The following is a 115,343-nucleotide window of genomic DNA, read 5'->3' on the forward strand; positions in this document are numbered from 1 at the left end:
CGGTAAGCCATGAATTCCAGAAGAATAACGATGTCATTATCAATGATACCGAACGTTTCAGTAATGATATGTCCGGAACCGTCGGTAAATATGGCGTTGGTTTAACCGCTCAACTGGATAATCAGTGGTCAACCTATGGAGAAATTAATTACTCCAACGGTAGCCATATTGAAACGCCATACAGTGGACATTTGGGGATTCGTTATAGTTTCTGATAAGTATTCAGTGAGGAGCTGGCCTCTTTATAGAGGGGAATACCGATAGTTTAAGAGCACTTAAGCGATTCAATCAGTAAGAAATAATCTGGAGCCAATTTTTATTGCCTCCAGATTTTTTATATCTGAACATGATATGGATAGATGCTTTTTCTGCTGACTGGAACGTCTTTTCTCATTCTCCTAACGCCCTATGGGGCCAATAAGCCCTTATTATCTTAATGGAACAAAGAAAGCACCAACGATATAGTTGTTCTGTGTCTTATACAGCACTTAGATATCCATTCTGACATCGGTCATATTTTGATATTAATCGAAAATGGGGGTTTTTTATGGTTGATAAGTAGGTTGGTTATTTAAGAACATTATTTAAAACAAACGAATATAATAATCCTCGGGCTAAATCGGTTTTAATAAATTTATTTTGTCTGATAACTTTTGGTTTGTTTCATTGTTTATTGTCACTTATATAAACAATAATCATTGTTTATTTCCCAGCAAAAAGGTAACAGATTAAATGATTTTTATTGTAAATTTTAATTTATTGATTTTTATGGTTTTTGTTTTTTATTCGATCATAACAACCAATTTACTATTGGTTTTTTATTTTTTATACTGTTTTAGTGTTGTCAATATGTGTTAATATTTTTGAATTATTTTTTATAAAAATAATTCTATTTGCTTTTTTGTTTTTTTTAATCGCAACTGATTTGGGTGCTTTGTTTTATATAAAAGAAACATGTTGGATGTTACTGGTAACAGAAAGGATTTAGAAATGAAGTTGAACAAGCTAGTTTTAGCCTTACCTGCATTATTTGCTGTTTCTCTCCCTGTTTATTCCGCTGAAGTTCCTCCAGAGTCTTTTCCGTCCGACGTTGTTACGCCAGACGTGGCTGCAATTTTGGGGAATAGTGATAACAGTGATGGTTGGCCAGCGATTCTGGGTCAATGGGAGAATGGAGCCAATTCGGTTACTACCGATAATCAATATATTAATGAGCAACAGTTAAAAAGGACGTGGTTTCCAATCAATCAAAAGATTGATGTGAACAATAATTCCTATAGTTTGAACAATACCATTAACTCATTGCATATGGAGTTAAACAGCGGAAGTATAGCGATTGGTAATGTGGTCAAAGGTGATGTTGTTGATCCTAATGAGAGTACTAAGGTTTATAAAGGTTATCTGGTTTTAAACCCTGACACTACCGCTTATGATACTGTCGTGGAAAATAACGGTACTTTTATTATCAAAGAGCATGCCCATGCCTATAACACTTTAGTTAAAGTTGGTGGAAGGCAGATTATTCGGGGTGATGCTATTGCTAATAACTCAGGTGGTTATGCGCAAGGCAATATAATTGATGGGGGCTCTCAAGAGTTACTAGGGATTGTCCAAGTTAAAGATACTGTGGTTATCAACGGTGGTCAGCAGATTATTGAGGGTGGTACGGCAATCAACTCCCATATTGGCAGCGGTAGTTTTCAATTTACAGGATATCCCTATCCTTTAAATGTTCATAGTGGTTTAGCGATTGATACCAAACTTTATGATGGTGCATTCCAACATGTTTTTGCTGCTTCATCTGATCTGGCTATTTCATATGCTCCGGTTGCTGATAGAAATACTACCGTCTATTCGGGGGCTCGCCAGTTAATTCAACGGGGGATTTCTGAAGAGGCTCAAGTTTATGGTTTTCAGTTGGTGAGCGGCGTAGGCGGAGAATGGGTTAACGGCGACTGGGAATCAGATGCTAGCTTTAATGCGTCGTCTACTCAACAGACTTCTTTGAATGCCACGATTCATGCCGGTGGTCAGCAGCTGATTCAAACAGGGATCGCTGAAGGTACTCAGGTTTATGGCTTGCAGGTGGTGAGTGGTAAGCAGGGGGGCTGGATTGGTGGTCAGTGGGTTACGGTTGATAAGTGGATCGGACGTAATCAGGTTGAAGCTCAAAATGCCACTATCTATATCGGTGGTAAACAACAGGTTGAATTTTATGGTAGTGCCATAGGTACGATTGTTGATGGTGGCCGCCAACTGGCAACCGAACTAGGCCATATTGAAAATACAACCGTCCAGAACGGCGGCTCTTCTTATATTGCTCATGGTGCATATTCTACCGGTACTCTAGATATTGTTGAGGGTTCATTGACTCTGCAAGGGGGGGATATTCATTCGTGGAGTAATACTAAAGTAGGTGGAAAAGGTGCCTGGGCTGAAAACATTAATCTTCAGGGTGCAAACTCAACGTTATATATTGAACATAATGCCAAAACTAATGAATCCACCGCCACGATAAAAGCACTTTTAATGAGTGATGGCTTGGTGATTTTCGGTCGTCAGGATGGCAGTGATATCGGGAAGTACAGCCGCTTAGATCTGAGCTCGTTATCCGGTAACGGTACGTTTGTCATGAACACCAACATTAACGGCGGGCAGGGGGATTTCCTGAGCATCAGCGATCCGCTGGATATTAATAGCCGCTTTAATGTCAAGGTAATGGACTCTGGTGTGGAATTAAAACGTTCTATTGCTGGGGTTGATCCTTATCATCTGATCTATGCCAATAGCAGTACCGCCGAGCACTTTACTTTGCTTAACGGCAGCGTTGATTTAGGGGCTTATAAATATTATCTGGTTCAGGGTGATGATACTGACACGGATAATTGGTATCTGTCTCCTACGGCAGCGCCAGTCGAACCGGGTGATAACGGCGGTGGGACTGTTACACCTAATCCAAGACCTGAGCTGTCCGAGGGGGCGAAAGCGGCTATCTCGATGGCCAACGTGACGCCAACCATTTGGGATGGCGAACTGTCTACTTTAAGAACTCGTTTGGGTGATTTACGTGACGATCGTTCGGCTCAAAATGGCACCTGGGTAAATATATTACCAGTCGCTATCGCGTTTCTACCGATAACGTTGGCTATAAACAGGATATGAACGGGGTAATGTTAGGTGGCGATCATGCCATTGAACTGCAAGGCAGCCGTTTATTGATTGGTGGTCTGTTTTCCTACACTCACTCTAAATTGGATTCCCGCAGCGGTGATGGCAAAGTAGACAGCTATGGTCTTGGTGTTTATACCACCTGGATGCATGACACAGGTTATTACGTCGATGGCGTATTAAAAGCCAACCACTTTAAAACAGAAAATAACGCGAATTTTAACGGTGGTAAAACCAACGGGAAAGATAATACCAACGGCTTTGGTGCTTCAGTTGAAGTGGGGAAACATATTAAGTTAGACCGCTATTTTGTTGAACCCTATATCATGGGATCGGCGTTTCGTGGTGGTAAGACAAACTATAAGCTGGACAGCGACATGAAAGTGAAAGCCAATAGTGCGCAGTCGCTGAAAACTGAAGTGGGTACCACGTTTGGTCATGCTTTTGTATTAGATGGCGGTGCGGTGCTTAAGCCTTATGGTCGTCTGGCCGTTAGCCATGAGTTCCAGAAGAATAACGACGTTATCATTAACGATACCGAACGTTTCAGTAATGATATGTCGGGAACGGTGGGTAAGTACGGTGTTGGTTTAACGGCTCAGCTGGATAATCAGTGGTCTACCTATGGGGAAATTAACTATTCCAACGGTAGCCATATTGAAACGCCATACAGTGGACATTTAGGCATTCGCTATAGTTTCTGACAGAATTGAGAGAGTGAAGAGCCATCCTGAAAAGGATGGCTTTTTTTGTGTAGAGGGAAGGGAGGATTGAGGGATATTTATTTTATGCTCCTTCTCTACCACCGGAACGGCCAATATGGTGAATGGCCAATTGGAAGGTTACACCGTTAAGCAAGGGAAAGTTTCCATTCAGGGACAGGGGCTGGATAGCTCCCGTCAGGACTATACCGATATTATTGCTCGCTCGGTGGAAGTGAATGCCGGTATTTGGGCTAATGAGCTTAACGTGGTCACCGGTAAAAATAAGGTCAGTCGTGACACCTTAAAGGTGGAAAAACTGGCCGGTAACGGTACCGACAGCCCTGAGTTCTCTGTTGATGTGGCGGCGCTTGGCGGAATGTATGCCAATAGTATTCGGATGGTAGGAACCGAGAATGGCGTTGGCGTGCGTAATGCCGGCAATATCGGTACGCAGGCAGGTTCAGTAGTGATTACCGCCGATGGGCGTATTGAAAATATCGGTGCCGTAAGCAGCGCCGCGGATCTGGAACTGAGCACGAATCAGGCATTGAATAATAGCGGCACGCTATACGGTAAGAATAACGTTAAGGTCACTGCTAAAGGCGCGGTAACCAATAGCGCTAGCGGAAAAATAGGCAGTGGACGGGATTTGTCGATCGCTACGGACAGTCAGATCGATAACCAGGGAAGCGCCTATGCTTCAGGTAAAGGCCGAGTTTCCAGTCGACAAGGGCTGAATAACCGGGGAACTATTGGCGCCACAGAATCTTTGGATATTAATGCAGCAGCCATTGATAACAGCGGCAAGTTATACAGTGAAAGTGATTTGACTCTGCGTTCAGCAAGTCATCTTACCAATAGCCAAAGTGGTAAAATCAGCAGCGGCCAGTATTTATCCGTCAATAGCCAAGGGGCATTAACTAATCTAGGGGCTATTTACGCCACCGGACAGGGTACATTTACCCACGGTGGATTGTTTAATAACAGCGGTTCCTTCGGCAGCGGCGATGCTTTAACCCTGACGGCCTACGGAGTGAACAATAGTGGCATACTTTACGGTACCGGTGACACGCAACTATTAAGCTATGGTGATATCACTAATAGCGGGACTTTAGGTTCAGATCGTGGTTTGAACTTAACGGCTTTAGGTAACTTGCTGAATCAAAATACGCTATACGCTAAAGGTGCAGCCACCCTGATTACCGATGGGACTATTGTTAATCACAACATTATTCGCAGCGATAGCCATCTTAACCTGCAATCGCAGAGCGACATTGTTAACCATGCCAATATCTATTCGTCTGGCAATCTGACAATAGACAGCGCCGGGCAAATTCAGAATACCTCACAAATATACAGTGCCGGAACCGCGACGCTGTCGGCGATTGCTGCTTTGGCCAACAGCGGCAGTATTGCCGCACAAAGTGATCTTAGCGTGACGGCCAATAAGCTAAACAACATGGCAAATGCCCTGATTGCTGCCGGTATTCAATCTGACAGTAAGCTGGCCGCTAGCGGAAATCTTAGCATTGCACTCGCCCAGCAGGCGGATATACAGGGGCAGGCTATTGCTGCTGGTGATTTTAGTGTGACAGCACAAGGGATTAATCTGACGGAGAGTAGCGTTAGCGCGACGAATATTAGTCTTGAAGCTAATCAAGGGGATATCAACACCGATAACGCATTAATATCCGCGGTTAAAGCCTTTAACGCCCATACGGCCAATAACTGGAGTAATCAGCATGGCCAGCTATATGGTGGTCAGATGGTACTGAGTGCGCTGAATCTGAACAACAGTGAAGGTGCAGAAATCAGCGCTCAGTCAACGCGCCTGAATATTGGAGATACCCTAACTAACCGAGGTTTAATCGATGGCAGTCATACCCGAATTGATACCAGCACGCTGAATAATTTGGGCACCGGTCGTATTTACGGTAACTGGTTGGCGATTGACGCCCGTACCCTTAACAATTTGTTGGAAGGCAATACCGCTGCGACGCTGGCGGCGCGTGAGCGGATGGATATCGGTGCCGGGATAATTAATAACTATAGCCACTCACTGATCTATAGCGGCGGCGATATGGTGATTGGCGGCTCGCTGCATCAGGATGGTCATGCTGTAGGGCAAGCTGGGATACTGAATAATCACAGTGCCACTATTGAAGCCCAAAGCAATCTACAGCTTACCGTTAATCAGTTAAATAACATTAACGATAACTTCGAAACGGAAGTTCAACAGGTTTCTAAAGAGAGTTTTCTTGAATATCGGTTGGAAGGTGGGGAAACATTCTACCGTCCAGATGAGGTCTCTTTTTATCAAGATAGTAACGGCATCTTGAATATTCTTTCTCCTGTGAATCCTAAATGGGGGAAAGATAAGTTCTACAAATATGATTATGTTCGCACTATTTTTGAAACTGTGATTACCCAAACCGATCCGGCTAAAATTTTAGCCGGCGGCAGCATTGCGATTATAGCTAATGCGGTACTGAATGATAAAAGCCAGATAGTGGCAGGCAATACGCTAAGCATTACAGCTAACAAGTTGGATAACGTTGAAGTTCCCGGTCAGCGTTTTATTGAAGATGAAGGGATTCAAATTAAATATTATCGCATCAAGAAGAAAAATAAGGATAAACAGGGTAAATCAACTTCAGATTATATTCCTGAAACCCAAATTCAAGACATCACGTTAAAACCGTCAGAACTACAGCAAAATACCCAGCCTAACGGCAGTGGTGTGTCTTTATCTGGCCGTGAAGAAGGGAAGGGACCGAATAGCAATATAACGATTAACGGTATTGAAACTATTACCGTGGGCGATATTAAAGTCGTTAGCCAGCTACCGGGCGTTAGTCTGCCAAACTCGGGTTTGTATGTGATTAATCCGGCTCCGGACAGTCACGTTCTGGTAGAAACCGATCCGAAGTTTACCAACTATAAAAAGTGGTTGGGTTCAGACTATATGACCGCCATGCTGAAGGTGGAACATAACAATGTGCATAAACGTCTGGGGGATGGCTATTACGAACAACGTTTGATCACCGAACAAATTACTAATCTAACCGGGCAGCGTTATCTTGGTAGCTATGCCAGTGATGAAGAGCAGTATAAAGCGCTGATGGATAACGGCGTTGCGTTTGCGCAGAAATATAATTTAACGTTGGGTGTTGCCCTGACGCCAGAGCAAATGGCTAACTTAACCAGCGATATTGTCTGGATGGTCAGTAAAGAGGTGACATTAGCGGATGGCAGTAAACAGACGGTATTGGTTCCTCAAGTTTATGCGCGGATTAAACCACAGGACTTAGACGGTAATGGCGCATTACTGGCAGGTAAGCAGGTTGGTCTGGAATTAACCAACGATATGGTGAACAGCGGTCGGATCATTGCCGGTGATAAGCTTAGTGTGCTGGCGGACAATATTCGTAACCTTGGAGGCAGCATCAGCGGTGCTAAGGTGGCGCTGGCGGCAAATAATCATCTGGAAAACATCGGTGGTCTGCTTCAGGCTGGTGATAGCCTGTCCCTGAAAGCCGGTCAGGATATCAATATCACCACCACTACCCGAATCAATGACAGTGGCACCTACCTTAATCGGGCTGGCGGCGTGGTGGTGCATAACGATAACGGCACGATGACCATGGCGGCCGGGAACGATATTAATCTGACGGCCGCTCAGGTGATTAATAATGGTAAGGAAAGCAAGACGACGCTGATTGCCGGTAACGATGTCAATCTGGATACCGTCAATGTGTCCAATACCCGCACCGGTTATTTTGATAGCGATAACAATTATAAGCTGACTCATACTCAGGATGTGGGGACTCAAATTTCTTCTGCCGGTGATGTTGCGCTGGTGGCGGGTAATGACGTAACCGCTAAAGCCGCTAATGTGCAGTCGGGCGGTCATTTACAGGTTAGCGCTGGCAACAATATTCATATCCTTGCCGGGGAGTCTACCGTTACGCTGGACGAGAAAAGCAAAACCACCGGTACCAGCGGCGGTGGAGCGACTAAAGTCACCGATATCAGCATCATTAACCTCGACCATAAAAATGCCGAAGCCAGCAGTCTGAGCGGTGACTCGGTCAGTATGAGTGCCGGTAACGATATGCTGATCCACGGTAGTCAGGTTATCGGCACTCATGATGTTGCGCTGAAGGCCGGTAACAATCTAACTATTACCGCGGCGGAAGAAACCACTAACGATAAATTCCTTACTCAACAGACGCGCTCCGGCTTAATGAGCAGCGGCGGTATCGGCTTTACTGTTGGTACCCTTGATGAGAAATCGACCCAGAAGGTGCAGAGTACCAGCCATTTAGGCAGTACGGTTGGCAGTACGCAGGGTAATGTTTCTCTGGTTGCTGGTAATGATCTGTCGGTGAAAGGTTCGGATGTGATTGCCCAACAGGATATCAGTATGGTGGGTAATAATGTTTCGATTGAGTCGGTGGAGAATCAAACCCGTATTGAGGATATTTACGAGCGGAAACAAACTGGGGTAACGGTTGCGCTTTCAGGAGTAGCCGGTAGTGCATTAAATGCCGCGGTGACCGAGGCGAAAAAAGCGCAGGATTCACAAGACAGTCAGGTTAAAGCATTACAAGAGATCAAAGCAGCGCTGTCTGCGGTACAGGCGATGCAGGCCACGATGATGAATGCGCCGGAGAATGATGGTTATGTGGGTATCAGCATCTCTGGTGGAACCCAGATCACGAAATCTGAAACCAATACCGAGATCCGTGCAGCGCAGGGTTCTTCCATTGCCGCCGGTAATAATTTATCGATAACGGCCACTGGCTCTGGAGAGAAAGGCGTGGACGGCGATATCTTTATTAAAGGTAGCGCGATCAATGCCGGTAAGGATCTCTCCTTAGATGCCAATCGGGATGTGACGGTGATGGCGGCGGCCAATACCCAGAAAACCGACAGTGAAAGCAAGAGTTATGGCGGTAATGCCGGGATAAGTTTTGGTTGGGGCGGCGGTAAGAACGGTATCCGTCTTTTTGCCGATGCGAATTTCACCCAGAGCAATATGAATGCCGATGGGCTTTACTGGACTGAAAGCCAACTCAACGCCGGTAATAATCTGTCAATCACCAGTGGTCGGGATACCAGTCTGATTGGTGCTCAGGCTAAAGGGGATTCGGTCACGATGGATGTCGGGCGCGACCTGACCCTGAAATCGTTGCAGGATACCGATGATTTTAGCTATGAAAGCGTTTCTTTAAATATCAGCGGTAGCTATGGCTCTGGTTTTGATGCCAGTCTCGGCCTGAGCATGGATAAAATGGACAGCACCTGGTCCAGCGTGCAGGAGCAGACCGGTATTTTTGCCGGCAAGGGCGGCTATGATATTACCGTTGGCGGCCATACACAGTTGGACGGCGCGGTGCTGGCCTCGGAAGCGGCGGCGGATAAAAATAGTCTGGATACCGGCACGTTAGGCTGGAGCGATATCAAGAATAAAGCGGAATATGACGTTAGCCACGTGTCGATTAGCGTAGGTTCCGGTGGTGGTGCACCAATGGGCGTGCCGGGAGTACCGGGCATGCCGATTGTGGTGGCCTACGGTGATAAAGATTCCAGCACCACTCATGCGGCGATATCGGAAGGCAAGATTACTATTCGTGATAAAGATAAGCAGCAACAGGATGTGGCGACGATAAGCCGCGATACCGATAATGCCGCCAATACGTTGGATAAGATTTTTGACCGTGAGAAAGAGCAAAACCGGCTGGAGGCGATCAATATTGCCGGGCAGATTGGTCAGCAGGTAACGGATATTGCCAGTAATGTGGGTAAGATTAAGGCGGAGAAAGAGGCTAAAGAAGGTGCGAGTGATTTAGCCCAACAGATAGCGAATGACCCTGTTTCAGTTGAAAAGGTGCATGAAAAGCTAGCCAAAGACGATATTACCAACCCGACTAACGAACAGCTTAATGATGCGATTTACAATGTGGCTTATAGCTAAATTTATGAATCGGAGATGAAAAAGTACGGTACCGGTAGTGATTTGCAGCAGGCTATACAGTCGGCGAATGCGGCGCTACAGGGGGTTATCGGTGGTAATATTGGCGCGGCTGCCGCAGGAGCTTCGGCACCGTATTTAGCGCAAGCGGTGAAGAATCTGGCAGACCAGAATTTCCCAATAGATAAAGAGCATCCGAATAATGCAAATCTGATAGCGAAAGTGATCGGTCATGCTATCGTTGGTGCTGTGGTTGCTCAAACCTCTGGAAATGATGCATTATCCGGAGCATTGGGGGGATCTAGTGGTGAACTTATTGCGATGACGATAGCAAAAGAACGTTTTGGTAAGGAGCCTGAAGATCTTACTGAAGCTGAACGTCAGTTTATTGTTAATATAACGGCGATTGCATCGGGTGTTGCGACAGGAATTATCATTGATAGTACAGCTGGTGCGGCAACCGGTGCGGCGGCTGGACAAAATGCGGCTAAAAATAATGCAATAGTAGCCTCAATGACAGGAAAAACAGATGAAGAGATTCGCCAGGAAATAAAGAATCAATTTGATTCTGCCTGTAGTGGTAATCTTAAACAATGTCAAGATATGCTACTAATTGGTGGAACCCTAGCGTTCTTACCGGTACTGCCTGAAGCTGTTTTGATTAGTGGTTCTGTTGGCGGAGGGGCAAATATAGGAATTCAGTATTTGGCTAATGGGACAGTTGATCCGAGAGATGCTGTTTATGCCAGTTGGGTTGGTATGGCGACAGCGGGAAGCGGTTTTTGGGGAACCGTTAGTTGGAATACGGCTGGAGGTGCTTTATCGAGTTATACAAAAGATGAAAATCCGCTTGTAGGGGGATTAGTTAGTGGTGCAGGTTCTAGCATTGGTTATGGTATCGGGAAACTTACACAAGGGCAATTCAATAAAGTCATGAATGAAAATTGGAAAAACTGGTCGTTTACTAACCCTAATTTAGCTGAGTTTGGAATTTCTCAAGCATTGCCACAGAGCTCTTTTCCTTCTGTGATTGGTAATATTGCAAACTCAGGTTTTACAGAAATTTCTATTGAGCAAATAAATAAAAAACTGGACTCACTTAAATAGGAAAAAAATGAAATATTTAAAAATAAGATGGTTGATTCTTCTCATTTATTTAATTTTATTTCTTTCGTTAGGTATGTCGTTATGTTTTATATTATTTAGTATGTTTATTGAGTTTTTTTTCAGTGTCTTTTATGGATTGAACTTCAATATATCTAATATTGATGTACTAAAATATATAAAAATTGGTTTTATGGGAGGAGGACTCGGAGGTGTCGGCGGTTGGTATATTTATTATCGAAATTATAAAAAATATAAGTAATGGTTAAAATTTTTAGCACCATGTTTGCCTTTATTGAAGCCTGATATTTCGGGCTTCAATTCTTTGATTGATAAATTTTACTTTAAATTATTAGGTTATTAAAGGGGGCGATAGAGTATGAACCCAAGAATTGGGTATAAATAAACTGAATTATAATGGCTGAGTATTCCTACCGTCACGGCGGCTTCGGCGCCTTATCTTGCCCATAAAGTGAAGGACTTAACTGAAGGGCCAGAAACCAAAGATAAAGTACTCAATGCTATTGCCCATGCGATTGTCGGTGCTGCGGCAGGGAAGAATGCGGTGGAGAATAACCACTTAAGCACGACTGAAAAGTTAACGCTGACTGATAAAGAGAATAAATATGCTTCCCTTTGTCAGGGGGGAGATAGTGGTTCTGGAGCCTGTCAAACACTCAAAGCTGATATTGATATTCTGCGCCAAAAAGGACAGAGTATTGATAAAGTTGAAGAGAGTGAACTCGGCCCAGACTTCCAGTTATCCGGCTCGGAGAAATTCGAACATAAACCGGGAGATGTTGTTCCATGCGTTAATTCCGGTAATGGTCTTTGTGTAGTAACAAGCGAGTCGGCGAACGGTGGAAAAGAATGGGTATTGGAATCTGCCACAGATTCGCAGGCTCAGCAGGCGCTAAGTCAAAATAAAGAATCCGAAGCGTTTATCAAAGAGCTCGGTGCGGCTTACTTCAATGCGGGTTGTGGTTTACCAGGTGCAGCTTCTACAATTTGTCAGGCTTATTCCGCATCCGGAGGACCTAACCCGATAGATGGAAAAGTGCCTACCGATGGTGAGCGTTCAATGTGGGCGTTGAATGCTGCACTTAATACGGTTGGTGGGGCTGCTATATTAAAGCCTGGAAAGGATGTTGGGGCTGGAAAGGGGACGATAAATACATCAACTCTTAATCCAAATGAGGTTCGTTTATCTCAAAATACTGTCTCGTACAATAAAACAGATAGTAGTGACTGGACAAAAATATACATACGACGATCTTGTAGCCAGCATGAAAAAAGATGGCTGGAAAGGTGATTCTGTTGATGTTGTAAAAATGCCAGATGGCAAAGTAACAAGTATGGATAACACTCGAATTGCAGCAGCAAGAGAAGCAGGGATTGATATAAAAGCGACGGTTCGTGATTTTAACGAGAGATTAACACCAGAAATTCAAAAAAGCTCGAGGTTGGGAGCAATATAAAACTTGGGGTGAGGCAATTCAGGGACGTATAAATAATCAATCGGGAAGCTTTGGTAAGCTAAACCCAAATGGTTCTGAACAATCTCCAATAATAAAAGGTAAAAAATGATGTCCAATATATTTTTATATAACACTCCTATACTTCCTGATGGATTTGTTTTTCCTCAAAGCTATATCAATACAGTAAAGGTTGAAAATATCATTGATATAGAGCCTTGGTTTTTTTTATGTCAAGATATCGGAATGTCTTTAAGTTATTATGGCTCCTTATTAGTTAAATATAGAGATCATCCCTTAATACCTTTTGCGATTGCTAATGATCAGTCAGGACTATTTAATGACGGATATGTTATTTTAGCTTGTTTTGATGGGAGTGATAGAAGCGGAGATCCTAGGGTTTATTTTCATGATTACGGTTATAGAGGTGAAGATCCTGCTTGGGATAAGCGATATTATTTGGATAACTTCTCCGCTTGGCTTGAATCTGCTAAAGAAGAATCAGCCCAATATAAAGAAGAACGGGCTGAATAATCAATGTATTAATCGAATTGTAAAAACTTGATTGGAACTGTTTTAATTAACCAGACGCCATTATCTGCTAAGTAGAACTTAAAGCCTTGTTGATACATTAACAGGGCCTTTATTTTAAGCACAACGGGCTTTCCGTGTCGTTTTCCTACTGAAATTGCTGTCTGTTCATCAGCGGATAAATGAACATAATGGCGATCGCCGGCCACTAATCCTTGTTTTTTAATTGAATCAATAAAACGAGTTGCTGTGCCGTGATATAAAAACTCTGGCGGTACCTGTTCTGCATGGTTAACTTCAACTTGTCTAGTTGAATGCCCCTGTGCTGCACGAATTTTTAGTCCGTCATCTGAAATCGTAAAACGTTTTTTATCACTTGTTTTAACAACTTGTTCGATCAGTTCCCTCGTCAGGGATTCACCATGTTGATTAGCTTGTATAATTAGGCCATCAATATCAATCCAACCATCAGAATCTAATGTGATCCCAATAGCCTCTGGTTGATGCCTTAAAACATAGCTTAAGAATTTACTTATTTTATTCAGTTGATTACTCATGTTTTATTCCTTAGTCCCCGGTCATCAGACCGGGTATGTTTTTATCTCTTCTTCGATCCACTTCGCAATATCACTCCAGAATAAGCCCGGTTGTTATCTTAGTGATCCGCTGTTCAGCTTGTCTGAGCAGGTCAAGTAGCTGTTGTTGCCTGATAATGTTCTCTTGTTCAGTGGTGATCACTAAACACCCCTCCATAATACGAATAACTAACGAAGCACCGGTATCAAAACCAGCTTCACTGAGCCACTTACCCTTAAGATGAATGGCCGGTGTAGTGTTATCTCGTTGACCGGTCAGATAACCTACCCGAGGCTCAGGACAAGCTGTTATTGTAGAAGTTAAAGGCCATCCAGAAATTAGCCAAGTACAAATTCATCCTGAAGGTGGTCGTCACGGTGGTAGCTATTATAAAGTATCGACAACGACACAAGGAACAGTAAAGGTTGTTGATTCAGCCACATATAAGCCAGCTACTGGAGAGAAGGCAACTAATTATAGATAAGCCAAAGGAATAACTTTATGAATAAAATTAAGTGGGTAACACAAGCAATAGCTCAACCGTGCGAAATTCAAAAAGGTTTATTCCCTGATTTTGTCAATGTAGCTGATGAATTAGCCGTTGAGTGGGAAATGGCATTAGATGAGTTAAGTGATCCAGAAGTCTCATCTCAACTAACAGATGAACAAAAAAGCGCCATAAAAAGGTTGGATGATTATATGTTATCTATTAGTGGTGCTGATAATATCCAGTATTGGAGCAATGAAGCGCTATCCCAAAGTGTTGAATGGAAAAATATGAGGGAAATGGCAGAAACTATTTTGGTTACTATGAAATGGGAAAAATCTATACCATCTAAAAATGATGCGATCTATATAACTAATAGTCAGTAAATTGCCCCGATCACCAGATCGGGGATCTTTTATTGCTTTTTAGATCTGCATAGCAAGTCTGATAATCAGTTGGTCTTGTTCGACTTTAATCACCACCGCCCGCCCAGCAAGGAATCCCATCTCCTCAAGATATCTGCCCTTAATGGTCAGTTGTGGCCTCGGGGTGGGTGACTTAACCCAGCCGGTGGGGACGGCACCAATGGTATAAAAACGTTCAGCACTTGGGGGGATATAGTGGTGAACTTATTGCGATGACGATAGCAAAAGAACGTTTTGGTAAGGAGCCTGAAGATCTTACTGAAGCTGAACGTCAGTTTATTGTTAATATAACGGCGATTGCATCGGGTGTTGCGACAGGAATTATCACTGATAGTACAGCTGGTGCGGCAACCGGTGCGGCGGCTGGGAAGAATGCGGCGGAGAATAATGCGCTATGCAGTACGGTCACTTGCCTGAATAACCCGCTTGATCTCAGTAAACCTGTTATGGGCGGGATGGTTGGTGCTGCTGGCGGTGCTGCCCTTGGTGATGCGATATCGGATGCCCTGAAAGATGACGATGACAAAGCAGCACAGCCAAACGTTGGTAAGGATCTGACGGGTGCTGAAAAAGCTGAGTTGGGTGGGACAGGTTCAGGTACGCCTGGCGGTTGGGGGCCTCAGGATGAGGAGAATGCAAGAAATAATGAGTCTAATAAATTCGATCAATTCAAAAAAGATGACTTAGTAGAAGCAGCGGAAAAGCCAATTAATAATCAAGGGATGTCCGCAGCAGCAAGAGCATGGGAAAAGCATGCAGGTCGTCCAGGGGGTGTTTTTGAACCTCTGAAAGGAAACCCAGCACAGAAAAATGAAGCTGCTAGTCGATTTGTAAATGAGGTTTTAAATAACAAAGGTACTATAAAAACAGATCTATCAAGAGGTGGTGTTGAGTATCGTCTTCCTGATGGAAGAGGTATTCGATATAACGCTGATGGTTCTTTTTCTGGTTTCTTAGATCCTAAGAGGTTTTAATATTAGAATGAATGGCGACTTTGAAATAGATTTCTTTAGTGACTCTAAGTATGAAGAGCTTACGGTAGAAATCTCATATAAAAATCAAATCCTGTGTCAAATGAACAAAGATAAAGGGGGGGATAATATTGAAATTGAGTTCTTTACTGACTTGAGAGTATTATCCGAACAAGTTGAAATGAAATTTTCATTAAACGATTTTTTTGATGTGTTGAGAGAAGCGAAAAAGGGTTTAATAGAGTCTTAGTATAAATCCCGGCTTTTCAAGCCGGGATTTTGCTTTTTAACCCTAAAACGGAGACGCAGCCCTTATCACCAACTGCCCATGTTCGCTGGTAATCGTCACCGACTGGCCGGAGGTAAACCGAGCTGCTCCAGCCATTTACCCTTAATGGTAAGCTGTGGACTCGGGTTACCTCTACCACCATTGGGTGTGTAACCCACGGTGTAATGGCGGGGCTGTGGTGGTTTTATTGTAAGGTTGCTCTATATCTTTATTAAAAGGAAATTATTAATGTTTAAATATTACTATTTCAAAATAGTCTTACTATTATTGTCTCTTTTTTTGAGCGGTTGTATAGTAAATGTAAATCCACTTGAGGATTATACTGGTCATGATATGGCAATGATTAGGGTGAAAAATTATTATTTACCCTTAAGTATAATTAGATATCAGAAAATAGGTTCATGCATACAGAGGCTTGAACGTAATTCATTAACCGCAGGTATAAATATATTAGGTATAAAGTCTACATATAATAAAAAAATTGTTGGTATGCCCCCATCCCCTGTTACATCACAATTAAAACGCTCTGATGTTATGGAGTATACAATTAAGGCAGATCAACCAGTTATGATAACATATGAAAAGAATGTAGGGGGGAGGGAAATCTCAAGTACTAATTCCTTTATACCACAATCTGGTCACAGTTATGAGATATTTACTGTGGGTATTACCGATAATATAATAGTTACCGATATTACGCAGGGTAAAGATGATCAGCCAGCTAAATGGGACTGGGACTTAAAGGGATGCGAATATTAAAATATTCTTTAAATAATATAAAAATGGAATACATGTGAAAAATTTTATTAAATTAAGTAAATTCATTATTGTTTGTGCACTTACATTTCAGTTAGCCGGATGTCTTACCGTAATTAAAAAAGTTGATAAAGTTTTAACCTTTCGTAACTATGAATTATATGAAAGTAATGTGGAATATTCGATGTTTGATTCTAATGATAATGTTAGAATTAGTTTCACTCAGGGAAAGTTAGATGTCAGGGTAGCAGACAATAATCAATGGCTTCAGTTTGGTAGAGAAACTGGTTCTACTTTTTTTCCACTTAAAAAAATATCCATAACTGAATTCAATAAAGATATTGAACCATTTAAAGCATTTATTCGATGGGCTAATAAAACTTATCAGGAACGAGAGGAAACTAAATTATCTATAAATGAACTTCCATATGGATACATCGTAGTTAATGAGACCAATACCCTGGAGCCTTTGCTTATTTTTGGTGGGAAAGCGGATTTATTTTACCCTCCAAAATTGATGGCATTAAATAAAGAGAATGTTTTAAGAATATTAGTAACCTCTTATAGTATTAAAAATAACATTAATACTGGTAGTGATTAGAATAGATAGTTAAATGGTTAGTAAATTGGAAAGGATTTTATTCTAATGGTTTTTTAAATTCTATGTAACTAAGTTCACCTATATATATCCCGATCAGTTAAGCTGGCCGGGATATATAAAAATTCTGTTGTCCCTAATATTACCCCCCACTCAATAAAGCGTTGTCAATATATCTACTCTTTGCCCTTCATTTACCACACACCACGCAAAATTGCATTTTACCTGATTGCTATTAAATTTCAGTTGGTTAGCTTGCGCAGAAGGTTTTCAGATAAAAATAGAGATGAAATCAGAGTCAAAATTAACTCTATGCCGAGTCGGTTGTTTTGTCGCTTCTTTTGGCCGATTGACTCTGATAAGACTCTATTTTGTTGTTGTATGGTAATCCGGCTCCGAAAAATGGGCTTGGACAACTAGATATGTATTCTTCATCTTTATACCACTATGTGAAATCTAGAGATGAAGTAGAAAGATACATTCAGAACGATTTGATTGAATCCGGGCATTATAGTGATACTAATTTATCAGCAAATAAAGGATTCTATATATATCAAGCTATAGAGGGAAGTAACCCAGGGCAAGATTACCCAATTGGCCATAAGGGGAAAACTAAAATGGGAGACTATTTTAGGTATTTAATGCCAACAGTATATGCCTCGATTGAAGACTTTCCAGAAGAACTTCGCTATGGAATAGCCGTTTCTGATACTGTTGACTTTATGGTTGATAGACTATTTGATAACGATAAGATAAATGAATATTTTACAAGAATGAGCGAAAGTTAAATATAAACTTCCAGCCTAAAGTTTGGCGTTACAAGAAAATAATGATTTATTGAAACTATTTCTAAGGATGGTAAAAAATGATATTCATTGAATCATGCCCAGATGATATTGAGTTACTTTCATTTTTTGAAAGTGAACCAACATTTGCCAGTGTTGCCGATCACCACTTTGCTTATGAAGCTACAGATAGCAATGGTGTTCATTTGATTTTTTCGTTTCATTGTTTAGAAGGGTGGATTCAAGCTGTCTTGGAGCTTAACGAATGTAAAATATCAAGTCGTCTTAGTGAGGGCGTCAAGAGTTTTCAAATTAAAGAGGAAATAAATGGTGAGTATCTATATTCAGAAATTTTGACAGCAGATACACAAACCGAAGTCGAAATTAGGTTAAAACCATTTATCTCTGTTAAGTGGAATACCCTAATGCGATGATTTGAAAATAAAATCTCGATATAGATATAGATACCAAAAAACAAAAAAGCCCGAACCGAAGTTCGAGCTTTCTCTTAAAATATGGCGGTGAGGGAGGGATTCGAACCCTCGATACGTTGCCGTATACACACTTTCCAGGCGTGCTCCTTCAGCCACTCGGACACCTCACCAAATTTTGGTTTCAACGTAATCGTGATTACACTGGAACGGGCGCTACTATAGGGAGAAGGTGATGTGTGGTCAAGCATAAATTCATGTTCTTAATCTATTTGGTTAAGCTATCAGCAAAATGCCGCTTAAGTATGCGGACTGAATCCGTTAGATTAGCGATAACGCTATTCGAATGGATGAGTATCAAGCACTACAGGAACAACGTCGTTGGCAATCACTTGAACCCCACAGTTATGAAAACTTTGTGATTGGCATAATGGGATTAGGCGTTCTCGGCAGTAAAGTCGCTCAGCGGCTGGCATCGTTTGGTTTCTCGGTGAAAGGCTGGAGCCGTAGCAAAAAAGAGATTGCCGGGATAGCGACTTATAGCCAGCAACAATTTGCCGATTTTCTACAACAAACCCGAGTTATTGTGAATTTATTACCCAGTACGCCCGATACTCAAGGTATACTAAATAAGACGCTGTTCGCGCAATTGAAACAGGGCGCTTACCTGATTAACGTGGCTCTTGGAGAGCATCTGGTGGAGGAAGATCTACTGGAAGCGTTGGACTCTGGCCAACTTAAGGCCGCAACGCTGGATGTGTTTCTTCAGGAGCCGCTGTCAAAGCAACATGTGTTCTGGCAGCGACCAGAGATAACCGTAACGCCGCACATTTCTGCCATAACCTTACCGCAGGTGGCGATGGAGCAAATTTGCCGCCAATTGAAGGCATTTCAGGCCGGTGAGGCGATAAGCGGCGTGGTAAACGTGGCCAGAGGTTATTGATTGAAGGGGGAAGCCCCGATACTGCTTTACTGTTCAGACCGAGGCGAATATATCGGCCTGATAACCGATTAGAAATATTTTACCGTTAAGAAACAGAAAGGAAGTCCGCTATGTATCCGGTTGATTTACACGCCCATACCGTTGCCAGTACCCATGCTTATAGCACCGTCAGCGATTATTTTGCCATTGCAAAAGAGAAGGGAATTAAACTGTTCGCCATTACCGATCACGGTCCGGATATGGTTGATGCACCGCACCGTTGGCATTTCCAGAATATGGCGGTCATCCCGCGTATGGTGGATGGTGTTGGCCTTCTGTACGGTATTGAAGCAAATATTAAAAACCTACAGGGTGAAACGGATTGCTATCCAGATATCGATCGGCGTTTAGACCTGGTGATTGCCGGTTTTCATGAGCCGGTGATGCCGTCTCAGGGGCTTGAGGGCAATACCCAGGCGATGATTGCGACCATTGCCAGTGGAAAAGTGCAGATGATTAGCCATCCGGGCAACCCGAAATTCCCCATTGATATCGCTGCGGTTGCTGCTGCTGCGGCTAAACACAATGTAGCGCTGGAAATTAATAACTCATCGTTTCTTCATTCGCGCACCGGTAGTGCGAAAAATTGTATTGAAGTGGCTAAAGCAGTACGCGATGCCGGCGGTTGGGTAGCGTTGGGGTCAGATTCACACGTAGCCTATGCGCTGGGTGGATTTGAAAAGTCGATAGAAGTGCTTGAGTTGGTTGGCTTTCCTCAAGAGCGAGTTTTAAACGTTACGCCACGTCGGGTGCTCGATTTTCTGGAATCCCATGGTCGGCCGCCGATTGCTGAGTTTGCTTCACTGTAGTGAACAGTGATAACTCGAATCGCTTAACTAATTCCATTGATGTTCAAGGATAAATTGATGACAGCTTTTTACTCTCGCCGTTTTAGCATTTCACTATTGTCTGCCTCTTTGGCTCTGGCTTGCCCTGCATTAGCCTATGCGGATTCGCTGACGGAAAAGGTTCGACTGAATGACGTCACCGTGTTTATCCGCGGTGCAGAACTGTTTAACAGCGGCAAAGTTTCGCTGCCGGCGGGGGAGAGCGAAGTCGTTTTTACCAATATCGCCAGTGGGTTAAATGAACAAAGTTTAATGATCGAAGCGGATAACGGGGTAGTAGTACAGTCTTCAGGCGTACGGCGTGACTACCTGAGTGAAAATTTATCGCCGGAAGTTGAATCACTCAAAAAACAGATTGAATCTGAGGTTCGTGCACAGAGCAAATTAAACGTTCAGCGTGAAGTGATTCAGGCTCAGTTGGCGATACTGGAAAGCAACCGTGCACTTGGTGGTGAAAAAGAGGGTGCTTCCGTCGAGCAGGTTAACCAGATGCTGCAACTGGTGAATAATAAAATGAGTGAAGTGCTGCTGACCGATATCGATTTACGGGAACAGCTAGCTGAAATTGATAAAAATATTGAGAAACTAAATAAACAGCTGGCTGAAGCGCAGCAGAAAAGCGGTCAGGCGGTGAATCAGGTGGTGGTGAAGTTCTATTCGCCAAAAGCGGTCACCAGTGATATTAAACTGTCTTACGTGATTCGTGATGCGGGCTGGGTACCCACCTATGATGTTCGGGTCGACAATATTACCCAACCGGTGAAGCTAAGCTATAAAGCTAACGTTTTTCAAAATAGCGGTATTAACTGGGATAAAGTCAATTTAACCTTGTCGACAGGTAACCCAAGTGAAGGGGCGCAGGCACCTCGATTGATGCCTTGGTATATTGATCTGAATAAACAGCCGCTGCTTTCTGTATCGAAAATGAAAAACGATGTTATGGAGGTATCCGCTCCGGCTCCCTCTAGCGCATTAATGGGAGCCGGAGCGGATGGTAATTTTGCTGAAGTCGCTGGGCTTGAACAGCGGAAGAAAGTATCTAAGCCTCTATCTGACTATGTGGTCACTGATGTCGGTGGCGTGAATACCCGTTTTAGCATCACCTTACCGTATAATATCGCTGCCGATGGCAAAGGGCATTCGGTAATGATTAAGCAGGTCGATGTTCAGGGGGATTATCGCTATGTGGTGGTGCCTAAGTTGGAACAGGATGCTTTCTTGCAGGTACAGCTGAAAGCATGGGAAAATTTGAACTTACTGCCGGGTAAATCCAATATTTTCTTTGAGGGTTCCTATGTTGGGCAGGGATACATTGATACCCGACATATCAAAGATACGCTGGATCTCTCTTTAGGTCGTGATAAGAAGATTCTGGTTAATCGAGAAAATGCTAAACTCACCACCGCCAAAGCCGAGTTTTTCGGTAATTCGGTCAATCAACAATATTCCTATACTATGGACGTCAGGAATACCCGTAAGGAGCCGATTAAGCTCGTGGTATTAGACCAAATACCAATGAGCCGTAACGCGTCTGTAACGGTAGATAGTGTGCAGTATGACGGTGCCAGCTATAACAAAGACACGGGCGAAGTGCAGTGGTTGCTGGATTTAGCGCCAAATGAATTACGTAAATTAAGCTTATCCTATACGGTAAAATCGCCGAAGGATGAGCGTGTAGTCGGTTTATAACTAAGTTAACAGGTTAATTTGATGAATGAGTTTTCTATTGTCTGCCGTATTTTAGGCTCGCTGTTTTACCGCGCCCCGCAGGATACGGTATTGGATCCACTGTTTGCTTTATTGACGGAAGGTAAATTAAAGCAACACTGGCCGCTGGAACAGGACGACTTGCTTCAGCGTATGGGGCAGGATGTGGATCGTCAGGTATTGGCGGCAGACTATCAGGCAATGTTTAGTGCAGATGGCAGCGTTTCTCCTTACGGTAGCGATTATGAAGGGGCGGGAGAGAGTGCTACTCGCGCATTTCTTACCCAGTGTGGTATGCCGCTCACCGAGGCGCCAGCGGATCATTTTGGCCTGCTGTTATTAGCCGCTTCTTGGATTGAGGATAATGCTCTGGAGTCTGATGAAGTCTTAGCGCAAATTGCCCTGTTTGACGACTATTTACTCCCTTGGTGTGGGAGTTTCCTAGGAAAAGTAGAAGCCCACGCGACTGGCGCATTCTACCGCACTTTATCTATGGTCACGCGCGAGGCTCTACAGGCAATGCGTGATGAGCTGGCAGAGGTCTCCTCTGATACAGAACATGAGTGAGAAAGGAATGACCATAGTGAGTGATGAAGTTGAATTAGTACCTTCAGTATTTTCCCATTTAATGCTGTCCCGCTATCCTGAATTTGATACGGTGACCAGTTTACAAGCCTGGGACGCTGCGGATGAGTATTTAATTAATACCGTTGATAAGCAAAAGTTGGCTCAGGGGCCAGTACTTATCCTTAACGATACCTTTGGCGCACTAGCCTGCGCATTGCATAAGCATCAACCGATTAGCTACGGTGACTCTTATGTTAGCCAACTGGCGACCTTACGTAATTTTCAACAGAACGGGATTTCAGGTGACGATGTCACTTTTGTTGACAGTGTTTCAGCTTTATCCGGGCAGCCGGCAGTGGTACTGATTAAAGTCCCTAAAGCCTTGGCTTTGTTGGAACATCAGCTGTATGCCTTACGTGAAGTGGTCAGCGCCGATACGCAGATTATTGCTGCGGCGAAAACCCGCGATATTCATACTTCAACGCTGCAACTGTTTGAAAAAATTCTTGGCCCCACTCATACCAGTTTGGCCTGGAAAAAATCCCGTCTGATCTTTTGTCAGTTCAACGGTCCAGATGTTGAACCAATGAATGAATTGGTTTCCTGGCCATTAGATGGTACCGACTACCAAATCCATAACTACCCGAACGTATTTTCCCGCACTTCATTGGATATTGGCGCGCGTTTCTTTCAAGAGTATTTGCCGTCAGGGTTAAGTGGCACCATCGTGGATTTAGGCTGTGGTAACGGCGTTCTGGGGCTGAAAGCCTTGCAACAAAACCCCGAGGCTGAGGTTATCTTTCGTGATGAATCCTACATGGCGGTAGAATCCAGTCGTTTGAACGTAGAGAGCAACTGCCCAGAAGAACTGTCCCGTTGTTTCTTTGAAGCCGACCATTCACTGGCGAATATTGAACGGAATTCATTGCAGGCAGTATTGTGCAATCCACCGTTCCATCAGCATCATTCAGTAACGGACTATATTGCCTGGCAAATGTTTAATGACGCTAAACGCTGCTTAGCGATTGGCGGTGAATTACGCATTATTGGCAACCGCCATCTGGGATATCATCAGAAGCTAAAACGCCTGTTTGGTAACTGCGAATTGCTGGCTTCCAATAAGAAGTTTGTTATTTTGCGCTCGGTAAAAGCGCCGAGAAAAAGCCGCGCATAAGTGAGATAGTGAAGCAATACCATTAAAAAAGCGCCGGATGATTTAATCCGGCGCTTTTTATTTATTCAGAAAAAACTATTTAATAAACTCAAACACCAATTTACCTTCTTTGACTTCAATACCTTTCGCTAACTTTTGTGCCGTAGCTTCCAGTGCGCTGTTGCTTGGATTCAGCACATAAACTGGCTGATCGTTGAAATAGAGCTGTAACGCGCTATTAAGCAAAGGGATAAAGGTTTTGACGTTTTTCACTGCACCTTGATTAGTTTTCAAGTCGTAATCGGCCAGTTCTAAATCTTTCAGATAAATAGCGCCTTTAACCGGATCAAAATCCGGGCGGGCATTAATGGTTAACTGTAGATTGGCATCCTGATTACCCAGAATAGAAGAAACATCGAATAGCGCATTACCGGAAAGGGTAACTTTATTCGGGACACTGCGACCGATGGTAACATTAAGATTATTCAGCGATAAATTGGCATTGACCAATCCACTCAGGTTAAAACTGCGAGATGCTTTTTCAGTATGGCTGGCTAAATATTGGTTAATCGACTGCTCGCTTAATGAATATTGCGTCACCTGACTACAACCAAACAGAGAGCCGATAATCAGAACGGCAAAAATACGCGAAAAAAATTTAGACATACAAACCCTTTAATCAATAAAAACAGATACGGTTCAGTTATCTGTAGAGTAACAATTCCTGTATAGACAGGGCAAAATTAATTCAGTTCAGGAAATAGCAGCTTTGTCATTGATACGGCTAGGTGAGAACTGCCGATACAGCGCCAGCGCCGTCACGATACCAATAACCCCCAACAATAGCCACGGTATTTGGGGCAGATTGAGTTCATGGCCGATATCATAAAGCCAGCCCCCGCCGGTATAACCAATAGCACCGCCAAATGCCAGACCTAATCTACTGAATCCCATATAGCTGGCTCTGGCGTGAGGATTGGAGAGTGCCGCACTGAGAGTTTCTCTGGCCGGCTCGGCAATAATCAAACCAAGGTAAAAGAAAAATATCAGTGCCAGCACCCCAGACAAGGAGCCGACAAAACCCAGAGGCATCAGACTAAAAGTCATTAGTAATAATCCCGCCATCAAGCGTTGGTCGAGGCGAAAATACTTTTCACTCCAACGTGCAATAGGATAAAGCAGGGAAAGAGAAAGAATGGCCTGAATTAGATACATCCAACGAATGGTTTCTGGCGCACCTGACACTTCATTTACCAGTAATGGCAGCATCAGCATGACTTGGATGGATAACACATAGTAGCCAGTCAGGGTTAACACATAGCGGCGAAAATGGGCGTCATGAATAGCCGCTTTAATGCCGTTCATAATCGGTGCTCTTACCGAGGAAGAGACACGATAAGCTGGTAAAACAAAAGCGTTAAGCGCAGCGGCTAAAACAAAAAATCCGGCGCCAAACCAGCACACCCAGTGAAAATCATAACGCAGTAACCAACTGCCTAAGAGTGCGCCAACTACCACGCCGGCGCTATCTTGCATCATCAGCAATGAATAAAAACGCCCTCGTTCATGTGGGCGGGTCAGTTTTATTACCAAAGCGACTCGTGGAGGATCGAATAGGGTACCGCCAAAGGCAGAAAGTGCACAGGAGAGCATCAATATCCACGGTTGGTCAGCCATCGCCATCGAGGCAAACCCCGCTGCGCGTAACAGCATACCGGTCACGATCAACGGTTTAGCGCCAAAGCGGTCAGCCAACGCACCGCCAAAAATGCCCAATCCCTGTTGTAAAAATTGACGAAGACCCAATGCCAAGCCGACAATTAATGCCGCCCAACCAAGCTGATCAACAAAACGAATAGAAATGAGTGGAAAAACGACAAAAAAACCCAACACAACTAGCAAGTTATCTAATAATAGAAAATACTTACCTAAGCTTCTGACTCGCGACACCCGTGGCATAATTCACCGTAAGCGAAAGAAGAAATAAACAGAGAGGGAATTGTTGGCTATTTTGAACTTAATTGCTGAATAACGATACTATTTTAGTAAACTAGTTTTATCTTTTAATGCGGTCTTTCAATGTTTGAATAAGGGGTGAGGATGTTTGGCTATCGTTCTAATGTTCCTAAAGTATCATTAACGACGGATCGCCTGATTGTGCGCCTTGCCTGTGAGCGTGATGCCTACCGGCTTGCAGAGTATTACACCGAGAATAAAGACTTTCTTAAACCTTGGGAACCGGTACGCGATCAGAGTTATTGCCACCCCTCTGGCTGGCAAGTACGGCTAAATCTGATTAATGAGTTACATAAACAGGGCAATGCCTACTATTTTTTGTTGCTCGATCCGGAAGAAAAAGAGGTCATTGGTGTAGCCAACTTTAGTAACGTTATTCGGGGTGATTTTCACGCCTGTATTTTAGGGTACTCGTTGGGACAAAAATGGCAGGGTCAGGGATTGATGTACGAAGCATTACAGCCGGTACTGCGTTATATGTTTAACCAACAAAAAATGCACCGAATTATGGCTAACTATATGCCGCATAATCATCGCAGTGGTAATTTGTTGTTGCGCCTGGGTTTTGAGCGGGAAGGGTATGCGAAAAGCTATCTGCGGATTGATGGAAATTGGCAAGATCATGTGATGATGGCGCTGGTTAATCTTGACTGGAAACCGGCAATTTAAGGAATTGAATCATGAAATATCAGTTAACGGATAAAGAAGCGCGCGTTATCGGCAGTATGTTAGAAAAAGAAGTCACCACGCCGGATCAATATCCACTATCGTTAAATGGCCTGATGGTTGCCTGTAATCAGAAAACCAGCCGGGATCCGGTGATGGAACTGAGTGAGTTTGATATTCAGGACACGTTGGACAGTTTGCAAAAAAAGCACTTGATACGTCAGGCGGCGGGAACTGGTGGGCGAGTTGCGAAATATGTTCATCGTTTTTGTAATACTGAGTTTGGTAATTTCAAACTGTCCGCAGATGAATTGGCAGTCATCTGTTTATTATTGCTACGCGGACCACAAACTCCAGGGGAACTCAGAACCCGCTCTAACCGCTTGTATGAGTTTAGTGATATTAGTGAAGTGGAACAGGTGCTGGAAGGCTTAGCCAGCCGAGAAGATGGCCCCTTTGTGGTTAAGCTGGAGCGAGAGCCGGGCAGAAGAGAGTGTCGATATGCCCATTTATTTTGCGGCCCGGTCGAGGCAGGTGTGCCAAGTAACGCTTCTGAAGCCCCGCAATCCAGCGAGTTGGGCGAGCGACTGCAACAGTTAGAAAGTGAAGTGGAACAGCTTAAACAACAGGTTGCAGAACTTAGTGAGAAGCTTGAAATATTGGTAGGTTAATTGGTGACGGTGTCACGTTAATTTAGTTTGTTGAGTATTATTTTCCCCTGCAAGGTGAGGCTGTGTAAGCATGCAGGGGAAAAATAATATTTTTATACGCTTTTAGATTGGTGATTCCATTCAGTAACCGTAAACTACGCCTCAGTCAGTCATCGCAACAGCCTGCGGTGCCATTAATAAGAATCGTTGAAATTACATGAATTTATTAAAATCACTGGCCGCTGTCAGCTCCATGACAATGGTTTCTCGAGTTTTGGGCTTTGCCCGTGATGCTATTGTGGCGCGGGCGTTTGGTGCCGGTATGGCGACGGATGCTTTTTTTGTCGCATTTAAACTGCCTAACTTATTGCGGCGGATTTTTGCTGAAGGCGCATTTTCTCAGGCTTTTGTGCCAATTTTAGCTGAGTATAAAACTCAACATGGCGAAGAGGCGACGAGAACCTTTATTGCCTATGTCTCCGGGTTATTGACCTTAGTTCTGGCGTTGGTGACGTTTTTAGGCATTGTTGCCGCTCCCTGGATTATCTGGGTGACCGCCCCCGGGTTTAGTGATGAACCAGAGAAATTTGCCTTAACCACTGAGCTGTTACGCATCACTTTCCCGTATATTTTATTGATTTCGCTGGCGTCGTTGGCCGGAGCCATTCTGAATACCTGGAACCGTTTTTCGGTGCCGGCATTTGCGCCAACGCTGCTGAACGTTAGTATGATTGGCTTTGCCCTGTTTGGTGCGCCATATTTCGATCCTCCGGTTGTGGCGCTGGCATGGGCGGTTGTAGTGGGGGGGATTTTACAACTGCTTTATCAACTGCCTCACTTAAAAAAGATCGGTATGTTGGTACTGCCAAGAATCAACCTGAAGGACAGCGGCGTCTGGCGGGTGATGAAGCAAATGGGGCCAGCGATACTCGGGGTTTCTGTTAGCCAAATTTCTTTGATTATCAATACTATTTTTGCTTCATTTCTGGCTTCTGGCTCAGTGTCTTGGATGTATTACGCTGACCGCCTGATGGAACTGCCTTCCGGCGTATTAGGCGTGGCATTAGGGACAATTTTGCTGCCATCGCTGGCCAAGAGCTTCTCCAGTGGAAATAGTGAAGAATATTCAAGCTTGATGGATTGGGGGCTTAGACTTTGCTTTTTACTGGCTTTACCGTGTTCTGTGGCGCTGGGTGTGATGTCAGAACCCTTGATTAAGTCTTTGTTTCAGTATGGTCAGTTTAGCGCTCACGATGCGGCTATGACGCGTCAGGCGCTGATTGCCTATTCTATCGGGTTAATGGGGCTGATTTTGGTGAAAGTGCTGGCACCAGGGTTCTATTCACGCCAGGACATCAAAACACCGGTTAGAATCGCAATTTTTACCCTATGCGCCACTCAGTTAATGAATCTGGCATTTATTGGTCCGTTAAAACATGCGGGTCTGGCGTTATCGATTGGTATTGCTGCCTGCATCAACGCCGGTTTACTTTATTGGCAGTTGCATAAACGTCAGTATTTTCAGCCGAAGGCAGGATGGGGAAGCTTCTTTCTGAAATTGATCGCAGCATTGCTGGTAATGACCGCCGCATTAATCGGCATGATGTATATTATGCCCGCTTGGGATGAAGGAAATATGCTGATGCGAATTCTGAGGCTGCTCTTGATAGTGGTGGTCGGTGTTGTGGCTTATTTTGGTACGCTGGCCGCGTTGGGATTCCGGATTAGGGATTTTGCTCGCAGGATAGGGTAAGGTTGGATTAAATAGTAAGGCAGTTAACTGCTTGTTAGGTAAGTTTAATAACAGCGAAAGTTTCGTCCACTATAAGTACGGAGAATGAATTAACGGTGGTACACGTGGCCGAGCAGAGGGCGTTAAGGGCGAACGCCCTCTGCACACCCGCGCCTTCGCCCCCGAATTCAGGTCGCCTACGGCGACTTCCCTCCGCCTTCGTTCGGGTTAACGCACCGGCGCTGATTCTGTTATTCGCCTTATTGCATAAGTCTCACCCTAACGGGCCAGCACAAGTGCTGTTCAAAATGGCTAACGCCATTTAGTCCGGAGAAGCAGCGCCTCGCCCATCATCCCTGATGCGCGTGCTCCCTCACTCAGTTGTCGGCTGAATTCCAGCGCTCAATAAAAAGGACATAAAGAGAAAATACATTTATGTCCTTAAAATTAAGCTCCTAGGCCTATCTTTCTTACATTCGCTCTACGGTCTGAATACCCAGCGTATCTAAACCGATTTTCAGCGTACGGGCGGTTAACGCAGCAAGCTTCAAGCGGCTCTGGCGCGTCGCCTCGTCATCGGCGTTCAGAATAGGGCAGTTCTCATAGAAACCGGAGAATAAGCCGGCTACATCATACAAATAGGCACACATCACATGTGGCGTTCCTTCGCGGGCAACGGTATACAGCGTTTCTTCAAACTGTAATAGACGGGTTGCCAGCGCTTTTTCCCGATCGTCGGTGATGTTCAGTGTACCGGTCAGATTGTTTTCGTCGATGCCAGCACGTTTAAAGATAGAAGCGACACGGGTGTAGGCATATTGCATATATGGTGCGGTGTTGCCTTCCAGCGCCAACATAATATCCCAGTCGAAGATATAGTCTGTGGTGCGGTTTTTCGATAAGTCGGAATACTTCACGGCACCGATACCAACGGCGTTAATTACTTCACGCAGCTCATCGGGCTGCATATCCGGGTTTTTATCCAGAATCAATGAATGCAGTTTAGCATCGGCGTTTTCAATCGCTTCATCTAACAGGTCGGATAGCTTAATGGTGCCGCCAGAACGCGTTTTGAACGGTTTGCCGTCTTTACCCAGCATCATACCGAACATATGGTGTTCCAGAGAGACATCATCAGGGATATAACCGGCTTTACGTACGATTGTCCATGCCTGCATCAGGTGTTGATGCTGACGAGAGTCGATATAGTAAAGCACGCGTTCAGCGCCAAGGGTTTCATAACGGTATTTAGCGCAGGCAATATCCGTGGTGGTGTAGAGGTAGCCGCCATCATTCTTTTGAATGATTACGCCCATCGGTTCACCTTCTTTGTTTTTAAACTCATTCAAATAAACAACGATAGCGCCTTCGCTTTCTTCAGCGATACCTCGGGCTTTGAGGTCAGCCACGATGCCTGGCAGCATTGCATTATAGATGCTCTCACCCATAACGTCGTCGACGGTTAACGTCACGTTTAAACGTTGGTAGGTCAGGATATTCTGATGCATGGTGACATCGACCAGTTTACGCCACATTGAACGGCAATATTCATCGCCGCCCTGTAGCTTAACCACGTACTCACGGGCACGTTCAGCAAAGACTGGATCGGCGTCGTAATGTTGCTTAGCTGCACGGTAGAAGGCTTCTAAATCGGACAGGGTCATATTATCAGCATGTTCATTTTCCATCTTTTCCAGATAGGCAATTAACATACCAAACTGCGTTCCCCAGTCACCAACGTGGTTGGCGCGGATAACGTTATGACCTAAAAACTCCAGAGTACGGACTACAGCATCACCGATAATGGTTGAGCGCAGGTGGCCTACGTGCATCTCTTTGGCGACGTTAGGCGCTGAGTAGTCAACAACGATGGTCTGTTTCTTGGCCGGAGTGACGTTGAGTTTATCGTCTTTTAATGCTGCTTCGGCATGAGAAGCCAGCCAGTTTGGATCTAAAAAGATATTGATAAATCCCGGACCGGCGATTTCAACTTTATTGGCAATCGGTGAGAGATCCAGATGAGTCAATACCTGCTCAGCCAGCTGGCGAGGGGGAAGTCCGAGTTGTTTCGCGACAGCCATAATGCCATTGGCTTGATAATCACCAAACTGTGTTTTAGCTGATTGACGCACATGCGCTTCACAATCTGCAGGTGCGCCAGCAGCAATGAGCGCTTGGGTAATTTTATCTGATAAAAGAGCCTGTATATTCACCGGGTTACCTTATAACTCTGTAAGAAAAAGTCGTAAATGAAGACCAGAGAGCTTCGCTTGGGGCTGGTCAATTCACGACTTTATGAATGATAAAAATTTAACTTTACGAATAATACCCGATATTACGGGTTACGTCAGCTGCTGTAGGGGGAAGAAAAGTGAAGTAATTTACCCAGAGCTAACGGTGAAATATCAATAAAAAGAGAAAATAAACGCTAAATTCTGATTAAGTCGATACCTGATTTGGTATTCGGCATCAGTGGTGATTGGGTTTGTATTGCAGTGAGATGTCCAGTTCTTTGTCTTCTATTTCCGCATCATCTTTAGAGGAAAACATGCACATAAAGACATTGGTGGCGATAGTAAGAAATACCATAATTAAGAATGGGATACATAGAAATAGTGTATTCATTAATGAGAGTGGAACACCATTAACATAAACAAAATAATAGAAAAATTTCATCAGCGAAATGATCGGTAACATGCACCAGAAAAGCAAAAACATAATGTTAAGGGTTTTGTTTAAGAACAGCGAGTGAGTCTGATTTTGATTGGACTTTAGATCAGACAGCATACGAACGGGCTTTTTGCTGCATTGTTCCAGCTGTTTTTCCAATTGATTTACGTGCTTATACCAGCTCTTATGCCAATAGTTATTGTTTATGGTAATGCGAAACCAAGCATGTGCAACGGTAATACCCATAATGGATATTACCATTTCAATAAAATAGGTAATCAATGTGGGGGTGCTGAAAAAAACGATACCGAAGAAAAAAGTGATAATGGCAGCGATAGCCAGAAAAAACATGCAACGACGCCAATATGACTGAGCTTCCGCTTTCTTCATATTATGCGCGTGTTTTAGCGACATTCTTGTCAAGTGACATAAATCATTGCACACATGTGCGCCCTCGGATTTATGCACTGGATCTTTAGTTGAGTGCATGTTCATCTATCATCCATTATAGATATACTACCCACAGCTTACCTGAATAGGCGGAAATACTCAATGGACATTCTATAGTGGGTTATATACTGTCTATTGTTTGTATTTTTTCAGCTGACGCAGGGAAATATCAATAACTTATCTGTTGTATATTTAATTATTAAATAAAATTATAGTTTGACGATTTTATACAGGATGAATTTAATACTAGCAATAGGGAGTAGCACAAAAAAATAAATGGTATTGTAATGGTAATCTTTTAAGGTATCGATTAAATCAATATGTGATTTTTTCAGATAACACACTGATTGATATTGTATATTTTTTGTCCGAAAATATGTTGTGCATTATTTTATTTATGGTGAAAATAAATAAAAATATTCTGCCGCAATAAATGTTTTGTACGACAAGTTATTTTTATGGTTTTGATATTGTCATATTTATTAGCAAATGCTAATAAAATTATTATTGTTTAAAAAAATTAAAATATGATTTTAATTTATTATGAATTTCAAATGAAAACGCTTTGGGTAACATACATAATAAATATTAATAATCAGAGAGTTAATTGCGATGGCGAATTTTATTTTAGAGGCATTTATTCAGTCAGAGAGACTCGCTATACTATCATTATCATGGCGTAAGAAGGGAAGGTGTGATGTATGAAGTTTTATCATGAAATTGATAGTGACGGTTCGAATACCGACATTTGCTATAGCGTGACCATTTTAGGAACGGATTTAAGGGCTTCAAAGCGGATACGGCATCCAGCTAGCCGAATTAAGCATGAGCAGGCCAAAAAAGCACTCAGGCGTGCTTTGTGCAAAACCAAAAAATTTATTCGCACCCATGGGTTATCTAAAGAGGCCTGGGGAGCTTTTTGCGGTAAATAATAAAGCGCTATCAGGTGATTTCTTTAAGTTTTTCAGCGACATCGTTGAGGCCTTTAAACGGAAGGTCGTTTAATAAGGTAAACCTGTAGTTATTGACTTTTGCCAGCATGTATTTTAACTCATCACCGTAAATAACAAATCCATCTGGAATATCCGTTTCGAAACGGATATTGCCATTGAACACACTAATCGTGTACCCATTCCATCTCATTTTATTCATATATGTTCTCCACCGTGTCACTGCTTACGGTTAGAGCGGCACAACGTTAACAAAAATTAAATCGAATTTTGCAAACAGGCAAAGATCTTTTGGTTATCGAGCACTTAGCGAACATCTAATCCAGTCAATTTGCTTGATGTTAAGTGATTAAATATCAGTTGGTTAATTTTTGTGGTTAATTTTAGTTATAGGCAGCATCTATTATATCCTCTGAAAAATAGAAATATTAACCGCTACCATCTACTCTTGATATGTATGGTTAACAATAACGGGTTGGGTTCTTTATCCGGTATTAAATAGTCATTTTAGGGGGAGTTATGGGGTTTATTGCCTGGATTATCTTAGGATTGCTGGTCGGTGTTATTGCTAAGTGGTTAATGCCTGGCCAAGACGGGGGTGGTTTCTTTATGACCATCATTCTCGGTATTATTGGGGCATTAGTCGGGGGATATATCAGTTCGTTCTTCGGTTTTGGTTCCGTTGATGGCTTTAACATTGGTAGTCTGGTGATTGCGGTGTTAGGGGCAATGTTAGTTTTGTTTATTTATCGCAAAATAAAAAGCTGATCGCTGATAGCTCTCATATTCAGCCGTAGATTATTAAGTCTGCGGCTGATTTTTTTGACCATCGGGTAGAAAAAGTCAGACGCTGGCTTTGAAGGCATGTAATCGATTCATTGCCTTAGTCACATCTTCTTTAATTAGGATATCAGTGCAGCGAACGGCCTCATCGATAGCGTCATCGATCATTTTTTGTTCACTGGCAGGTGGCTTTCCTAATACAAATCCAGTCACTTTATTTTTATCGCCAGGATGACCAATACCAATTCTTAAACGGTAAAAATTCGGGTTGTTGGCTAATTTATTAGCAATATCTTTTAAGCCGTTGTGTCCACCATTACCACCACCTAATTTGAGTTTGGCAATCCCGGGAGGAAGGTCGAGTTCGTCATGAGCGACTAAAATTTCTTCTGGAGCAATACGGAAAAAGTTTGCCATAGCCAGTACTGATTTGCCGCTCAGGTTCATAAACGTAGTAGGGACCAAGAGTCTGACGTCCTGTCCACCTATATTCAGACGGGCGGTATAGCCAAAAAATTTAGCTTCTTCTTTTAGAGATTGGTTATAACGCTCAGCCAGCAGGTCAACATACCAGGCACCGGCGTTATGACGGGTTAAGGCGTATTCTGCCCCCGGATTGGCTAAGCCGACGATTAATTTAATGCTGCTCACGATTAATTCCATTCCTACTGCTATTGGGTGTGTTTCGATAGTTTCTTTATCAGGTAGTTGCCCTAAACAAAGAAAGGTCGAAATAACAAGCCCGCCATTTTACCCTCGATGGCTTGAATTACAAAGTAAAGCTATCAGTTATGGCAAAGTGCACGGCTGATTTGTTAAATCACAGTATTTTGCCGAAAGCATGAATCGTTAAAGAGGATAATTAATGAAATGTAAGGAAAATGTAAGAAAAGTTTAGCAGCATGTGATCATAACCACACACTATCTGTGGATGTCTGTCTATACTCATAATGAAAACGTGGTTAAATCATGGTGATTGTCACTTCAGCAAGCATTTGATATTTGGTGGAGGGCTTTATGAAACGCAGAAACGCAGTTTTACTCGGTAACATCTTAATGGGACTAGGTCTGATTTCAATGATTGGTGGTGTCGGCCTGACCATCGTAGGTAATATGGGGGGAGTAGCTCTTTTACCTGGCGATTTGGCGCATATTCCTATTATGGGTATTTTTATCGGTGCTTTAGTATGGTTGGTGGGTGCCCGTGTTGGGGGCAGAGATCGAATTGCCGATCGCTATTGGTGGATTAAACACTGTAACGATGATAAATATCGTCATAAACACTTATAGAAATTAGCGAAGAATTCTCACTATAGTCCAGTCAGTATCAGTGGCATATTGTTATTCGCTTAATCTTATGGCATGACTTTCGGTACTACGTAAAACCCCGCTATTCATCATAATGAATAACGGGGTTTTGTTCAGGCAATTTCTATTAGTGCTCAAACATCGCAGAAATTGACTCTTCATTGCTGATGCGACGAATAGCTTCAGCCAACATGCCAGAAAGCGTTAACGTACGAACTTTGTTAATCGCTTTAATTTCAGCCGATAGTGGAATAGTGTCACAAACCACTACTTCATCAATCACTGAATTCTTTATGTTATCAACCGCATTACCAGAGAAGATAGGGTGTGTTGCGTAAGCAAATACGCGTTTAGCACCACGTTCTTTCAGTGCTTCAGCTGCTTTACACAAGGTACCGCCGGTATCGATCATGTCATCGACTAATACGCAGTCACGACCGTTAACGTCACCGATAATATGCATAACCTGAGAAACGTTAGCGCGAGGGCGACGTTTATCAATGATAGCCATATCTGTATCGTTAAGCAGCTTCGCAATCGCACGAGCCCGTACAACACCACCGATATCTGGGGAGACAACGATTGGGCTTTCCAGATTCTGCTGTAGCATATCTTCTAATAAAATTGGACTACCAAAAACGTTATCAACCGGTACATCAAAGAAACCTTGAATTTGCTCTGCGTGCAGATCAACGGTTAATACGCGGTCAACGCCAACGCTAGAAAGAAAATCTGCGACAACTTTTGCCGTAATAGGTACACGGGCAGAACGTACGCGACGGTCTTGACGGGCATAACCAAAGTAAGGAATTACCGCGGTAATACGACCAGCAGAGGCACGACGCAGTGCATCAACCATAACGACTAATTCCATTAAATTGTCATTGGTTGGTGCGCAGGTGGATTGGATAATAAAAATATCGCCACCACGTACGTTTTCATTAATTTGAACGCTCACTTCACCGTCACTAAAACGGCCTACGGCGGCGTCACCGAGCGATGTATAAAGACGATTGGCTACACGTTGTGCTAGTTCCGGCGTAGCGTTACCAGCAAAGAGCTTCATGTCAGGCACGAGAAGAACCTCAGGCTTGCATCCAGATAAGATATCACCATTGACGAAATATCCGACGCATTGATGATATACGAAAATAGAGATCACAAAATGTTGTAAGCAGGGCCGACTCCAAATATGGCTTTGATTACAACATTAAAGTGGGACTCATTCTTGCCTTGAGAGTACAGATTGCAGCGGAGAGGTATTAACACCTTGCGCAACAAAGCCATGTAACCACTCAGGGGCTTGTTTTAACACGTTCAGGGCAGCTGCTTGAGATTCGAATTCAGCAAACACACAAGCACCCGTTCCAGTTAAACGTGACGGAGCATATTCTAACAGCCAAGAAATGAGCTGTTCAACCTCGGGGAACCTTTTTCTTGCGATTGGTTCACAATCATTTGAAAAAGGCGTGTCCAAAAGGGTCAATAATGACCGTTTTGGGGTATTGCGTATTAAATCTGCATCAGAAAATATCACCGGAGTGGCAATATGTACACCAGGATGTGCAACCAGATACCATTTTTCTTTCGGTTCTGCCGGCTGAAATTTTTCACCTACGCCTTCAGCAAAGGCCGCGTGACCATAAATAAATACCGGTACGTCCGCACCCAGTTCCAGCCCTATTTGGCACAGTTCATCAACTGTAACATGACATTTCCACAGATGGTTCAGCGCCACCAGAACTGTTGCAGCATTGGAGGAACCGCCGCCGAGGCCGCCACCCATGGGTAAAATTTTCTCAATCGTAATATCAGCACCCAGTTTACAGCCGCTGAACTGCTGCAGGCGTTTTGCAGCCCGTACAATGAGGTTTTGTTGCTCAGGTACGCCATCAAGAGGCGTAAGTAGCCGAATTTGCTCGTCCTGACGTACGGTAAAATTAAGCGTGTCACCGTAATCCAGGAACTGAAACAGGGTTTGTAAATCATGGTAGCCGTCAGGGCGACGGCCAGTAATATACAAAAATAGATTTAATTTAGCGGGGGAAGGCCAGTTCACCATTATTGTAGTGTCCAGTTATCCATTTTCAATTTAATACGATCTTCGCCATGAACGATCTCTAAGCGGCTAGGAAGAGCTGGCTGAACATTGGTATTGTAATCTTGATACTCTACAGTCCAAAGCTGCCCATTTTGAGTGAGGGAAACTTTATGCAATCGCGCTTCTGGCGAAAGGGTAAAATCTTTGGCATCGGCAGGCAAGCCCAACATCCACTGGCGCATATTGTTGAGCGGAATGGTCATACCGGTTAATTCCTGAATCATTTTTTCGGCGTCATCACTCACGTAACGCTGGCCTTTATCATCCGTTAATTGTACCAAGCCCGGCTGTACATTTAACTCCATCACGGTATTACCCAGTGGATTGGTGAGCACTAAACGATAGCGATCAGGATTTTGTTGTTGCCAGTAAAAACGAGCGTAAACTTTTTGTTGTGACGAGATATAGGCGAATGCGCCACGAGTCTGATATTGCTCTAGCGTTTTAACTTGCTGCTCGTGTTTTTTCCACTCTGGAGAAGTAACGGATGTCGCTGGGCTGCCTGAATTACCGGTCAGGGTACAGGCAGTTAACAATAGGCTAGCCAGTGGGATCAGTTTTAAAAGCGTAGAAGTCCGTATTAATTTCATGATGTTCTCGTCGGGATCTTATCAATGATGGGTAACGCTAAAGGGCTTATGGCCAAACGTCAATCGGATTGTTTATCCACCAAGAAGTATAACCGTTTTGTGCTTATTAATCTTGCAAAGGCGGCATCACACTAACGTGTCACTTTTATTGATAGTCAGCATCAAGTAGAATATCGCAATAAAATAACGGTTCAACCGTGAATGGACAATAACAATAACTGTTTCATGACTCTGCTTGCACTTGGAATCAATCATAAAACCGCACCGGTATCACTGCGAGAGAAGGTTACTTTTTCCCCTGATACTTTAGGTGATGCATTGCATAGCCTGCACCAACAACCCATGGTGCAGGGCGGCGTTGTGCTGTCTACCTGTAACCGAACAGAACTGTATTTGAGTATTGAGCACGATGAGCAGGCTCAGCAAAAACTGGTTAACTGGCTGTGTCAGTATCACAAATTATCTGTGGATGAATTGAGCAAGAGTCTTTATTGGCATAAAGGTTCAGATGCGGTTAATCACTTAATGCGTGTTGCCAGTGGGTTGGATTCTTTGGTTTTGGGCGAACCACAGATTCTCGGTCAGGTAAAAAAAGCGTTTGCCGAGTCTCAGGAGCATTGCAAGCTCAATACTGAGTTGGAGCGTTTGTTTCAGAAGTCTTTTTCCGTGGCTAAACGCGTCAGAACTGAAACGGAAATCGGCTCCAGCGCTGTTTCAGTCGCATTTGCTGCCTGCACCTTAGCCCGCCAGATTTTTGAATCGATGTCTGATGTGAATGTTTTGTTAGTTGGCGCAGGTGAAACCATTGAACTGGTGGCTCGTTATTTGCGAGAGCATCAGGTTAAGAAAATGGTGATTGCTAACCGAACCCGGGAAAGAGCACAGCAATTGGCCAATGAAGTTCAGGCTGATGTGATTACCTTACCTGAGATTGATGAACGCTTGTATAAAGCCGATATTGTTATTAGTTCTACCGCCAGCCCGCTACCCATCATCGGTAAAGGGATGGTTGAGCGTTCTTTGAAGGCGCGACGCAACCAACCCATGCTGTTTATTGATATTGCCGTACCGCGGGATATCGAGCCGGAAGTCGGTGATTTGTCAAACGTTTATCTGTATACCGTTGATGATTTACACGCGATTATTGAACATAACCTGTCGCAGAGAAAGGCTGCGGCAGTGCAGGCTGAAGATATTGTTCAGCAGGAAAGTGCCAATTTTATGGCGTGGATACGCTCACAATCGGCCGTTTCTACTATTAAGGATTATCGTGCCATGGCGGACGATATCCGCAAAGAACTGGTAGAAAAAGCCTTGGGTGCAATAGAACAGGGCGCGGATGTTGAAAGTACCATTAATGAGCTTTCCAATAAGTTAACCAACCGTCTTATCCACGCACCAACCAAGTCTTTACAGAAAGCGGCTAGTAGTGGCGATCTGGAACAGTTAAATGTATTACGCGACAGCCTTGGGCTAGAGCAGTATTAGTTTTCTTTTATTCATAGGGTATTTAGCCACGCATGAAACCTTCTATTGTAGCTAAGTTAGAAGCACTACAAGAGCGTCACGAAGAAGTACAGGCACATCTGGGAGATGCATCGGTTATCGCCGATCAGGATCGTTTTCGTGCACTTTCAAAAGAATATGCCCAATTGGGCGATGTGACAGACTGCTTCCGTCAGTGGCAACAAGTTCAGGAAAATTTGGCCACGGCAGAAATGATGTTGGCCGATCCTGAAATGCGTGAAATGGCTCAGGAAGAAATTGATGAAGCCAAACAGCAGACGGAAGTGTTAGAACAGCAACTGCAGGTTTTATTACTACCGCAAGATCCTGATGATGAACGTAACTGTTATCTGGAAGTTCGCGCCGGTACTGGCGGCGATGAAGCGGCTATTTTTGCCGGTGACCTGTTCCGTATGTATAGCCGCTACGCTGAATCCCGCCGCTGGCGTGTAGAGATCATGAGCGCCAACGACGGTGAGCACGGTGGTTATAAAGAAATTATCGCGAAAATTTCCGGTGATGGGGTTTATGGTCAACTGAAGTTTGAGTCGGGTGGTCATCGGGTTCAACGCGTGCCGGAAACTGAATCACAAGGGCGCATTCATACTTCCGCCTGTACAGTTGCTATTCTGCCGGAAATCCCGGAGGCTGAATTGCCAGAGATTAACCCGGTTGATTTGAAAATTGATACCTTCCGCTCATCAGGGGCAGGTGGACAGCACGTTAACACCACGGATTCCGCCATTCGCATTACCCACTTACCTACCGGTATCGTGGTGGAGTGTCAGGATGAGCGTTCTCAGCATAAGAACAAAGCGAAAGCGTTATCGGTGTTGGGTGCCAGAATCCGAGCTGCAGAAATGCAGAAACGACAGTCGGAAGAAGCCTCAACGCGTCGTAATCTGTTAGGTTCAGGGGATCGCTCTGACCGTAATAGAACCTATAACTTCCCTCAAGGACGGGTTACTGACCATCGAATAAACCTAACGGTATATCGTTTGGATGAGGTGATGGAAGGGAAGTTGGATATGTTAATTCAACCGATTGTTCAAGAATATCAGGCAGACCAATTGGCTGCGCTGTCAGAACAAGATGCATAATTTTAACTGATGACATTTAATCAATGGCTTCAACAAGCCATCACTAAGTTGACCGGTGGTGATAGCCCTAAGCGAGATGCGGAAATTTTGCTGGGATATGTCACCGGAAAAACCCGAACTTTTCTGATGGCGTTCAGTGAAACTATGCTGACCGCCGATCAGGTAAACCGTCTGGATGAATTACTGAATCGCAGAATAAACGGGGAACCTATTGCCTATCTAGTCGGCACCCGTGAGTTTTGGTCACTGCAGTTAAAAGTTTCCCCCGTCACTTTAATTCCTCGTCCGGACACCGAAAAATTGGTGGAGCTGGCGCTGGAACGTTTACCAACGATAGATTGCGATATTCTCGATCTAGGAACGGGAACTGGGGCGATAGCGCTGGCTTTGGGCAGTGAGCGGCCGGACTGTTCGGTTACCGGAATTGATTATCAGGCAGAGGCCATTTCTTTGGCGCAGGATAATGCGGATAATCTGAATATCAACAATGTTCATTTTATGCAAGGGGATTGGTTCGAGCCATTCAACGATGCCTATTTTGATATGATAGTCAGTAATCCCCCTTATATTGATAAGCAGGACCCTCACCTGAGTCAGGGGGATGTCCGTTATGAACCGGATAGTGCGTTGATTGCTGCTCAGGAAGGTTTAGCTGATTTACGTCATATTGTTGAGCATGCGCCGGAATACCTCAAGTCAGGAGGATGGTTATTGCTTGAACATGGTTGGACGCAGGGCGAGCAGGTTCGCCAGTTATTTCAACAGCGCGGGTTTGAATTGATTGCAACCCATCAGGACTATGGCGGCAATGAACGTGTAACGCTAGGCCGCTGGTTCGACCCTCAGGCTTGAACAACAAGCCATAAGCATCAGATATAAAAACAGGAACGGCTATTTATGTACATATGGGTAAAGCAATTACATATTATTACTGCGCTGATTAGCATCACATTGTTCGTTCTCCGTTTTTACTGGAAGTGGCGTGGTGCAGCGATTATGCAGCAACGCTGGCTCAAAATAGCACCGCATCTGAATGATACGGTTTTATTCATCACCGGTATTGTGCTGATTTTTATTACGCATTTTTATCCGTTCAGCATTCAAGGTACTTGGATGACGGAAAAACTGTTTGCAGTCATTATTTATATTGGTTTAGGTCATGTAGCCTTGGGTAAACGAGCCAAAAACCAGAAAATTAGAATCACGGCTTTTATCGCTGCCATATTATGTCTGTATCTGATAGTCACTTTAGCCATTAATAAAATGCCGTTAGTGATGGGGTATGTATGAAAAGCGAAGATATCGCTGACTTTGAATTTGACAACCACCCGTTAAGCGAAGGGATTTGTCTGATTACTCGGTTAATTCGTGATGATTTTTCTGAGGAGCAAGTTTGGCATCAGCTTGACCTACTGGCAGAGAAAGCCAGAGCGGTTATTTCTGTCGATATCGATGCTGATGCGCAATTAGAGCAGTTATTGCACCTTTTCTATGGTACATGGGGATTTGGTGGTGCCGGTGGTATTTATAATTTATCCGATACGTTGTGGTTGGATAAAGTGTTAAAAACCCATCAGGGGGCTCCGTCATCCTTAGGCCTTATCTTAATGTATATCGCTGAACGCTTAGGTATTCCTCTTTATCCGGTTATTTTTCCAACGCAGTTATTAGTGAAAGCTGACTGGTTAGATGGGGAAAGCTGGGTGATTAATCCATTGAACGGTGAGACATTAACCTGTGATATTTTGGATGCCTGGCTTAAGGGGCATTTAGGTATCAGTGCGAGTCTGGATTATGAAGACTTGAGTGATGCAGAAAATAGCCAGATTATTATGAAGCTGCTAACGTCCCTAAAAGGGGCGTTGATGCAGGAAAATCAACCGGAGTTAGCCTTAAGAGCCAGTGAGCTGATGTTGAGCTTCGATCCGGAAGACCCTTATGAAATTCGCGACCGCGGGCTGATCTACGCGCAACTGGAATGTCATCATATTGCCGCCAAAGATCTCGGCTATTTTGTTGAGCAGTGCCCGGAAGATCCGGTAACGGAAATTATTAAGCTACAGCTTAATAGCATTGAACAGAGTAATATTACGCTTCACTAGTCCGAGAAAAACGGAATCGAAGTTGCTTCAACCTGATTAAGATTATCGATAAAAATTAAGGAACCGACCGTATGAGTCAGAAAGTGGTTAAGATTGGCGACATTAATGTAGCGAATGACCTGCCATTTGTCCTGTTTGGTGGTATGAATGTGCTGGAATCTCGCGATTTAGCGATGCGTATTTGTGAACATTACGTTACCGTTACGCAGAAATTGGGCATTCCTTACGTATTTAAAGCCTCTTTTGATAAAGCAAACCGCTCATCCATTCACTCTTATCGTGGCCCAGGTCTGGAAGAGGGAATGAAGATTTTTCAGGAGCTGAAACAAACTTTCGGCGTGAAAACCATTACCGACGTTCATGAGATCGCTCAGGCTAAGCCAGTAGCAGAAGTTGTTGATGTTATTCAATTGCCGGCATTCTTGGCTCGCCAAACTGATTTAGTTGAGGCAATGGCTCGTACTGGTGCGGTAATTAACGTTAAAAAGCCACAGTTTGTTAGCCCAGGTCAAATGGGAAATATCGTTGATAAATTTAAAGAAGGCGGAAACGATCAGGTTATTCTGTGCGATCGTGGTAGCAACTTTGGTTATGATAATTTAGTGGTTGATATGTTGGGCTTTAACGTGATGAAACAGGTGACCGGTGGCCATCCTGTTATTTTTGACGTTACCCATGCGCTACAGTGCCGTGACCCGTTAGGTGCAGCTTCCGGTGGTCGTCGAGCTCAGGTTTCTGAGTTGGCTCGTTCAGGCATGGCTGTGGGTATTGCTGGTCTGTTTATTGAGGCTCATCCAGATCCACTGCACGCAAAATGTGATGGCCCATCAGCACTGCCGCTGGATAAGCTGGAGCCGTTCCTGATGCAGATGAAAGGGATTGACGATCTGGTGAAAAGTTTTCCAGAGTTAGATACCAGTAAGTAATAAGCATAAACGTTTAACATAGACGTTTAAAAAGGGGAAACCACGGTTTCCCCTTTTTGCCGCTTTTTTTCAGCAAGACTGACGTTTTTACCAGAGTAGGCTAAACGGAACTTATTATTATTTAGTTGATTCCTAAAGTGTTGCGCTTGTATTAGGTTAAGATTGTTTCAGTAAATGCTACTAATTGTTTCAACGTGTTGATTAAGATTACTTGCATGTTAGTATCTCCAAATTCTCAAAGGGTTGAGAACATCTTATTGCTGTTTAGGGAGATAGCGCATGTTAAAAAAACTTTGTTTAATCGTACCATTAATCATTTCTCCAACGGTTTTTGCCGGTAATGCTTATAGTGGCAAAGATTATTGTCAGATTAAGAAGGAGAAAATTCTTCAGCAAATGGAGTACGCTAAACAATATAATAATATGAATCGGTTAGCCGGTTTAGAGCGTGCGTTGAGCAACGTTGAGGCACACTGCACAAACGGAAATTATCGTGCTAATGCCGAACAAAAGGTCGCAGATAAAGAGCGTAAGGTTGCCAAGCGACAGGCTGAGCTGGAAAAAGCCAGAGTATCTGGTAAAGCAGAGAAGATCGCTAAGAAAGAGCGTAAGCTGAGAGAAGCTGAGATCGAATTAGATGAAGCGCTAGGCCGTCTGTAGTAAATCCATCAATCACGCATATTTTTATGCCCTGCCAGAAATGACAGGGCTTTTTAGTATTTACGATAGTTTTTGCTCACTGGCAGCAAGGGCTTCCGTGATTGAGGCATAGAAGGCCAACTTACCCGTAATCGGCTTAATACCAGCTCTGGCTAAGGTCTTCAGCGGTTGATATTGGATATCGCAGTTAATCAACTCTGTTTCTGGCGGTAGGGCATCAATAAAGCGCTGGAAGGCACTCAACCCTCCTGCATCCAGTACCGGTACCGCATCCCACTGTAGGATAATAACCCGTTGATTTTCAATTAGGTTGGTAAGCTCGTTAAAGATCCGTTCAGCAGCAGCAAAAAATAGTGGGCCGCTAACTCGCATCACCAGACGGTTATCATTGGATTCGCCGATAATTTCGCTTAAACGCGTCATCCGAGCGATACGGCGCATAAACAGCAGAGAAGCCAGCACAATACCTACGGTAATGGCGATAACCATATCAAATAGTACCGTGAGGGACATGCATAACAGCATCACGATAATATCGTCTTTTGGCGCTCGCCTGAGGATATCCAGAACTTTATGAGCCTCACTCATATTCCATGCGACTAGTAGTAGCAATGATGACATGGCCGCTAGCGGTAAATAGGAGAGTGCCGGCGCCAATATTAACAAGGCCATGATCACCAGAATAGCGTGAATGATGGCGGAAATTGGGGACGTTGCGCCAGCGCGAACGTTAGCGGCGGAGCGGGCAATGGCTGCCGTGGCGGTAATACCACCAAAGAAAGGCGCGGTAATATTGCCTAATCCCTGACCGATAAGCTCACCATTGGAATGGTGCTTCTTGCCGGTCATGCCGTCCAGCACAACGGCACACAATAATGATTCGATGGCACCCAGCATAGCCATGGAAAAAGCAGCAGGAAGCAGGGCTGAAAGGGTATTCCAGCTTAAGTCAAAAGCCTTGCCATTGCTGGCGGGGAGATCCCAAGGGAGGACAAATTGCGGCAAAATCGGCGGAATACCATTACCGCTACTGCCGTCCGGCATTAAATAGTGAAATTTTGAGCCAATCGTTGCGACAGAGAAACCGAACCAAGAAAGAATCGCCATAACAGCGGTACCTGCCAATAGCGCTGGAAGGTGACCAGGAATGCGTAATCCCAAACGTGGCCATAGAATAAGTACTGCCAGAGTAATGCTGGCGATAAGCGTATCAGCCCAGTTGATTGTCGGCATAGCAGAAGCCAGAGCAATCACTTTATCAATATAGTGTTCAGGGACATCCAGCGTCAGGCCAAAGAAATCCTTAACCTGCATAGTGGCGATGGTAATACCAATACCGGAGGTAAATCCCAACGTTACCGAAATAGGGATATATTCAATCAGGCGACCAAAGCGGGCTAGCCCCATAGCAATCAGGAAGAAACCTGACATCAGGGTGGCAATAAGTAAGCCAGACAGGCCAAACTGTTGAGAAACAGGGTAGAGGATAACCACAAAGGCGGCAGTTGGACCGGAAACGCTATAGCGTGAACCACCGGTAACGGCAATCACAATACCGGCAATGGCCGAAGTATAAAGACCGTATTGGGGGGGAACGCCACTGGCAATAGCCAAAGCCATCGCCAGTGGGATCGCAATAATACCCACGGTAATACCGGCAATAACATCTTTGAGAAAACGTTGTAGTGTGTAGGCTTCATGCCAACAAGCATCAATTAATGCGCTGAACGGTCTAATACCGTTAATTCCATGCTTTTTCATCTTTGAATAAACCTAGCCATCAAAACGTGAAAAAAATGGCGGGCCGCCTAAGCCGCCCGTCGCAATTCTATTGGATAACCATACTCTTTTTAAAAATATATTTCATGGGAATATATCAATTTATCCCGCTATTTATGAGTAACTCATCTGTAGCATCATTAATGTATATTAAAGCATCAATGAACACCTGTGTACCGGCGGTGAACCTTTTGTTAAAAAGACAGTTAAGCCAGTCAGGGTGGCGTGTTCCGCGGTGGTGGGCCGATTTTAATTAACGTTATAATATATAAAATAATTTCATGGTAATTAAAGTAATAAGATTGATTCATCAGGCAGCTAAATATTATTGGCTATTTTTGTTATTTAAACTGATGACTAACATTGAACCTTGAAATAATGAAAAGTATCAACATTGAATCGTGGGAATAGGGGGAAAGTTGTCGGGTATCACTTCGAAGTATGCGGTAGGTTTAATAAAAAGCCTTCAGAATCGGAAAGATAACTGAAGGCTTTAATGTTTAACGGTTAGACATTACTTTACTTCAGCAGATTTAAAATCATCGGTTGAGGTCCAGATACGGTAACGAACTTGAATGTCTTTTGGGGTGTAAATAACGATAGGTAATTTACTGTTATAACGTTCAAGCTGAGTAGCGCTTGGAATCACGACAAACGCATCGTGTTTTGTCTGGTCAGGGCAAGCCATCATGGTTGCCGCTGGGCCTGTTACATCACTCAGGACGAAATAGTTATATCCCCAGCCCTTGAGGTCTTTGGATTCAAACTTACCGCCTAACATATGGCGATTACAGTCTACCTGCATGGTTTTACCCATGGAGATTTCAACTTTCAGATTATCTTCATTTTCCACGGTAGGCAGGAAGATAGCATGGCGAACCTGGCCTTTCTCTACTGCCGGGTAGGGGGCGACTTCTTTCAACGCTGGCGTTTTCTCAGTAGCAGATGCCAATACACTTGTGCTAGAAACGCATAACAGAGTCGCAATAAAAGCGAGTTTTTTGTTCATTTCACCACTTTCCTTCTTAAGATAAATCATTCATAAGCATTATATGCTGATTCTGTCGTTTGTGCCACGTGCGGTTTTGTAAGGTTGTTGAAAAGATCGTGTTTATTATCTGCAAGCATCGCTTATTTTTTTCATTGTTTAAATTTTGATATCTACCGGCTAGATAAAAGGATAATTATTTATATAAATTTATAAAATAAATGAGTAATTGATTTTGGTGGTGGCTAAGTTCGCGAGCGTGAATAAATATTTATTCCTTATATATCAATTTGTTAATTTTATTTTTTGTGATTTTTCAAAAGTTGGCACGGTTATCGCTATAAGCATATCCAGAAAGAGAAGATTAAAGGACGCACCGATAACAGAATGCGTCACCACCGAACAAGTTAATGGTTGGTGGAGCCGGATAAATTGCAGGTTGAATAATTCGCAATATCCACCAATTTAAAATTTGTCTCAAAGGAGAATGAGAATGGCCAACAATCAATTATTCAAATCGCTAATGGGTCGTTTATTGCCAAAGGCAGATGCCATTAACGAAGCGGGTGGAACAGCTTATCAGTTTAGTGCAACGCACGCGTTGGCTCAGTATGCCGCAACCGGCTGCCTGAACGGCACCTATTATGCTTCAGCAGAAACTCAGTTAGAGAAAGTTCTGGGATTATGTGCTCAGGTTGAACCGCTGATGCTGGCAAAAATTGCGGTGTATTGCCGTGAATATGGTTATATGAAAGATATGCCCGCTTTATTATTAGCCTCGCTTTCGCTAAACGGAACCGAGTATTTATCCGCGGCATTTCCGCGAGTGGTGGATAACGGCAAAATGCTGCGTAACTTTGTACAAATTTTGCGTAGTGGCGCTGTAGGCCGGAAATCTTTAGGAACACGGCCTAAAAAACTGGTGCAGAACTGGTTGAATACGGCGAGTGAACAGGCTTTGTTATCTGCGGCGGTAGGAAATGCACCATCGTTGGCAGACGTGGTTAAAATGGTTCACCCGAAGCCAGAAGAGAGTTGGAGAGAGGCTTTTTTTGCCTGGTTAATTGGGAAGCCTTATAACGAAGCGCAGTTACCGCCAGCGACGCGAGCATTCGAACAATATAAACGTACAGGTCAAAGTGAAAACGGCGAATTACCGGCGGTACCGTTTCAAATGCTGACCTCACTTGCGCTAACCACTGAAGATTGGGCGCAGATTGCACGACAAGGTAGCTGGCAGATGGTACGGATGAATTTAAATACCTTTGCTCGCCATGGTGTATTTGAGTTGCCGGGCATAGCGAAAGAGATTGCGGCTAAATTACGCGATAGAAACAATATTGCCCGAGCAAAAGTGTTTCCGTATCAGTTAATGACCGCCTATCAAGCGGCAAATCAGAGCATTCCTCTGGTGATCCGCGAAGCTTTACAGGATGCGTTGGAAATTGCGCTGGAAAATGTGCCAGCGATTAACGGAAAAGTGGTGGTATGTCCGGATGTATCTGGCTCTATGCACTCTTCGATAACCGGTTATCGGCAGGGCGCAACCAGCGTGACGCGCTGTGTTGATGTGGCTGGATTGATTGCCGCAACGTATCTGCGCAAGCAGCGCGATACCTTAGTATTGCCGTTTGAGTTCAGCGTGGTTGGTGCTGACAGAGTTGGATTAAATCCACGGGATACCGTATTAACTAATGCTGCGAAGTTGGCAGCGGCCTGCGGTGGTGGAACTGACTGTAGTGCACCGTTGAAGTGGTTAAACGATAAAAATATTCAGGCGGATCTGGTTCTTTTGGTATCAGATAACGAGTCATGGATGAACGTCAATCGTTATGGCGATAAAGCAACGGAAACCATGCGCCAGTGGGAGCGGTTTAAACGGCGTAACCCGCAGGCAAAGCTGGTTTGTTTAGATATGCAGCCTTATGCCACATCTCAGGCACAGGAAAGGGACGATATTCTTAATATCGGCGGTTTCTCTGATGTGGTATTCAAGATGATCACAGCATTTGCCCACGGACAGATGCAAAGTGAGCACTGGATAGGTGAGATAAATAAGGTGACGTTGTCACAATAAGGCGTTAAGTCATGTGGCATAATGAATGATATTAGCAGTACGCGGAATTTATCTTCCCGATCATCATTATGTTATGCCACACCCAGATAAAGGGGGGAATGCCGATGGAACTACATCACTACTAATGAGGAGGTCGCGGGTTCGAGTCCCGCCGGTTCCGCCACCATGGGGCCGTAGCTCAGGGGTAGAGCACCGGATGCTTGCATCCAACTGTTTCATCACTCTTGTCCCCCCGATTTTTGGGATAAGTTAAGTATCAGATACGGCAAACGGGTAACAAATGCCCGTTGGGATTACATGGTTAAGCCGGTTCGAATCCGGACTCCGTCAGGAGACAATCTCGACATGATTTGTTGTTACCGGTTTGCTTTTAAAATTAGCGGTAAATGCAGGCGAAACTACAGTGTTCCCGGTTCGAAGCCGGGTTGTTGAGAAATCAACAATAGCTCAATAGGTAGAGCGAGTGTTTCGTCAACGACTTGTTACCGCAGCAGAAAAAAGGGCGAATGCAGATGGAACTACATCCAACGCAACGGTTGCGGGTTCAACTCCCGCCGGAATCTAACCAGGTTCCGTAGCTCAACTGGATAGAGCATTGTGACTGTTTCATCGCTCACTTGTCGCCCGACCTTAATATATATGGTGGATGGAAAAGCCAGCATAACGAACAAAAGAGATAACAAGGAACAATAATGAAACCTTCAATTCAGGTAATGAACGTAGAACAGGGTCGTCCCGTGAAAATGTGGACTCAAGGTGTACCGGTAGAAGATGAAGCCAAGCGTCAACTAGAAAATACGGCCAAAATGCCGTTTATCTTTAAGCATATTGCGGTGATGCCGGATGTGCATTTAGGGAAAGGATCGACTATCGGTTCAGTCATTCCAACCGTTGGGGCGATTATCCCAGCTGCGGTTGGTGTGGATATTGGTTGTGGAATGATTGCTGCGAAAACGTCGCTACACGCCTGTGATTTACCGGATAGTCTGTCTGCTTTACGTGATGCTATTGAACGCGCCGTCCCTCATGGACGCGTAGTGAATCGGGCTAAGCGTGATAAGGGAGCCTGGGGAGATGTACCCGAAGTGGTGAATCGTGCCTGGCTACAGTTGGATCCAGACTTCAAACAAATTATTGATAAATATCCAAAGCTGAAAAATACCAATAACCGTGTACATCTGGGGACGTTGGGAACCGGTAACCATTTTATCGAGGTTTGTCTGGATGAGAATCAAGCCGTGTGGTTTATGTTGCACTCCGGTTCACGAGGCATTGGAAATGCGATTGGTAACTTGTTTATTGAGTTGGCAAAGAAAGATATGCAGCGTCATTTTATCAATTTGCCCCATCAAGATTTGGCTTATTTGGTGGAAGGTAGTGAACATTATAACGATTATGTATTTGCCGTTGATTGGGCGCAGCGCTATGCCCGTTTAAATCGTGAAACCATGATGAATAATGTGATTGCTGCGGCTCGTAGCGTGATTAGTAAGTCGTTTACCCTAGAGATGGAGGCGGTGAACTGCCACCATAACTATGTGCAGAAAGAACAGCACTTTGGGCAGGAAGTTCTGGTAACCCGTAAAGGGGCGGTGAGCGCTCAAGCCGGTGAACTGGGAATTATTCCCGGCTCTATGGGAGCCAGATCCTTTATTGTTCGTGGTAAAGGTAATCAGGAAGCCTTCTGTTCATGTAGCCACGGAGCTGGGCGTACTATGAGCCGTACCGAAGCCAAACGTCGTTTCTCTATTGAGGATCAAATTAAGGCCACCGAAGGGGTTGAATGTCGTAAAGATAGCGATGTGATTGATGAGATACCGATGGCTTATAAAGATATTGATGCCGTTATGGCTGCCCAATCAGAATTGGTTGAAATCGTACATACCTTAAAACAGGTTGTTTGCGTTAAAGGATAGTGGATGCGCCCGGTGAAGGGCGCATTTTTCATCGCTGGAAATAAAAGAAATATTAAAAGAAATATTAAAAAGGAAAGGGATGATGCAATGGATTGATATAGATGGTTCACAAGGGGAAGGTGGCGGTCAGATTTTGCGTACCTCCCTATCTTTGTCGATGATTACGGGTAAACCCGTACGTTTTAACGCGATACGGGCAGGAAGAGCGAAACCTGGATTGATGCGTCAGCATTTGACCGCTGTGTTGGCCGCTCAGGAAATTTGTAACGCTCAGGTTGTCGGTGCGCAGCTTGGCTCGACTGAATTGAGTTTTATACCGGGAAAAGTCAGACCGGGGGATTATCTATTTGATTTAGGTGGCGCGGGAAGCTGTACCCTAGTATTACAAACATTATTACCGGCGTTATGGCTAGCAGATGGGAAAAGCACTATCAAATTGCGTGGTGGTACCCATAATCCGATGGCACCGTCAGTCACTTTTTTACAGCAGGTTTGGCTACCGCTCATGGCGAAAATGGGTGCCATTGCCACATTACGACTGATTCGTTATGGGTTTTATCCTGCCGGAGGTGGTGAAGTTGAGGTGCAGGTTGAACCAGTGAATCAATGGCAGACATTAAATTTGATGGCTCGTGGGCAGGTGACAGCGATGTCAGCTTACGCGTTAACGGCGAATATCCCTGATGCTGTTGCAGTCAGAGAGCTTAAAGTTGTTAACCAACGGCTCGGTTGGCATGAAAACCTGCTTTATCATCAGGAAGTATCGCCGGTAGCTGGCTCGGGGAATGCCTTATTACTGCAGATGAATTTTGAGCATTTGTCAGAGGTTGTTTGCACGATAGGAACCCGAGGAAAGTCAGCGGAGAAAGTCGCTATTGAAGCCTGTGCTGAAATGCAAGCGTATCTGGATTCAATGGCCGTTGTCGGGGAGCATTTAGCCGATCAACTGTTATTACCGATGGCCTTAGCTGGGGCTGGTCGCTTTAGCACTCACAAAGTGACGGCGCACTTATCTACCAATATGGGTGTCATTGGTCAGTTTGTGAATGTAGCCATGAAGATATGCCCACAAGACTCATTATTTTATATACAGATAGGTTAGCGATATGACTGCCCAACTACTTTCCTCAACGTACAGCCAGTTTGCTGTACGTTTTGTTTTTGGCAGTATCAGCGGCAATTTATCAAACAGGAACAAACAGCCGATATAACATGGTCACTGCGCTACAGAGAATAAATCCTAAGGTAATATATTGGAAAGTGGTATCAGACCACTTATTTAATAGGTACTTGGCCAAGGGAATGCTAAAGATGGAGCCAATACTCAGCACTAAGGCCAGATGCACATCAGTATAACCACTTTGACCATAAGCCAGGGCGGAGGCGCCGGAAAGCAACATAGTGACAAAGACCGATGTTCCTATCGCCTGCTTGATATTCATGCCAGCATACCTAATCAGCAGCGGTAGCATCACTACGCCACCGCCAACACCCGTAGCACCGATGATTATTCCTGCGCAGGTTCCCGGAATAATAAAGCGACTAATGCTGGTTGCTTGCTCCGGTATTGATTGATTAGCCAAGTGTTCTGGCTGATGTAGTCGTTTGTAAAAAATAAACAGCGACATAGCTATTGCCAGCACAATCAGGATATTAATAGCCAATTGTACATAGCTGTGCCAAGCCTCTACTGATGCTAAAAAGGTGATACCGTAGCTGGCAATGAGTGTACTGGGTAGCATCACGGCCAGAATGGCCATTGAGCGCTTAAATGAAATATTTCCCATACGAAAGTGCATTCCGGTTGAGGAAATTTTCATTAGCATGGATAACAAATTGGCGGTCGCAACGGCGGAAAGGGCATCCATACCAAACAGATAGGTTAATACTGGTAGAACTAATACACCACCGCCTACGCCTGTCGTACTGATGATTAATCCGAGTAATGCACCGATGAATAATTTAATCGTAAGTGCCAGTAATACCGACATAATAATCCCTGAATGATATCTATTTGTCTTTTTTCAGTCGCTATTGGGTAACCTTTTATTATTATACGCCGAAACGTGACGATTACCCTTAATTTTATCAAGGTTGCTTATTATTCGTTATTTAGCTTTATGGCTTAAGCTTGAGTTAGCTATAGTGCTAGAAGATAGCGGATGTTAACCATAATCGGGATACAGAAAGGAAAGATCATGAATAGTTTAGCGTGTTCCGCAGTTAACGATAAAGGTACTTTTAATGGCTATTGATTTATCAGAAACCTTGGTTATTGGAATATCTGCAACGGCGTTATTTGACTTGTCCATTGCCGATAACGTATTTAATCAAAAGCGTCAGTTAGATCCTGATTCCGCCATGGAAGAGTACCGGCGTTATATGCTGGAAAACGAAAATGTCCCGCTGGCGGATGGAACGGGTATGCCTTTGGTTAAAGCAATGCTGGCGCTAAATAACAGCCGAAAGCCGGGCGATGATAAACCGCTGGTTGAAGTGGTGGTGGTTTCCCGTAATAGCCCTGAGACCGGTTATCGGGTGTTGAAAGAGATCAGACAGCGTGGACTGAATATTTCACGCTCGGCGTTTACCGCCGGTGAATCGGTCACTCACTATTTAGATGCCTTTTATGTCGATCTATTTTTAACCACCAATGAAGACGATGCTCAACGGGTAATTGATACCAATCAGTGTGCGGCGGCAGTGATGTATCCGCCGCCGAAATCAGTCGAACCCTATACAGATACTCAGGTGCGGTTTGCGTTTGACGGTGACGCGGTGATATTTGATGACGCCAGCGAACTGATTAATCAAACACAGGGGTTACAACAGTTCCATCAATCTGAAAATGCGCAACAGGATGTCCCTCTGAATCCTGGTCCTCACGCTAATTTATTGATCAAGTTATCAAAGATTAAGGAACGCCTGCCGGGACGAATTGAATATTCTCCCATCAGGTTGGCATTGATTACGGCTCGTAATAGTCCAGCGGAAATGAGAGTGATCAATACATTACGCCACTGGGGCGTTTATGTTGATGAAGTGTTTTTTCTGGGCGGATTAGAAAAAGCTCGGTTTTTGAAAGCATTTAATCCCCATATCTTTTTTGACGATCAGGATGCCCATTTGGATCCGGCTGCAACCAGCGTCCCCTCTGCCAGAGTGCTTTATCCTAGCCATTCTGCTTTACGAATGGTAATGCAAATGAAGACATTGACGGCATCTGAAACAACTGTTAAATCTGATGTGGTATCGGCGGCTGAAGAGCCCATCAACAAGTTGAACAATGTCAGTGATAAGAAATAGATAACTCCACATCGCTGAATACGGAATCAGAGATTAGTATGCTCAATAAGTTAAGCGTATAGGCTAATCGATAGAAAATTAACTCACTCATTTTAGGAAGATAAATGATATGAATATCAATATTAGCCTTGTTGATTATACCAATCCACAGCAAGCTCAGGACTTGGCCGAGCTATTGGATAATTATGCCCGGGATCCGATGGGCGGTGGTGAACCGCTGACGCCAGAGGTTAAAGCGAATTTAACCAAAGAACTGGCTAAACTTCCCCATGCTTTTAGCGTAATGGCTTGTGTTGATGGTAAACCTGCTGGACTCATTAACTGCTTTTTAGGTTTTTCAACCTTTGCTGCCAAACCCTTAGTAAATATTCACGATGTGGTGGTGAGTAAGGATTTTCGTGGCTTAGGACTAAGCCAGAAGATGCTGGAGAAGGTGGAGCAGATCGCTCGAGATAGAAACTGCTGTAAAATGACATTGGAAGTGTTGGAAGGCAATAAAGTGGCTCAAGGTAGCTATAACAAGTTTGGTTTTGATGGCTATGAGTTAGACCCAGAGATGGGAAAAGCGGTATTTTGGCAGAAAAAACTTTAGTTGTTCTTCTGGATAGTCATGTCAGTCAGTTACGTTTGTGACCTCCATTGAGATTATCGATAAGTCTACATCTTCCGTCATTCCGGTGAAAACCGGAATCTAGCGTAATAACGACGTATAGCTTAAGAGCGCCATCCCAGTTTTTGCTGGGATGGCGCTCTTATTCAATGACGACAATAGCCGATAACGCTGTGAAGGACAGACGCTAGATCCAAAAAATCAGGGCTAAAATTTGCGGCGACATAATTCTTAAAAACATTGCCAGTGGATAGACTGTGGCATAAGACAGGGCTGCCGCACCGCTGGTTGGATGCATTCCATTGGCGAAGGCCAACGCCGGAGGATCGGTCATTGAACCGGCCAACAAACCGCAGATGATTAAATAGTTCATTTTAGCGACGTAGTAGGCAATCAGACCAACAATCAGCAGTGGAACAATCGTAATAAGCGCACCGTAGCCCATCCAGGCAATACCGTCACCGTTGATCAAGGTATCAACGAAGTTGGCGCCGGATTTAAAACCAACGACTGCTAAAAACAAGACAATCCCCAACTCACGCAACGCCAAGTTGGCACTGGGCGGCATAAACCAATGCATTTTACCTAAGGTACCGATTCGCCCCAGAATTAGAGCGATAACCAGTGGGCCACCGGCCAAACCAAGGCGTAAAGCCGCAGGGAATCCGGGGATAAAGAGTGGAATAGATCCTAATAACACCCCCAGACCGATGCCGATAAATACCGGTAACATTTGTACCTGCTGGAGGCGCTGCTGCGCATTACCTACAATATCTGCAACGGTATCAATGGAGGAGGGTTTCCCCACTAAATTAAGGATGTCACCAAAGTTCAGTGACATACTGCGTCCGGCCACCAGTTCGATACCTGCGCGGTTTAAACGGGTAATCACCACATCATGACGATGCAGATTTAAATCGCCGATCTTTTTACCCATCACCTTTTCACTAGTGACCACCACCCGAGCCATTTTTAAGTCACTGGTGCGAGTTGACAGACTAACGTCCACCTCATTACCAATTAATAGCTTGGCTTTATTCAACAGTTCCTTATCACCGACTAAATGTAGCAAGTCGCCTAATTGAATGGGGGTGGTAGCAGAAGGCACCATTAGGAGATTATCTCGCTTTAGGCGAGAGCAAATAATGTCTTCAGTATTGATGATCGGAATATCCTGTAACTGCATACCGTTAAGGTTGGTATTACATACTTGAATATTCATGGTTTGCAGGTTGTCGGCTGAAGTGCCGGATTGGCGATCAAACTCTTTAGCGGACTGTTCAATGTTGATCTTGAACAGCAAACGTATTATCCACATCACCAGTAAAATGCCACAAATACCGAATGGATAGGCCATTGCGTAAGCCATACCCATTTGATCAATCAACGCACTATCCGCGTGCAGATCGGTTAATACCTGTTGCCCCGCACCAAGAGATGGGGTGTTGGTCACTGCACCGGAGAAAATTCCCAGAATAATGGGCAGGGGAATATTAAACAGCTTATGCAGCCCGGCCGTCACCAGACAACTCAGCAGTACCAGCAAACAGGCAAAGCCGTTCAGCCGCAATCCAGAACGGCGTAAAGAAGAGAAGAAACCTGGCCCTACTTGAATACCAATGGTATAGACAAAAAGTATCAAACCAAATTCTTGCACAAAATGCAGCATGTTACTGTCTAAGGTAATTTGGTAGGCATTAGTAAAGTGGCCAACAATAATGCCGCCAAATAATACACCGCCGATGCCTAGCCCTACGCCACGAATTTTCCAACTGCCTATCCACAAACCAAGTACTGCAACCAGCGCTAATATGCTGACCGTCAGGGCAATATCACTCATCGTTACTATCCTTGCTCAGGTGTCCAGATAACTCAATATTTAACAGTACGGTAAATGACCTATAAAACATCGGCATTCTTAACTCATGATAGAGAAAATAAATATTAAAGTTGTGACTGGCTCGCCGAAACTAAGGAATAAAACTCAATGAAAATTGATATAAATCATAATAATGGCATTTGCATGAAACGATTCAGGTGAGTCGGCGGATTTTTGAAGAGCAGAGGATTGGATAGAAAAACGGCTAAGGATAATACCCGTCGCCGTTGTTATCGATTTATGTCGTAATCATCGACGGAGGATTATTCCCACCAGATATCATAAAGTTCGCTGGTTTCAACGTTTTCCATACCGTTCTGGGTTAACCAGTCTGCAACGATTTTACGATGCTCTTCGGTACAAGAACCGATTTTTTGCAGGCAGACAATGCCTTCCCAGTCGATATAACCGCTGCCACCAAAGCCAAGACCGTTTGGTTCAATCACTTCTTTGATAAAGCGGTTAACGAAAGCATCTATGGTATCGATATCAGTGTCTTGAGTGAAATTCCAGTTAACGGTAAAACCGATTTCCTGAAATTCATCAAGATGCAATTTTTTACGTAAGCGACGACTGCGTGGTTGAGCCATGGGTTCATCCTCTAAATGAAAAGGGGGGATATTACCCGTATGGGAAGGTAGCGTCTATACAGGGACGGTTTTTATGATTTAGTTTAACGTTGTAACGGTGATTTGAGCGGATATAAATAAAGAACCCGAATCGGTCGGGTTCTATCAATTTGGCTGAACCTATTTTTTCTTATCTTCTTCGTGAGGATGTTTTTTATCCCGTTTTTCGCGGCGTTTTTCCTCTGGGGTTTTCAACGGTTTCTTTTTCTCGTCGTGGCTCATAGTGTCCTCCTTTGGAATGATATTACTAGTTAAGACCTGCTTAAGCTGCAATGCAAGGAGAATGAACTATTTTGTTGTAACAATATTATCAGGCTATGAGTAGAAGGCGATGCGTACCAGTTTGTACACATTGTCGACTTTTTCAATCACCAGATTATAGCCATTATCACTATTTTCATGCTCGATAACATAGCCATCAGGATCGACGGTATCTTCGACCTGACTTTGATCGGCTTCACCTTGTCGATATTGGTTATTTTCAATCAGCTTAACCATTTCAGGATCAAATAACTCATCGTACTGCGCCAGAAACTCAGCTTCATTCTGGAAAATCATTGGCGAGTGATCATAGTCGCTGAAGGGAAAATTCATCATTTTTACCACAGCCGCTTTATCTTTTCGGCTAACCGCCAGCTGTAAATCATGCCAGAACACGGTGAAGTCAGAATGTTTGTCAAATTGGTAAAGCTCTTCCGTTGGCGAGGCAGTTTCCTGCGCATGCGTTAAAGATACCGTGGATAAACTCAATACGATGGTTAAGGCTGCAATCATGTTCTTCAGCATAGCTTTTTAGTCATTATGAGATGTTGTAGGTGTAAGTATAAATGAGGAGAAGACTTATTTGATAATGAATAAATCATTTGTTGTCATAAATCCAGAGGTAAGTGGTGATGAGATGATTTTGTGATGAAATGGCGAACAGTGTTGAAGGTGAAAAGTTACTGTAGTGATTGGAACGCCACTCCGAAGAAGTACGGAGTGGCGAGGTATATAACTATCAATAATGAGGTTAGATAGCTGATTTCAGTATTTTGGTGAAATCATCAAAAGAGCAAAAACCATTGGCGTCAATGGGGCAATTTTCCATTTCAAGCACGACGCGCTGAGGGGGATGTTCAAGACTTAAGGGTTCAGCGTGACGGATTTGTTCTTTGGTTTGATAGAGATACTCAATTTTTATCAGATCCTTATTGTTGGACTTATCTTTCCAACGCTCAAAAACAATCTTGCCGCCAATGGGGGTTTTTTCAAATTGACCGGGCAGTTGATAGTCTTTGATTTTTAGTACTGAAAGTAGGGAAACAACGTTTGAATCATGGCCGACCATCATATTAAATTTAACGGGTTTGGTTACCTCATTATCGTTAAAGATAACATTCATATATTTTATCAGCGGAGCTGCTACATTCTTGGCGACTATTGGTGAACCAAACAGAACTTCACCATAGCGATCTTTAATTTCAGCCAACTTGTTCCATTCAGCATCGGATTTAATACCGCCCCAGGCAACGTCTTGCAGTGGAAAACCTTGGTAATATTGTAAGATAAACGCATCAGAGATTGAGGTGCCAATACGTAATGGGCCGGTAACACCCGGTTCTTTATTTTTTACCAGCGTAAATTCCGCGGGCTCGCTATTGAGGTCGCAGCGCTTATCGTTTTGACAAACGCTGGAGTTTTTATAATCAGTCAGTTTATCTAACAAATCATAAGCTGGCTTTAGCTGCTTATTTAATCCATCTAAACCTTTTGGTCCGGCTTCGTTATTCATTGCTTTCAGTGCCGATTGCTTAAACTGTTCGGAACCGTCACGAATAATCGGATTAAAGGTTGAATCCATGATACCGATTTCAGCTTGATGAAGAATCTTCACGTCGCAACCGGGGAAAGCACCCAAAGTAAAATACTGGGCTGTGGCAACGGTTCTTTGTAAGCTATTGGCATAAATGAACGTCTCGCCTTGTACCGGGCAGGTATCTTTACTGAACAGGTTTTCTTTAACCATCCATGCATTAACGTAGTGACCAAAGTAATTTTCTAATACCCCACCTTTTGGGGTGAGATAACCGCCTTTAGTTTCCCATTTTGGCCAGGTTTTTGGCGTTGAGGTTGCCAGGACGCTGCCTGAGTTTGCTAGTGGTGCCCTGAGTCCATGTCGGCTGAACATGAATACTTGTTTCAGCTCATAGCCGCTATCGGCAGCAGAAGCCGTAGGCGCAAAGGGGATGACCATTGGAAGGCAACATAGCAGTGCTCGGGAGGTAAACTTTTTCATTGTCGTAGCATCCTTATTACTGGAGTGAAGAGTTACAGCTTAATGATAAACATGGCTCAAGGCGTTCTTTATCGTTCAGTTGTAGCAGGCATTATAATGAAGAACTAAGGGAAATCTTAAATGAAACTGCTTTATGTGACGAGTTGTAAAGTTCTTGTCGTTGTAAGGTGAATTCCCAAGGATACCCCTGATTTTTGTTGGCAAATGTTAGATAACCGCAGTATGACTGGGCTAATCGTCATTTTTTCATAAGCGGCAGACGATAGTTTGAAAAAAAGATATGGTTTTTAGATCTCGATAGTGAATCGAGCCATGTGCCTAATGCTTGTCAGTTAAGCTTAATGACAGTGAAAGTTTCGCCCACTATCAGTGCAGAGCATCAATTAACGTTGGTGCATGTGGCCGAGCAGAGGGCGTTAGGCGAACGCCCTCTGCACTCCCACGCCTTCGCCCCCGAATCCAGACCGCCTACGGCGGCTACCCTCCGCCTTCGCTCGGGTTAACGCACCGGCGCTGATTCTGTTATTCGCCTTATTGCATAAGTCTCACCCTAACGGGCCAGCACAAGTGCTGTTCAAAATGGCTAACGCCATTTAGTCCGGAGAAGCAGCGCTTCGCCCATCATCCCTGATGCGCGTGCTCCCTCTCTCAGTTGTCGGCTGAATTCCAGCGCTCAATATAAAGGTCAAAAGAAAGGTCAAAAAATAAAACTTACCGATCGCATTTTCTTAACTGACAAGCATTAAGCCATGTGCCAGCATTCTGACAACACCGTGGAAAAAGGTTTTTTCTGGTGAGTTATCACATTGAGACACAATGATGTTACCTCTTTTAATTCCCCTCAATATTTTCAACCTAATTTTTGTTTTTTTCATGGAAAGATCTTGGCTCATTAGGGTAATCGATCGCAAATGTTCTTAGTTTGGGTTTATTATGTATGTTAATTGATTTTTTATTGGATTTTAATTCCATTAAAATGGTGTTTTTCAATTAATTGTCAAAATGGTTTTTTTATTTTTATTTTTATATTTATTTTTTATGTGTATTTTTTATTTATTTTTAAATGCAAAGGTGTTTTTTTTGTGATTTAAAAAGTTAATGTCTACTCTTTATGAAAGAATGGATGAGGTTTTTTTTACTCAGAATTTACCTGGAGAGAATAAAAATATATCTATAATAAGCAATGGTTTAAATTGAATTTATTGGATTTTTTTATACATTAAATCATTTCATTAACAGTATTTATAATGATTATCCCGATCGTTCAAATGCGTTTGATAGTTTTCATCTATTGTTTTTGATGAAAGATTTGATAATAACGATTTGTTGTTTTTATCAATTAAGACTACCGTCTGTTTATGATTTTTTATTCTTTTTTGAATTTAAAAAAAACGCTATTTTTTTATTTTTAAAGAGTGTGTTTTTTAATTGCTGGGTTTTGTCTTGTCGCCAAAAATTAACACTGGCTGAAATTCACCATAAAAAATTGAATGGAGTAATCGTGTTGGTGGGATCATTATTTTTAGTTAACGCAATAAAAGTAGGGTTTCATTCGGGGTGTCATTAGCATAAATGGAAGCATAATCATGGATATGTCTATATATCAAAGGGAATTTCAGGGAAAACCTATCCATAAATTCTCTAAACGTGCATTAAATCAACAGCTAGCCATGGCTGGACTGCTGAGCTTTAGTACTCTTGTTTTTCAGCATCATGTGATGGCTGCTGATTTGGGGAGCCAGAATGCAGACACGATTACTCTACAAGACCAAGATAAAATTACTGCCGATCTTCGTCAGGACGGCATTTTATACGGCATCCTGAACGATTATTCTCGTACTGCTAATATCAATTTAGCCAACAATGCCAGTATCACCGCGGTTGATACCACGAAATTAACCAGAGGCGTTATTGTTAAAGGCAACAACAGTATATTGACGGCTAACCGTCTGTCTATTGATGTAACAGGCAGCAGCGCTATCGGTTTAGATGCAACCGGTAAAAAAGCGAATATCGATCTGGGCACCGGAAGTCAGATCAACGTAGAAGGTGATGGTAGTGGGTACGGATACGGTATTACGATTAGCGGTGTATCAACGCTGCAAGCCAATGAGCTGCTCATTACGACTAAAGGTAACTATGGTGTTGGTCTAAGCATTAACCAGCAGGGGACATCGGTTAATTTAGGTAGCGATAGTACTATTTTAACTTCAGGGAATGGGGCGTCTGGAGTCTATATTTTTGGCGCTAATGGCAATGATGTGAATGGGCCTGCCAGACTGAGCGCCACAGGCTTAACGGTAAAAACGCTAGGGAATGTTTCCTATGGCTTCAATATTCAAGAGAACTCGATTGTTGATTTAGGCGTCGGGAGTAAAATTAATACCTCAGGTGACGATGCCATTGGGATTTGGGCTTTTGGTGAGCTAAAAGCCAATGCTTTAACGGTTATGACCGAAGGCCTTAATTCTACTGCGGTTGAGATCCGTGATACCGCAGTGGCAAATATTGGTGCTAATAGCCATTTATCGTCTAAACAGGCTGGGGCATTAGTGGCTTATTATCGAAATGCGGGTACGGCAAAAATTAATTTTTTGGGCACCCAGTCTGAGCGTAACTCAATTTTCTCTGGCGGATCTTATGGCGCCTCGGCTCAGTTTAATTCACTGATTAATCTATCATATACCGATATCAACGTTGACCGGGGCGGCGCCTTGGGGCTAGGTTTATGGGCACTGGGTGGGGGGGTTATCAAAGGTGATAATCTGACGATTAACGGTGCTGCTGGTACTCGCGGCGTTTATGCCATGATGAATGCTCAAATTGATTTGACGGGTGATACCACCATTCATATGGCAAATCCGGCGGATATGGCCATTGCTACTCAACAGGATGACGGATATCGCGCCAGTCGAATAAATGCCGACGGAAAAATGGATATTGTCGGCGGTATTCTGTCGCGTGGTGGCCTGATTAATATTGATATGCAGTCGGGTTCCCAATGGACTGGTCGGGCACATAGCGACCATATTAATGGTGGGGCGCTAAATATCACCATGACGGATAGTCGCTGGAATATAACCGAAGATTCTAATGTTGATAAGTTGATACTGCACAATACCACGATAGATTTTAATGAAGATAAAGCCGGTTCGGTATTAACCGTTGGAGACCTTAGCGGCAATGGTAGCTTCGTTCTGCACACCGACCTGGTAAATGGTCACGGTGATAAGCTTATGATCACCGGTAGCAGCGCCGGCGAACATAAATTGACGGTATTAAATCGTGGTGGTTTGGCTACGACGGGGAATGAAGTACTAACCGTCGTGGAAACTCAGGATGGCCAGGCGAATTTTGCCAGTACACGGTTGGTGGAACTGGGTGGTTATTTGTACGATGTACGTAAAAATGGTACCAATTGGGAATTGTATTCCTCCGGGACTTATACACCGCCACCGGAACCCCTGACGCCAGATCCTAAACCAAAGCCGGAGCCAAAGCCAAAACCACCAATCACCACATCAGCCGATGCCGGAGCCAATTTCCTGAATATTGGCTACTTGCTCAATTATGCGGAAACCCAAACGTTGTTACAGCGTATGGGGGATTTACGCCAGAATGGTCACAGTGGCGATATGTGGTTGAGAGGCTTTGCCGGTAAGTTTGATTCGTTTGCCGGTGGTAAGTTAAGCCGTTTCGATATGAATTATAACGGAATGCAACTGGGTGCCGATAAACAAGTGACTGAGCAAGTACCGGTGTTTATCGGTCTGTTTACTGGGCTTACTAAAGGATCGCCGAATTACGCTTCAGGAGATGGTACGGTAAAATCGCATCATTTTGGTATGTATGCGAGTTATATGGCACCAGACGGTTTTTATTTGGATGGAGTAGTGAAATATTCGCGCCTGAAGAATGAATTTAGCGTGCGAGATAGTCAGAATAATCGGGTGAATGGTGATGGTAATTCTGATGGTATTAGTTTCTCGTTGGAATCCGGCCAAAAATTGAGTTTAGGCCAGCAAGATAACGGTTTCTATATTGAACCCCAAGCACAGTTAAGCTATAGCCATCAGGATGCGGTGCAAATTAAGGCCAGTAATGGACTAAAAGTTGCTTTGGGTAGTTATGAATCGATGATTGGTCGAGCCAGTGCGGTAGTGGGTTATGAACTGGCTCAGGGTAATAATTCACTGAATGTTTACCTGAAAACTGGTTATTTGCATGAGCTTGCCGGAGATACCGATTACCGATTAAATGGCTCACCCGAAAGTCACAGCTTTAAAGGTGGCTGGTGGAATAATGGCGTTGGCGTGAGTGCTCAATTGAGCCAACAGCATATTGTGTATCTGGATTTAGATACCTCAACCGGCAATAGATTTAACCAGCGTCAGATTAATGCAGGTTATCGTTTTAACTTTTAGTCATTGATTAGGATTTCCCTCTTTGTTACCAGTGGGTCATGATTGTTCATGACCCACTTTTTTGTTTTTTATTTTTCCGTATTTAATAACGTTTGCGATGGTTGTATAGATTATCTGACCATACTTTTTGCTATTCATGAGTTAGTATGAAAATTAATCAAAAATTTAATTTTAGCAAATGATAAGATTTTTTATACTTTGACATATTTATCTACTAATCAAACGGAGATTGTGAAGTTGATGTCAGCGTAGAACATGTTTTTCATATAAAAAATTTGGTAATTATCGGTATTGTATCGTTCATTGATCTTATTTTTTTCTATTACTCATTGGTTTAATTGAAGATTGATTAACTCATTAGAATCTTTAGATCGACAAATCCGATTGTTCTATCTTGTTCGATAGTTTTTGTCTATTGTTTTGGTGGGGATGTTAGATAATAACGATTTGTTTTTTGTATTGATAAACATTAGCGTTTGTCATAATTAATTATTATTGACACTCTTTTATGATTCCTTGTGGTTAATTTAATTTTTTTAATTTTAATATATTAGGTGAATCTTTAGAGTAGTGTCATTGAATTTTTAGCCTACGCTTTTTAAAACAATAAGACACAAAATAGCAGGCTTTTAACATATTGATTTAACTTCTCTTTGGTTTTTAATGAACAATGAGGGGTAACGTAAATGGAAACGTTATGATGGATATATTGATATACCAAAAGGAATTTCAGGGAAAGCCCACCAATAAATTCACTTACTGTACATTAAATCAACGATTAGCTCTGGCTGGTCTGTTGAGCCTCAGTGCTTTCTCTTTTCAAAATCAAGTCTATGCCGCAGATATCGGTAGTCAGGATGCCAATATCATTACTCTGAATGATGGCGATAAGATTACTGCGGATCGTATTTTGCAGGGCGTGTCGCGATACGGCGTGTCAAATGAAATGGGTAATACTGCCAATATCAATTTGGCGAATGATGTCAGTATAACCGCTGTTGATTCTGCTCGACATGCTGTTGGTATTTACCTGGGCGGCGATAATTCGGTATTAAAAGCTAATCGCCTTTCTGTTGATGTTATCGGTTTAGGTGCCTCAGGGATATCTCTTAAGGGTACTGATAGCCAGACTAATCTAGGCTCTGGCAGTTCTATTAGGGTTGAGAACTTAAATAATACTCAAGGTGTGGGTATCGAGCTTGCCTACGGGGCAACGCTAAAGGCTGATAGCTTATCGATTATTACGAAAGGCGATAGTATCAATGGCCTGAACGTTCAAAGCGATAAGACTAGCGCAGATTTAGGCAGCAATAGCATTATTTCCACTAACGGGACCAATAGTCGGGGAATCTATATTTTTGGTAATAGCAGTGGTCCATCGAGCCTTAAAGCCACGCTTTTAACGATTAAAACTGAAGGTTATAACGGATATGGCCTTGAGTTACAGAATTACTCAATTGCTGATTTAGGCAGTGGTACCCGCATTGATACATTTGGGCAGAACGGCATTGGGGTATTGAACTACGGAAAAATAACCGCAGACGGTCTGACAGTGAAGACGGAAGGTGCTGGGGCAAGCGCTTTTCAATCTCTGGGCAGCGGAAGTGCAACGATTGGTGCCGACAGCCATATGTTTTCAAAGCAAGCTGGCGGTATTGTTACCTCAGGTAACGGTGCCACCATTAACTATTTGGGAACAGAAGATAAGCGAAATACGATTTTCTCTGGCGGCTCTTATGGGGCGTCAGCACAAAGCGCGGGTGCTAAAATAAATCTGGCCTATACCGATATTAACGTTGATCGTGATGGTGAAATCGCCAGAGGACTATGGGTCTTACGCGGCGGTTATATAACGGCTGACCATGTGGTCATTCATGGTGCAGACGCTGTTACCGGCGTTTATGCAATGACCGATAGTCAGATTGATTTAACCGGCGATACCACTATTCATATGGCGACCTCTGAAGGTGTAGCCATAACGACACAGCATAATGACGGTTATGCTGCCAGTCGCATCAATGCCAGTGGAAAAATGGATATTATTGGTGGCATTTTGTCACGCGGTGGTCTGATTGATATCAAGATGGCGTCAGGTTCACAGTGGATCGGTCAAGGCGACAGTGACCAGATTAACGGTGGTTTTTTAAACATCGCTATGACCGATAGCCATTGGAGTATGGCAGCGGATTCTCGCGTAGATAAACTGGTGCTGAACAATAGCACGGTGGAGTTTAGTGAGGATAAAGTTGGTTCACTACTGACCGTCGGCGATCTGAGCGGTAATGGCTCATTTATTTTACGTACCGATTTAGTTGGCGATGGCGTTGATGGTTATAGCGATAAGTTAATCGTCACCGGCAGCAGTGCTGGCGATCATAAATTAACGGTACTAAATCGCGGTAGTCTGGCCACTACCGGTAATGAAATTCTAACCGTGGTGGAAACTCAAGATGGAGTAGCAACCTTTACCAGTAGTAGTCAGGTGGAATTGGGTGGCTATTTATATGATGTGCGTCAGAATGGAACGCATTGGGAGCTGTACTCTTCAGGGGTTTATGTACCTCCATCGAAACCGGATCCTGAAACAGAGTTGCCGTCCAAACCTGACCCTAAACCACCTCTTACTACTTCTGCAGATGCGGGTGCCAATTTCCTCAATATCGGTTACCTGATGAACTATGCGGAAACTCAAACTCTGTTACAGCGTATGGGCGACCTGCGTCAAAACGGTGAGAGTGGAAATATGTGGTTAAGAGGTTTTGCCGGTAAGTTTGACTCTTTCGCTGGCGGCAGATTAAGCCACTTTGATATGAAGTATAGCGGTGTACAGTTCGGTGCGGATAAACGTGTTTCAACCGAGTTGCCGCTATTTACCGGTATCTTTATCGGCCAAACCCACGGCAGCCCAAATTATCGCACTGGAGGCGGCAGCACTAAATCCGACAGTGTGGGTTTATATGCCACCTATATGGCGAATAACGGTTTTTATTTGGATGGAATGGCGAAATATAGTCATATAAAAAACAGTTTTAACGTCAGGGATAGCCAAGACAATCGGGTTAATGGTAATGGAAACTCGGATGGTTTTAGCGCTTCACTGGAAAGTGGACAGAAATTTAGCCTGAATCAGCTGGGTAATGGCTTTTATATTGAACCTCAGGCGCAATTGAGTTTTAGCTATCAGGGTACCAATAATATTGTTGCCTCTAACGGCTTGAAAATCGATTTAGGTAGTTATAAATCGATAATTGGTCGGGCCAGTGCGGTCGTCGGATATGAACTGCCACAGGGTAACCATTCCCTGAATATTTATCTGAAAACTGGTTATCTCCGTGAGTTTTCCGGTGATACCGATTACCAACTGAATGGTTCACTGGAAAGCCACAGCTTTAAAGGTGGTTGGTGGAATAACGGTGTTGGGGTCAGTGCTCAGATGAATAAGCAACATGCCTTGTATCTGGATTTAGATACCTCAACCGGTAATAAATTTAACCAGCGTCAGATGAATGGCGGATATCGGTTTAGTTTTTAAACGGGAATGGATGACAACATGGTCGGTAATGATATCTCTTTATATGGGAAGTCTGTCGATTTTGTGGTTTAGATGATTATTTTGGAATGTCTGCAATATCAGGTTGTATACATAAGATAGGGAGTTCGAACGTTGAAAAGTATTCATAAGGCTATATTGCCGTTATTAACTATTTCAGGACAGATATTGTTAGTCCCCGCGGCCGTTGCTACCGTTTATGATTCTCCATTAACGGTTTTTTCAACCAAGGAAGAAAAAAATCAACGGATACCTGGTAAAGGCGATTCCATTATTATTCAGAACTATGAGTTACCGATTAACGGTATTGGATACGCTGCCTTAGTGGCTGAAAAAGATTTCGCCGATTTGGGGGATGGCAAATTCGATGTTGATTTCAGCGCAACAATAACTGATGCCAATGTGAAATATATTTCAATCTATGGGTTAGATATTGCGAATGCTAAAACGCTTAATTTAGGCGTAGGTTCAACCATCAACGTTAGGCTATATGATACGGATAATAACGTTTCAGTGGTGGGAATCGATCACTATATTCATGATGGAACGAATCCCCACATCTCAGCTTCCCAGTTAACGGTTAACGCTTATTCTGACAGTTCAAGCACGGTATACGGGATTAGTAGTAAAGTGGCATCAGCTAATCATAGCGCCACCGACGGTAGCCGTATTGATCTGGGAGACTCCTCATCCGTTAATGTGACAAGTAGTAAAGCTGGGGCGATAGGTATCATTGTTAGTGGAAATTCAACGTTAAATGCAGAAGGGCTCAGCGTTAATGTTAATGGTGTTGCTAATGATATCGTGGCGATGACGGCTTATGTCAGAGGACTATCGTTAAGCGATAATGTGGCCGTCAATTTAGGCCGGGGAAGTGAAGTTAATATTCAATCAATGAGAGACTCAACGATGGACAATGGATCAAGCGATTCATTTACCAGTGTGGGTATTTCATTAGGTAATACGTCAACGTTAAAAGCAGATGCGCTAAAGATTACTGCAATAAATGGCATGGGCCTTCATTTAGATAAGGGGGCTGGAGCTGATTTAGGTGTGAATAGTCAGATATCAACCACCGGCATTAAAGGATATGGCGTCTATGCTGCTAACGCTTCAGCTAAGTTGGAAGCCTCAGGACTAACCATTAGTACCGAGGGTAAAAACGCCAGTGGTTTATATAATAATGGTGCGAGTACCATTGATTTAGGGACTAACTCTAAAATTACCACGACGGGTGAAAGTGCTGCAGGCATTAAGCAAATAGTGAATAATAATATGGCTTCGGTCTATGATTATACTACGCTATCTGCAGATAAATTGACGGTGAATACTCAGGGTAACCAAGCCAATGCGTTAATTATGTCAACCGGGAAGGTTAATCTTCGTAACAGTACCTTAATCTCCCAGAATGCCGGGACAATTTTATTAAAGAACGAACAGTCGGACGCTAAAGTCGTTGCGGAGATTATTGATAGCCAATTAATCTCGGGGGGCAATTATATTGCCAGCGCGCAGTCAGCCGGATCGACGCTGAGTATTCAGGGTGGGCAGGGGCGTTTAGATAAAGCCTTTAACGATCAGCTACCCGCTTATGGTCTATGGGCTACCGATGGTGGAACAATCACGGCTACCGATTTTACCTTAAATACCGGCGACGGAATTATTGGTGTGTCGGCCACTAATGGTAGCAATATCACCCTGGCGGGGACATCCGTCATCAATAGCTTATCCAGCAACCTGTTTGGCACCCAGACCGATAATATTGCTATCAGTGCGATCGGTAACAATAGCGTGATTAGTGGTTCGGGAATCATGGCGATTAACGGTGCGTTGACGGCACAAGATTCTGCCAGTTTGGATCTAACGCTGATGAGTGGTTCGGTGCTGAAAGGGGCGGCAAATCAGCTGAAGAGCGGTACGATTAATTTAGCCATGGACAGCAGTAATTGGATATTTGACCAGAATTCTGACGTTAATCAATTGGCTTTGTCCAACAATAGTAAAGTGATATTCAATACAGCGGGTGATGGGCGTCTGACAATGAATGATTTGTCAGGTAATGGTCTGTTTATGATGCGTACTGATATTGTGGGAGATGGAAGTACTAACTCGGGAGACAAGATTATTGTTACCGGAACCAGCTCTGGGGCTCATCAACTTAATGTATTAAATCGGGGTGATGCCACAACCACCGGGAATGAAATCTTAACCGTTGTTGAAACAGCAGATGGCAACGCCACATTTACGCTGCATAACAAAGTTGAGTTAGGTGGGTATTTATATCAAGTACGTCAAAACGGTACTGACTGGGAATTGTATTCTTCTGGCCTGGATTTGCCGCCACCAGAGCCAGAACCAGAACAACCGGAGCAACCTCCTGTTACACCACCGGTATTACCACCAGAGCCTGAGGGGGAAGGACAGCTCACCACATCGGCCGATGCCGGCGCGAATTTCCTTAATATTGGTTATCTGATGAATTATGCGGAAACTCAAACGCTGCTACAGCGCATGGGCGATCTGCGCCAGAACAATGCTGGTGATAATATATGGCTAAGAGGGTTTGCCGGGAAGTTTGACTCGTTCTCCGGTGGTAAGTTAAGCCATTTTGATATGAATTATAGCGGTGTACAACTGGGGGCTGATAAGCGTGTTTCTAGCGAGTTGCCGCTGTTTGCCGGTCTCTTTATTGGTCAAACCCACGGTAAACCCAATTATCGCTCCGGGGATGGTACCACCAAATCCGACAGTGCTGGTCTGTATGCCACCTATATGGCGAATAACGGTTTTTATCTGGATGGGGTAGTGAAATATAGCCATATCAAAAACAGTTTTAATGTCAGGGATAGCCAGAACAGTCGGGTTAACGGTAATGGAACCTCGAACGGTTTTAGTGCGTCACTGGAAAGCGGGCAGAAATTTAGCCTGAATCAGTCGGGTGACGGCTGGTATATTGAACCGCAGGCGCAATTGAGCTATAGCCATCAAGGTAGCAGTAATATTGTTGCCTCTAATGGCTTAAAAGTTTCTCTGGGTAGTTATGAGTCGATAATTGGCCGAGCCAGTGCGGTGACGGGATATGAATGGCAACAGGGTGACAACTCACTAAATGTTTATTTGAAAACCGGCTATCTGCGCGAGTTTTCAGGAGATAGCGATTACCGATTGAATGGTTCACCAGAAAGCCATAGCTTCAAAGGCAACTGGTGGAATAATGGTGTCGGGGTGAGTGCTCAGATGAATAAACAGCATACTTTGTATCTGGATTTAGATACCTCAACCGGTGATAAATTTAACCAGCGTCAGATTAATGCAGGATATCGCTTAAGTTTCTGATAGTTGGGGAATACCATTCTTCTCGTTATTAATGGGTCATGAATTATCATGCCCCATTTTTTATGATGCTATGTCTAAAGAGTGTTTTTGATTCATTTTAATTGCATGTTATGGCATGGGATATTAGTTTTCATCCATTTTATGTGTAAAAAATGGCCATTTGAAATATAGATTTACATTATTAATATAACGGTGGGTTTAAATTAAAAATTAATGATTTTCAAAATACTACAGGTCTGGGTTTTTTATTTTTTTTATTAAATATCAATTAGTAATAATTGAATCCATTTGCCTTAGGGGAGCAAATATATAAAAAACAGACAGTAGCTTCATCGTTAAAACCGATACAAATGTTGCTTTCAGTAGATTTTAACTATCATTTAATAATAAAGTTTAGATATTAACGATTTGTTATTTAAAAAAATAAACATTACCTTCATTTCAACTAACTATTTTTGGTGAAATAACCTTATTGATTCAACATATCAGGGTTATATATTCAACCCAATAGCTAATTTTTAACTAAATATTCGATGGAACATTTCGGTAATGTAGATTGCCAGCAGCAATGATTAATAAAGGGAAGTGTTATAGTGGATATGTTTACATATGGAAAGGAATTCCAAGCAAAGCCTACCCATACTTTCTCCAGACATAGCTTAAATCAACGATTAGCCATGGCCGGTTTGCTGAGCTTGAGTGCTTTGGTCTTTTCGCATCCTGCTTTAGCGGCGGAGTTGGGTAGCCAGAATGTCGATACAATTGTGCTGAATGATGGCGATAAGATCACTGCAGATCTTCGCCTTTATGGTTTGTTGTATGGTGTGCTGAATGAATCTTCTCGTACTGCAAACATTAGTTTAGCCAATGATGTCAGGATTGCTGCCATTGATACCATGCGATCGGCCGGTATTGATATTAGAGGGAATGGTAGCGTATTAAATGGCAATCGTTTAACTGTAGAGGTTAAAGGCAATAGCGTACAAGGCATCAATATCGCTGGTCAAGGCGCTCATATCGATTTAGGTTCGGGCAGTCGTGTTATTGCGGAAAGAACAACGGGAACCAGTTTCGGGCAGGATGCTGGCATTAATATCACCAATGCTTCAACGTTAACGGCAAATAATCTTTATATCAGTACCTCCGGCCACAGTACTGATGGGTTGGTCATTCATTCGTCAGGCACATCGGTTGAACTGGGGCAAGGCAGTATAATCGAGACCAATGGAACCTACGCGGCGGGGATTGTTATCTCGACCTTTAATTCAGAAGGTGATGGACTAGCAACATTGACCGCAAATAATTTAACCATAGCGATTCAAGGAGATTCATCTACCGGGATTTCATCGGATGCGAATACTTTAGTTGATTTAGGCAGTGGCAGTGTCATTACGACTTCCGGCCAAAATTCAACAGGGGCTTCGGTTTCGGGAACAATGACAGCCGATGTGCTGACTATTCATACTAAAGGTGAGAGATCGGTTGCGCTTCAGGCAACGCCTAGTGGAGTCGTCAATATTGGTGCCGGTAGCCATATTTATTCTGAGCGGGGCAGTGGGATACAATTTTTTATTCCTCGATATAGTAGCCTGACCGATCAGAGGGGAATCATTTATTATTTAGGCACAGAGAACAATCGGAATACGATTTTTGCCGGTGGTTCCTATGGCGTGCATTCAGCAGATAGCGGAAAAATAAAGCTGGCGTATACCGATATCAATATTGAGCCAGCCAACGTTGACCCAACTAACGAGGCGGGAATCGCGCTCTGGGCTTCAAATCGCGGTGAAATAATCGGTGATAACCTAACGATTCATGGTGCAGCAGAGACTTACGGTGTTTATGCACAATACGCTGGTCAAATCGATCTGACCGGTGATACCACCATTTATATGGCTAACCCAACTGATATCGCAATAGCCACTGAATCTGATGATTATTATGAGCCCAGCCAGATTAATACAACGGGAAAAATGAATATTCAAGGTGGGATCTTATCGCGAGGTGGCCTAATTAATCTGGATATGCAGTCTGGTTCTCAATGGAACGGTCGAGCGTATAGCGACAACGTAAACGGTGGTGCACTAAATATCACCATGACCGATAGCCGTTGGAATATGACGGCAGATTCCAATTTGGATAAGTTGGTACTAAACAACAGCACGGTAGACTTTAGCGAAGATAAAGTTGGCTCGTGGCTAACCGTTGACGCTCTGAGCGGTAATGGTCGTTTTATTCTGCGTACCGATTTGGTGGGTGATGGCGTAGTGGGTACAGGTGATAAGCTGGTGGTCACAGGAGAAAGTGCAGGGGATCATCAACTGACGGTATTAAATCGCGGTAGTCTGGCTACCACCGGTCATGAAGTGTTAACCGTGGTGGAAACTCAGGATGGTCAGGCGACGTTTACCAGTACCGGTAAGGTGGAACTGGGCGGTTATTTGTATGATGTGCGTAAAAATGGCACCAACTGGGAGCTATATTCTTCCGGGATTGATGGGCAGCCACCGAATCCATCAAAACCCGATCCAGAGTCACCAATTACCAGTTCGGCAGATGCTGGCGCTAACTTCCTCAATATTGGTTACCTGATGAACTATGCGGAAACTCAAACTCTGCTACAGCGTATGGGTAGTCTGCGTCAAAATGGCAAAAGTGGTGATATGTGGCTAAGAGGATTTGCCGGTAAGTTTGACTCGTTCTCCGGTGGTAAGTTAAGCCATTTTGATATGAATTATAGCGGTATGCAGCTGGGGGCAGATAAACGCGTTTTCGCCGAAGTGCCGCTGTTTGCTGGCCTCTTTATCGGCCAAACCCACGGTAAACCTAATTATCGCTCCGGAGATGGTACCACCAAATCTGATAGCGCAGGTCTGTATGCCACCTATATGGCGAATAACGGTTTTTATCTGGATGGGGTAGCGAAATATAGCCATATCAAAAACAATTTTAACGTCAGGGATAGCCAGAACAATCGGGTTAACGGTAATGGAACCTCGAACGGTTTTAGCGCTTCACTGGAAAGTGGGCAGAAGTTCAGCCTGAATCAGCCAGGTCACGGTTGGTATATTGAACCTCAGGCACAATTGAGCTATAGCCAGCAAGCTACCAGTAATCTTGTGGCCTCTAACGGTTTGAAGGTTAATTTAGGTAGCTATGAATCGATAATTGGCCGAGCTAGTGCAGTGGTGGGATATGAACTACTGCAAGGGGATAATTCATTGAACGTTTATCTGAAAACCGGTTATCTGCATGAATTTTCCGGGGATACTGATTACCGACTGAATGGTTCACCGGAAAGTCATAGCTTTAAAGGTGGTTGGTGGAATAACGGAGTCGGGGTCAGTGCTCTGATGAATAAAAAGCATACTCTGTATCTGGATTTAGATACCTCAACTGGTAATAAATTTAACCAACGCCAGATTAATGCAGGTTATCGGTTTAGTTTTTAATCGCTGATTATATTTTCTTTTTTATCAATGAGTCATAAAAATTATGGCTCATTTTTTTAAGCTTCTATTAAAGAGTGTTTTTCCCGTTTTAATTATTTTTTCTTAGTATGATGACTAAAGTTAATTTTGATTTTTTTTGTAAGAATTGTTGTTTAGCGTATTGAATTTCATTAAGTACATAGAGATGGTTTTTTTAGAGTTAATGATACCTTAAATAAGATAATCACTCATTAACAATGAAAATTAATTTAAATAAAAACAATTTGATAGTTTGATTTTTTGATGTTTTTCTTGAACGTGAGAATACTAAATCCCATGCTCTATCGATCGATAAAATCGATGTAAGTGTTGCTTTTGGTAGGTTTTGGCTATTGTTTTTTTAATGAGTTTAGATATTAACGATTTGTTATTTAAAAAAATAAACATTAACTTAAATTCATTATTTCTGATGAAATTATATTATCACTTCAATTCGTTAGGGTTATATATCTAATTTAATCTCTAATTTGTTTTTGTTAATTTTAAAATAATTGTTTTTCAGAGAGTTAAGGGAGTATTCCTTCTAGCTATAAATAATAGGTAGGTTATTTGGGCAATATGGATAGCCAACAAAAATCATGGAATAAAAGGGATAGCGTTATAATGGATATGCTTATATATCAAAAGGAATTTTCGGGAAAGCTCACCGGTCGATTTTCTAAACATAAACTAAATCAGCAACTGGCCATGGCGGGTTTGCTGAGCTTAAGCGCCTTTATCTTTCAACATCCTGCTTGGGCAGCGGATTTGGGTAGTCAGAATGCCAATACCATCGAGTTGAATGATGGAGATAAGATTATTGCCGATCTGCGTAATAATGGACATCTGTATGGTGTATTTAATCAGTATGCAACTGCCAATATTAATCTCGCCAATGACGTTAGTATCATTGTTAATGACCCGGCTTCAATTGCTAACGGAATTATCATGGCTGGTGACAACAGTGTATTGACGGCTAATCGTTTATCGCTTGAGGTTGATGGTACATATCCTACTGGTTTAGATATTAGTGGTAATAATGCCAGCGTAGATTTGGGCTCAGACAGTAAGATAATGATTAATGGTTCCGGTTCGATGAATGGTATTTATATTCATAGTTCGGGAAGCACGCTACAGGCCGAGCGCTTATTAGTGATGATGACCACGACTGGCGATAAGACTAACAACTCTGGAGCGGGTATTCGGAGTGATGCTGACGATACATTGATTAACTTGGGTCAAGGCAGTGCTATCTACACAACGGGTAACGAAAGTTACGGTATTAGGATATCTGGTAGCAGCAAGTTTGAAGCCACAGAATTAACCATCGATACGAAAGGTGAATTCTCTCATGGGGTTCAGGTTGGTAACTCAAGCATTGTTAATTTAGGGACAGATAGCAAAATAACCACATCCGGTACAGAATCACATGGCGTGTGGAATTTTGGTGATTTTAAGGCGGATGGATTAACGATAAAAACAACGGGAGCGAATTCTGCCGCGATTGATACCCGTGATAACGGAGTGACCAATATCGGTGCTGGCAGCCATCTTTCCGCTACCCAGGCTGGCGCATTGGTTGCTTATAATACAGATAGCGGTAAGGCGACGGTTAATTTTTCAGGAACGGCGGCTCAGCGCAACACCATCTCTTCCGGGGGGAGTTATGGGGCATCGGCTCAGTTTAATTCTATTGTTAATTTGTCCAATACGGATATTTACATTGACCGCGCTGGCGCATTAGGACGAGGGCTCTGGGCTTTAGGTGGCGGTAAAATAACCGGTGATAACCTGATGATTAAAGGAGCGGCCGCTACGCGCGGTGTTTATGCTCAGACCAATAGCCAGATAGATTTAACCGGTGATACCACGATTTATATGGCTAATCCGGCCGATATGGCGATAGCCACTCAGCATAATGAGGGATATGCGGCCAGTCGTATTAACGCGATGGGAAAATTGAATATTCAGGGCGGCATTTTATCGCACGGTGGGCTGATTAATCTTGATATGCAGTCCGGCTCTCTGTGGAGTGGTCGGGCATTTAGTGACAATGTTAATGGTGGTGAATTGAATATCACCATGACCGATAGCCGTTGGAATATGACGGCAGATTCCAATCTGGATAAGCTGGTACTGAACCACAGTACGGTGGATTTTAGCGAAGATAAAACGGGTTCATTGTTAACCGTTGGCGATCTGAGTGGTCATGGACGTTTCATTTTGCGTACCGATCTGGTGGGTGACGGTATTGCATCAACTGGCGATAAACTGGTGGTTACAGGGGAAAGTGCAGGGGATCATCAACTGACGGTCTTAAATAGCGGTAGTCTGGCTACCACCGGTCATGAAGTGTTAACCGTGGTGGAAACTCAGGATGGTCAGGCGACATTTACCAGCACCGGCAAGGTGGAACTGGGCGGCTACCTGTATAATGTGCGTAAAAATGGTACCAACTGGGAGCTGTATTCTTCCGGGATTGATGTGCCACTGCCCGATCCTAAGCCAGAGCCTAAACCGCAGCCAGACCCCGATCCATCGATCAGCACATCGGCTGATGCCGGAGCTAATTTCCTCAATATTGGTTATCTGATGAACTATGCGGAAACTCAAACGCTGCTACAGCGTATGGGCGATTTGCGCCAGAATGGTAAGAACGGTGATATGTGGCTAAGAGGATTTGCCGGTAAATTTGATTCGTTTGCTGGTGGCAAGTTAAGCCATTTTGATATGAATTATAGTGGGATACAACTGGGGGCGGACAAGCGCGTTTCAACCGAGTTACCGCTGTTTGCCGGTATTTTTATGGGACAAACTCACGGTAAACCCAATTATCGCTCTGGGGACGGTACGACTAAATCCGATAGCGCAGGTCTGTATGCTACCTATATGGCGAATAACGGTTTTTATTTGGATGGGGTGGCAAAATATAGCCATATCAAAAACAGTTTTAACGTCAAGGATAGCCAGAACAACCGGGTTAACGGTAATGGAAATTCGGACGGTTTCAGTGCGTCACTGGAAAGCGGGCAGAAATTTAGCCTGAATCAACCGGGCAACGGTTTCTATATTGAACCTCAGGCGCAATTCAGCTACAGCCATCAAGGTACCAGTAATGTTGTTGCTTCGAATGGTTTGAAAGTCGATTTGGGCAGTTATGAGTCGATGATTGGCCGAGTCAGTGCAGTAGTGGGATATGAGCTTCAACAGGGTGATAATTCTCTCAACGTTTATCTGAAAACCGGTTATCTGCGCGAATTTTCTGGCGATACCGATTATCGGCTGAATGGTTCACCAGAAAGCCACAGTTTTAAAGGCGATTGGTGGAATAACGGGGTTGGGGTAAGCGCTCAGATGAATCAACAGCATACCTTGTACCTGGATTTAGATGCCTCAACCGGTGATAAGTTTAACCAGAGTCAGATTAATGCAGGCTACCGATTTAGCTTTTAATTACTGATTAATTTTTTCCTTTTTCTTATTAATGGGCTGTGATTTATCATGGCCCATGTTGATCTCTCATCAATCATTCAATCATTCAATCGTATGTAAGTCATTATAATCCTTATGGTATAACTCAATGAAAAGAGTGGTTATTATTTAATCTTAATTAAATTAATAAGTTTTAAATTTAATTTATTTTGTTTTTTTTAATTTATTTTTTATTTAAATTATTTATATAACAATTAGTTACGCAATTACAGATGGGTTGGGATTCCTATCAAAGCACTAACAATTTAAATTGGTTGTCTCGATCGAATTAATTGCTTTTGATAGTTTAAATCTATCAAATAAGGGTAAAGGTTAGATATTAACGATTTGTTATTCTAAAAATTAAATACTAAATTTGAATTTTATTATGAGCGCTGATTAAAACTTGAATTGTTAATTTTAATCTTTCAATCAAACTCATTTTACAGTTTTTGAATATTTCAAATGAGTTTTTTATTGGTTTTTAAGGGATAGTCTATTTTTTGATTAAATAATAGACAAGTTATTTCGGTCATACGAATTGCCAGCAGAGATCATGGAATAAAAGGGAAGTGTTATCGTGGATATCTCTATCTATCATCGGGAATTGCAGGGAAAGCCTACCAGTAAATTCTGTAGACGAGCTTTAAATCAACGGTTAGCCATGGCTGGCCTACTTAGTCTCAGCGCTATGGTTTTCCAGCAGCACGCCTTGGCTGCCGAGTTAGGCAGTCAGAATGCAGATATTATTACATTAAATGATGGCGATAAAATTACCGCAGATCTTCGTAATAACGGTCAATTATATGGTGTATCTGATAACTTCCGTACAGCCAATATCAATTTGGCTGACGATGTCAGCATTACGATTACTGAAAATAACACAAACACAGCGCCCAGAGGCGTCATTGTTCAGGGAAAAAACAGTGTTCTGACTGCCAATCGTTTGTCTGTTGATGTAGCTGGCGGTGGAGGTGGGTTTGGTTTAGATATTTGGGGTAATAATACCAAGGTAGATTTGGGTACTGGCAGTTATATTAAGGTTAATAGCAACGGTACTTTATTTACGAAAGGGATTTTTGTTGGTAGTGCTTCAACTTTGCTGGCCAATGGTTTGACAATCGAAACCAATAAAGGGTTTGGTTTAGATATCCAACATCAAGGAACATCGGTCAATCTGGGGGAAGGGAGTCTGATCTCTGTAGAAGAGGGCGTGGGTGTTGACATTAGTGGTACAGGGATTAGCAGTAATGATAAGTATGGACCTTCCAGATTTGAAGCAACAAGATTAACTATTAACGCTAAGTTGCGGGGCATTGCTATAAATAAGAATGCTATTGTTGATTTAGGTAGCGATAGCATTATTAATGTGACTGGTGACGGTGCGGAAGGGATCTATATATTGGCTAATGGTGAAGTGAAAGCCGACCGGTTAACCGTAAAAACAACGGGAAATCAGGGTGCTACCGCACTTAGCGTCAATAGTATGGGAATAGCTAATATCGGCGCTGGCAGCCACATGTCATCTCTTAAATCTGATCCGGTCGTTGCTTTTAATAAGGGAAGTGGTAAAGCGACCATTAATTTTTCAGGTACGTCTGAACAACGCAATACCATCTTCTCTGGTGGTTTGTATGGTGTTTCTGCACAATTTAATTCCGTCATTAACCTGTCCAATACCGACATTAGCGTTGATCGCGGCGGAGCTTTGGGGCTGGGATTATCCGTCATGGGTGGTGGGGTTATCACCGGTGATAACCTAACGATTAATGGTGCTGCTGGTGCTCGTGGTGTTTATACCATGTCTGATAGTCAGATTGATTTGAGCGGTGAGACGATCATTCATATGGCAGATCCAGCAGCGATAGCAATCGCGACTCAGCATAATGATGGGTATAGCGCTAGCCGAATTAATGCTGGCGGTAAAATGGATATCGTTGGTAGCATTTTGTCGCAAGGTGGTCTGATTACCATTGATATGCAATCGGGCTCACAGTGGTCCGGTGGGGCCAGCAGCGATAATGTTAACGATGGTTTTTTAAATATTGCCATGGCTAACAGTCGCTGGAATATGACGGCGGATTCCAATCTGGACAAGCTGGTACTAAATAACAGCACGGTAGATTTTAGCGAAGATAAAGTCGGTTCATTGTTGACCATTGGCGAGCTAAGCGGCAATGGGCATTTTATTTTGCGTACTGATTTGGTCAGCGATGGGGTAAATGCCATCGGTGATAAATTGGTGGTCAGCGGAAAAAGTGAGGGCAACCACCAACTCACGGTACTGAACCGCGGCAGTTTGGCCACTACCGGTAATGAAATATTAACTGTCGTCGAAACTCAGGATGGTCAGGCAAAGTTTACCAGCACCAGTGAGGTGGAATTGGGCGGTTATTTGTACGCTGTGCGTCAGAACGGTACTCATTGGGAACTGTATTCCCCAGGGGTATATGTGCCGCCGCCGCCAGAGCCAGAACCACAGCCGAACCCTGACCCAGAACCTATTCCTGAGCCAGAACCACAGCCAAATCCATCGATCACTACGTCGGCTGATGCCGGAGCTAATTTCCTGAATATTGGTTATTTGCTGAACTATGCGGAAAGCCAAACTTTGTTCCAGCGGATGGGAGATTTACGTCAGACGGGAAAAAGCGGCGATATGTGGTTACGAGGCTTTGCCGGTAAGTTTGATTCTTTTGCCGGTGGCAAGTTAAGCCGCTTTGATATGAATTATGACGGTATGCAGTTGGGGGCAGATAAACAAGTCACTGAACAACTACCGGTATTTATGGGTATCTTTACGGGATTAACGAAAGGCTCGCCAAACTATGCTTCCGGTGATGGTACGGTAAAATCTCATCATTTTGGGGTGTACGGCACGTATATCGCGGAGAACGGTTTTTATCTGGATGGGATGGTGAAATATTCACGCCTGAAAAACGACTTTAGCGTACGCGATAGCCAAAATAATCGGGTTAGCGGTAATGGCAGCTCAGACGGGGTGAGTTTCTCACTGGAAACCGGACAAAAATTGAGTCTGGGCCAGCAGGGGAATGGTTTCTATATTGAGCCTCAGGCACAGTTAAGCTATAGCCATCAGGATGCAACACGAGTTAATGCCAGTAATGGACTCAAGGTCGATTTGGGCAGCTATGAGTCATTAATTGGCCGGACGAGCGCAGTTGTAGGATATGAGCTTCAACAAGGGGGTAATTTGCTCAATGTTTACCTTAAAACCGGTTATCTGCGTGAGTTTGCCGGCGATACCGATTACCGGCTGAATGGTTCACCAGAAAGCCACAGTTTTAAAGGTGGTTGGTGGAATAACGGTGTCGGGGTGAGTGCTCAGATGAATAAAAAGCATACTCTGTATCTGGATTTAGATACCTCAACCGGCAATAAATTTAACCAACGTCAGATTAACGCAGGTTATCGCTTTAGTTTCTAATTATCGTCTCAGAAAAGCCCCGATCTTGATTAGTTTCGGGGCTTTTTTATCATGGTCGTACTGCATCCTCGGAGTTATTAGCTGGAAGTTTATCGTTAGCTTGTTGCAAAGGAGAAAGAGAACAATACAGGCGCCAAATTAACCCTGCCAATTCACGGCCGGAGGGATCGTGATGACGGGCAAGGGTGGAGCTCATTTTCAATAGCTCTTCGAGGGCAACATCTAACGAACGATGTTGAACCCCTTTTTCCGTCATAATGTCTTTTAAACAACGGATGCAAACTTCACGCACCATTGATAATGGATCAGAACGTACCTGCCAATCACGGAGTTGCCAGACGACGTGACTACAGTTTAGTAATACCACGCCCCAACGAAGTACCCATATGCGAACCTGTTCATCCTTGCTTTGAGTCAGTTGACTGATGCGGTGGTAGACCATTGACTCAAACTGACTTTCACTTTGTGATGGTTTCTGGCTTAGCTGATCCATAAAGTCTCGGCGCAGGGCACGAATGATGCGCCGGCTCTTAACCTTATCCGAGCTGGGACGTAATATCTGAAAAGCAATGCCAGCCAGAATAACACCGGTTAATTTGCCTAAGTCATCATTGATATAACTGCTGAAATCATAAGAAGGGGGATTGCTGATAGCCAGAAATGACCCCATAAACACAATAAGCTGTCCCCAGAGCGAAGCATAGCGGGGATGTTGTAGTTTCATTATCTGCATAGTGAGTAATACGGGTAACAAAAATGCGCAGAAAACCCAAAAATCATCTATTTGGATCATCAGACCGAACTTCACCATATAACAAGCAATGGATAGCAATACTAATGCTTTTATCAGTGTGATAACGCTGGTAATCGGTGATGCCGTGGATGAATAGAGTACACAGCTAATAGCGGTTAAGGTTAATGCGGAGGAACCAGCATCCCATTGAGTATGTATCCAGTATGCGCAGCCGATGACGATACATAAAAAAGTACGTAGCGCGTTATACAGGGCTTCCGTTGAGTCCGTATGCTGGGCAATGCTTTTGACTTTCGGCGGTTTTCGTTGGTGGGTTGTATTCACTTCCTCTAATTGTTGCAACCAACTGCTGGATTGCAAATAGAGCCAGCAAAAATGTCGTAAGCGTAGCCAGAAAGTGCGATGACGAAAATCACGGCTATCGGTGGGATAAATTTCCTGCAGAATTTTTGCCAGCCGATACTTATTGGTATTGGGCTGGCGTAGCTCTTCCAACAAACGCTGTAATACGCTGGATAAATTTTCCGGTCTGTCGGGCCAGTTCAACATGATACGGCGAATGCCGGAGATAACACTGGTCAGTTTCAGTTGCTGATGAAGAATGAAGTTAAGGATGTTATTACGGCGGCGTAAGCGATAGTGGCTCCAAACTGCCTGAATTCTTAAGACGTTCATTGTCAGTATTTGACTAATCACGCCTTCATGAGAAGTACGAACATGATCGGATATTTGAGCCTGCCATAACATTTCCGCATGTTCCAGCAGACGGGCCTGCATTCGTTTGAGTGAATCGATTAACGTTGAGCCATCTGATGTGCTGGGTAAAATCATCATCATGATTGCGCCACAGATAATACCGGTGATGACTTCACATACTCGTGCCTGAGTAATATTGAAGACTTCAAATGAGTCGGTGCTGTCGGTCAGGGTAAAAGTGATAATTGCTGCTGTGTAGCCTGCCAGCGCAAAAGCGTAAGAAACATTATTCTGATAATGATTAGAAATATAGGTGCACAATGCCAGCCAACCGGCGATGAAAAAAGTAAATAGCCATGGATCGTTCAGACACATACCTGCAATGAGCATTGAGGCCAGAGCGCCAAGCAGGCTGCCTAAAATACGTCCAACGCTTTTACTAATCACGCCACCAATGGTGGGGAAACTGACCACTGCTGCTGAGGTCATTGCCCAGTAAGGCTCATCCAGGTCGAGTAGAAATGCCACACCCAATGCCAAACACATTGCAATCGAATTACGTAGGGCATAGCGCCACTGTGCTTTAGTTGCTTTACTCCAGGGGGTGTTTTTCCACTCAAGCCAGGAAATATTCACTCGACTTACCTATTAATGAATGGCAATTGAGCAGGTTGTTCCTGCAATTAACAATGTATTCTCAGGGACTTTCGTTAGCTTAATTCTCACGGGAACTCGTTGAGCTAGACGAACCCAAGGAACATTAGGCTTAACGTTTATCAACATATCAATATTGCCGTCTATGCTTTGGTCATAAATAGCACGCCCAATGCTCTCTACTTCTCCTTGCAGTGCAGTATCACCATTATAAAGCGTAATATTGGCGGCACTTCCCGGTTTAATATTGTGGAGCTTGGTTTCTTCAAAGTAGCCCATGACATAAAACGAATTAATATCAACCAGCGCCACCAGTGGCATACCGGACGTGGCATAACTTCCGCTGCGTGTTTGTAGGTTGGTCAGGTAACCGTCAGTTGGGGCATAAATATTGGTATGGGCCAGATCCCATTTAGCCTGTTCAAGGCTGGCCTGAACGGCTTTATAGTTTGCTTGCATTGCCTGAACGGCCAGATTGGCATCGTCAAGCTCTTCTTTAGAAATAGCCGTGCCGCCAAGGTTATGACGGCGAGCGGCTTCATGATTGGCTTTATTTAAATCTGAAAGTGCTTTGGCTTGCGCGCCTTCAGCTTTATCCACGGCTATTTGATAAGGGGTGGCATCAATAGTAAAAAGCAGGTCACCCTTTTTGACCCTCTGATTATCCACCGCATTCACGTTGATTAAGGTTCCGGATACCTCAGGCGTAATATTGACTAATTCAGCACGTACTTTACCGTCCCGTGTCCAGGGGGATTGCATATAGTAATTCCAGAGCCACCATCCGGCACTTAATGCGATAGCAAAGACAATAACCGTAGAGAAGTATTTGATAATATTAAGCTTCATATGATTACCAATGGGTTAATATCCACATAGCGCCGCTAACGGCAATAATAAAAATAGAGAGATCCATTAAGGTGGGATGCCAAACGTCACCTGAATATAGCCAGTCGCGAATGACACGGTGAACTAGCAGCCATATGACAAATCCAAGAAATAACGCTTTGAATATGGGTGGGAAGTAGAGAGAAGCGCCAAACACCAAGTCGGTTAACGCACTGTTTTTACTAAAAAGTCCAATGTCCACGCTAATAACACCTGTCAGATGTGATATAGGATCGTTGCCAGTAATACCTGAGTTTGAGAAGCGGACTTATCATTGATGAATGGGGCACCAAAGGCTTAACGATAGCCTGCCCGGATACTCGAGTTAGCCTATATTATCACGTTATTCAGTAAAACATAGCGTCAGAGTGAGGCAAGTTTTTGCTTATCTAGCCGGTGATTTTTAAGGGGCAAGGCGGTAAATATTGCGATTTAGCGCGTTATAAGATAATTAAATGATCTCATCAATAATAATTGAACAAATACCATTCGCTTTATTGTTATTATTTGAATTCTATAATTAACGTAGTGAAAGTAATATTATTGATTAATTAAGTTACTTGAATGATTATAATTTAATCTTTGCTTTACAACATTTTTATTTTAATTAAAATTAAGGTATTATTAGTGGTGCGGTTATTTTGAAATTTGATTTTTGTTTTTATTTACAACGCTTTGAATGTTGGTTTTATTAACGTTTGTCAATGGGTTTGGTATGATTTATAGAGTATCAGGTAGTTTTTAATGATGTTTATATTCGTCATGCTCTGAAATCAAATAATGTTTTTAGCTATAGCTGACACTTATCGAAGCCCAACATGTTAACTTGATGATGGTCATATAAGGAAATCAGTATGATTTATCAGTGGGTTAGGCAGACGAGTAAAAGTAAAAATAGTGTTGTATGTTGATTTTAATCAACAACATCAACTAATAATAACTATTTTAAGTTATATCATTTCAGATATTACAAAGGACATGTGGTGATGAGTGAGATACTCATCTTATATACATATATGGAGGAATGTGATGAAAGGAAATCAGCCTGTTTGTCACCATTGCAGCAGAATGGATAGCGTTCGTAAGCATGGTTTGGCGCGCTCTGGCATCCAACGCTATTACTGTATTTCTTGTAGAAAAACCTTTCAGGTACATTATATCTACCAGGGAAATGAAAGTAATATTCTTCGTCAAGTAAAGACTTTTTTAGATGAAGGGCGGGGGCGGATTGAAATTGGTAAAATATTAGGGGTCAGTCAAGTTGTTATCGATCGCCATATTTATCAGCTTGCACTTGAGGAAGATTAAACATGGTGATTACAACATGTTATCATATGATTTTATGTTGATTAATGCTTCATGTTTTAAGTTATAAATTTGATGGGAAGGGGTATTTATCGATCCTCTTCCCATTTTATTTTTAGCTGCCGATTACACTTTATGATTGCACTGATTAAATTTTGGACGCTATTGTATTTACCTGAAATTAATTAAAAACAGGGTGGTCTTGTTAAATTTTTAGTATCCCTGTAACGCAGGCTTCTACAGCGGCGAGTTTTTACAATGCTATTTCCATTTACTGCGGTAGCAATAGCCAACTAGAAAAGCGAAGTCACCTTAAAAATAGGGGGTAGGGAAATCTCTCTTTGCTGATGTTTGATTATTGTGAATAATAGTCGGATCCGATGGTTAAACAACATCCTTTACGGGCAATTTTATGGGATATAAGGGGAGAAAACGTGCTGTTATTTAAGGACATTGCTGAACTCGAGGATTTACACCAGAGTTTGCCCTTATTTATTGATAAATTGTTGGGTGCTCTTCAGCATCTGGAACTCTCTCTTGAGGGCTATCACGCTGACCATATATCGGTACGCTGTTTTCAGCAGGCAACGGCGGAACGCTGGCGCAAAGGATTAATGCAGTGTGGGGAATTACTCTCCGAGAAGATGATTAATGGTCGGCCAATTTGTTTGTTTAGCCTTAATCAGCCGCTGCAAATTGGCTTATGGCAAATTGACTGTATTGAGCTGCCATATCCCGGTGAGAAGCTGTATCCACAGGAAGATTGGGAACATGTGGAATGGGTGATTCCTGGCGATGTTGATACCTTCCATCAAACCGCACTGGGACTGTTTTCTGACCAAGTGTTATTGATGCCCCAGCTAAAACTCAAGTTTAGTAACCCAACCGGTGAGGGAGAGCAACTGGCCAATCCTACGCTAGCCGTCACGGAAAATGGCGTTACGGTTAAATTTCACCCCTATAGCATTCGCGATATTGTTAAGTAACGAGAATGAACTTAATAAATTAAATCAAGCTGACTTAAAGGGTAGATCCCAGCTTGCGCTGGGATGACAAGGCGAGTGTAGCAAGTGATTAGGTGACAGCGTCACCTTACGCTGTCGTTGGTAAGTTAGCTACCGCGTTAGCCATACGCTCAAGCGCCTGAGTTAATAATTCGCGATGACAGGCAAAATTCAGCCTGACAAAGCTTGGATTACCAAAGTCACTACCTGGAGATAGACCAACGCCAGCTTCTTCAAAGAAGGCGTGTGGATTGCTGACCGGTAGTTCGGAGGCATCAATCCAGGCCAGATAGGTTGCTTCAACCGGCATAAGTTTCAGCCCTGGAATAGTGTTAATTTTCTCCATGACCAAATCACGGTTGCCACGTAAATAGTCTAGCTGATCGGCCAGCCACTGTTCGCCATCTTTATAAGCGGCGGTAGCGGCAACATAGGCCAGAATATCCACGTTAGGTACGATTCCCATCCGGGCTTCAATAAAACGGTTACGTAAATTGGCGTTAGGGATAACGGCAATCGAGGCACCTAATCCGGCAATATTGAAGGTTTTAGATGGCGCCATAAGGGTAATGGATCGCTGCGAGGCATCTTCGCTGAGGGAAGCGAATGGAATATGTTCCAAGCCTTCTTCCAACAGTAAATCGCAATGAATTTCGTCTGAGCAGACAATCAGATTGTGGCGCTGGGCAAAATCTAACTGGTCAAGAAGCTCACTACGACGATAAATGGTACCGCCCGGATTGTGCGGGTTACATAACATCAGTAATTTTTCGTTACCGGATAACTGTTGCTCGGTAGCCTCGAGATCCAACACCCAACGTTTGCCCTGTAATTTAATTGGCGCTGAAACCTGATTGCGATTAGCGAGACGAGCAGATTTCATAAATGGAGGATAGATCGGGTGTGGTGCGATGGTTCCCTGTTCCGGCGTGGTTAAGGCACGTACCGACAGGTTTAAACCGCAAACTAATCCGGGTAGGAAAACCAGCCACTCAGGTTTTACTTCCCATTGATAAAGCTGCTGCATACGTTGAATAAAAACGTCGCTTAATTCTGGTGATGGATAGCCATAACCAAATACGCCATGAGCAACACGTTTTTGTAAAGCGTCAATCACGGCGGGAGGTGAAATGAAGTCACTATCGGCAACCCACAGAGGAATAATCTCCTTACCCTCATATTTGTGCCACTTATCACTATCGGTGTGACGTCGCTCCACATACAGATCGAAATTAGATGCCATAATAAAACCTTTGGTATGCCTTGAGTTGTTTTTGTTTCCAACACGTAGACTACGCCAGATGTGTTCTCTTGCTCAAGAAATGTTTTATTTTTACTTGATTTAGGGGGGTAAATGCCAAAGTTGGAGGTGTGTTGTTATAGTGTCGATTGTGCCGTAATGGCTGAACGCGCTGGCGCCGATCGTATCGAATTATGTACCAGCAAGCAGGAAGGGGGAATAACGCCCAGTATGGGCATGCTTGAGTGGGCTACGCAGCATATTTCGATTCCGGTTCATCCTATCATTCGTCCACGGGGAGGAGATTTCTGTTATACCAAGAGTGAATTTGAGGTTATTAAGCGTGACATTGACCAAATCCGTGAACTTGGCTTCCCCGGAATTGTTATTGGGATCCTAGCGGAAGATGGCCATATTGATATGGAACGGATGCAGCAGGTTTTGGTTCAGGCTGAAGGGATGTCGGTTACGTTTCATCGGGCGTTTGATATGTGTGCTAATCCTATTGTGGCACTGAATCAACTGACGGATATTGGGATTGATCGTATTTTAACGTCAGGTCAGCAGCAAACTGCCGAAGTGGGTTTACCGCTTATCCGTGATTTGATTCACCAAAGTCGGGGGCCGGTGATTATGCCAGGCGGCGGTATTCGTCTGACCAATATCCATAAGTTTATTGATGCCGGTGTGCAAGAAATTCACACTACCGCAGGGCAAGTTATCCCTTCTTTGATGCGTTATCGTAAAGCCGGCGTTAGCATGAATACTGATAGTGAGGCTGATGAGTTTTCACAGTTCAGGGTTGATAGTGATATGGTCGCCGCAATGAAGGACGTGTTTGTACCTAGCGTGGTTCGTTTTCGTCAAAAGGCTGGGTAAGTTAGTTTGAATATCAAGGAAGAAAAAGCCGGATATCATATCCGGCTGAGATCGCTGGCAATGTTATACAGTACGTAATCGTTGGGAGAGACGGGTGTTGGGGTCGTAGTAGCTTTAGCTACCGGAGTGCCCCTAACCCGGCTAGGCCCAACGCTCTCTATAGCTAAATACTGATGGTATTCCGGCTGAACACGGTAGTCATATTTGCGCATTGTTTTTATAGCCGGAACAGACACTGTTGTTGATTTAAGATGATTTGTTAGCAGTCTGAGCCGGATATCACATCCGGCTTTTTATTTGATTAACGACCATCCGAAACAAATACCATTTGCGATGGGCTGCCAACAGGGGTAAAGCGATCGGTAAACGTGAGTTTCCCGCTGCTCGGGTCGATATTAAACTGGGTAATGTTATCGCTACGCTGATTCATGGCATACAGAGACTGACCATCGGGTGAGATAACTATCGTCCGCGGGTAGTCACCTCGGGTCCAGACGTTATCTGCCAGCGTTAGGCTACCATTCTCGTTAATATTGAACTGCGAAATACTGTTATGCAGCCGATTGGCCACATACAGATGGCGGGCATCTTTCCCTAACACAATACCGGAAGCAAAGCTGGTTCCTTTATAGCCATTAGGCAGAGAAGATAGCGTTTGCTGTTGAGTTAATTTTCCACTTTCCTGATCCATCAGGTATGACGTTAACGTAGATGATTCTTCATTGATTAAATAAACATGTTTATTTTGCGGATGAAAAACAAAGTGGCGTGGACCGGCACCTGGAGATGACGCAGGAATAAATGGTTGGTTATTGGCAGAAATCACACCAGTGGCATGGTCTACACGCCATTGATAGATACGATCTAATCCTAAGTCGGTAGAGTAAATAAATTGGCCGCTAGGATCGCTGTCAACCATATGGGCATGTGGGCCATCATGATCGCTGGCAGCAAAGCTGCCGGCAACAGCGGCTTCGGGCTTAGCTGCTCCAGGTTCACCACTGCTTTGTTTTACCGAGGTTGGACGACCGAGTTTGCCATCGCGTTCAATAGGAAAACTGGCTATTGAGCCACTAATATAGTTGGCGACAAACAGGTATTCCCCGTCGGGATGAATCGATAAGTAAACCGGACCCGCGCCCTGGGAGTCAACCTCATTAAGCTTTTCCAATGAACCGTCGGTTTTATTGACGGCATAAGCGGTAATTGAGCCGTGTGTTCCATCGTTATAATTATCGACTTCGCTGGCGACATACAGATGGTTGCTGTCTTTATCTAAAACCAACTGTGCGGCGTTAGGAATTGAGCTGACCAACTTATCGGTGGTTAATGAACCATCTTTTTCATCAACCTTCATTAGGTAAATACCTTCACCATGCGGATTGTAAGTGGCAACGTAGGCTATTTTCATGGTTTGTTCGGAAGGTTTCATATCGGCTAAAACGGGAAGGGAAACAAGGGTGGATAACCCAATAATCATACAGCTGTATACGCTGGCAGCGCTTGAAAAGTCCCTAAACTTTTTCTTCATATTCTCTCCTGATTGCGTTACCGGGTTAGAAAAACTCGGGCATTAATTCTGTAGATAAAAATATGGGCACATGCATCATTATTATTATCTTTACCCGATTAATGATTGTCGGAGAAATTTAAAAAATCAAATAATCGGGTAAAAAAAACTGAATAAGCAGTAAGTTAGTCTAACCCCAATATGGTTTTTACCGAGATAGCGGCGGTTTCAACCACGCCACGTTTTAGGTGACCAATATATAACAGTTGTTTATTGGGGGTTAAAGAAGCAATGTCACCTTCACGCATATGCAGCAAATCTACCGGGCTAACCCAAACCGGAGCCGATGCCGTAATCGGTAATCCGGCCTGATTATAGGCTTCAATAATAAACTGCGAACAGAAAAACTTGCCGTTAGCGTCCTCATCTGAGCCTAATTGAATTTGCGCTAGCGTATTCATACAGCTATTACGAAATGTCGAAGAGAAAGGGTTGAGGCTACAGAGTTGTCGGGTCAGCATAAATGGAGCCAGTAAAGCGACCCCATTATAATTATATTTTATACCTACTTTAGATTCGGAAAAGTTGCGGATAGATAAAGCCTGCTGTTCTGAAAGCTGTGGAACGCGTAGCACAATGATTTTGCTATTGTGATCCACCATCTTATCAAGAGAAATAATTTGCACGCCGCTGCCGCCAACGGCTTCAACAACCTGTTCATTACCCAGATAAATAGCGGCATGGCTAACGCTAGAGCCGCTAAATAAACGGATACCCATTGAAGTAGGGCCGATGGGTGAAGAAAGCAGTATATCGCCAGCCTGCATAGCGGAGGCATCAATAATTTGGCTACCGCCTTCAGGATAGGAATGGATGCGTTGAAGCTGAATATTAATGGGTAATGCCGCCGTATCGCTGTCTTGTTCTGCTGGCGTGTTTTCCGAGATATGCATAGTACAGCCGCTCACTAACAGCAGTGAGCCAGTTATCAAAGGTAATAAACGTTGGGCTAAACGCATTTAGATTTCCTGATTTAACGGCATATTATGGTTTTTTCGCTACAATAACAGCCCTAATAGGTGCAGGATAGCCTTCAATGGTTTTGTTGTGATCTTGGGGGTCTAAAAATTCAGCTAGTGATTCACTGGTCATCCAGTCTGTTCGACGCTGTTCTTCAATTGTCGTCGTACAGCTATCAACAATGCGTATATCAACAAAGCCACATTTTTCCAGCCAGTTTACCAGCGCCTTTGCCGATGGAATAAAATAGACGTTACGCATTTGAGCATAGCGATCGCCGGGTACCAGAACCTGATGTTCATCACCAGGAATAACGATAGTTTCTAATACCAATTCTCCTTCGGAAACTAACTGATTTTTTAGCTGATATAAATGATCCAGTGGAGAACGGCGGTGATACAGCACACCCATTGAAAATACGGTGTCAAAGGCCTTTAATTCAGGAAGTTGTTCAATACCTAACGGCAATAGATGGGCTCGCTGGTCACCACCTAACAGTTTACGCACGGCTTCAAACTGATACAGGAAAAGCTGAGTAGGATCGATACCTACGGCTAAATGTGCACCGGCACCAATCATGCGCCACATATGGTAACCGCTGCCGCAGCCGACATCGAGAATGGTTCTTCCTTTTAATGGCGAGATATGAGGAATCACTCGATCCCATTTCCAGTCGGAGCGCCATTCAGTATCAATATGAATACCATAAAGATGATATGGGCCTTTGCGCCATGGCATTAACGCACGTAGATGGGTGGTTATTCCCTGTAGTTGACCATCGGATAAGCCTGGAGAGGCTTCAGTCGTCACACTGTGCAATAAGTCCAGATGTTCTGGCACGATCGTTGGCATATATTCAACGGCGTTTAGCCATTGTTTTAGTTGGCCGTGACGTGCATCTTTTTGCCAGCTTGCTATTTGCGCTGGTAAGGTTTCCAGCCAATGGCTAAGGGGGCCTACGGCTATTTGACGATAGAAATCACCAAACTCAATCATTCCATTTCTCCGTCTTTTAAAGCAATTAACGAACCAAAGTTAAAACACTGGAACCACGTTTCGCTGTGTTTAAAACCCGCCTGACGCAGACGAGCTTTATGGGTTTCGACGCTATCGGTACGCATCACGTTTTCCAACATGCTGCGCTTTTGACTGATTTCCAGTTCGCTATAACCGTTGGCGCGTTTAAAATCATGATGCATATCAAACAGCAGTTCGCCGATTTTTTGATCTTCAAAGTTGAATTTTTCAGACAGTACTAAAATACCGCCGGGTAATAGTCCCTGATATATTTTGCTTAATAAACGCTGACGATCGTCAGGTTCCAGAAATTGCAGGGTAAAATTGAGTACCACCATTGAAGCATTTTGGATATCAATGTCTCGGATATCGGCTTCGATAACGTCTACTGGCGTCGCCGCCCGAAAAGACTCAATGTGCCGACGACAGCGTTCCACCATCGCCGGTGAGTTATCAATGGCAATAATACGGCAACTATCGACTTTAATATTGCGACGTATCGACAAGGTTGCGGCACCCAGTGAGCAGCCTAAATCGTAAATGGTGCTGTTTGGTTGAGCAAAACGCTCGGTTAGCATACCAATCATTGAAATAATATTGGAGTAACCAGGCACGGAACGCTGGATCATATCAGGAAAGACTTCGGCGACTTGTTCGTCGAAGGTCCAGTCACCTAATTTGTTGATAGGGGCGGCAAATAGTGTATCGCGATTTGGCATAGCAGTAGATCGATAGTGTCGGAGCAAAGAAATGAGGCGCGTAGTTTACCAAAGCAAAGAAAAAAAGTCTGTAGACCTTAGCGGAAAAGGAAAGAGGCGAATGCATACTGTCGTGAGGCGAGTAGGATTGATTTAGTACAGAATAAAAATCTGCTCCCATGGCAAATAGTAGATATTTGCACAAATCATCATCACCATAGAAATATAGGTAGCACTCATACCAGAACGGCGCCAGCGCCAATCGCGATGTCGCAAACCATAGTAATGACTGAGGCGACCGGCAAACAACATAATGCCACTGACGTGAACCAGCCAAACATTTGCCCCATTCATTTCCATAATCACCATCAGAATGAGGGCGATAGGAATGTATTCTACCGCATTGCCGTGGATACGCGTTGCCGTTTGCAGCTCGTAGAAACCGCCGTCACCAAAGGGGACGCGATACTGTGTACGTAATTTGACAACATCGAGCGACAGCTTGAACAGGAGTAGTGCACCCAGCACAGCGTATAGTGCGCTAACCATTAATCACCCCTCTAAATATATTTTTATAACAGGATAATAACTGGGTATAACAAAATTTTCCCCTATTAAAGAAATTAATAATAGCGTAATTACTATCTTATAAGCGGGTAAAAACCGGTAAAAAGTTTATGAAAAACTTTACCTGTTGATCTTACTCGTTATATTTATCAAAGATAGGGTATTGGTGTAATAAAAGATAGTCTCGTTTTTTAGCAAGACGACATAAAAAAATTTGGCTGCTGTTTTTTTGTTCGTTTAAGCATAAATTAAATCGAATAGGTGAGATGTAACGTGATGTACTCTTATCGGCGGCTATTATTTCCTTTATAATAGCCGCCTTTTGGGTAAGGTTAGTTGTGATGGCTTACCTAAAACTGAATAATAATGAAATAACCAACATTCAGAATCACGATTATGCCTATTTATGAATACGAATGTGGTTGTTGCCAGCATCGTTTGGACAAATTACAAAAGTTTGCTGATGCCCCTTTGGTTGTATGTCCCGAATGTGGTGAATCGGCGTTAAGAAAATTGGTCTCCCCCGGACATTTCCATTTGAAAGGTTCCGGCTGGTATGCGAGTGAAGCTCAGCAAAACCGTAAGAATACTTCATCAGATACCCCTTGTGCTGGGGCCTGTCAGGCAAATTGCCCAGGCGCAGCATTGGCTGAATAAAAGGATAGCGTCATGCGTACTCACTATTGTGGACAGCTCAACACTTCTCTTGTTGGGCAAGAAGTCACCTTAAGCGGCTGGGTTAATCGTCGTCGTGATTTAGGTGGTTTAATTTTTATTGATATGCGCGACCGTGAAGGTATTGTGCAGGTCTTTTTTGACCCGGATTGTAAAGCGGCATTTGAACAGGCTTCAGAACTACGTAATGAGTATTGTATTCAGGTAACCGGCACGGTACGTGCTCGTCCCGAAAGCCAAGCTAATAACGATATGGCCACCGGCGGGGTTGAAGTTTTAGCCAGCAGTTTGAATATCATCAATCGCTCAGAGCCGTTACCGCTGGATTCAAATCAGAATAATACGGAAGAACAGCGTCTTAAATATCGTTATCTGGATTTACGCCGTACCGAAATGGCGGATAGATTGAAAACCCGCGCACGCATCACTGCGTTTGTTCGTCGTTATATGGATGGTAATGGTTTTCTGGATATTGAAACGCCAATGCTGACCAAAGCAACGCCGGAAGGTGCCCGTGACTATCTGGTACCAAGTCGTGTACATAAAGGTAAGTTTTACGCACTGCCACAGTCACCGCAGCTGTTTAAACAATTGTTGATGATGTCCGGTTTTGACCGCTATTACCAAATCGTTAAATGCTTCCGCGACGAAGATTTACGGGCGGATCGCCAACCAGAATTTACCCAGATTGACGTTGAAACATCATTTATGAGTGCCGAACAGGTTCGCACGATGATGGAGAAGATGGTTCGTGAACTGTGGCTTGAAGTAAAAGGCGTTGATTTGGGGAATTTCCCAATTATGACTTTTGCTGAAGCGATGCGTCGTTACGGTTCAGACAAGCCAGATTTGCGTAACCCAATTGAGATTGTTGACGTTGCCGATCTGTTAAAAGACGTTGATTTTAAAGTGTTCTCCGGTCCGGCAAACGATCCGAAAGGGCGTGTCGCGGTGATTTGTGTACCGGGTGGCGCGCAGCTTACCCGTAAGCAAATTGATGAGTACACGCAGTTTGTTTCTATCTATGGCGCGAAAGGTCTGGCCTGGATGAAGGTCAACGACCGTAAAGGCGGCGTGGAAGGGGTTCAAAGTCCAGTTGCTAAGTTCCTGACGCCAGAAATTATTGAGTCTATCTTGGATCGCACTCAGGCAAATGACGGTGATATCCTGTTATTTGGTGCTGATAGTTTCAAAGTTGCCACGGATGCCATGGGCGCATTACGTCTGAAAGTGGGTCGAGATCTGAAAATCACCAATGAGAATAGTTGGGCACCGCTGTGGGTGGTTGACTTCCCAATGTTTGAAGATGATGGTGAAGGCGGCTTAACGGCGATGCACCATCCATTTACTGCACCAAAGGATATGACACCGCAAGAACTGCAGGCTGATCCGGAATCGGCGATTGCCAATGCTTATGATATGGTGCTGAACGGTTATGAAGTCGGTGGCGGTTCTGTGCGTATCCATAATGGTTCGATGCAGCAGGCAGTATTTGGTATTCTGGGCATTACTGAGCAGGAACAGCGTGAGAAGTTCGGCTTCTTATTAGATGCGTTAAAATATGGTACGCCTCCTCATGCCGGTATCGCATTTGGTCTGGACCGTTTAGTGATGTTACTGACCGGTACCGATAATATTCGAGATGTAATCGCATTCCCGAAAACTACCGCTGCGGCCTGTTTAATGACGGAAGCCCCAAGCTACGCAAATCCTGCGGCACTGCAGGAATTAAGCATCAGCGTTGTTGCTACGAAGTCAGAAAAATAATGCCGCAGTTTAAGCGCCCGGAATCGGTGTTGGTCGTGATTTATAGCCGCAGCAGTGGCCGGGTGCTTATGTTACAACGTAACGACGATCCTGACTTTTGGCAATCGGTAACCGGGAGTCTGGAAGCGGGAGAGTCTACGCAACAAACGGCGTGCCGTGAGGTTAAGGAAGAGACTGGTATTGATATTCAGGCAGAGCAGCTTGAATTACAGGATTGTCGGCGTCACGTTGAATTTGAAATTTTTACACATTTTCGCCATCGTTATGCGCCGGGTGTAACGCATAATCTGGAACATTGGTACTGTTTGGCTCTACCTGTGGAGCGTGAAGTGACGCTTTCAGAGCATACAACCTACCAATGGCTTGATAAAGAGCAGGCTGCTCAATTGACGAAGTCATGGAGCAACCGGCAGGCGATTGAAGAATTTGTTATTTCTCATTAAGCCGAACGGCTTTCTACTGGAGATTTTTTATGGCAGGTCATAGTAAATGGGCCAATACCAAGCATCGTAAAGCAGCACAAGATGCAAAACGCGGTAAAATTTTCACTAAAATTATTCGTGAACTGGTCACGGCGGCTAAATTAGGCGGCGGCGATCCAGGTGCGAACCCGCGTTTGCGTGCGGCTATTGATAAAGCCTTATCCAATAATATGACGCGTGATACCTTAAACCGTGCTATTGCTCGCGGCGTAGGCGGTGATGATGCGGATAATATGGAAACTATCATTTATGAAGGCTATGGCCCAGGCGGCACGGCGGTGATGGTTGAATGTCTAAGCGACAACCGCAATCGTACCGTTTCTGAAGTGCGTCATGCTTTCACCAAAACCGGTGGTAACTTGGGTACCGACGGTTCAGTTTCTTACCTGTTTACTAAAAAAGGCGTTATTTCTTACGCTGAAGGTACCGACGAAGATGCCGTTATGGATGCCGCGTTAGAGGCCGGTGCCGAAGACGTAGTCACCTATGACGATGGTGCGATTGACGTATTTACCTCACCAGAAAGCTTTGGTGAAGTGAAAGATGCGTTAGATGCCGCTGGTCTGGTTTCTATTGCGGCAGAAGTGTCGATGATTCCCTCCACCAAAGCTGAACTGGATGAGGAAACTGCACCTAAATTACTGCGTTTGATCGACATGTTGGAAGATTCAGACGACGTGCAAGAGGTTTACCATAACGGTGAAATCTCTGACGAGGTTGCGGCTACACTTTAATGGCCATTATCCTTGGCATTGACCCCGGCTCACGAGTGACCGGTTATGGCGTTATTCGTCAGTCGGGGCGCAAATTAGAGTATCTCGGTAGCGGCTGCATTCGCACCGTTGTCGATGATCTTCCTACCCGTCTCAAGCTGGTTTATGCCGGCGTCAGTGAAATCATCACTCAATTCCAGCCGGACGTTTTTGCCATTGAGCAGGTCTTTATGGCACGTAATGCCGATTCAGCTCTAAAGCTGGGGCAGGCACGCGGAGCGGCGATTGTTGCAGCGGTTAACGTCGATTTACCGGTATTTGAGTATGCGGCACGTCAGGTTAAGCAAACGGTTGTAGGTACCGGTGCGGCAGAAAAAACGCAGGTGCAGCATATGGTGCGTACGTTACTGAAGCTGACGGCGAATCCACAGGCCGATGCCGCCGACGCATTGGCTATTGCCATTACACACTGTCACTTACATCAGAACGTGGTGCGTATCGGCAACGGTCGACTGACTTTGGCGCGTGGGCGAGTAGCCGAATAACTGACCTTTAGTGATACAGAGATCAAACAAATCAAATAAAGCTGGATATTTATCCAGCTTTATTCTGTAATAGCTGTATAAATAGGGGCGTAGTGGGTTAAACTGCATAAAGCTAATATAAGCAGCGTGATTATAATGCCCTAAGTCAGCCATAAGGAGCCTGAGTCGTGATTGGTCGTTTACGTGGAATTATTCTGGAAAAACAGCCGCCTGAAGTGCTGATTGAGGTTAATGGTGTCGGCTATGAAGTGTTTATGCCGATGAGCTGTTTTTATGAATTACCGGATCGCGGTCAGGAAGCGGTTATTTTTACTCACTTTGTAGTGCGTGAAGATGCTCAGCTTCTATATGGTTTTAATGATAAGCAGGAACGAGCGCTATTTCGTGAACTAATTAAAGTTAACGGCGTTGGTCCTAAGCTAGCGTTAGCTATTCTTTCTGGTATGTCGGCTCAGCAGTTTGTTCATGCGGTTGAGCAAGAGCAGGTGAGCATTCTGATCAAGCTACCGGGTGTGGGTAAGAAAACTGCCGAACGACTGGTTGTGGAAATGAAAGACCGCTTTAAAGGATTAAATGGCGACCTGTTTAATAATACAACTAATCTGCCGCCGGTGAGTTCGGCTAAAAGCGCTGATACCGACGCCGAAGCGGAAGCGGTTTCTGCCTTGGTTGCTCTGGGCTACAAGCCTCAGGAAGCCAGCCGTTTGGTGAGTAAAGTGATGAAGCCGGGCACCGAGAGTGAAACCCTGATCCGTGAAGCACTGCGTGCGGCACTGTGAGTTAAAGAGATAAAGCATGATTGAAGCTGACCGTTTGATATCACCTGTTGCGCAGTTTGAGGAGGAAGACTCCATCGATCGCGCTATGCGCCCTAAGCTACTGAATGAATATGTCGGCCAGCCTCATGTACGTGAGCAAATGGAGATTTTTATTCAGGCGGCAAAGTTGCGTGGTGATGCACTGGATCATCTCCTGATTTTTGGTCCGCCGGGGCTGGGGAAAACCACGTTAGCTAACATTGTTGCTAACGAGATGGGAGTTAACCTGCGAACCACTTCCGGGCCGGTATTAGAGAAGGCCGGGGATTTGGCGGCGATGTTGACCAATCTGGAGCCTCATGATGTGCTGTTTATCGATGAGATTCATCGGCTGTCACCGGTGGTTGAAGAGATTCTCTATCCGGCGATGGAAGATTATCAATTGGATATCATGATCGGCGAAGGCCCAGCAGCACGTTCAATCAAAATTGATTTGCCTCCCTTCACATTAATCGGCGCGACCACTCGCGCTGGGTCACTGACTTCACCGTTGCGTGACCGTTTTGGTATTGTGCAGCGTTTGGAGTTTTATCAGGTTAAAGATCTGGAATCTATTGTTTCACGCAGCGCCCAGTGTATGTCGCTCAATCTGTCCGACGAAGGGGCCAATCATATTGCCCGTCGCGCACGGGGGACGCCGCGTATTGCTAACCGCTTACTGCGCCGGGTACGCGACTTTGCTGAAGTGCGTGCTGATGGCGTGATTAATGCAGACGTTGCGACCAGAGCGCTGGATATGCTGGATGTGGACGTTGAAGGTTTCGACTTTATGGACCGTAAACTGCTGTTGGCGATTATTGACAAGTTTATGGGTGGGCCGGTTGGATTAGATAATTTGGCAGCCGCAATTGGTGAAGAACGTGAAACCATCGAAGATGTGATTGAGCCCTATCTGATTCAGCAGGGGTTTATTCAGCGTACGCCGAGAGGGCGGATGGCGACTCAGCACGCTTATCGACACTTTGGTATTTCAAGAGATCGCGACTAAAGTCTATCGAGCTCATCATTCCGGTGAAAACCGGAATCTGGCTGAATGGTAATGCTTGGACTTAGAGCGTTATCCCCGCTTTTGCGCTGAGGAATCCCCAGAAAAATAAACATGAATTCTTAACTATGATTTATATTGTCATTCCCGCATTTATACCGTCATCCCTGCGAAAGCGGGGACCTCGTTCTTAAGCCAAGCGTTGTCGTTAAGCTAAAACATTAGATTCCGGTTTTCACCGGAATGACGAAGGGGGGAATGCGAGCATATTCTGAATGAGTCACTAATAAGTGGAACAAATCGCTCACAAAACACCCACTTTAATCCTTTGAATCCCCAAAGAAAAAATTTCTGGGGATTCATCAGCGCTTTTGCGGGGATAACGTTAGAAATTATTGATACAGGCTTAAATTCTCTTTTGCATAGGCTTCAAAATCAGTACAGCCGCCAATATGAACCTGATCGATAAAGATTTGCGGTACGGTTTCTACTGGTTTACCAACCGTTTTTTCCAGGTCAGCTTTAGTAATGCCTTCTGCATGAATATCGATGTAGTTATAGCTGAAATCATCGCGCTCTTGGCTTAATTTTTCTGCTAATTCTTTGGCACGAACACAGTAAGGACAACCAGGACGTCCGAAAATGACAACAAACATGAGTACTCCTTGAAATTGATATTTTTCGGCCTATCGCCGCTAACTAATATAATAACACTGACCTTACTATGCCTGCCATGAGCAATTTTAAAAAGCAGGAATTACCTGTTAGTTTAATCAATATTATCTATGGTTATTAACCCCATAAAATTTATAGAAAAATATTTTATGGCTGATGATTGTGGTGTGCCTATAGGTGTTTTTCGAGTATCCTTTATGCCAAATAGTGCTGGAAAATGTAGGTTTTTATGACACCAACTATCGATCTTATCCGCGCCCATCGCTCTATCCGCGCATTTACGCCGCAACCGATTAACGATGAACAGCGACAGGCTATTGTTCAGGCAGCACTGGCAACGTCCAGTTCCAGCTTTTTGCAGTGTAGTTCAATTATTCGGGTGACCGATCATAATTTACGTTCTACGTTGGTTGAATACAGCGGCAATCAGAAACACGTGGCTCAGGCTGCGGAGTTTTGGGTATTCTGTGCTGATTTTTATCGCAATCAGCAAATTTGTCCGGAAGCTGAGTTAGGCTATGCAGAGCAACTATTACTGGGAACGGTAGATACCGCCATGATGGCGCAAAATGCGTTAATCGCAGCGGAGTCATTGGGGTTAGGGGGCGTTTATATCGGGGGCTTAAGGAATAATATTGCCAAGGTTACTGAGTTGCTTAAACTGCCGAAGCAGGTATTGCCACTATTTGGCTTATGCCTTGGTTATCCCGACCAGCATCCAGAATTAAAACCACGTTTACCGGCTGATATCGTGATGCATGAAAATAGCTATCAACCGTTAAATCGAGAGCTATTAGCCGCTTATGATGCCCATATTGTCGCTTATTATGAGTCGCGTTCTGATAATAAAAAGCATGTTAACTGGAGTGAACAGATTTCAGCGACAGTCCGTAAAGAAAGTCGCCCGTTTATTCTGGACTATTTACATCAGCAGGGGTGGGCAACTCGCTAAGTTTATTTAAACTGATTGTTTGAAGCCTGATAATGGTATCCGGCTTCAGATAACTTATCGCACAGTGCCTGTAGATCGATATCATAGCTGCGGGTAAGGTCTTCCAGTGATTCATGGTTATCTCTCAGCTTCATGTTAACGATACTGAGTAGCAAGTGGGGATCCATGGTTAAAAAATTCTGTAATGACACGTTTTTCTCCTGTTTGAGATAAAGAGTAAATAATAACTTACCTCAAAAGGTGTGAAATGAGGTAGTATTTACCGGTTATTGCACTTTCTATTCTGATTTACTGAGGGATACCATAATGGATAAGCTGATCGTCCCTGATCTGGCTTTAATGCGCCTCTGGCTCGAACAGTCTGGCGTATCCTTTTTTGAATGTGATTCCTGTCAGGCGTTACATTTACCACACTTGCAGAGCATTGATGGTATTTTTGATGCCAAAGTGGATTTGCTGGAAAACGTTATTCTATTTTCTGCGGTTGCAGAGATTCGCCCGATCGCGCTGATCCCTCTGGTGGCCGATCTTAGCCAAATTAATGCTTCATCGTTAACCACCAAGGTCTTTGTCGATATTCAGGATGATAATTTACCTAAACTGGTTATTTGCCAGTCTTTAAGCGTTGGTGCGGGCATTGCGATTGAGCAATTTCAACTGTTGCTACAGGAAGCAGAAGAGCAGACGACGCAGATTATTATGGAAGCCAGAGCCAATGAGCTGCTAATGATCAGCGATAATGATGGCGATCGGGAAGCGGAAGAGGATATTCAGATTGCCCGCCCGGTAACGCATACGATTCATTAATGTTTTTTCTGCCCGTGTTCGTCTCTTATCGTCATACCCAATTCCGGAGTTGGTTTTAATGCAGTGCGCGCTTCATGCCGCGGGGCTTTGTTATTCATGTCAGTGGATAGATAAGCCCTATACGCAGCAATTACAAGATAAACAGCAGGATCTGGAAAGGCTATTGTCGGGGTTGGCAGTTGAAACGTGGCTGAAAACAGTGAGCAGCGAACAGTCCGCATTTAGAAATAAAGCGAAAATGGTGATTAGCGGTAGCGTAGAACGGCCAGTGCTGGGTTTACCGTTCAAGGATGGGGTAGCCGTCGATCTCTGTGATTGTCCGCTGTATCCACCATCGATGCGCGATGCTTTCCCGTTATTAAAGCAATTTATACAACGGGCTGGACTTACCCCTTACAACGTTGAGCGTCGAAGAGGCGAGCTGAAATTTATTTTGTTAACCCAGAGCCGTCTAGACGACGGACTGATGTTACGCTTTGTTTTACGTTCCGAAGTAAAACTACAGCAGCTCAGGGATGCATTACCTTGGCTACAGCAGCAATTGCCTCAGTTACGGGTGATTTCCGCCAATATTCAGCCAGTTCATATGGCGGTGTTGGAAGGCGAGCAAGAGATAATGTTAACCCAGCAGCAGGCGCTGGAAGAGCATTTCAATGAGATTCCTTTGTTTGTTCGCCCTCGCAGTTTCTTTCAGACTAACCCTGAGGTTGCCGAGAAACTGTATGCCACTGCTCAAGAATGGGTTGCTGAACTCGATATCCGTAGCATGTGGGATTTGTTTTGTGGCGTTGGTGGCTTTGGTCTGCACTGTGCATCGACATCTAAGATTCGATTAACCGGCATTGAAATCAGCGCTGAAGCTATTGAATGCGCTAAACGCTCTGCGCAGGCGATAGGGCTGGAAGATATCCATTTTGACGCGCTGGATTCAACCCAGTTTGCCGAAAGCAAGTTTCAGCAAGATATTCCCGAACTGGTGCTGGTCAATCCGCCACGCCGGGGAATTGGCGCTGAACTGTGTCGTTATCTGAGTCAGATGGCACCTGACTACATTATTTATTCCAGTTGCAACCCCCAAACGATGGCAAAGGATATCCGGCAATTGACCGGTTACCGCATCATTAAAATCCAGCCGTTTGATATGTTTCCGCATACTGCTCACTATGAAGTGCTGACTCTATTGCAGCGTCAATAATCAAGGGAATATTGACGATTCTCTTTATAGCTAATGCCTTCCAGATCCAGCAGCGCTTTTTTCACCGCTAATCCACCTGAATAGCCCGTCAGCGTTCCGCTCCGTCCCAGAACGCGATGGCAGGGCAAAATAATGGCGATAGGATTAGCCCCCACCGCACCACCAACCGCTTGTGCGCCTTTGGGTTTGTTGATGGCTGCGGCGATGTCGCCGTAGCTGACGATTTCGGCATAACCAATGTTTTTTAACTGCTGCCACACCGCTTTCTGGAATTCAGAGCCTTCCGGTTCACAGGGAATGTCTGTGAAGCTGACGATCTTCCCGGCGAAGTAATCAGACAGCATGGTGATAACCTGATTGATAATTGGGGACGCTTTGCCGTCAATCCATCCAGCTTCCGGCTGGCGTTGTTCCACCTCATTAGGCAGCCAAAGCTGACGCAGGGCGATATCGTCTGCAACAATGCGTAGATTACCGACTGGGGAGAGGTAAAGTTGGTGATACATGGCGATACTCCTTTAGCGGCATAATGGCAAAAATAGTATCACTGGCCAGTTAAAATAAAAACGGCCTCAGGAAAAGAGGCCGCTAATAATACAGGGCTAGGTTTTGTTACTGTGGGAACCATTTTTTGCTGATTTGTTGATAGGTTCCATCTTTTTTCACTGCATCTAATGCGGCATTAATTTTATTGGCTAACGCAGCGTTATCCAGACGAACTGCGATACCCAGACCGGCGCCAAAGTAGGCCGGATCGGCAACGTGTTCACCCAGGGTTGTCAATTCAGGACTGGTTTTCAGCCACTCATTAACCGCCGCCGTATCACCAAATACCGCATCTATCCGACCATTTTTCAGGTCAATAACCGCCGTTTGATAACTATCATAAGGCACGGTTTTAATTTCCGGGTGTTTATCATTGAGATATTTTTGGTGGGTTGAACCGTTTTCCATCCCAACTTTTTTACCTTTCATTTGATCAACCGAAGTAATGGTGCCTTTACGGACCAGCAGCACGGCGGAGTTGGCATAGTAAGGTTGGCTAAATAACACCTGCTTGCTGCGCTCTGCGGTGATATCCATTCCGGAAATAACCGCATCATAACGACGGAATTTCAATGCAGGAATCAGGCTGTCAAAGGCATGATTAGAGAAGGTACATTCAGTCTTCATCTCTTTACACAGCGCTTTGGCCAAATCGATATCGAATCCGGCAATTTTGCTGTCTTTGTCCATAAACTCAAATGGAGGATAAGTTGCAGACGAGGCGAAACGGATAGGATCGGCAGCCTGAACAGATAATGCTGCACCGGCTAACAATAGGGTAGCTACAACTTTCTTCATAATAATGACTCCAATAATAAAATAGTCGCGCTGACTAAAAAATCGAATGAAGTGAATATATAGTCATTAAATATGAATAAGCAAGCAAAATCTGACTATTCATAAAAATAGCGGTAAAAAAGTTAGCCTAAGAGCAAAACCAATAAAAAATCCCGACATAAAAAATGATGTCGGGATTAATAGACTACAGCGTGAAAGGGGGAAATTAACGGACGACAGAACCCCAAAGGTCGTACTCGTCGGCATTCTCAATTTTCACCTGAACAATCTCGCCCACTTTAACCTGAGTTTCCTGATTCAGATAAACAACGCCGTCAATTTCCGGGGCATCGGCCATACTACGGCCAATCGCGCCTTCTGCATCAACTTCATCGATAATAACCGGTAGCGTCAGGCCAACTTTATCCTGTAGGCGTTGGGTGGAAATTTGCTGTTGTAGCTGCATAAAGCGGTGGAAGCGCTCTTCTTTAACGTCTTCATCTACTTGATCAGCCAATTCATTTGCGGCAGCGCCTTCAACCGGGCTGTATTTAAAGCAGCCAACGCGATCGAGTTTAGCCTCACGCAGGAAATCCAGCAGCATAGTGAAGTCTTCTTCCGTTTCGCCGGGGAAGCCAACAATAAAGGTTGAACGTAGGGTTAACTGCGGACAAATTTCACGCCAGCGTTTAATTCGCTCCAGAGTACGCTCAACGGAACCCGGGCGCTTCATCGCTTTTAGAATTTTCGGGCTGGCATGTTGCAGCGGAATATCCAGATAAGGCAGGATTTTTCCCGCGGCCATCAGTGGAATAACATCATCAACATGTGGATAAGGGTAGACATAGTGCAGGCGAACCCAAATACCTAATGAGGAAAGCTGCTCACACAGGCTGACCATATCAGTTTTAACCGGCTGTCCATTCCAAAAACCGGTGCGGTGTTTGATATCGACGCCGTAAGCTGAGGTGTCCTGAGAAATAACCAGTAGCTCTTTCACTCCGGCTTCCGCCAAACGCTTTGCTTCATCCAGCACTGAACCGATAGGGCGGCTATCCAGATCGCCGCGCATTGACGGAATAATGCAGAAAGTACAGCGATGATTACAGCCTTCCGATATTTTTAAATAGGCATAGTGCTTTGGAGTAAGCTTTACTCCTTGAGCCGGAACCAGACTGGTGAACGGATTAAACTCAGGCTTGGGGGCATAGGTATGCACGTGTTTTAACACCTGCTCATAGCTATGGGGACCCGTAATCTCCAGTACCTTGGGGTGAACTTCACGAATCTGATCTTCTTTGGCACCCAGACACCCGGTAACAATCACTTTACCGTTTTCGGTTAATGCTTCACCGATGGCTTCCAGTGATTCCTGAACGGCACCTTCAATAAAACCGCAGGTGTTAACGATAACTAAGTCTGCACCTTCGTAACTGGGAACCACTTGATAACCTTCAGTTCGTAGTTCGGTCAAAATACGTTCTGAATCGACCAGGTTTTTCGGGCAGCCAAGGGAAACAAAGCCGACGGTTGGTGCTTGGGGTGTAGTATTGGACATTACTCAAAACTCATTGATGTCGTCATGCAGCAGAAGAGCGATTCTTCGGTGTCTATGACTGTTAGGAATTAGGGCGAATTCTACCGATGTCGAGATGAAATTTATATAGCTATGTTTGGTCGTCTGGTAATAAACCGACTGAAAAGCTTATTTTCAGTCGGTTACCAATAAAGCATGTGATAAATTAGAAACGGTACTTGATGCCTACGGTGAGTGATGTATCACTATAGCCATTTCCACCTAACTGTTGGGCGACGTTTGTCCATAGGTTTAGGTGGCGGTTTACTTGTCCTTCGGTACCTAATTTTAATTCGCCAATATGACGACTACCGGCCTGTTGGACACGGTTTGTATCAAGAATAGCGCCAGCCTGTTTACTGTTATACAACCAGTTGATTTCAGCATAAGTTGTAAATAATTTTTCAGTGCCTTTGTCTTTATCACTGACACCTTCACGTGAAAGCGTCAGTCCCAGTCGAGTTTGTATATTATCACTGCCGCTGGAACTGATGGCTGTTCCATTAATATCCGTATGGTCGTCGGCTTTGATACCGCTCCAGATTATTTGTGAATGTGGAGTGAAATAGACATTGCCATTGATTCCCTGATAGAGATCTAAGCGATAGCCCGTTTCCATTGAGGCACTAAAGCCATTAATATCATAATCCTCGCTTGAAAGTTGTTGTCCGTCTACTTTCGCCTTCAGCCAGCTGTATTGGATCCAGCTATCAACATAGGCACCATGCAAGGTATTCGCATCTTGAAACCAAGTGCTATAGATACCGGTGTTATAACCATTAACGGTATTTTTGGAGATATGACCTGTACGTGGGGCATTGGTTTTACTCTTTGCCTCACCGTATCCAGCGATTAAGCCAAAACCAATACGACCAGTGTCGTCAGTTTGTAAGCTAAATATTTCACCACCGCCCTGAACGACATAACTGTTTGTTGTGTTATGCAACTGTCCTGAGCTATCACGAGAACGCGTATGGGAGCCCACTTGGCGTAACCACATACTGGAGTTTTCAGCCCGACCTTCGCGACCTTTCAGGTTAAGGTTAAACAGCTTGCTCGCCGCGGCCATGTTTGCCATATAACCGCCAGCTTCAGGGTGATAAACTTTGTCGCTGTTGCCATCAGCTAACTCTGAACGTAAATACCAGTTGCCATCTTCTTCATTGAGTCCATTTTTGTACAAAAAGTACTCGTAAGCGCCGATGGTGACACGATTTTTTAGCGTGAATATCCCGTTGGATTGACCGGCCACCTTCACGACTTCAATGTTATGAATATTATTGAGCGTTCGAGCACCGTTTGTTTTAATGTTATTAACAATAATGCCGGTTTCACCACTGGTATCACCCGCTACGATGAGTTTATCGGTTAACGAATTAGCGCCATTGAGAAGGGTATTTAATATCAGTGTTCCACCACCGGTATAGTTACCGTTTACCGTTAAGGTATTACCGGCTGAACTTCCCGCTAGATTAATCACACCATTGTTAATTAATGACCCCATATTTAAATTGCCAGGGGCGACGTCTTGATAGTTAACGATAGAGTTCAAGGCCGCAATGGTTCCGTTGTTCTCAACGGTGCCGTTAACGCTGCCTAAACCACTTAGGGTCGCTTCACTACCAATCGTGATATTACCTAACAATTCTGCGGAATTATTTTGATCGCCGATATTCAGCACACCGCCTTCAACAAGCCAGTTTGATGCCGCCGTATTTTGCCCGGTCAGGGTCCATATTCCGCTGTTCTGCTTTTTGTAAGTATCAAATCCACTAAATTGTGAGTCACTACTTTGGTTTAATGTTTCGACCAGGCTATCTAAAGCGAAACGGTTTCCACCGCCACTTAATATCAGCGTATTATTTGTTCCTTGAGCAAGAACATTCCCTGTCAGGTTGTAATTACCTGAAAGTTCTAATGTATTATTGTTGCCAATCAGTTCGATGGCATTAGCATTGATTTGCTGGGAACCATCTTTACCACCGGCAATGAGTCCTTCATTGACAATGATATTATTGTCACCTGTTATTTTTATACCAATACCGCCATTACCCGCGATTTTTCCTTCAGCAGGCGTGCCGCCTTCGCCGCCAATGATTGAGGCCGAATTTTGGTTCGTTATCGTATTATTATTAGATGTAAGGGTGATTGCATTACCGGCGGCGGCACCATCACCTTCGCCTTCATTATTAAAGTCAGGAAAATAGCCTTTACCGCCATTACCACCTGTGATGGTGGCGGTTGAAAAGTTGGTTAGGGTTAATTGACCATTTGTTATGGAAATACCATCGCCACCAATGCCGCCATGGCCCTGTGTAATGCCTGTACCAGTATATCCACCATTATCGGCATCACCACCAGAAATGACGGCATTAGCCCGGTTTTCTAATACGAGAATCCCTGAGGAAACCAGAAGAGCATCTCCGCCATTGCCGCCAAAAACAGCATTGCTGCCACCTTTACCGCCTTTAAGGTTGCCCGAATTAAATATCTCACCTTGTGAGAAGGTGTTATCAAGTTTAAGGGCTGCGCCAGCGTTGCTTGTTGGTATATCAGGGACAGTGCGTTCTCCATTGCCACCGATTACGTTGACGCTGCTATTTATTATTAGTTGTGAAGGCGTGTTCGCTACTGGTGACCATATAATACCTTCCTGAGCATCATCGCCATTAGATTGGTCACCATTAGTACCAAAAACATCTGATGAAATGGTTTCATTTGATGAGGTAAGCGTCGTGGTTTCAGCATTGATAAAGGGTGACGCACCAAGAGAGATTAAAAGCAAAGGTGTTGAAATTGAGTTTATTGATAATTTGCGAATAAGTGTTTTTTGGTTTTTAATGTTAAAATTTTCACAATGGGTATTAATTGTCTTTTTCATGTTTACTCTTCACTGCTCCTTTGTTTTTCATTCCATCTAATTGTTTTATATGGCTAAAAAATCTATCTCTTAATGCTTATTGTCCTTGTGTGGTTTAAGTGGACAAATAAAATGATTGCTTAGTGTGCTAAGCAATGTGTATAGACGTATTAAATGGTTTTAAAATGTATCAGGATAATACTTTATACTATTATTTAATTATTGATAAGCTTTTTTGTTAAATGTAAAAATAAACAATTTGTTTTTTCTAATGAGTTATTTTTATTGGTGTTTTTATTTTTAATGACCGCCATTTATATAAGGTTATTTTTAATTAAAAATTAAATTTTCTTCTTGTGAGTTTTTGGGTTAATTAATATTTGTATGATGTAATGGGTATATAAACCGTATTCAACCGAAATATTTTTTGACGTAAGGTTGCCTGTAGCCAAGAAAAATGCGGCTAACGGTGCACTCACCATTTGTGAAGTCTGATGCTTATGTTGTTGATTATTGCGATACTTCGATGTGTTTAAAAGTAACGGGTGCGATTGTAGGGAGAGTGAGATTCATGTGAATGAAATTTACACCGGAAGTAAATTAACAGCGCTACACTGCCAATCATTCCACCCGTTACTTAAATATTATTCTATATGCCCTAAACGGCGAGAAACCACTTGAGAAACGTTCTTCAAGTCTTCAATAACCTGCTCTAATTTAGGCTTCATTCGATTGGTGGGGCCTGCAACGCTGATTGCGCCGATAACATTATCCGTATAGTTAAAAATAGGTTTTGCGACGCAAGTCAGGCCTTCTTCATTTTCTTCATTATCAAATGAATAGCCTTTCAGGCGTATATCTGCAAGCGCCTCGTATAACCCAACACGATCGGTAATGGTATTTTCAGTATATTTTACCAGCGGCTCTTTGAGCTGTAGATCAATTTCTTCCTGTGATTGATGAGCTAATAGGGCTTTACCAATGCCGGTGCAATAGGCGGGCATACGACTGCCTAAGTGTGCGTTAGTCTGAATGGCCAGCGTACCTTCGCTTTTATATAAATAGACAACATGGCCATGGTTATAAACGCCTAAAAAACAGGTTTCCTGAGTCAGGCTGGACAGTTTTTTTAAATAAGGAATCGCCACTTCAACCAAATTAACATTCATCAGGCCTTTAATACCAAGCTCCAGTGATTTTATATCTAAAATATAACGCTCGGTCAGGTTATCTAATGTCACATACTCTCTGAGCTTCAGCGTTTCTAAAATTCTGAAGACGGTTGTTTTAGCAATTTTTGTATTTTTAGCTAAGTCAGCGAGTGAGATACCGGTAGGGTGGTTACTGACGCTTTCAAGAATGGTTAATACTTTATCGATACTTGATGAATTGAGTTTATCTGACATAAATATGAGTTCTGTTTATGGAACGATAATCCATTATAACCTCAATTTTTACTGAGGGAATAGAACATCGCTGCCTTACTACATCCCCATCCATCGTTTATGACCTTTCCTGACCTCCTTGTGTGATAACCATCACGAATTCATTTAAATGGAATTGCGTTCCGTTATTTGCGTGATTACATTGAATATGGAATGGCGTTCCATTTATTTTTTTTTTTGACTGGAATGATATTTCAACGTTAGAGGCCGTAAAATCTCTTCAATTAAGGAATAACCATGTTTATTGTTACTATTGACTCAGGTACCACCAACACCCGGGTCAGAGTATGTCAGGGGAACGCCGTCATTGCTGAAGCTAGTGGTGCCGTTGGCGTTAGAGATACGGCCATTACCGGTAGTCAATGTGCATTAGTTGAAGGCGTAAGAAGCGTTTTACATCAGGCGTTGAGTAAAGCCAATGTGAACGTTGAATCTGATGAGATGCAGATTTTAGCCTCCGGCATGATCACTTCGAATATGGGGTTATGTGAAATTCCCCATCTCTCTGCACCAGTCAACCGTGATGACCTGGCCTCCGGGGCTGTACAAAAAGTATTACCTGAAATTATTGATCATCCGATCTGGTTTATACCCGGCGTTAAAAATAACGTTTCAAAGGTTGATCTAAGCTGTTGTGAACTAATGGATGTGATGCGCGGTGAAGAAACAGAAACCATCGGGGCAATATCACTATTTGATATCAATGGTCCTGCGCTGATTATTCTGCCGGGGTCTCATTCTAAATTCGTCAAACTGGATAACCATAATCATATCGTTAGCAGCGCGACCACCATTGCTGGCGAACTACTCAGCGTGGTCACGCAAAATACCATTCTCGCTAATTCACTGGATAGTCAGTTCACCAACAATATTGATCAAGAGTACTTACTCAAAGGCGCTAAATTGTGTCAGGAAGTAGGGCTGGCCCGCAGCTGCTTTTCCGTACGTATTCTGGATTTATTCAGTCAAACCACACTAAATCAACGCGCGAATTTTTTACTCGGGACTATTTTGTACTCCGATATTTTGACTATTAAGAATAGTCAGGCATTAGCGTTTGAGGCGGATTCCACCATTGTCATTTGCGGCAAGAAAATCTTAAGGCAGGGGTTAGAAATACTCATCAAAGAGGATGAGTTTTTTATCGGCAAGATTATTGCCGTGGATGAGGATAGCAGTAAACCACTCTCCGTTATCGGTGCAAAACTGATTGCCGAACGGATTAATGAATTGAAAAACCAACCTACCAAGCAGTTAGCCGGAGAATAATAATATGGCGTGGAATACCAAAATGCCCCTGATTGCAATTTTGCGGGGCATAACACCTGATGAAATTCATACGCATATCCCGTTATTAATTGAAGCGGGTTTTGATGCGATAGAGATCCCTTTAAATTCCCCTGACTGGCAAATCAGTATTCAACAGGCTGTTCAACATTATGGTCATCAGGCCTTAATTGGTGCAGGTACTGTATTGCGGGTTGAGAATGTCGATCAACTGGCTGAACTAGGTTGTCGGTTAATCGTGACGCCAAATATTCATACCGGCGTTATCCGTAAAGCCATTGAATACGGCATGACTGTTTGTCCTGGCTGTTTCACAGCCACTGAGGCATTTACTGCGTTGGAGGCCGGTTCACCTAATTTAAAAATTTTCCCTTCTGCGACGTTAGGCCCTGGCTATGTCAAAGCGTTAAAAGCGGTTTTACCTGCGGATATTTCAGTTTTTGCCGTTGGTGGCGTCACTCCTGAAAACTTACATACCTATCTGAATGCAGGCTGTGTGGGTGCGGGGTTAGGCGGTGACTTATATAAGGCGGGGCAATCAGCTGAAAGAACCAAGCAGCAGGCCGAAGCTTTTATTCATGCTTATCAGCAATGGCAACAGCAACAACAATAAGAAAATGCCAGACACCGTTATCTGGATAAAGCGACATTTATTCAAAGGTATTTAACATGAAATATGATTACTTATTAAAGAATGCCACGGTTTTTGATGGCTCAGGAAATGAAAGTTTTATTTCCGATGTGGCTATTAAAGACGATCGTATCGCTAAAATCAGCCCTCAGATTATTGCCGATGCTGATATCACTATTGACTGTACCGGTTTAGTTTTATCCCCCGGATTTATTGATGTACATACCCATGATGATTTGATTGTGGTGCAAAAGCCGGATTACATCGAAAAAACCTCGCAGGGCGTGACCAGCATTATTGTGGGTAACTGCGGTATTAGTGCGGTGTGTGCCACTTTACGTGATGAGGTTCCTGATCCTATCGATTTACTCGGTAGTTTGGATGAGTTCGTTTTCCCCGACCTGAATGCCTATAAAGAAAAAATTAATCAGATTTCACCGTCAGTGAACGTGGGGACGTTAATTGGCCATACCACATTACGTAATAATTGTGTTGAGAGCCTGCTAAAACCCGCAACGCAAGACAATATTGAGGTGATGAAAAGCAAGTTAGTTGAGGCATTAGAGCAGGGGGCATTAGGCTTAAGTACCGGACTGTCTTATGGCAATGCGATTAACTCATCAACGGAAGAAATCTGCGCGCTGTCAGAGGTGTTGACCGCTTATCGTGGCTTATATGCAACGCATATGCGAACAGAGTATGACGGCATTATTGGCGCCATGGAAGAGGCGTTTTTGGTGGGGCGACATGCCAAAGTGCCGGTTCAAATATCACATCATAAATGCGCTGGCGCTAAAAACTGGGGCAGAACGGTAGAGACGTTAGGCCTGATTGACAAGTGTCGTCTGGAGCAAGATATCAGCTGTGACTGTTACCCTTATCGTGCGGGTTCGTCCAACCTCGATTTATCTCAAGTGACCGCTGATTACGATATTTTAATCACTTGGTCTACGCCACATCCTGACATGTCGGGCAAAACATTAGAAGAAATCGCAGTTGCCTGGTCAACGGATATACATCTAGCGGCAGCGCGTTTACAGCCTGCCGGCGCGATTTACTTCCAAATGCACGAAGATGATGTCAGAAGAGTATTACAACATCCTAGCTCCATGGTTGGCTCTGATGGTCTGCCTCGCGATCCTAATCCTCATCCACGCTTATGGGGCACTTTCCCGCGGGTATTAGGGCACTACAGTCGTGATGAAAAATTATTCTCTCTGGCGACGGCGATTCACAAAATGACCGGATTATCGGCACAACGATTCTCACTGTCTGGCCGGGGCTTTATTAAAGAAAATTATTTCGCCGATATCGTGTTATTCGATGCCAATAAAATTAATGCCACTGCAACGTTTGAACAACCAAAACAACGAGCCGACGGAATTGAATATGTGTTCGTCAATGGCGTGGTGGCTTATACCGATAAACAAATGACGGGGAATAGAGCCGGTAGATTTATGGAAAGAGAAAAGAATTAATAAAAAAGAAATTCATAAAACACACGTTTATAGAATGCACTTATAAAACAACAGGTAATAAAAACAGGTGAATAACATGATTAAAAGATATGGCGTGGGCGGCAGTAAAGGTACCGGCGAACAAGCACTTCCTTTTTCCAAGGCTGTGGCGGCAGATGGCTGGTTATATGTTTCTGGTCAGACGCCAATGATCGACGGCGAAATTATTGATGGCGGCATTATTGCTCAGTCTAAAGTGGCGATCCAAAACTGTTTAGACATTATGACTGAGGCAGGATATGGCAAAGAAGACATTGTTCATATGAAGGTTTTCCTGACGGATGCTCGTTATTTTCAATCGTTTAATAAAGTTTTTAAAGAATTCTTTCATGAACATCCACCGGCAAGAGTGTGCTGTGTTGCCGACTTAGTTGTTGATTGCATGGTGGAAGTGGATATCACCTGTTTTAATCAGAAATTTAAATAAGAAACCACTTATTTGAATCTTATTATAACGATATAAAGGATATCATTTATGAATGATAACAATTTCTTAGTGTGGTTTTTGATCTATGCGGGATGCATGATGTTGGTGGGTTGGTATGTTACCCGCCATCAAAAGACCGGTGAAGACTTTATTCTTGGCGGGCGTAAATTACCGATGTTACTGACGCTGGGCTCTACCGTTGGAACCATGGTGGGTACCGGCTCCAGTATCGGTGCCGTTAGCTTTGGTTATGCTAACGGTTGGGCAGGCATGTTATATGGTATTGGTGGTGCTACCGGTATTTTATTAACCGCTTGGTTATTTGCGCCGGTCAGAAAACTGCGCTTTATGACGATGAGTGAAGAGCTTTGTTATTATACCGGCGGCAGTAAAATCGTTAAAAATATGGTCGCGATTATTATATTTTTAGCGTCAATCGGTTGGTTAGGTGCGCATATTCTGGGGGGCGGGTTATATTTAGCCTGGGCTTCAGGTATCGATATTAACGTAGCTAAAATCATTGTTGCCGTTGGATTTATATTCTATGTCGGTATTGGTGGATATAAAGCGGTATCCTGGATTGATACATTACAATCGATTGTTTTGTTTGCAGGTTTCATTCTATTAGCTGTCATGTCTGTGAATTACGTGGGTGGCTGGGATGTGGTGGTGGCGAATACCGACCCTAAAGCCTATACGCTTTTTGGTATTGGTAAATTAGGCTTTTATCCGGCTATTTCATTGGCGGTTGTGATTTGTATTGGGGTTTTAGCCACGCCGTCTTATCGTCAGCGTATTTACTCGGCTAATTCAACCAAAGCCATTAGACAATCATTTGTGATTACCGGTTTATTGTATATGGGCTTTTCATTCTTGCCGGCCATTATCGGTATGTCGACGCATGTGATGGATCCTAACTTAGAAAACAGCAGCTTCGCCTTCTTGTATGCCACAAATGCGCTGCCTCATATCTTAGCGATGGTGGTACTGATTGCGGGTATGTCGGCCAATATGTCTTCAGGAAGTTCCGATGCCATTGCCGGTGTGTCGATTATATTACGTGATATTTATACTCTGATTACCGGAAAAATGCCGCCACCAGAGAAAGCCATCAATCTATCAAGAATATTCTTATTAGTGGTTATTGCGTTGGCTCTGATATTCGCTCTGACATCCAATGACATTATTGGCTACATTACCAAAATGATTTCGATGATTATGTCTGGTATGTGTATTTCGGTACTGTTCGGCCGGTTCTGGCATCGGTTTAATTGGCAAGGGTGCGTTGCGGCACTGTTAGGTGGAAGTTTAACGTCGTTAGCTATCATCCTGACTCCAGCGTGGTCGGCATTCTGGGGTAACCCAAGTATCCCAGCATTAACCGTCAGTTTTGTTGTTTCGGTGATCGTGACCTTAGTGACGCCGAAAAATAAATTGAGCCGGGAAGATGTGTTAAAGTTAATTACCGATGAGCGGGAAAATAACGCTTAATTCGTGTGTGAGCAATTGATAACGGTATGAAAGAT

At 43.7% G+C, this 115,343-nt stretch carries 95 protein-coding genes, 1 tRNA gene and 3 pseudogenes; 62 read left to right on the plus strand and 37 right to left on the minus strand.

Annotated elements, in window-relative coordinates; all coding sequences use genetic code 11:
• From BMZ28_RS07960 to BMZ28_RS07995, 7 genes and pseudogenes are all read left to right on the plus strand, one after another.
• Nucleotides 1-215, plus strand: a 215-nt coding sequence (locus BMZ28_RS07960) for an autotransporter outer membrane beta-barrel domain-containing protein (protein WP_217639205.1), incomplete at its 5' end; no start/stop codon positions are given.
• A 2,314-nt stretch (nt 216-2,529) separates the two neighbouring features.
• Nucleotides 2,530-3,872 (plus strand): annotated as a pseudogene (locus BMZ28_RS17610) (autotransporter outer membrane beta-barrel domain-containing protein).
• Nucleotides 3,873-3,951: 79 nt separating this feature from the next.
• Nucleotides 3,952-9,852 (plus strand): hemagglutinin repeat-containing protein, encoded by a 5,901-nt coding sequence (locus BMZ28_RS07970; protein WP_345889635.1) that lies wholly within the window; start codon nt 3,952-3,954, stop codon nt 9,850-9,852.
• Between the two features lie 15 nt (nt 9,853-9,867).
• Nucleotides 9,868-10,956: a VENN motif pre-toxin domain-containing protein gene (locus BMZ28_RS07975; RefSeq protein WP_083399656.1), complete on the plus strand. Its 1,089-nt coding sequence runs from the start codon at nt 9,868-9,870 to the stop codon at nt 10,954-10,956.
• 469 nt (nt 10,957-11,425) lie between these two features.
• Nucleotides 11,426-12,265, plus strand: coding sequence for a VENN motif pre-toxin domain-containing protein (locus BMZ28_RS07985; protein WP_074822173.1), 840 nt, complete (start codon nt 11,426-11,428; stop codon nt 12,263-12,265).
• Nucleotides 12,240-12,431, plus strand: coding sequence for a hypothetical protein (locus tag BMZ28_RS07990; RefSeq protein ID WP_074822176.1), 192 nt, complete (start codon nt 12,240-12,242; stop codon nt 12,429-12,431). The genes BMZ28_RS07985 and BMZ28_RS07990 overlap by 26 nt, the downstream gene beginning before the upstream one ends.
• Nucleotides 12,432-12,536: 105 nt before the next feature.
• The gene (locus BMZ28_RS07995; RefSeq protein ID WP_211201777.1) at nt 12,537-12,962 is read left to right on the plus strand and encodes a hypothetical protein; all 426 of its coding nucleotides are present in this window, start codon (nt 12,537-12,539) and stop codon (nt 12,960-12,962) included.
• A gap of 8 nt (nt 12,963-12,970) precedes the next feature.
• On the opposite strand, the gene BMZ28_RS08000 is transcribed toward BMZ28_RS07995, so the two are convergent.
• Together BMZ28_RS08000 and BMZ28_RS17685 are read right to left on the minus strand one after the other, a co-directional pair.
• Nucleotides 12,971-13,516 (minus strand): RNA 2'-phosphotransferase, encoded by a 546-nt coding sequence (locus tag BMZ28_RS08000; protein ID WP_074822183.1) that lies wholly within the window; start codon nt 13,514-13,516, stop codon nt 12,971-12,973.
• Nucleotides 13,517-13,586: 70 nt separating this feature from the next.
• Nucleotides 13,587-13,889 (minus strand): SymE family type I addiction module toxin, encoded by a 303-nt coding sequence (locus BMZ28_RS17685; RefSeq protein ID WP_083399658.1) that lies wholly within the window; start codon nt 13,887-13,889, stop codon nt 13,587-13,589.
• A 147-nt stretch (nt 13,890-14,036) separates the two neighbouring features.
• Here BMZ28_RS17685 and BMZ28_RS08010 point away from each other — a divergent pair, with 147 nt between their 5' ends.
• Entirely contained in the window at nt 14,037-14,408 is a 372-nt protein-coding gene (locus tag BMZ28_RS08010) for a hypothetical protein (RefSeq protein WP_074822186.1), read from the plus strand.
• Between the two features lie 39 nt (nt 14,409-14,447).
• Here the strand turns inward: BMZ28_RS08010 and BMZ28_RS08015 are convergent, their stop codons facing one another.
• A complete protein-coding gene (locus BMZ28_RS08015; protein WP_074822189.1) occupies nt 14,448-14,639 on the minus strand; it encodes a SymE family type I addiction module toxin in 192 nt (63 codons plus the stop codon).
• Nucleotides 14,640-14,659: 20 nt separating this feature from the next.
• Here BMZ28_RS08015 and BMZ28_RS17615 point away from each other — a divergent pair.
• The 3 genes and pseudogenes from BMZ28_RS17615 to BMZ28_RS08025 all read left to right on the plus strand — a co-directional run.
• A pseudogene (locus BMZ28_RS17615) lies at nt 14,660-14,830 on the plus strand (VENN motif pre-toxin domain-containing protein); the annotation flags it as partial.
• A gap of 213 nt (nt 14,831-15,043) precedes the next feature.
• Nucleotides 15,044-15,421 (plus strand): annotated as a pseudogene (locus BMZ28_RS17755) (tRNase toxin domain-containing protein); the annotation flags it as partial.
• Nucleotides 15,422-15,428: 7 nt separating this feature from the next.
• Nucleotides 15,429-15,668, plus strand: a complete 240-nt coding sequence (locus BMZ28_RS08025; protein WP_074822197.1) for a hypothetical protein — start codon at nt 15,429-15,431, stop codon at nt 15,666-15,668.
• A 95-nt stretch (nt 15,669-15,763) separates the two neighbouring features.
• On the opposite strand, the gene BMZ28_RS17760 is transcribed toward BMZ28_RS08025, so the two are convergent.
• Complete coding sequence (locus BMZ28_RS17760) at nt 15,764-15,865, minus strand: SymE family type I addiction module toxin (RefSeq protein ID WP_456300120.1); 102 nt, start codon at nt 15,863-15,865, stop codon at nt 15,764-15,766.
• Nucleotides 15,866-15,935: 70 nt separating this feature from the next.
• On the opposite strand from BMZ28_RS17760, the gene BMZ28_RS08035 reads away from it, so the two are divergent.
• From BMZ28_RS08035 to BMZ28_RS08050, 4 genes are all read left to right on the plus strand, one after another.
• Nucleotides 15,936-16,466 (plus strand): hypothetical protein, encoded by a 531-nt coding sequence (locus BMZ28_RS08035; protein WP_074822200.1) that lies wholly within the window; start codon nt 15,936-15,938, stop codon nt 16,464-16,466.
• Nucleotides 16,467-16,500: 34 nt separating this feature from the next.
• The gene (locus BMZ28_RS08040; protein WP_074822202.1) at nt 16,501-17,064 is read left to right on the plus strand and encodes a hypothetical protein; all 564 of its coding nucleotides are present in this window, start codon (nt 16,501-16,503) and stop codon (nt 17,062-17,064) included.
• Between the two features lie 419 nt (nt 17,065-17,483).
• Entirely contained in the window at nt 17,484-17,849 is a 366-nt protein-coding gene (locus BMZ28_RS08045; protein ID WP_074822206.1) for a hypothetical protein, read from the plus strand.
• Between the two features lie 77 nt (nt 17,850-17,926).
• Nucleotides 17,927-18,280 carry a hypothetical protein gene (locus tag BMZ28_RS08050; RefSeq protein WP_083399659.1) on the plus strand — a complete coding sequence of 118 codons (354 nt, stop codon included), beginning with the start codon at nt 17,927-17,929 and terminating at the stop codon, nt 18,278-18,280.
• 82 nt (nt 18,281-18,362) lie between these two features.
• On the opposite strand, the gene BMZ28_RS08055 is transcribed toward BMZ28_RS08050, so the two are convergent.
• Nucleotides 18,363-18,450, minus strand: a tRNA-Ser gene (locus tag BMZ28_RS08055).
• 173 nt (nt 18,451-18,623) lie between these two features.
• On the opposite strand from BMZ28_RS08055, the gene BMZ28_RS08060 reads away from it, so the two are divergent.
• The 5 genes from BMZ28_RS08060 (at nt 18,624) to rlmG (ending at nt 23,555) form a co-directional block, all read left to right on the plus strand.
• Entirely contained in the window at nt 18,624-19,220 is a 597-nt protein-coding gene (locus BMZ28_RS08060) for an NAD(P)-dependent oxidoreductase (RefSeq protein ID WP_074822209.1), read from the plus strand.
• Nucleotides 19,221-19,330: 110 nt separating this feature from the next.
• Nucleotides 19,331-20,068, plus strand: coding sequence for a phosphatase (locus tag BMZ28_RS08065; RefSeq protein ID WP_074822214.1), 738 nt, complete (start codon nt 19,331-19,333; stop codon nt 20,066-20,068).
• Between the two features lie 57 nt (nt 20,069-20,125).
• Nucleotides 20,126-21,796, plus strand: a complete 1,671-nt coding sequence (locus BMZ28_RS08070) for a DUF4139 domain-containing protein (protein WP_074822219.1) — start codon at nt 20,126-20,128, stop codon at nt 21,794-21,796.
• Nucleotides 21,797-21,817: 21 nt separating this feature from the next.
• On the plus strand, nt 21,818-22,381 hold the full coding sequence (locus tag BMZ28_RS08075; RefSeq protein WP_074822223.1) for a TorD/DmsD family molecular chaperone: 564 nt from the start codon (nt 21,818-21,820) through the stop codon (nt 22,379-22,381).
• Between the two features lie 16 nt (nt 22,382-22,397).
• Nucleotides 22,398-23,555 carry a 23S rRNA (guanine(1835)-N(2))-methyltransferase RlmG gene (gene rlmG, locus BMZ28_RS08080; RefSeq protein WP_282569592.1) on the plus strand — a complete coding sequence of 386 codons (1,158 nt, stop codon included), beginning with the start codon at nt 22,398-22,400 and terminating at the stop codon, nt 23,553-23,555.
• A gap of 75 nt (nt 23,556-23,630) precedes the next feature.
• On the opposite strand, the gene BMZ28_RS08085 is transcribed toward rlmG, so the two are convergent.
• Together BMZ28_RS08085 and mdtH are read right to left on the minus strand one after the other, a co-directional pair.
• The gene (locus tag BMZ28_RS08085; protein WP_047781187.1) at nt 23,631-24,200 is read right to left on the minus strand and encodes a lipoprotein; all 570 of its coding nucleotides are present in this window, start codon (nt 24,198-24,200) and stop codon (nt 23,631-23,633) included.
• Between the two features lie 87 nt (nt 24,201-24,287).
• Entirely contained in the window at nt 24,288-25,493 is a 1,206-nt protein-coding gene (gene mdtH, locus BMZ28_RS08090; RefSeq protein ID WP_074822228.1) for a multidrug efflux MFS transporter MdtH, read from the minus strand.
• Nucleotides 25,494-25,634: 141 nt separating this feature from the next.
• On the opposite strand from mdtH, the gene rimJ reads away from it, so the two are divergent.
• The 3 genes from rimJ to murJ all read left to right on the plus strand — a co-directional run bounded on the left by rimJ (nt 25,635) and on the right by murJ (nt 28,619).
• Nucleotides 25,635-26,219 carry a ribosomal protein S5-alanine N-acetyltransferase gene (gene rimJ, locus BMZ28_RS08095; protein WP_074822229.1) on the plus strand — a complete coding sequence of 195 codons (585 nt, stop codon included), beginning with the start codon at nt 25,635-25,637 and terminating at the stop codon, nt 26,217-26,219.
• Nucleotides 26,220-26,230: 11 nt separating this feature from the next.
• Nucleotides 26,231-26,887, plus strand: coding sequence for a YceH family protein (locus BMZ28_RS08100; protein ID WP_074822233.1), 657 nt, complete (start codon nt 26,231-26,233; stop codon nt 26,885-26,887).
• A gap of 196 nt (nt 26,888-27,083) precedes the next feature.
• Nucleotides 27,084-28,619, plus strand: coding sequence for a murein biosynthesis integral membrane protein MurJ (murJ, locus tag BMZ28_RS08105; protein WP_074822236.1), 1,536 nt, complete (start codon nt 27,084-27,086; stop codon nt 28,617-28,619).
• Between the two features lie 449 nt (nt 28,620-29,068).
• Here murJ and argS read toward each other — a convergent pair whose 3' ends face one another.
• Both argS and BMZ28_RS08115 read right to left on the minus strand, forming a co-directional pair.
• Entirely contained in the window at nt 29,069-30,811 is a 1,743-nt protein-coding gene (argS, locus tag BMZ28_RS08110) for an arginine--tRNA ligase (protein WP_074822239.1), read from the minus strand.
• A 256-nt stretch (nt 30,812-31,067) separates the two neighbouring features.
• Entirely contained in the window at nt 31,068-31,763 is a 696-nt protein-coding gene (locus tag BMZ28_RS08115) for a RipA family octameric membrane protein (RefSeq protein ID WP_437438247.1), read from the minus strand.
• 656 nt (nt 31,764-32,419) lie between these two features.
• On the opposite strand from BMZ28_RS08115, the gene BMZ28_RS08120 reads away from it, so the two are divergent.
• On the plus strand, nt 32,420-32,650 hold the full coding sequence (locus BMZ28_RS08120) for a hypothetical protein (protein ID WP_047781179.1): 231 nt from the start codon (nt 32,420-32,422) through the stop codon (nt 32,648-32,650).
• A 10-nt stretch (nt 32,651-32,660) separates the two neighbouring features.
• On the opposite strand, the gene BMZ28_RS08125 is transcribed toward BMZ28_RS08120, so the two are convergent.
• The gene (locus BMZ28_RS08125; protein WP_047781178.1) at nt 32,661-32,870 is read right to left on the minus strand and encodes a hypothetical protein; all 210 of its coding nucleotides are present in this window, start codon (nt 32,868-32,870) and stop codon (nt 32,661-32,663) included.
• 317 nt (nt 32,871-33,187) lie between these two features.
• Between BMZ28_RS08125 and BMZ28_RS08130 the strand changes: the two genes are divergently transcribed.
• A complete protein-coding gene (locus tag BMZ28_RS08130; protein WP_047781177.1) occupies nt 33,188-33,436 on the plus strand; it encodes a GlsB/YeaQ/YmgE family stress response membrane protein in 249 nt (82 codons plus the stop codon).
• A gap of 75 nt (nt 33,437-33,511) precedes the next feature.
• On the opposite strand, the gene pth is transcribed toward BMZ28_RS08130, so the two are convergent.
• Nucleotides 33,512-34,102, minus strand: coding sequence for an aminoacyl-tRNA hydrolase (pth, locus tag BMZ28_RS08135; RefSeq protein WP_047782641.1), 591 nt, complete (start codon nt 34,100-34,102; stop codon nt 33,512-33,514).
• A gap of 366 nt (nt 34,103-34,468) precedes the next feature.
• Between pth and ychH the strand changes: the two genes are divergently transcribed.
• On the plus strand, nt 34,469-34,741 hold the full coding sequence (gene ychH / locus BMZ28_RS08140) for a stress-induced protein YchH (protein WP_047781176.1): 273 nt from the start codon (nt 34,469-34,471) through the stop codon (nt 34,739-34,741).
• A gap of 145 nt (nt 34,742-34,886) precedes the next feature.
• On the opposite strand, the gene prs is transcribed toward ychH, so the two are convergent.
• The 3 genes from prs to lolB form a co-directional block, all read right to left on the minus strand.
• Nucleotides 34,887-35,834: a ribose-phosphate diphosphokinase gene (gene prs / locus BMZ28_RS08145; protein WP_047781175.1), complete on the minus strand. Its 948-nt coding sequence runs from the start codon at nt 35,832-35,834 to the stop codon at nt 34,887-34,889.
• A gap of 147 nt (nt 35,835-35,981) precedes the next feature.
• On the minus strand, nt 35,982-36,821 hold the full coding sequence (gene ispE, locus BMZ28_RS08150; RefSeq protein WP_126467655.1) for a 4-(cytidine 5'-diphospho)-2-C-methyl-D-erythritol kinase: 840 nt from the start codon (nt 36,819-36,821) through the stop codon (nt 35,982-35,984).
• On the minus strand, nt 36,821-37,450 hold the full coding sequence (lolB, locus tag BMZ28_RS08155) for a lipoprotein insertase outer membrane protein LolB (RefSeq protein WP_047781173.1): 630 nt from the start codon (nt 37,448-37,450) through the stop codon (nt 36,821-36,823). Before lolB ends, ispE begins: the two co-directional genes overlap by 1 nt.
• 225 nt (nt 37,451-37,675) lie before the next feature.
• Here lolB and hemA point away from each other — a divergent pair, with 225 nt between their 5' ends.
• From hemA to BMZ28_RS08190, 7 genes are all read left to right on the plus strand, one after another.
• Nucleotides 37,676-38,938, plus strand: coding sequence for a glutamyl-tRNA reductase (hemA, locus tag BMZ28_RS08160; RefSeq protein ID WP_074822451.1), 1,263 nt, complete (start codon nt 37,676-37,678; stop codon nt 38,936-38,938).
• Between the two features lie 32 nt (nt 38,939-38,970).
• Nucleotides 38,971-40,056: a peptide chain release factor 1 gene (prfA, locus tag BMZ28_RS08165; RefSeq protein ID WP_047781172.1), complete on the plus strand. Its 1,086-nt coding sequence runs from the start codon at nt 38,971-38,973 to the stop codon at nt 40,054-40,056.
• Nucleotides 40,057-40,065: 9 nt separating this feature from the next.
• Nucleotides 40,066-40,908, plus strand: coding sequence for a peptide chain release factor N(5)-glutamine methyltransferase (gene prmC, locus BMZ28_RS08170; protein ID WP_047781171.1), 843 nt, complete (start codon nt 40,066-40,068; stop codon nt 40,906-40,908).
• 45 nt (nt 40,909-40,953) lie between these two features.
• Nucleotides 40,954-41,346, plus strand: a complete 393-nt coding sequence (locus tag BMZ28_RS08175) for a SirB2 family protein (protein ID WP_074822248.1) — start codon at nt 40,954-40,956, stop codon at nt 41,344-41,346.
• Nucleotides 41,343-42,158: an invasion regulator SirB1 gene (gene sirB1, locus BMZ28_RS08180; RefSeq protein WP_047781169.1), complete on the plus strand. Its 816-nt coding sequence runs from the start codon at nt 41,343-41,345 to the stop codon at nt 42,156-42,158. Before BMZ28_RS08175 ends, sirB1 begins: the two co-directional genes overlap by 4 nt.
• Before the next feature lie 71 nt (nt 42,159-42,229).
• A complete protein-coding gene (gene kdsA / locus BMZ28_RS08185) occupies nt 42,230-43,084 on the plus strand; it encodes a 3-deoxy-8-phosphooctulonate synthase (protein ID WP_047781168.1) in 855 nt (284 codons plus the stop codon).
• A gap of 279 nt (nt 43,085-43,363) precedes the next feature.
• Nucleotides 43,364-43,744, plus strand: a complete 381-nt coding sequence (locus tag BMZ28_RS08190; protein ID WP_047781167.1) for a DUF1090 domain-containing protein — start codon at nt 43,364-43,366, stop codon at nt 43,742-43,744.
• A 60-nt stretch (nt 43,745-43,804) separates the two neighbouring features.
• Here BMZ28_RS08190 and dauA read toward each other — a convergent pair whose 3' ends face one another.
• Both dauA and eco read right to left on the minus strand, forming a co-directional pair.
• Nucleotides 43,805-45,505 carry a C4-dicarboxylic acid transporter DauA gene (gene dauA / locus BMZ28_RS08195; RefSeq protein ID WP_047781166.1) on the minus strand — a complete coding sequence of 567 codons (1,701 nt, stop codon included), beginning with the start codon at nt 45,503-45,505 and terminating at the stop codon, nt 43,805-43,807.
• 532 nt (nt 45,506-46,037) lie between these two features.
• On the minus strand, nt 46,038-46,532 hold the full coding sequence (eco, locus tag BMZ28_RS08200) for a serine protease inhibitor ecotin (RefSeq protein ID WP_074822251.1): 495 nt from the start codon (nt 46,530-46,532) through the stop codon (nt 46,038-46,040).
• Nucleotides 46,533-47,004: 472 nt separating this feature from the next.
• On the opposite strand from eco, the gene BMZ28_RS08205 reads away from it, so the two are divergent.
• The 3 genes from BMZ28_RS08205 to rtcA all read left to right on the plus strand — a co-directional run bounded on the left by BMZ28_RS08205 (nt 47,005) and on the right by rtcA (nt 51,606).
• A complete protein-coding gene (locus BMZ28_RS08205) occupies nt 47,005-48,588 on the plus strand; it encodes a vWA domain-containing protein (RefSeq protein WP_074822254.1) in 1,584 nt (527 codons plus the stop codon).
• Nucleotides 48,589-49,280: 692 nt separating this feature from the next.
• Nucleotides 49,281-50,504: an RtcB family protein gene (locus BMZ28_RS08215; protein WP_074822256.1), complete on the plus strand. Its 1,224-nt coding sequence runs from the start codon at nt 49,281-49,283 to the stop codon at nt 50,502-50,504.
• Nucleotides 50,505-50,583: 79 nt separating this feature from the next.
• On the plus strand, nt 50,584-51,606 hold the full coding sequence (gene rtcA / locus BMZ28_RS08220) for an RNA 3'-terminal phosphate cyclase (protein ID WP_074822259.1): 1,023 nt from the start codon (nt 50,584-50,586) through the stop codon (nt 51,604-51,606).
• 82 nt (nt 51,607-51,688) lie between these two features.
• On the opposite strand, the gene BMZ28_RS08225 is transcribed toward rtcA, so the two are convergent.
• A complete protein-coding gene (locus tag BMZ28_RS08225) occupies nt 51,689-52,495 on the minus strand; it encodes a sulfite exporter TauE/SafE family protein (RefSeq protein ID WP_074822263.1) in 807 nt (268 codons plus the stop codon).
• Nucleotides 52,496-52,748: 253 nt separating this feature from the next.
• On the opposite strand from BMZ28_RS08225, the gene BMZ28_RS08230 reads away from it, so the two are divergent.
• The gene (locus BMZ28_RS08230) at nt 52,749-53,810 is read left to right on the plus strand and encodes a 5'-nucleotidase (protein ID WP_074822267.1); all 1,062 of its coding nucleotides are present in this window, start codon (nt 52,749-52,751) and stop codon (nt 53,808-53,810) included.
• Nucleotides 53,811-53,919: 109 nt separating this feature from the next.
• Nucleotides 53,920-54,402, plus strand: coding sequence for a GNAT family N-acetyltransferase (locus BMZ28_RS08235; RefSeq protein ID WP_047781159.1), 483 nt, complete (start codon nt 53,920-53,922; stop codon nt 54,400-54,402).
• 205 nt (nt 54,403-54,607) lie between these two features.
• On the opposite strand, the gene BMZ28_RS08240 is transcribed toward BMZ28_RS08235, so the two are convergent.
• The 4 genes from BMZ28_RS08240 to agp form a co-directional block, all read right to left on the minus strand.
• Complete coding sequence (locus BMZ28_RS08240) at nt 54,608-56,260, minus strand: putative transporter (RefSeq protein ID WP_047781158.1); 1,653 nt, start codon at nt 56,258-56,260, stop codon at nt 54,608-54,610.
• A gap of 302 nt (nt 56,261-56,562) precedes the next feature.
• Nucleotides 56,563-56,889, minus strand: a complete 327-nt coding sequence (locus BMZ28_RS08245) for a YggL family protein (RefSeq protein ID WP_047781157.1) — start codon at nt 56,887-56,889, stop codon at nt 56,563-56,565.
• 354 nt (nt 56,890-57,243) lie between these two features.
• Nucleotides 57,244-57,714 (minus strand): hypothetical protein, encoded by a 471-nt coding sequence (locus tag BMZ28_RS08250; protein ID WP_074822271.1) that lies wholly within the window; start codon nt 57,712-57,714, stop codon nt 57,244-57,246.
• 226 nt (nt 57,715-57,940) lie between these two features.
• Entirely contained in the window at nt 57,941-59,206 is a 1,266-nt protein-coding gene (agp, locus tag BMZ28_RS08255; protein ID WP_074822275.1) for a bifunctional glucose-1-phosphatase/inositol phosphatase, read from the minus strand.
• Between the two features lie 1,586 nt (nt 59,207-60,792).
• On the opposite strand from agp, the gene BMZ28_RS08260 reads away from it, so the two are divergent.
• The 6 genes from BMZ28_RS08260 to BMZ28_RS08285 all read left to right on the plus strand — a co-directional run bounded on the left by BMZ28_RS08260 (nt 60,793) and on the right by BMZ28_RS08285 (nt 80,905).
• A complete protein-coding gene (locus tag BMZ28_RS08260; protein ID WP_074822278.1) occupies nt 60,793-63,630 on the plus strand; it encodes an autotransporter outer membrane beta-barrel domain-containing protein in 2,838 nt (945 codons plus the stop codon).
• A gap of 697 nt (nt 63,631-64,327) precedes the next feature.
• A complete protein-coding gene (locus tag BMZ28_RS08265) occupies nt 64,328-67,162 on the plus strand; it encodes an autotransporter outer membrane beta-barrel domain-containing protein (protein WP_248296091.1) in 2,835 nt (944 codons plus the stop codon).
• 132 nt (nt 67,163-67,294) lie between these two features.
• On the plus strand, nt 67,295-70,516 hold the full coding sequence (locus BMZ28_RS08270) for an autotransporter outer membrane beta-barrel domain-containing protein (RefSeq protein ID WP_074822280.1): 3,222 nt from the start codon (nt 67,295-67,297) through the stop codon (nt 70,514-70,516).
• Nucleotides 70,517-71,115: 599 nt separating this feature from the next.
• The gene (locus BMZ28_RS08275) at nt 71,116-73,968 is read left to right on the plus strand and encodes an autotransporter outer membrane beta-barrel domain-containing protein (RefSeq protein ID WP_074822455.1); all 2,853 of its coding nucleotides are present in this window, start codon (nt 71,116-71,118) and stop codon (nt 73,966-73,968) included.
• A gap of 642 nt (nt 73,969-74,610) precedes the next feature.
• Nucleotides 74,611-77,439: an autotransporter outer membrane beta-barrel domain-containing protein gene (locus BMZ28_RS08280; protein WP_074822283.1), complete on the plus strand. Its 2,829-nt coding sequence runs from the start codon at nt 74,611-74,613 to the stop codon at nt 77,437-77,439.
• A gap of 598 nt (nt 77,440-78,037) precedes the next feature.
• Nucleotides 78,038-80,905 carry an autotransporter outer membrane beta-barrel domain-containing protein gene (locus BMZ28_RS08285; protein WP_074822288.1) on the plus strand — a complete coding sequence of 956 codons (2,868 nt, stop codon included), beginning with the start codon at nt 78,038-78,040 and terminating at the stop codon, nt 80,903-80,905.
• A 49-nt stretch (nt 80,906-80,954) separates the two neighbouring features.
• On the opposite strand, the gene BMZ28_RS08290 is transcribed toward BMZ28_RS08285, so the two are convergent.
• The 3 genes from BMZ28_RS08290 to BMZ28_RS08300 are packed head-to-tail and all read right to left on the minus strand — an operon-like array spanning nt 80,955 to nt 84,099.
• Nucleotides 80,955-82,991, minus strand: coding sequence for an FUSC family protein (locus BMZ28_RS08290; RefSeq protein ID WP_074822291.1), 2,037 nt, complete (start codon nt 82,989-82,991; stop codon nt 80,955-80,957).
• Between the two features lie 12 nt (nt 82,992-83,003).
• A complete protein-coding gene (locus BMZ28_RS08295) occupies nt 83,004-83,858 on the minus strand; it encodes an efflux RND transporter periplasmic adaptor subunit (protein WP_047781145.1) in 855 nt (284 codons plus the stop codon).
• A gap of 4 nt (nt 83,859-83,862) precedes the next feature.
• Nucleotides 83,863-84,099 (minus strand): DUF1656 domain-containing protein, encoded by a 237-nt coding sequence (locus tag BMZ28_RS08300; protein WP_047781144.1) that lies wholly within the window; start codon nt 84,097-84,099, stop codon nt 83,863-83,865.
• A gap of 827 nt (nt 84,100-84,926) precedes the next feature.
• On the opposite strand from BMZ28_RS08300, the gene BMZ28_RS08305 reads away from it, so the two are divergent.
• Both BMZ28_RS08305 and BMZ28_RS08310 read left to right on the plus strand, forming a co-directional pair.
• The gene (locus BMZ28_RS08305; protein ID WP_047781143.1) at nt 84,927-85,205 is read left to right on the plus strand and encodes an IS1/IS1595 family N-terminal zinc-binding domain-containing protein; all 279 of its coding nucleotides are present in this window, start codon (nt 84,927-84,929) and stop codon (nt 85,203-85,205) included.
• A 431-nt stretch (nt 85,206-85,636) separates the two neighbouring features.
• A complete protein-coding gene (locus BMZ28_RS08310; RefSeq protein WP_053007597.1) occupies nt 85,637-86,188 on the plus strand; it encodes a VOC family protein in 552 nt (183 codons plus the stop codon).
• A 106-nt stretch (nt 86,189-86,294) separates the two neighbouring features.
• On the opposite strand, the gene BMZ28_RS08315 is transcribed toward BMZ28_RS08310, so the two are convergent.
• Nucleotides 86,295-87,449, minus strand: coding sequence for a MalY/PatB family protein (locus BMZ28_RS08315; protein ID WP_074822294.1), 1,155 nt, complete (start codon nt 87,447-87,449; stop codon nt 86,295-86,297).
• 111 nt (nt 87,450-87,560) lie between these two features.
• Here BMZ28_RS08315 and cutC point away from each other — a divergent pair, with 111 nt between their 5' ends.
• On the plus strand, nt 87,561-88,325 hold the full coding sequence (gene cutC, locus BMZ28_RS08320) for a copper homeostasis protein CutC (RefSeq protein ID WP_047781141.1): 765 nt from the start codon (nt 87,561-87,563) through the stop codon (nt 88,323-88,325).
• A gap of 301 nt (nt 88,326-88,626) precedes the next feature.
• Here the strand turns inward: cutC and BMZ28_RS08325 are convergent, their stop codons facing one another.
• From BMZ28_RS08325 to BMZ28_RS08345, 5 genes are all read right to left on the minus strand, one after another.
• Nucleotides 88,627-89,805, minus strand: a complete 1,179-nt coding sequence (locus BMZ28_RS08325) for a lactonase family protein (RefSeq protein WP_074822457.1) — start codon at nt 89,803-89,805, stop codon at nt 88,627-88,629.
• A 215-nt stretch (nt 89,806-90,020) separates the two neighbouring features.
• Complete coding sequence (locus BMZ28_RS08330) at nt 90,021-90,854, minus strand: YaeF family permuted papain-like enzyme (protein WP_047781140.1); 834 nt, start codon at nt 90,852-90,854, stop codon at nt 90,021-90,023.
• 25 nt (nt 90,855-90,879) lie between these two features.
• Complete coding sequence (gene cmoB, locus BMZ28_RS08335) at nt 90,880-91,851, minus strand: tRNA 5-methoxyuridine(34)/uridine 5-oxyacetic acid(34) synthase CmoB (protein WP_074822297.1); 972 nt, start codon at nt 91,849-91,851, stop codon at nt 90,880-90,882.
• Nucleotides 91,848-92,591 (minus strand): carboxy-S-adenosyl-L-methionine synthase CmoA, encoded by a 744-nt coding sequence (cmoA, locus tag BMZ28_RS08340; RefSeq protein ID WP_074822301.1) that lies wholly within the window; start codon nt 92,589-92,591, stop codon nt 91,848-91,850. Before cmoA ends, cmoB begins: the two co-directional genes overlap by 4 nt.
• Nucleotides 92,592-92,723: 132 nt before the next feature.
• A complete protein-coding gene (locus BMZ28_RS08345; RefSeq protein ID WP_074822304.1) occupies nt 92,724-93,119 on the minus strand; it encodes an MAPEG family protein in 396 nt (131 codons plus the stop codon).
• Between the two features lie 414 nt (nt 93,120-93,533).
• Here BMZ28_RS08345 and BMZ28_RS08350 point away from each other — a divergent pair, with 414 nt between their 5' ends.
• The 7 genes from BMZ28_RS08350 to ruvB all read left to right on the plus strand — a co-directional run bounded on the left by BMZ28_RS08350 (nt 93,534) and on the right by ruvB (nt 99,125).
• Complete coding sequence (locus BMZ28_RS08350) at nt 93,534-93,794, plus strand: FmdB family zinc ribbon protein (RefSeq protein ID WP_071845462.1); 261 nt, start codon at nt 93,534-93,536, stop codon at nt 93,792-93,794.
• 12 nt (nt 93,795-93,806) lie between these two features.
• Nucleotides 93,807-95,579, plus strand: a complete 1,773-nt coding sequence (gene aspS / locus BMZ28_RS08355; protein ID WP_074822308.1) for an aspartate--tRNA ligase — start codon at nt 93,807-93,809, stop codon at nt 95,577-95,579.
• Nucleotides 95,579-96,022, plus strand: a complete 444-nt coding sequence (nudB, locus tag BMZ28_RS08360; RefSeq protein ID WP_047781135.1) for a dihydroneopterin triphosphate diphosphatase — start codon at nt 95,579-95,581, stop codon at nt 96,020-96,022. The genes aspS and nudB overlap by 1 nt, the downstream gene beginning before the upstream one ends.
• 29 nt (nt 96,023-96,051) lie before the next feature.
• Nucleotides 96,052-96,795 carry a YebC/PmpR family DNA-binding transcriptional regulator gene (locus tag BMZ28_RS08365; RefSeq protein WP_047781134.1) on the plus strand — a complete coding sequence of 248 codons (744 nt, stop codon included), beginning with the start codon at nt 96,052-96,054 and terminating at the stop codon, nt 96,793-96,795.
• Nucleotides 96,795-97,319 (plus strand): crossover junction endodeoxyribonuclease RuvC, encoded by a 525-nt coding sequence (ruvC, locus tag BMZ28_RS08370; protein WP_047781133.1) that lies wholly within the window; start codon nt 96,795-96,797, stop codon nt 97,317-97,319. The genes BMZ28_RS08365 and ruvC overlap by 1 nt, the downstream gene beginning before the upstream one ends.
• Nucleotides 97,320-97,486: 167 nt before the next feature.
• Nucleotides 97,487-98,098 (plus strand): Holliday junction branch migration protein RuvA, encoded by a 612-nt coding sequence (gene ruvA / locus BMZ28_RS08375; RefSeq protein ID WP_047781132.1) that lies wholly within the window; start codon nt 97,487-97,489, stop codon nt 98,096-98,098.
• 16 nt (nt 98,099-98,114) lie between these two features.
• On the plus strand, nt 98,115-99,125 hold the full coding sequence (ruvB, locus tag BMZ28_RS08380; RefSeq protein WP_047781131.1) for a Holliday junction branch migration DNA helicase RuvB: 1,011 nt from the start codon (nt 98,115-98,117) through the stop codon (nt 99,123-99,125).
• A 389-nt stretch (nt 99,126-99,514) separates the two neighbouring features.
• On the opposite strand, the gene BMZ28_RS08385 is transcribed toward ruvB, so the two are convergent.
• Nucleotides 99,515-99,778 (minus strand): GrxA family glutaredoxin, encoded by a 264-nt coding sequence (locus BMZ28_RS08385; RefSeq protein WP_047781130.1) that lies wholly within the window; start codon nt 99,776-99,778, stop codon nt 99,515-99,517.
• Between the two features lie 248 nt (nt 99,779-100,026).
• Between BMZ28_RS08385 and nfsA the strand changes: the two genes are divergently transcribed.
• Nucleotides 100,027-100,749, plus strand: coding sequence for an oxygen-insensitive NADPH nitroreductase (gene nfsA / locus BMZ28_RS08390; protein WP_047781129.1), 723 nt, complete (start codon nt 100,027-100,029; stop codon nt 100,747-100,749).
• A 2-nt stretch (nt 100,750-100,751) separates the two neighbouring features.
• Here the strand turns inward: nfsA and BMZ28_RS08395 are convergent, their stop codons facing one another.
• Entirely contained in the window at nt 100,752-100,940 is a 189-nt protein-coding gene (locus BMZ28_RS08395; RefSeq protein WP_047781128.1) for a DUF4250 domain-containing protein, read from the minus strand.
• 115 nt (nt 100,941-101,055) lie between these two features.
• On the opposite strand from BMZ28_RS08395, the gene BMZ28_RS08400 reads away from it, so the two are divergent.
• Nucleotides 101,056-101,556: a YbjN domain-containing protein gene (locus BMZ28_RS08400; protein ID WP_047781127.1), complete on the plus strand. Its 501-nt coding sequence runs from the start codon at nt 101,056-101,058 to the stop codon at nt 101,554-101,556.
• A 58-nt stretch (nt 101,557-101,614) separates the two neighbouring features.
• Nucleotides 101,615-102,751: a 23S rRNA (uracil(747)-C(5))-methyltransferase RlmC gene (rlmC, locus tag BMZ28_RS08405; RefSeq protein ID WP_074822312.1), complete on the plus strand. Its 1,137-nt coding sequence runs from the start codon at nt 101,615-101,617 to the stop codon at nt 102,749-102,751.
• Here the strand turns inward: rlmC and BMZ28_RS08410 are convergent.
• From BMZ28_RS08410 to BMZ28_RS08430, 5 genes are all read right to left on the minus strand, one after another.
• Complete coding sequence (locus BMZ28_RS08410) at nt 102,745-103,257, minus strand: methylated-DNA--[protein]-cysteine S-methyltransferase (protein ID WP_074822315.1); 513 nt, start codon at nt 103,255-103,257, stop codon at nt 102,745-102,747. The two genes, rlmC and BMZ28_RS08410, sit on opposite strands and share 7 nt — an antisense overlap.
• 106 nt (nt 103,258-103,363) lie before the next feature.
• Nucleotides 103,364-104,095: an arginine ABC transporter substrate-binding protein gene (locus tag BMZ28_RS08415; protein WP_074822318.1), complete on the minus strand. Its 732-nt coding sequence runs from the start codon at nt 104,093-104,095 to the stop codon at nt 103,364-103,366.
• A gap of 205 nt (nt 104,096-104,300) precedes the next feature.
• Nucleotides 104,301-105,632, minus strand: a complete 1,332-nt coding sequence (gene rimO / locus BMZ28_RS08420; protein ID WP_047781123.1) for a 30S ribosomal protein S12 methylthiotransferase RimO — start codon at nt 105,630-105,632, stop codon at nt 104,301-104,303.
• 184 nt (nt 105,633-105,816) lie between these two features.
• Nucleotides 105,817-108,531 (minus strand): autotransporter family protein, encoded by a 2,715-nt coding sequence (locus tag BMZ28_RS08425; protein WP_074822321.1) that lies wholly within the window; start codon nt 108,529-108,531, stop codon nt 105,817-105,819.
• A gap of 623 nt (nt 108,532-109,154) precedes the next feature.
• Nucleotides 109,155-109,916 (minus strand): IclR family transcriptional regulator, encoded by a 762-nt coding sequence (locus BMZ28_RS08430; protein WP_074822325.1) that lies wholly within the window; start codon nt 109,914-109,916, stop codon nt 109,155-109,157.
• A 276-nt stretch (nt 109,917-110,192) separates the two neighbouring features.
• Here BMZ28_RS08430 and BMZ28_RS08435 point away from each other — a divergent pair, with 276 nt between their 5' ends.
• The 5 genes from BMZ28_RS08435 (at nt 110,193) to BMZ28_RS08455 (ending at nt 115,308) form a co-directional block, all read left to right on the plus strand.
• Entirely contained in the window at nt 110,193-111,224 is a 1,032-nt protein-coding gene (locus BMZ28_RS08435; protein ID WP_074822330.1) for a 2-dehydro-3-deoxygalactonokinase, read from the plus strand.
• Nucleotides 111,225-111,228: 4 nt separating this feature from the next.
• A complete protein-coding gene (locus BMZ28_RS08440; protein ID WP_074822333.1) occupies nt 111,229-111,855 on the plus strand; it encodes a 2-dehydro-3-deoxy-6-phosphogalactonate aldolase in 627 nt (208 codons plus the stop codon).
• 56 nt (nt 111,856-111,911) lie between these two features.
• Complete coding sequence (locus BMZ28_RS08445) at nt 111,912-113,351, plus strand: N-acyl-D-amino-acid deacylase family protein (RefSeq protein WP_074822336.1); 1,440 nt, start codon at nt 111,912-111,914, stop codon at nt 113,349-113,351.
• A gap of 76 nt (nt 113,352-113,427) precedes the next feature.
• On the plus strand, nt 113,428-113,817 hold the full coding sequence (locus BMZ28_RS08450) for a RidA family protein (RefSeq protein ID WP_074822339.1): 390 nt from the start codon (nt 113,428-113,430) through the stop codon (nt 113,815-113,817).
• A 48-nt stretch (nt 113,818-113,865) separates the two neighbouring features.
• The gene (locus BMZ28_RS08455; RefSeq protein WP_047781116.1) at nt 113,866-115,308 is read left to right on the plus strand and encodes a sodium:solute symporter family protein; all 1,443 of its coding nucleotides are present in this window, start codon (nt 113,866-113,868) and stop codon (nt 115,306-115,308) included.
• The last annotated feature ends 35 nt before the right edge of the window (nt 115,309-115,343 follow it).

It is taken from the genome of Pragia fontium DSM 5563 = ATCC 49100 (assembly GCF_900112475.1).
GTDB classification, from domain to species: Bacteria; Pseudomonadota; Gammaproteobacteria; order Enterobacterales; family Enterobacteriaceae; genus Pragia; species Pragia fontium.

Coding starts and splice junctions, on each gene's coding strand:
- rimJ (WP_074822229.1), top strand. CDS start 25,635: ATGTTTGGCTATCGTTCTAATGTTCCTAAAGTATCATTAACGACGGAT.
- aspS (WP_074822308.1), top strand. CDS start 93,807: ATGCGTACTCACTATTGTGGACAGCTCAACACTTCTCTTGTTGGGCAA.
- BMZ28_RS08260 (WP_074822278.1), top strand. CDS start 60,793: ATGGATATGTCTATATATCAAAGGGAATTTCAGGGAAAACCTATCCAT.
- BMZ28_RS08415 (WP_074822318.1), bottom strand. CDS start 104,095: ATGAAGAAAGTTGTAGCTACCCTATTGTTAGCCGGTGCAGCATTATCT.
- BMZ28_RS08365 (WP_047781134.1), top strand. CDS start 96,052: ATGGCAGGTCATAGTAAATGGGCCAATACCAAGCATCGTAAAGCAGCA.
- ruvC (WP_047781133.1), top strand. CDS start 96,795: ATGGCCATTATCCTTGGCATTGACCCCGGCTCACGAGTGACCGGTTAT.
- BMZ28_RS08280 (WP_074822283.1), top strand. CDS start 74,611: ATGGATATGCTTATATATCAAAAGGAATTTTCGGGAAAGCTCACCGGT.
- BMZ28_RS08050 (WP_083399659.1), top strand. CDS start 17,927: ATGATATTCATTGAATCATGCCCAGATGATATTGAGTTACTTTCATTT.
- BMZ28_RS08305 (WP_047781143.1), top strand. CDS start 84,927: ATGAAAGGAAATCAGCCTGTTTGTCACCATTGCAGCAGAATGGATAGC.
- BMZ28_RS08075 (WP_074822223.1), top strand. CDS start 21,818: ATGAATGAGTTTTCTATTGTCTGCCGTATTTTAGGCTCGCTGTTTTAC.
- BMZ28_RS08175 (WP_074822248.1), top strand. CDS start 40,954: ATGTACATATGGGTAAAGCAATTACATATTATTACTGCGCTGATTAGC.
- BMZ28_RS08085 (WP_047781187.1), bottom strand. CDS start 24,200: ATGTCTAAATTTTTTTCGCGTATTTTTGCCGTTCTGATTATCGGCTCT.
- sirB1 (WP_047781169.1), top strand. CDS start 41,343: ATGAAAAGCGAAGATATCGCTGACTTTGAATTTGACAACCACCCGTTA.
- ispE (WP_126467655.1), bottom strand. CDS start 36,821: ATGGTGAACTGGCCTTCCCCCGCTAAATTAAATCTATTTTTGTATATT.
- rtcA (WP_074822259.1), top strand. CDS start 50,584: ATGATGCAATGGATTGATATAGATGGTTCACAAGGGGAAGGTGGCGGT.
- BMZ28_RS08430 (WP_074822325.1), bottom strand. CDS start 109,916: ATGTCAGATAAACTCAATTCATCAAGTATCGATAAAGTATTAACCATT.
- kdsA (WP_047781168.1), top strand. CDS start 42,230: ATGAGTCAGAAAGTGGTTAAGATTGGCGACATTAATGTAGCGAATGAC.
- BMZ28_RS08190 (WP_047781167.1), top strand. CDS start 43,364: ATGTTAAAAAAACTTTGTTTAATCGTACCATTAATCATTTCTCCAACG.
- BMZ28_RS08435 (WP_074822330.1), top strand. CDS start 110,193: ATGTTTATTGTTACTATTGACTCAGGTACCACCAACACCCGGGTCAGA.
- agp (WP_074822275.1), bottom strand. CDS start 59,206: ATGAAAAAGTTTACCTCCCGAGCACTGCTATGTTGCCTTCCAATGGTC.
- BMZ28_RS08315 (WP_074822294.1), bottom strand. CDS start 87,449: ATGGCATCTAATTTCGATCTGTATGTGGAGCGACGTCACACCGATAGT.
- prmC (WP_047781171.1), top strand. CDS start 40,066: ATGACATTTAATCAATGGCTTCAACAAGCCATCACTAAGTTGACCGGT.
- BMZ28_RS08450 (WP_074822339.1), top strand. CDS start 113,428: ATGATTAAAAGATATGGCGTGGGCGGCAGTAAAGGTACCGGCGAACAA.
- BMZ28_RS07975 (WP_083399656.1), top strand. CDS start 9,868: ATGAAAAAGTACGGTACCGGTAGTGATTTGCAGCAGGCTATACAGTCG.
- BMZ28_RS08295 (WP_047781145.1), bottom strand. CDS start 83,858: ATGAAGCTTAATATTATCAAATACTTCTCTACGGTTATTGTCTTTGCT.
- BMZ28_RS07990 (WP_074822176.1), top strand. CDS start 12,240: ATGAAAAAAGATGGCTGGAAAGGTGATTCTGTTGATGTTGTAAAAATG.
- BMZ28_RS08425 (WP_074822321.1), bottom strand. CDS start 108,531: ATGAAAAAGACAATTAATACCCATTGTGAAAATTTTAACATTAAAAAC.
- cmoA (WP_074822301.1), bottom strand. CDS start 92,591: ATGCCAAATCGCGATACACTATTTGCCGCCCCTATCAACAAATTAGGT.
- nfsA (WP_047781129.1), top strand. CDS start 100,027: ATGACACCAACTATCGATCTTATCCGCGCCCATCGCTCTATCCGCGCA.
- BMZ28_RS08045 (WP_074822206.1), top strand. CDS start 17,484: ATGTATTCTTCATCTTTATACCACTATGTGAAATCTAGAGATGAAGTA.
- nudB (WP_047781135.1), top strand. CDS start 95,579: ATGCCGCAGTTTAAGCGCCCGGAATCGGTGTTGGTCGTGATTTATAGC.
- rimO (WP_047781123.1), bottom strand. CDS start 105,632: ATGTCCAATACTACACCCCAAGCACCAACCGTCGGCTTTGTTTCCCTT.
- BMZ28_RS08065 (WP_074822214.1), top strand. CDS start 19,331: ATGTATCCGGTTGATTTACACGCCCATACCGTTGCCAGTACCCATGCT.
- lolB (WP_047781173.1), bottom strand. CDS start 37,450: ATGAAATTAATACGGACTTCTACGCTTTTAAAACTGATCCCACTGGCT.
- dauA (WP_047781166.1), bottom strand. CDS start 45,505: ATGAAAAAGCATGGAATTAACGGTATTAGACCGTTCAGCGCATTAATT.
- BMZ28_RS08235 (WP_047781159.1), top strand. CDS start 53,920: ATGAATATCAATATTAGCCTTGTTGATTATACCAATCCACAGCAAGCT.
- BMZ28_RS08330 (WP_047781140.1), bottom strand. CDS start 90,854: ATGCGTTTAGCCCAACGTTTATTACCTTTGATAACTGGCTCACTGCTG.
- BMZ28_RS08275 (WP_074822455.1), top strand. CDS start 71,116: ATGTTTACATATGGAAAGGAATTCCAAGCAAAGCCTACCCATACTTTC.
- BMZ28_RS08325 (WP_074822457.1), bottom strand. CDS start 89,805: ATGATTATTGGGTTATCCACCCTTGTTTCCCTTCCCGTTTTAGCCGAT.
- BMZ28_RS08455 (WP_047781116.1), top strand. CDS start 113,866: ATGAATGATAACAATTTCTTAGTGTGGTTTTTGATCTATGCGGGATGC.
- BMZ28_RS07995 (WP_211201777.1), top strand. CDS start 12,537: ATGATGTCCAATATATTTTTATATAACACTCCTATACTTCCTGATGGA.
- BMZ28_RS08245 (WP_047781157.1), bottom strand. CDS start 56,889: ATGGCTCAACCACGCAGTCGTCGCTTACGTAAAAAATTGCATCTTGAT.
- eco (WP_074822251.1), bottom strand. CDS start 46,532: ATGAACAAAAAACTCGCTTTTATTGCGACTCTGTTATGCGTTTCTAGC.
- BMZ28_RS08410 (WP_074822315.1), bottom strand. CDS start 103,257: ATGTATCACCAACTTTACCTCTCCCCAGTCGGTAATCTACGCATTGTT.
- BMZ28_RS08125 (WP_047781178.1), bottom strand. CDS start 32,870: ATGAATAAAATGAGATGGAATGGGTACACGATTAGTGTGTTCAATGGC.
- BMZ28_RS08240 (WP_047781158.1), bottom strand. CDS start 56,260: ATGAGTGATATTGCCCTGACGGTCAGCATATTAGCGCTGGTTGCAGTA.
- mdtH (WP_074822228.1), bottom strand. CDS start 25,493: ATGCCACGGGTGTCGCGAGTCAGAAGCTTAGGTAAGTATTTTCTATTA.
- cutC (WP_047781141.1), top strand. CDS start 87,561: ATGCCAAAGTTGGAGGTGTGTTGTTATAGTGTCGATTGTGCCGTAATG.
- BMZ28_RS08130 (WP_047781177.1), top strand. CDS start 33,188: ATGGGGTTTATTGCCTGGATTATCTTAGGATTGCTGGTCGGTGTTATT.
- hemA (WP_074822451.1), top strand. CDS start 37,676: ATGACTCTGCTTGCACTTGGAATCAATCATAAAACCGCACCGGTATCA.
- BMZ28_RS08345 (WP_074822304.1), bottom strand. CDS start 93,119: ATGGTTAGCGCACTATACGCTGTGCTGGGTGCACTACTCCTGTTCAAG.
- BMZ28_RS08400 (WP_047781127.1), top strand. CDS start 101,056: ATGGATAAGCTGATCGTCCCTGATCTGGCTTTAATGCGCCTCTGGCTC.
- rlmC (WP_074822312.1), top strand. CDS start 101,615: ATGCAGTGCGCGCTTCATGCCGCGGGGCTTTGTTATTCATGTCAGTGG.
- BMZ28_RS08385 (WP_047781130.1), bottom strand. CDS start 99,778: ATGTTTGTTGTCATTTTCGGACGTCCTGGTTGTCCTTACTGTGTTCGT.
- cmoB (WP_074822297.1), bottom strand. CDS start 91,851: ATGATTGAGTTTGGTGATTTCTATCGTCAAATAGCCGTAGGCCCCCTT.
- BMZ28_RS08060 (WP_074822209.1), top strand. CDS start 18,624: ATGGATGAGTATCAAGCACTACAGGAACAACGTCGTTGGCAATCACTT.
- BMZ28_RS08070 (WP_074822219.1), top strand. CDS start 20,126: ATGACAGCTTTTTACTCTCGCCGTTTTAGCATTTCACTATTGTCTGCC.
- BMZ28_RS08205 (WP_074822254.1), top strand. CDS start 47,005: ATGGCCAACAATCAATTATTCAAATCGCTAATGGGTCGTTTATTGCCA.
- BMZ28_RS08000 (WP_074822183.1), bottom strand. CDS start 13,516: ATGAGTAATCAACTGAATAAAATAAGTAAATTCTTAAGCTATGTTTTA.
- BMZ28_RS08120 (WP_047781179.1), top strand. CDS start 32,420: ATGAAGTTTTATCATGAAATTGATAGTGACGGTTCGAATACCGACATT.
- ychH (WP_047781176.1), top strand. CDS start 34,469: ATGAAACGCAGAAACGCAGTTTTACTCGGTAACATCTTAATGGGACTA.
- BMZ28_RS08035 (WP_074822200.1), top strand. CDS start 15,936: ATGTTTAAATATTACTATTTCAAAATAGTCTTACTATTATTGTCTCTT.
- BMZ28_RS08265 (WP_248296091.1), top strand. CDS start 64,328: ATGATGGATATATTGATATACCAAAAGGAATTTCAGGGAAAGCCCACC.
- BMZ28_RS08100 (WP_074822233.1), top strand. CDS start 26,231: ATGAAATATCAGTTAACGGATAAAGAAGCGCGCGTTATCGGCAGTATG.
- BMZ28_RS08250 (WP_074822271.1), bottom strand. CDS start 57,714: ATGCTGAAGAACATGATTGCAGCCTTAACCATCGTATTGAGTTTATCC.
- BMZ28_RS08440 (WP_074822333.1), top strand. CDS start 111,229: ATGGCGTGGAATACCAAAATGCCCCTGATTGCAATTTTGCGGGGCATA.
- ruvB (WP_047781131.1), top strand. CDS start 98,115: ATGATTGAAGCTGACCGTTTGATATCACCTGTTGCGCAGTTTGAGGAG.
- BMZ28_RS08025 (WP_074822197.1), top strand. CDS start 15,429: ATGAATGGCGACTTTGAAATAGATTTCTTTAGTGACTCTAAGTATGAA.
- prfA (WP_047781172.1), top strand. CDS start 38,971: ATGAAACCTTCTATTGTAGCTAAGTTAGAAGCACTACAAGAGCGTCAC.
- BMZ28_RS08445 (WP_074822336.1), top strand. CDS start 111,912: ATGAAATATGATTACTTATTAAAGAATGCCACGGTTTTTGATGGCTCA.
- BMZ28_RS08115 (WP_437438247.1), bottom strand. CDS start 31,763: ATGAACATGCACTCAACTAAAGATCCAGTGCATAAATCCGAGGGCGCA.
- BMZ28_RS08350 (WP_071845462.1), top strand. CDS start 93,534: ATGCCTATTTATGAATACGAATGTGGTTGTTGCCAGCATCGTTTGGAC.
- BMZ28_RS08215 (WP_074822256.1), top strand. CDS start 49,281: ATGAAACCTTCAATTCAGGTAATGAACGTAGAACAGGGTCGTCCCGTG.
- BMZ28_RS08010 (WP_074822186.1), top strand. CDS start 14,037: ATGAATAAAATTAAGTGGGTAACACAAGCAATAGCTCAACCGTGCGAA.
- BMZ28_RS08225 (WP_074822263.1), bottom strand. CDS start 52,495: ATGTCGGTATTACTGGCACTTACGATTAAATTATTCATCGGTGCATTA.
- BMZ28_RS08230 (WP_074822267.1), top strand. CDS start 52,749: ATGGCTATTGATTTATCAGAAACCTTGGTTATTGGAATATCTGCAACG.
- murJ (WP_074822236.1), top strand. CDS start 27,084: ATGAATTTATTAAAATCACTGGCCGCTGTCAGCTCCATGACAATGGTT.